The following is a 109,991-nucleotide window of genomic DNA, read 5'->3' on the forward strand; positions in this document are numbered from 1 at the left end:
TGACCGCCGACGCGGTCGCGGATTTCTTCGAAAACGCTGTTCAGCCGGGTACCTGACTCTGACTCTTACGGAGGCTGTGCGGGGCACCCCGCCCTGGCACGATCATGATCATGACCGCCGTCGAAGTGGTGCAGCGCAGGGTGCTCCGCGTGCTCGGGGCCACCCAGGTGCTGGGCGCGGCGGGCGTGACCATCGGCCTGGCGGTCTCCACCCTGATCGCGGCGGCGCTGTCCGACTCGGACGCCGTGGGCGGGCTCGCGCAGACCAGCGCGGTGCTCGGCGCGGCGGTGTTCGCCCTGCCCGCCGCACGGCTCGCCGCGCGGAAGGGACGCCGTCCGGCGCTCATCCTCGGGTACGGCGCGGGCACGGTCGGCGCACTGGCCGCGGCGTGCGCCGTGGTGCTCGGCTCGTGGCACGTGCTGCTGGTCGCACTGGTCCTGTTCGGGGCCGCGAGCAGCGCGAACCTCGCCGCGCGCTACGCCGGGACGGACCTGGCGCACCCGCAGCGGCGGGCACGTTCGCTGGCCATCGTGGTCTGGGCGGCGACGATCGGCGCGGTCGCCGGGCCGAACCTGGCCGACCCGGCCGGACAGGCCGCCGAGCGGCTCGGCCTGCCGGTGGGCGCGGGGCCGTACCTGCTGTCGGCGGTGCTGTTCGGGCTGGCCGCGCTGGTCGTGCTGCGGTACCTGCGGCCGGACCCGTTGACCGTCGCGCAGTCGGCCGCCCCCGTGGCGCCCGCGCACTGCGCCGGGGGAGTGGGCGACACACGCGGCTCCGGCGCGGTGTGGCGCGCGCTGCCGGGCACCGGGAAGCTCGCGCTGGGCGGCATCACGCTGTGCCACACGGCGATGGTGGGGCTCATGTCGATGACCCCGGTGCACATGGACCACGCAGGGGCGTCGCTGCGGGTCGTGGGTGTCGTGATCAGCCTGCACGTGGCCTCGATGTACGCGGCCAGCCCGCTGTTCGGGTGGATGGCCGACCGGCTGGGCCGGGTGCCCGTGCTGGCCATCGGCGCGGCGCTGGTGGTGGCCGCGTCCGGCGTCGCGGGCATGGCGACCTCGCACGACGCGCCGCAGCTCGCGGTCGGTCTGGCGCTCCTGGGTTTCGGCTGGTCGGCGGGTCTGGTGTCGGGGTCCGCGCTGCTCACCGAGTCGGTCGCGACGGCGGACCGGCCGGCCGCGCAGGGCCTGTCGGACCTGTGCATGAACATCGGCGGCGCGGTCGGCGGTGTCGCGGCGGGCGTCGTGGTGACGGCGTGGTCTTACGCCGTGCTGGGGCTGCTCGTGGGGTTCACGGCGTTGCCGCTGCTCGTGGTGTGCCTGTTCACGTCGTTGCAGCGGGTGCGCTGATCAGCGCTTGCGGTGGTACCACCAGGCGCGGATGCCGACCACGAGCGCGGCGACCAGCCCGGCGATGATCACGACCTGGCCGAGCGGCGACGACAGGCCTGTTGGGTCATCCATGGTCCGAGGTTAGCGCGCGGCGGCGGCGAACTCGCGGACACGACTGGTCTCGCCCGCCGTGCGCCACACCATGCCCCAGACGACCTCCGGCGCGTCGCGCAGCGGCAGGAACGCGATCCTGGGGCGGGCGAAGTAGCCGGCCGCGTGCGCGCCCAGCGGACACACGCCCTCGCCGTCCGCGATCGCCGTCATGAGTTCCTGGAACGTCGTAAGGGCACGTCCGCGCTCGACAGGGCGGCCCAGAGGTGTCGTGTCCCGCCAGTAGGCGGCGCGGAAGACCGTGTCGCGGGCCAGGTCCTCCATCGTCACGTGGTCCTGCCTGGTGAACGGGTGTGTGTCGGCCACGGCCAGCACCATCGGCTCGCAGAACACCGCCGGACCGGTCGTCAGGTCCGGCTCGTCCACCGGGAACAGCGTCACCAGCACGTCCACCTCGTCGTCCCGGAGCAGCGCGAACGGGTCCACGAAGCCGGCTTCCCGGACCCGCAGCTCGCTGCCCGGGTGACGGGTCCGGTAGCGGGCCAGGACGTCCGGGATGAGGTCCGCGACGGCCGGGGCTTCGAAGCCGACCCGGAGCAAGCCCATGCCCCGACCTGCGGCGATGGCTCGTTCCACGCCTTCCACGATGCGCTGGTAGGCCGGAGCGATGTCGTCCTTGAGCCGCCGCCCGATGGGCGTGAGGGCGACTCGGCGGCTGGTGCGCTCGAACAGGGGCGCGCCGATGCGGCGTTCCAGTTGCTTGACGGTCTGGCTGACGCGGGCCTGCGACACGTGGAGGCGTTCGGCGGTGCGGCTGAAGTGCAACTCCTCGGCCAAGGTCAGGAAAATCTCGATGTCCCGCCGTTCCATAACGCACAGGTTATCGTTCGATACGATCTCCGCCGTTGTTGGGCGTGTCGAATCCGGCGATCGTCTTACTCATGGAAAACACGCTGCTCGTGCGGGCCGAGAAGGCCGAGAAGCTCACCGCCGACCCCACCGCCGTCGTCACCCTGCTCGCCGACCTGGACGGGCTGACCAGCAACCGCTCCACGTTCCTGGACGGCGCGAACGGCGCTCCGCCGCACTTCCACACCCGTGCGTCGGAACTGTTCTTCGTGCTCGACGGGACCTTGCAGGTGCTGCTCGACCAGGACGTGATCACGCTGGAGCGCGGCGACTTCCTCGTGGTGCCGCCCCGCGTGCCGCACGCGTTCGGCGCGCTGAAGGGCGCGGACGCCGACGTCCTGTTCGTCTTCACGCCCGGCATGGGCCGGTTCGACTACTACCGCCTGCTGGACCGGGTGCAGCGCGGCCTCGCCGACCCGGCGGAGATCGGCGCGTCGCAGGACCTCTACGACAACCACTACGTCGACAGCCCGGCCTGGAAAGCGGCGCGCTAGCCTGGGCGCGATGCGCAATACGGTGTTCCGCAAGCTGATGGCGAACGAGTTCGGGCAGGTCAGGGCGGAGATGGTGGCCAGGGACCACGTGATGTCCGCCCTCGGCGGGCGCACCGCGGACCAGGCTCTGGAGGACGGCGTGCCGCCCAAGGAGGTGTGGCTCGCCGTGTGCGACGCGTTCGAAGTGCCGGAGCACCGGCGGTGACCCGGTGTGTCGACCCGGCGGTCGAACACCTGTTCGGCTATAGTCCCCGACACGACCGGGTGACCGAACCCCGCTGGTGACCCGGCCACCGCCGAGAAATGTCGTACCCCGCCCGTAACGTCGGCCCCGACATCGCTCAGCGACCCAAGACAAACCGAGGTGGACTCCAGATGGCACAGGCACCCGACCGGGACAAGGCCCTCGAACTGGCCCTGGCCCAGATCGACAAGCAGTTCGGCAAGGGCTCGGTCATGCGGCTCGGCGAGGAAGGCCGCGCCCCGATCGAGGTGATCCCCACCGGCGCGATCGCGCTCGACGTCGCGCTCGGCATCGGCGGCCTGCCGCGTGGCCGTGTGGTGGAGATCTACGGCCCGGAGTCGTCCGGTAAGACGACGGTGGCGCTGCACGCCGTGGCCAACGCCCAGCGCAACGGCGGCATCGCGGCGTTCATCGACGCCGAGCACGCGCTGGACCCGGATTACGCGAAGAAGCTCGGCGTCGACACCGACGCGCTGCTGGTGTCCCAGCCGGACACCGGCGAGCAGGCGCTGGAGATCGCGGACATGCTGGTCCGCTCCGGCGCGCTGGACATCCTGGTGATCGACTCGGTGGCCGCGCTGGTGCCCCGGGCCGAGATCGAGGGCGAGATGGGCGACAACCACGTCGGTCTCCAGGCGCGGCTGATGAGCCAGGCGCTGCGGAAGATCACGGGTGCGCTGAGCACGTCCAACACCACCGCGATCTTCATCAACCAGCTACGCGAGAAGATCGGCGTGATGTTCGGCTCGCCGGAGACCACGACCGGTGGCAAGGCGCTGAAGTTCTACGCGTCGGTGCGGCTGGACGTGCGGCGCATCGAGACGCTGAAGGACGGCGGCGAGCCGGTCGGCAACCGGACCCGCGTCAAGGTCGTGAAGAACAAGGTGGCCCCGCCGTTCAAGCAGGCCGAGTTCGACATCCTCTACGGCCACGGCATCAGCCGTGAGGGCTCGCTCATCGACATGGGCGTGGACCAGGCCATCCTGCGCAAGTCGGGCGCCTGGTACACCTACGAGGGCGACCAACTGGGCCAGGGCAAGGAGAACGCGCGCAAGTTCCTGCGCGAGAACCCGGACGTGGCCAACGAGATCGAGAAGCGGATCAAGGACAAGCTCGGCATCGGGGCGACCCTCGACGCCGACGACTCCGCACCCGCGCCGGTCGACTTCTAGCGGTGGCGGGGCAAGGCGGCCGTGGTCGCGGGACACCCCGCGACCCTTCGGCCGACCCGTTCGCGAGCCCTGCCGAGGGCCAGGGCGGGGCCGTCCAGGCAGAGCCGGGCCTGGGCGGGGCTGTCCAGGCAGAGCCGGGCGTGGCCGGGGCCGTTCCGACAGAGCCGGGCCGGGGTGGGCCTACTTCGGCGGAGACGGATCCGTTCGAGGCGTGGGGTGGGCGCAGGAGCGCTTCGGGCGAAGCTGTCCGGGTCGCGCCCGCCGGTGGCCGTGCCGAGGCTTCGGCGGACGACGACCCGTTCGAGACCCTTGGCCGCCGCCGGAGTGAGTCGGGCGAAGCGGTGCCGGTGGCGGATGCCCGTGGCGATGCCCCGGTGGCGGCGGATCCGTTCGAGGTTGCCGAGCGTCGGGGGCAGTCCGGTGCGGAAGGTGGTTCGCGTCGGGCCAAGGGCAGCGGTCGGCGTCGGGCTGGTTCGCGGAGCGCCGGACGTGCCGGGGACACCGACCCGCACACCGGTGCCAACCCGCACACCGGCACCGGCCCGCACACCGGCACCGGCCCGCACACCGACGTCGACGCGGAGGCCGCCAAGCCCGTCGACCCGATGCAGGAGCAGCGCAAGGCGACCGACATCTGCTACGCGCTGCTCACCGCTCGTGCCCGGACCCGCGTCGAACTCAAGAGCGCCCTGCTGCGCAAGGGCATCCGCGAGGAGACCGCCGAACTGGTCCTCGGCAAGTTCGACCGCGCGGGCCTGATCGACGATGCCGCGTTCGCCGAGGTCTGGGTCCGTTCCCGGCACACCTACCAGGGGCTGGGGCGGCGGGCGTTGGCGGTGGAGCTTCGGCGCAAGGGTGTCGCCGACGACGTCGCCGCCGAGGCCGTGGCCGCCGTGGACGACGAGGCGGAGCAGGAACGGGCGCGGGAGTTGGTGCGCAAGAAGCTCCGTGCGATGTCCGGGTTGGACGATCAGGCGAAGATCCGTCGGCTCGTCGGTGCTTTGGCGCGCAAGGGTTACGCCGAGGGCATGGCCTACCGGGTGGTGCGTGAGGAGTTGCGCAACGCGGAGATCGAGTCCCCGTTGGACGACTACCTGCCCGACTAGCGCCTGCCCGACTAGCGCCTGCCCGACTAGCGCCTGCCCGACTAGCGCCTGCCCGATTAGCGACTGCCCGACCGATGCCTGCCTGGCCAGGCAGTTCGACCGGTGCGGGGGCTACTCCTGCTTGCTGACCCGCCAGAACTGGCGTTTGCGGTCCTCTCGCACCACCACGCCCAGCCGCGCCAGTTCGACGCGGAGCTGCTTCACGTCCTCGGTGTCGTCCTTCTTCAACGCCTTGGCCCGCGCCCGCAGCAGCGCGTTCGCGCCGGGTGGCAGGCCGGGCATGTCCTCCACCCAACGCCGGTACTCGTCGCGGTACGGGTCGCCGGGCAGCCAGGGGTACCCGTGGCGTTGGAAGGCGTCGGCGAGGTCGGTGTCGTGCAGGTCCGAGTTCTCCCGCGCCAGCTCCTCGGTGTCCAAGCCGAGCACCACGAGCTTCTTGCCGTCCAGGAACACCCCGGAGACCTGCGTCCGGTCCAGCGCGTACTCGGCGCCGCCCCGGCTGAACACCAGCGCCTCGTCGGCCACCTCGACCGACAGGCGTTCCTGCTCCGCGATGAACGCGATCACCAGTCCCGCGAGCACGCCCAAGCCGAGTGCGCCGAGCGTCGCCTGCGGCTCCGGGATGGAGGCGATCAGCCGGAACGGGCCGCGCAGCGGCGCCCACGGCAGTGACACCACCCAGTCCGCGATGGCCTGCACACCCCACAGCAACGCCGCGCCCAGCACCGGGAAACCCGCCCACACCAAGCCGACCTGCCAGCCCGGCTCGGCCACCACCGTGGTTCGTCGCGCGTTCATCCCCAACACCCTCCCCAAGTGCGGCAGCCAACCTACCGCACCCGGGGAGCCGTCCCGCCGGCCCGGAACCGTCTGGAGGGGACCGCGTGCCGGACCGGAACGGGCTGCGCAGCGCCGAGATCGACTCCGACGCCCTGCGGCTTGACCGGTCCTACAGCGCCGCAGCGGCCTTGGCCAGGGCCTCGATCCGGTCGAAATCACCGGTCGCCAGCGCGTCCTTCGGCGTCAGCCACGACCCGCCCACGCAGCCCACGTTCGGCAGCGCGAGGTAGCGCGGCGCGGTCTCGACCGAGATGCCGCCGGTCGGGCAGAAGCGCAGGCCGGGCAGGGGCGCGCCGATCGACTTCAGGTAGTCGACGCCGCCCGCCGCCTCGGCCGGAAAGAACTTCAGCGCCGTCAGGCCGCGTTCGGCGAGCCGCATCGCCTCGGACACGGTCGCCGCGCCCGGCAGGAACGGCAGGCCGGTGTCCTCCACCGCGTCCAGCACCCGGTCCGTCGAACCGGGCGTGACCAGGAACGACGCCCCGGCCTTGGCGGCCTGCTCGGCGTGTTCGGGCGCGGTCACGGTGCCCGCGCCCAGCACGATGTCGGGGACCTCGGCGGCGATCCGCTCGATCGCGGGCAGCGCGGCGGGCGTGCGCAGGGTCAGCTCGATGACGCGGATGCCCCCGCGCAGCAGCGCCCGCGCCAGCGGCACGGCCCGGTCGGCGTCGTCCAGCACGACGACCGGGATGACGGGGGACAGCTCCAGCAGATCCGCGCTGGTGGTCACCGAGTTACCTCCTGGTTCGCGCGGCCCGCGAAGTGCGAGGCCGCGATGGGGCCGAACACGCTCGCGCCGCGGTCGGCGGGTCCGACCGACCGGCGCAGCGCGGCGAACAGCTCGCGTCCCGTGCCGGTCCACGCCTGCGCGTCCGGTGGGAAGTCCACCAGGTCGCGTCCGGAGAGTTCGGCCGGGTCCACGAGAGCCTCCAGCGTGCCGGTCTCGGCGTCGACGCGCAGCACGTCGCCGTCGCGCACGCGGGCCAGCGGACCGCCCACGGCGGCCTCCGGGGTGAGCTGGATGGCGGCCGGGATCTTGCCCGACGCGCCGGACATCCGGCCGTCGGTGACCAGCGCGACCTGGAAGCCCCGGTCCATCAGCACGCCCAGCGCGGGGATCAGCTTGTGCAGCTCGGGCATCCCGTTGGCCTGCGGCCCCTGCTGCCGCACCACGACCACGACGTCCCGCTCCAGCTCGCCCGCCTTGAACGCGGCGCTGAACGCCTCCTGCGAGGTGAACACCCGCGCGGGGGCCTCCACGACCCGGTGCTCGGGCTTGACCGCCGACACCTTGATCACCGCGCGGCCGAGGTTGCCGGCCAGCATGCGCAGCCCGCCGTCGGCGGCGAACGGCTCCGACGCGGGCCGCAGCACGTCCCGGTCCAGCGAACGGCCGGGGCCGTCGCGCCAGGTCAGCACGCCGTCGACGAGCGCGGGCTCCTGCCGGTAGCGGTCCAGCCCGGCACCCGCGACGGTGCGCACGTCGGCGTGCAGCAGCCCCGCGTCGAGCAGCGTCCCGACCAGGAACTGCACGCCGCCGGCGGCCTGGAAGTGGTTGATGTCCGCGCCGCCGTTGGGGTAGACGCGGGCCAGCAGCGGCACCACCGCCGACAGGTCGGCGAAGTCGTCCCAGCCCAGCTCGATGCCGGCGGCGGACGCGACGGCCACCAGGTGCATGGTGTGGTTGGTCGAGCCACCGGTCGCCAGCAGCGCGATCACGCCGTTGACCACGGACTTCTCGTCCACCACCTGCCCGATCGGGGTGTACTCGCCGCCTCGGCTGATCACCACGGCCCGCCGTGCGGCCTCCTCGGTCAGCGCGCGGCGCAGCGCGGTGCCCGGCGGGACGAAGCTCGCGCCCGGCAGGTGCAGGCCCATCACCTCCACGACGAGCTGGTTGGAGTTCGCCGTGCCGTAGAAAGTGCAGGTCCCAGGGCTGTGGTAGGAAGCGGCCTCGGCCTCCAGCAGGTTCTCCCGGGACGCCTTGCCCTCGGCGAACAACTGCCGCACGCGGGCCTTCTCCGAGTTCGGCAGGCCCGAGTGCATCGGGCCGGCGGGCACCAGGATCGCGGGCAGGTGTCCGAACGACAGCGCGCCGATCAGCAGGCCCGGCACGATCTTGTCGCACACGCCGAGCAGCAGCGCCGAGTCGAACATGTCGTGCGACAGCGCGATGCCGGTGGCCATCGCGATCACGTCCCGGCTGAACAGGGACAGCTCCATGCCGGCACGGCCCTGCGTGATGCCGTCGCACATCGCGGGCACGCCGCCGGCGAACTGGGCGACGCCACCTGCCGCGCGGGCCGCGTCCTTGATCCACGCCGGGTACTCGTCCATCGGCTGGTGGGCGGACAGCATGTCGTTGTAGGCGGACACGATCGCCACGTTCGGGCGGCGGAGCGCGCGCAGCGCCTCCTTGTCGCCGCCGGTGATGCCGGCGAACCCGTGGGCGAGGTTGCTGCACGCCAGGTCCCGGCGGACCGGGCCCTCGGCGTGCGCTTCGGCGAGTCGTTCGAGGTAGGCGGACCGGCCGGCGGCGCTGCGGGCGGCGATACGAGCCGTCACTCCGGCGACGACGGGATGCACGCTCATGGTTCGCTGTCTCCGGTGGTGATCACGGGCCGTGGTGGGCCCGGTGGGACGACAGCGCTGGCGTCGCACGTACGGACGTGACAGCACCCACACTATGTCACGACGCCTGATCGCCACAAAAACGATTCAGTGACTGAGACGCGACGCGGTGCCTTGTGGTGCTTGTCACAAGCGCGTCGACCAGGCAGAGTCGGCACACGGACCCCCAAGGGAGGTGCTGCCATGACGTCCTCGGAGATCGTGGAGCTGCGTCGAGCGCTGGGTCAGCTACGCCACTGCGTCGGCTCGCTGCGCTCGCGCTACGGCGATGTCGCCGCGGTGCAGCGGCTGGCCAACGACGTCGAGCGGATGGACATCGACGCGACCGAGCTGATCGATTTGGACAGCACACCCCGGCAGCGTGAGGCGCCCAGAGTGGAGCGCGAGGTCGTCGTCGTGCCGGACACGCCGTACGACCCCAAGCTCTGGCACGACGCCGACGACGAAGGTCTCGGCGGCTACCGCCACACCTGAACGACCGCAGGCCGGCCCCCGCGTCACCACGCGGGGGCCGGCTCGGTTTTTCCCGGTCAGTTTCCCCCGTCCGTCCCCACGACCGTCCCGAATCCCCACGACTGTCCTGTTCGTCCCTGCCACTGGCGCGAACTCCCGCCACAACGAAGTGGAACCGAGGTGAGGTATGAGGGCGCAGATCGCCCAGCGCACGTTGCGCACGGACCGGTGGTGGCTGCCGCCGCTGGTCACGTTCGCCGGCCTGTTGCTGATCTCGATCTACGCGGCGGTGCGCACCTTCATGGGTGATTACTACTGGGTGGACGAGTACCGCTACCTGACGCCCATGTACTCACCCTGCCTGAGCGAGGAATGCCTCCCGGCGGCGGCGCACTTCGGCCGCCCGCTGCCGGAGCTGCCGGGGTTCCTGACCCCGCCGGTGGTCATCATCCCGTTCCTGCTGGGCTTCCGGGTGACCTGCTACTACTACCGCAAGGCGTACTACCGGGCGGCGTGGATGTCCCCGCCCGCGTGCGCGGTCGCCGAGCCGCACGCCAAGTACACCGGCGAGACCCGCTTCCCGCTGATCGCGCAGAACCTGCACCGCTACTTCTTCTACGCGGCCTCGCTCCTGCTGCTGATCAACATCTACGACGCGGTCTACGCGTTCAGCACCGGTGTCGGGCTGGGCAACCTGGTGCTGCTGGTGAACGTGGGCCTGCTGGGCGCGTACACGCTGTCCTGCCACTCGTGCCGGCACATCGCGGGCGGGCGGCTGAAGCACTTCTCCAAGCATCCGGTGCGGTACTGGATGTGGACGCGGATCTCCAAGCTGAACGCCCGCCACATGCAGCTTGCCTGGGCGTCGCTGATTTTCGTCTGCGTCACCGACTTCTACGTCGCGCTGGTCGCCTCCGGGACGATCTCCGACCTTCGAATCATCAACTGAGGAGCTGGTTTTGCCCGAGGTGGAACGGCATTCGTTCGACGTGCTCGTGATCGGCGCGGGAGGCGCCGGGCTGCGCGCGGCGATCGAGGCCAGGGAGCACGGGATGCGCACGGCGGTGCTGTGCAAGTCGTTGTTCGGCAAGGCCCACACGGTGATGGCCGAAGGCGGCATCGCCGCGGCGATGGGGAACGCCAACGCGGGGGACAACTGGCAGGTGCACTTCCGCGACACGATGCGCGGCGGGAAGTTCCTGAACAACTGGCGGATGGCCGAGCTGCACGCCCGCGAGGCCCCGGACCGGGTGTGGGAGCTGGAGACCTACGGCGCGCTGTTCGACCGGACCAAGGACGGGCGGATCAGCCAGCGCAACTTCGGCGGCCACGAGTACCCGCGCCTGGCGCACGTCGGCGACCGCACCGGCCTGGAGCTGATCCGGACGTTGCAGCAGAAAGTCGTTTCGCTGCAACAGGAGGACTTCGCGGCGACCGGCGACTACGAGTCGCGGCTGAAGGTGTTCCAGGAGTTCACCGTCACGGACCTGGTGCAGGACTCGGCCGGGGACGGGGAGCACGGCAGGGTCGCCGGCGCGTTCGGCTACTGGCGCGAGTCCGGCCGCTTCGTGCTGTTCGAGGCCCCGGCGGTGGTGCTGGCGACCGGCGGCATCGGCAAGTCGTTCAAGGTGACGTCGAACTCCTGGGAGTACACCGGCGACGGGCACGCGCTCGCGCTGCGGGCCGGCGCGTCGCTGATCAACATGGAGTTCATCCAGTTCCACCCGACCGGCATGGTGTGGCCGCCGTCGGTGAAGGGGATCCTGGTCACCGAGTCGGTCCGCGGCGACGGCGGGGTGCTGCGCAACTCGGACGGCAAGCGGTTCATGTTCGACTACATCCCCGAGGTGTTCAAGGACAAGTACGCCGACAACGAGGCCGAAGCCGACCGCTGGTACGCGGACCCGGACAACAACCGCCGCCCGCCCGAACTGCTGCCGCGCGACGAGGTGGCGCGGGCGATCAACTCGGAGGTCAAGGCGGGGCGGGGTTCCGAGCACGGCGGCGTGTTCCTGGACGTGTCGACCCGTCTGCCGGCGGAGGAGATCAAGCGCCGGCTGCCGTCGATGCACCACCAGTTCAAGGAACTGGCGGACGTCGACATCACCGCGCAGCCCATGGAAGTCGGGCCGACGTGCCACTACGTGATGGGCGGCGTGCAGGTCGACCCGGACACCGGGGTGTCGTCGGTGCCGGGCCTGTTCGCGGCGGGCGAGGTGTCCGGCGGCATGCACGGCTCGAACCGCCTGGGCGGCAACTCGCTGTCCGACCTGCTGGTCTTCGGCCGGCGTGCGGGTGAGGGCGCGGCGACGTACGTGTCGGGGCTCTCGGACCGCCCGGTCTGCTCCGACGAGACGATCGCGGAGGCCGAACGTGTTGCCCTGGCGCCGTTCTCGACCGACGGCGGCGAGAACCCCTACACGCTGCACATGGAGTTGCAGCAGGCGATGAACGACCTGGTGGGCATCATCCGCCGGGCCGACGAGATGGACCAGGCGCTGAAGCGGCTGGACGACCTGAAGCGCCGTGCGCTGTCGTTGACCGTGGAAGGCCACCGCCAGTTCAACCCCGGCTGGCACCTGGCGCTGGACCTGCGGAACATGTTGCTGGTCAGCGAGTGCGTGGCACGGGCGGCGCTGCTGCGCACCGAGTCGCGCGGCGGCCACACCCGGGACGACTACCCGGGGATGGCAGCCGAGTGGCGCCGGAAGCTGTTGGTCTGCAAGGCGACTCCGGACGGCGTGACGGTCGCCGAGGAGCCGCAGATCCCGATCCGGGCGGACCTGCTGGAGCTGTTCGAGTTCACCGAACTCCAGAAGTACCTGACCGCCGACGAGCTGGAGGGCTGACATGGGGTACCAGGGGCACTTCAGGGTGTGGCGTGGTGATGCGGACGGAGGCGGTCTGGAGGACTTCACCGTAGAGGTCAACGAGGGCGAGGTGGTGCTCGACATCATCCACCGCCTCCAGGCGACCCAGGCGGCGGACCTGGCCGTGCGGTGGAACTGCAAGGCGGGCAAGTGCGGCTCGTGCTCGGCCGAGATCAACGGCAAGCCGAGGCTGCTGTGCATGACCCGGATGTCGGTGTTCGCCGAGGACGAGGTCGTGACCGTGACGCCGATGCGCACGTTCCCGGTGATCCGGGACTTGGTGACGGACGTGTCGTACAACTACGTGAAGGCACGGGAAGTCCCGGCGTTCAGCCCGCCGAAGGGCGTCGCGCCGGGCGACTACCGGATGTCCCAGGTGGACGTCGAGCGCTCGCAGGAATTCCGCAAGTGCATCGAGTGCTTCCTCTGCCAGAACACCTGCCACGTGATCCGCGACCACGAGGAGAACAAGGCGGCGTTCTCCGGTCCCCGGTTCCTGATGCGGGTGGCCGAGCTGGAGATGCACCCCCTGGACACGGCCGACCGGGTGGACGAAGCGCGGTCCGAGCACGGGCTCGGGCTGTGCAACATCACCAAGTGCTGCACGGACGTGTGCCCGGAGCACATCCAGATCACCGACAACGCCCTGATCCCGATGAAGGAACGGGTGGCCGACCGCCGCTACGACCCGATCGTCTGGCTGGGCAACAAGCTGTTCCGGCGGTCCTGAACCAAGAAGAATGGCCACGTCGAGCACGAACCCGCGTTGCGTCCCCCTGAGGTGGCGCAACGCGGGTCCGTGGTTCCAGGGACCGTGATCGTCGCGCCGACCGACAGCACCACCAGACCTCGCGGGCCGGCCGGCACACGACCGCAGGCGTCCGGACGAACCCCACCCGCACCGCGGCCCACCATTTTCGTATCGTGCGCTATCCCTGCGCGCCTCGGCATGAACCGGCAGCGCACCTCACACGTGGATCACGACAACTCGTTGGTCCTTGGGGCTATCAGGCTCCTCGACAAGCTGACTCAGGTCATCGGGATCGCTGGTGAGCAGCACGACCGGTCGAGCCATGATCAGCGCCGTAGCGGCTACCACGGAATCGATGGCGCATCGATGACCGGACAGCCCTGTTGCGCCAAGCAACTCGCCGGCGGCCCGCCCAAGCTCGGGAGAGACGGGCAGGGTCACGATCCGGGACAGCACGCGGTGCACGGATGCATCGCGAGACCCGCCCCGGAGAACCTCGGCCAATGTGATTGCACTGACAACAACTCGCGCCCCACGAACCCGTGCGGTTTCCAGGTGGGCGCGGACGCGCGCATCGCCCGCCGCCAGCTTGGACAGCCCCTCACTGTCCAAGACAAGAGTCCCACCCGCCGCTACTCGACGTCCGGCCATGCCGCCCTGGCCTCCGCCAAGTACTGCTCCGGAATCGGGCCGTGGTCGGCATCGAGCAGTTCGGACAGTTCAACCAGAAGGTCCAGTTCCAACTGCCGGGCAACGGCCTCGGTCACATAGTGGCTGAACTCGCCCTTCCCGACCCGTTGCTGGACGGCTGCCGTCAATCCTTCAGGCAGCGAGACGCTGACCTTCCGGGCTCGTCCCAGTGATCGGGGATTGCTCGCGGCTGCCGCAGCGGCAATCTTCGATTCCAGAAGCGCTTCCAGCCCAGATGTCACCTTGCCCACATCATGGTGTGAAATCAGCCGTCGCGCCAAGTCCAGCCCCGACGGCAGGTGCGACGGGAGCGGACCTGGCGCGTCGCTTGTCGGCTCGTGCGGAAGCGCGGTCATACGTTGATGCTACCAGCGGTAGCAACCTGGGGATGGTTGATCATCCGAGTCCGCATTCAAGGCAGCCTCGGAGTTGTGTCGTGATCGGACAGGGTGCCGGCCAGTCGCCGACACCCCGTCCGATCAGGCACTTCGTCCTGCAGTCGCGCTCGCGATCAGCTACAGCCCGACGTCGAGCCGCAGCCCTCGCACAGGTAGCAGGAGCCGGCGGGGCGCATCTTCGTGCCGCAGGTCATGCACAGCGGCGCGTCGGCGGTCGTGCCCAGGTGGAGTTCGAGCAGTTCCGTGGAGCTGCCGACCCGGACGTCCTGGGGCGCGGACTTCTTCTGCTCGACCTCCGGCGTGGCCTTGGTCGGCGTCGCGTCGACCGACGTGCGCAGGCCTTCGAGGTCCACGTCGCCGTTGCCGTAGTCCTGCGCGACCTGGGCCGTGCGCTCGTCGGCGGTGAAGATGCCGAGTTGCGCGCGCTTCTCGAACGGCAGGTAGTCCAGCGCCAGCCGGCGGAACAGGTAGTCCAGGACGCTGGTCGCGATGCGGACGTCCGGGTCGTCGGTCATGCCGGCCGGCTCGAAGCGGAGGTTCTGGAACTTCGAGACGTAGAACTCCAGCGGGATGCCGTACTGGAGGCCCACCGAGATCGACATGGAGAACGCGTCCATCACGCCCGCCAGGGTCGAGCCCTGCTTGCCCAGCTTGACGAAGATCTCGCCCAGGCCGTCGTCGGGGTACGAGCCGGCGTGCAGGTAGCCCTCCGCGCCGCCGACCGTGAAGGACACCGTCTGGGACGGGCGCTTCTTCGGCAGGCGCTTGCGCACCGGGCGGTACTCGACCACCGTCTCGGTCTTGGTCTCGCCCGACGGCTTCGCCGACTTGCCGGCGGACAGCGGCTGGCCGACCTTGCAGTTGTCGCGGTAGATCGCGAGCGCCTTCAGGCCCAGCTTCCAGCCCTGGTAGTAGATCCCCTCGACGTCCTCGACGGTCGCCGTCTCCGGCATGTTGACCGTCTTGGAGATCGCGCCCGAGATGAACGGCTGCACCGCCGCCATCATCCGGACGTGGCCCATCGGCGCGATGGAGCGGTCGCCCATGGCGCAGTCGAACACCTCGTAGTGCTCCTGGCGCAGGCCGGGGGCGTCGACCACGTGGCCGTGCTCGGAGATGTACTCGACGATGGCCTCGATCTGCTCGTCCTGGTAGCCGAGCACCTTGAGCGCGCGCGGGACCGTCTGGTTGACGATCTGCATCGAGCCGCCGCCGACCAGCTTCTTGAACTTCACCAGCGCCAGGTCCGGCTCGATGCCGGTGGTGTCGCAGTCCATCATCAGGCCGATGGTGCCGGTGGGCGCGAGCACGGACGCCTGCGCGTTGCGCCAGCCGTTGCGCGCGCCGACCTGCATGCCCTCCTGCCACGCGCGGGTCGCGACCTTCTGCACCGCCGCGTCGTTCGCGTGGTACGTGCGGATCAGGTCGTTCGCCGCCGCGTGCTTGCGGATGACGCGCTGGTGCGCCTCGGCGTTGCGGGCGTAGCCCTCGTACGGCCCGACGATGCCCGCCAGCTCGGCGGAACGCTTGTACGCCACCGCCTGCATCAGCGAGGTGATGGACGCGGCCAGCGCCCGGCCGCCCTCCGAGTCGTACGCGTGGCCGGTCGCCATCAGCAGCGCGCCGAGGTTGGCGTAGCCGATGCCGAGCTGCCGGAACTTGCGGGTGGTCTCCGCGATCGGCTCGGTCGGGAAGTCCGCGAAGCTGATCGAGATCTCCATCGCGGTGATGACCAGCTCGACCGACTTCGCGAACAGCTCGGCGTTGAACAGGCCGTCGTCCTGGAGGAACTTCATCAGGTTCAGCGACGCCAGGTTGCAGCTCGAGTTGTCCAGGTGCATGTACTCCGAGCACGGGTTCGAGGCGGTGATCCGGCCCGACTCCGGCGTGGTGTGCCAGTCGTTGATGGTGCCGTCGTACTGGATGCCGGGGTCGGCGCACTCCCACGCGGCCTGCGCGAGCTTGCGGAACAGGCTCTTCGCGTCGACGGTCTCGATGACCTCGCCGGTCTGGCGGGCGCGCAGGCCGAACTGGCCGCCGTTCTCGTAGGCGTGCATGAACTCGTCCGACACGCGGATCGAGTTGTTCGCGTTCTGGTACTGCACGGACACGATGTCCTTGCCGCCCAGGTCCATGTCGAACCCGGCGTCGCGCAGCGCGCGGACCTTGTCCTCCTCGCGCGCCTTGGTCTGGATGAACTCCTCGACGTCCGGGTGGTCCACGTCCAGCACGACCATCTTCGCCGCGCGGCGCGTCGCGCCACCGGACTTGATGGTGCCCGCCGACGCGTCCGCGCCGCGCATGAACGAGACCGGGCCGCTCGCGGTGCCGCCGGAGGAGAGCAGTTCCTTCGAGGACCGGATCCGGGACAGGTTCAGGCCCGCGCCCGAGCCGCCCTTGAAGATCAGGCCTTCCTCGCGGTACCAGTTGAGGATCGACTCCATGGTGTCGTCCACCGCGAGGATGAAGCAGGCGCTCACCTGCTGCGGGGAGCTGGTGCCGACGTTGAACCACACCGGGGAGTTGAAGCTGAACACCTGGTGCAGCAGCATCCAGGTCAGCTCGTGCTCGAAGACCTGCGCGTCCTGGTCGGTGGAGAAGTAGCCGTGCTTCACACCGGCCTCGGTGTAGGTCTTCACCACGCGGTCGATCAACTGGCGCAGGCTGTGCTCCCGCTGCGGGGTGCCGACCGCGCCGCGGAAGTACTTGCTGGTCACGATGTTCGTCGCGTTGACCGACCAGAAGTCGGGGAACTCGACGCCGCGCTGCTCGAAGTTGATCGAGCCGTCGCGCCAGTTCGTCATGACGACGTCGCGGCGCTCCCAGGTCACCTCGTCGTACGGGTGCACGCCCTCGGTGGTGTACACCCGGTTCACGGTGAGGCGCTTTTCCCCCGCACCGTTGCGGGTGGCCGTCTTCTTGCTGGAGCCACCAACGGTCTCCGTCATTCCCCGTTCCTCTTTCCGCGCGTTGTCGAAATTCCGGTGTGCGACCGACGTCCGGGCTCCCGTCCGAGGCGGTCGCGGCAAGTTCGTGTGCCGGGCGATTCGTGCCGCCGGCTGTGGTGTCGCGTCGGTGACGCTGTGCTGCCGCTCAGTCGCGTTGCGCGTTGCGCAGGTCCGCGATCTCCTTTTCGAAGTCCTCGACCGAGGAGAACGAGCGGTAGACGCTGGCGAAGCGCAGGTACGCGACCTCGTCCAGCTCTCTGAGCGGGCCGAGGATCGCCAGGCCCACCTCGTGGCTGGGTATCTCGGCGCACCCGGTGGAGCGGATCGACTCCTCCACGCGCTGGGCCAGCAGGTGGAACGCGTCCTCGTCGACCGGCCTGCCCTGGCAGGCCCGGCGGACGCCGTTGACCACCTTGTCGCGGCTGAAGGGCTCCGTCACCCCGGACCGCTTGACCACCGCCAGCACGGCTTCTTCCACGGTGGTGAAGCGGCGGCCACAGCTTGAGCAGGACCTCCGCCGGCGGATCACCTGGCCCTCGTCCACCTCGCGCGAGTCGACCACGCGGGAGTCCGAGTTGCGGCAGAACGGACAGCGCACGTCTGGTCACCCCTCCCCGGCGCAGCATCCACCGCAGCTAGCCACGTTGCCGGGAATAACCCAACCTGTGGACTAACTACGACGGTGTAACCACTAGATGTAGGGGTAAACCTATGCCTGCGGCCCACATGGTGCAAGTTGCGGGTCGGCGTGTCGCGGGCGTGTCGCAGGAACCCACGGATGGGTGGGACTCACTGCGATGGGGTGGTCGCGGTGGGTTCGCGGGGGCCTACTTCGGCGGGTCGGTGCGACCGTCCGGGACCACCAGCGGTTGACCCGGCTTGATGGACGGGCTGTCCAGGTTGTTCAGCTTCTTGATGCGGTCGACTACGGCTTCCGGGTTGCTGTCCGGAGCGTTGCGCTCTGCCACGTCCCACAGGGTCTCACCCACCTGGACGTGTATGACGCTGGTGCGTTCGGGGACTGTCGTCGCGCCGGAGCCGTACAGGTAGAGCAGGCTCAGGGTCACAGCCGCCGCCACGGCCATCGCCGCGTAGAGGGCGAACTGGACGACCGGGTGGCGGGTGTCCTCGCGCACCTGGCACGCCGCCGGGTCCGGGGTGGCGGGCACTGCCAGCGGACGGGGGCGGGGAGTGGTGGGGCGGCGGGTGTCCTCGAAGCTGCGCAGGACTCTGGGGCCGGGGCGTAGCGCCTCGCCCCGGCGCACGTCCTCCGCCGCCGCGCCGGCTACCAGTTCGAAGCCGGTGCGCGTGCCAATGACCACCGCCATGACGCCCTCCAACGCAGGTCATCCGATCATGATCGAACTTCTGTTCGATCGAACGTCCGTGCGAATGTCTACCACTTCAACCGGTGAAACCGGAAGGACACGCCGACACTTACTTCGAACAGGTGTTTGATCTGGACGTGGAGTGCGGCTACCTTCGACAACTGAAGATCGACGTACAGCCGGCCTGGGCAATCGGGACCGGTGAGGAGGGAAAGCACCGTGGCTCGCAAGACCAATGACGACCTGCGCATCGCCGCCGATGCGCCCTCCGTGCCCGAACCCGCGGACATCGCGGGGAACGCCGGGCTCACCTTGCGGCAGCGCAAGGTGCTCGACGTGATCCGGGACTGGCTGGACCGTTTCGGCTACCCGCCCAGCGTCCGGGAGATCGGGGAGGCGGTGGGGCTCACTTCCACGTCCTCCGTGGCGCACCAGTTGCGCGCGCTGGAGCGGAAGGGCTTCCTGCGGCGGGATCCCAACCGGCCTCGGGCCGTGGGGGTGTTGCCCACCGAGATCGTGACGGGGCTCGACCCCGCGTCCCGGCCCACGCCCGCCTACGTGCCGATGCTGGGGCGGATCGCCGCGGGTGGGCCGATTCTGGCCGAGGAGGCGATCGAGGACGTCTTCCCGCTGCCGCGCGAGATCGTCGGCGAGGGGGAGGTGTTCCTGTTGAAGGTCGTGGGTGACTCGATGGTGGATGCCGCCATCACCGACGGTGACTGGGTGGTGGTGCGGCAGCAGCCGACCGCCGACAACGGCGACGTGGTCGCGGCCATGATCGACGGGGAGGCGACCGTGAAGACGTTCAAGCGGCGGGACGGGCACGTGTGGCTCCTGCCGCACAACGCCGCCTACCAGCCGATCCTCGGTGACGAGGCGTCGATCCTGGGCAAGGTGGTGGCGGTGCTGAGGCGCCTCTGACCCTGGGTCAGGCTTTGCGTTTGCGGGTGCGGCGGACCACGAGGCCTACGAGGGCCAAGGCCGCCGCGCCGGCGCCAACCACCGGCCACAGTGGTCGGTCGTCGTCCGAAGGGGCGGGAGCTGCCGTCGTGTCGCCCTGGCCCTGGGGCGGCGGTGGTGTCGTGGTCGTCGGTGGTGGGGCGGCCAGGGACGTTGCGCCGGCTACCGCGCGGACCGTCGAGCTGGTGCCCTGGTCGCCGAACTCCGAGGCCGACAGCAGGGTGCCGTCCGGGTCGAAGGCGAGGGCTTCGCCTTGCCGCTCGTTCGGCAACGGGATGCGCACCGGGTCGGATTCCAGGGCCTTCGCCAGGTCGCCGTCGGGCACCCGGAACAGGTACGCGTCGGTGTAGGTGCGCAGGGCTGCCACCTTGCCGTCCCTCGACATCGCGCCGCCGGTGACCAGGCGGGTGACGACCGAGCTCTGGAGTGGGCCGCCGGGGGTGCTCGAACCGCTGATCGGGACTTTCGCCACCTGCTCCAGCGGCGTCGGGGCGCCCTCGTCCAACGCGCCCGTCGGGCGGTAGACGAGGGGTGAGCCGAGGGTTTCCTTGGTGACGATGTGCGGGACTCCGCTCGCGTCCAGGAGCAGCGCCTCGGCGTCGTGCTTCCCGTCCGGGTAGGTCAGCCGGTAGAGCCTCGCCGTCCCGTCCGGGGCGATCGCGTGCAGCGCGACGGTTTCCCGGGACTTGCCGTTGTCGCCGGTGTCCGCCAGCCACAGCGTGCCGTCGGGCGCCAGGGCCAGGTCTTCCACGTCGAACGGGTTGGTGCGGGCGGTGATCGTGCGGGCGATCTCGCAGGTCCGGTCCATCACCTGGATCTCGACGCGGCCCGGGTCGCTGTCGTTGACCGCGAACCACCGGTCGCCGTCGGAGGCCAGGCCCGAGAGCTCTTCAAGGCGTTGGTCGGTCACCTGGCACACGTCGGCGACGGCCGGCTCCGCCAGGGCGGAACCGGCCGTCAGGGCCAGGGTCAGCAGTACCGCGTGCAAGGTCTAGGCGCGGCTTCCGTTCACCGCGAACTGCTCCAGGACTCCGGCCAGGTCCGGGCGGACCCTGGCGCTGAGTTCGGTGCCTTCCTCGGTGTGCCGTTCCTTGATGATCTCGCCCTCGCGGTGGATGCGGGCCACGATCTCGCCCCGGGCGTAGGGCACCAGCGCGTCCACGACCACCTCGGGGCGCGGGATGAGGGTCGCGATGCGCTCCCTCAGCTCCGTGATGCCCTCGCCGGTGCGCGCGGACACGAAGACCGCCGTCGGGAACAGGTGGCGCAGCCGGGCCAGGCCGAGTTCGCCCACCGCGTCGACCTTGTTCACGACCAGCAGCTCGCGCGGCATCGGGTCGTCGCGGCGTTCGCTGATCTCCGAGATCACCTCGCGCACCGCCGTGACCTGCTTCTCCGGCATGCCGTCCGAGCCGTCGACCACGTGGATCAGCAGATCCGCGTCGGCGACCTCCTCCAGCGTCGACCGGAACGCCTCCACGAGCTGGTGGGGCAGGTGCCGGACGAAGCCGACCGTGTCGGTCAGCGTGTAGGGCAGGCCGTCCGGGGTCTGGCTGCGCCTGGTGGTCGGGTCCAGCGTGGCGAACAGCGCGTCCTCCACCAGCACACCCGCCCCGGTCAGGGCGTTGAGCAGGCTCGACTTGCCCGCGTTGGTGTAGCCGGCGATGGCCACGTTGGGCACCGCGTTGGCGACCCGCGCGCCGCGCTTGGTGTCCCGGATGACGCTCATCGCGGCGATCTGCCTGCGCAGCTTCGCGATCCGGGCGCGGATGCGCCGGCGGTCGGTTTCCAGCTTCGTCTCACCGGGGCCGCGCAGACCCACGCCGCCGTTGCCGCCGCCCGCCCGGCCACCGGCCTGCCGGGACAGCGACTCGCCCCAGCCGCGCAGGCGCGGCAGCAGGTACTGGAGCTGCGCCAGCTCGACCTGCGCCTTGCCCTCCTTGGAGGACGCGTGCTGGGCGAAGATGTCCAGGATCAGCGCGGTGCGGTCGACGACCTTGACCTTGAGCTTCTCCTCCAACTGCCGAAGCTGGCCGGGGGACAGCTCGCCGTCGCAGATCACCGTGTCCGCGCCGGTCGAGATCACGATGTCGCGCAGCTCGGTGACCTTGCCGGAGCCGACGTAGGTGGCCGGGTCGGGTCGGTCGCGCCGCTGCACGAGGCCTTCGAGCACCTCGGAGCCCGCCGTCTCGGCGAGCAGCGCGAGTTCCGCCAGGGACGCCTCGGAGTCGGCCGCCGTGCCTTCGGTCCACACGCCGACCAGCACGACGCGCTCCAGGCGGAGCTGCCGGTACTCGACCTCGGTGACGTCCTGGAGCTCGGTGGACAATCCGGCGACGCGGCGCAGCGCGGCGCGCTCGGCGAGGGCCAGCTCGCCGGTGGACAGCTCGTCGTCGTGGTCGAGCCAGTCGTTGCCGTTGTACGTGTTTTCCGTCATTTGCCCTTCATCGTCGCATGTCCGGCAGCCCGAGCCGAGTGGTTAATCGCCGGGGTACACCGCGAGGTAGATCGCCACACGCTCACCTTCCGGGTCGTCCGGCTCGGTTGCCAGCTCATCCAACAACGAACGGAGGCGCCGGTTTAGTTCCCCCGGGTTCACCCGGACGACGAGCCTGGTCTGGTCCAGGCGGCCCGGCTCCAGCTCGGCGACCTCCGCGAGGTACGCCTCGATCATCGCCTCGCCGGCCTCCCGGGCGTACGGGCTCTGGTCGCCGGCGAGCTTCCACGACAGGCCGGTGGACCGGTAGGGGATCTCCCGCGCGCCCCGGTTGCCGGTGCGCGCGGGCTGGGGCTCCAGGAAGCCCGTGGCGACGAGTTTGCGCACGTGGTGGAGGGTGGTGGCGGGGTCCTTGCCGAGCCGTTGCGCGAGTTCCTGGTTGGTCAGGGCGCGGTCGTAGGTGAGTCGGATGATGCGCAGCCGCACGGCGGAGGAGAGTGCGGCGGCTTCTGCCTCGGTGGCCGGCCGTCGGTGCATGTCCAGAGCATAAGTGATTGACACTTTCCAATCACTCGGGAGAGACTCCCCGATCGTGTCCCTTTGGTCTCACCGTGACTTCCGCCTGCTCTGGTTGGGCGACACCATCAGCCAGTTCGGCTCCACGATCGGCCGCACCGTGCTGCCCCTGCTCGCCGCCGGCACCTTGGCGGCCACCCCGTTCCAGATGGGGTTGCTGACCGCGGCGAACACGGCCGCGTTCCTGCTCATCGGGCTGCCCGCCGGGGTGTGGGTGGACCGGCTGAGACGCCGCCCGGTGATGCTCACCGCCGACTTCGTGCGCGCCGCCCTGATGCTGTCCATCCCGGTGGCGTGGTGGCTGGGCACGCTGACGTTCGCGCACCTCGTCGTGGTCGCGCTGCTGGTCGGCGCGGCGACCGTCATGTTCGACATCGCCTACCAGTCCTACCTGCCCGCGCTGGTCGGGCGGGACCAACTGGTGGAGGGCAACTCGAAGCTCACCGCGAGCCAGTCCGTGGCCGAGGTGTCCGGGCCCGCGGCGGCCGGCGGCATCGCGCAGACGCTGGGCGCGGCCAACGGCATCCTGGCCACCGGCGTCGGGTACCTGTGCTCGGCGCTGTTCCTGCTGCGCATCCGGACCGAGGAGCCCGCGCCGCGAGCCGCGGAGAAGCCGGGGCTGGTGTCCGAGATCGCCGAGGGCCTGCGGTTCGTGTTCGGGAACCGGTCGCTGCGGGCGATCATCGGGACCACCGGGACGTCGAACTTCTTCGACGGGATCGGGATGGCCGTGATGGTGCTGTTCCTGGCCCGCGGCCTGGGGCTGTCGGACGGTGTCATCGGTCTGCTGTTCAGCGCCGCGGGCGCGGGCGGGGTGCTGGGCGCACTGACCGCGAACCGGTGGAACAACCGGTTCGGCCAGAACCGGGTGATCTGGCTGTCCATGCTGGTCACCCAGCCGTTCGGACTGCTGCTGCCGCTGGCGGAGGCCGACTGGCGGCTCGCTTTCATCGTGGTCGCCGACCTCGTGCTGGCGTACGGGGCGATCGTCTACAACATCGCGCAGGTGAGCTACCGGCAGGCGATCTGCCCGGACCACCTGCTGGGGCGGATGAACGCGTCGATCCGGTTCGTGGTGTGGGGCGCGCTGCCGGTGGGTGGGCTGATCGGCGGGTTGCTGGGCTCCGGGATCGGCATCATGGCGACCTTGTGGGTGGCCGTGGTGGGACGCACGCTGTCCGTGCTGTGGGTGGTGTTCTCGCCGCTGCGGACCCGCGATCCCGTTCCCGCGTGACTTCCGGCTGTCGGTGTCACCACTGCGGGCGATGCGGGATGTTCCGGTGATCACTAGCGTCGACGACCATGGTTGACACCACCGTGCTGCGTGACGGTCTCCGGTTCGGCGAAGCGCCTCGGCACGGGCCCGACGGCAGGCTGTTCTACTCGGACTTCTACGCCCACGAGGTGCGGGCGCTCGACCTCGACACCGGGGCCGAGGAGATCGTGTGCACGGTGCCCGAGCAGCCGTCCGGGTCGGGGTGGCTGCCGGACGGGCGGCTGCTGGTCGTATCCATGAAGGACCGCACGGTGCGCCGGCTGGAAGGCGGCGCGCTCGTGCTCCACGCCGACCTGGGCGGCATCGCCACGTTCCACGCCAACGACATGCTGGTCGACGGCGCGGGCCGCGCGTACGTCGGCAACTTCGGGTTCGACCTGCACAGCGCCATCGCCGCCGGTGGCGAGGCGCCGATGCTGGAGCCGGGGTGGGTGGCTCCGGGCACGCCGCTGGCGCTCGTGCAGCCCGACGGGACGGTGTCGAAAGCCGCCGACGATCTCAAGTTCCCCAACGGCATGGGCTTCCTGCCGAGCCGGGAGGGCGAGCCCAGGACGCTCATCGTCGCCGAGACGCTCGCGTTCGGGCTCACCGCCTTCGACGTCGCGGCCGACGGCACGCTGTCCAACCGGCGCGTCTGGGCGTCGCTGCGGGAGCACTTCATCGCCCCGGACGGCATCGCGACCGACGACGAGGGCGGCGTGTGGGTCGCCCCCGCGCTCCAGCCATCCGTGTTCCGCGTGCGCGAAGGCGGTGAGATCACCCACAAGGTCGAGACCAGCCAGAACTGCTTCGCGGTGGCCCTGATCGGGCGGCGGCTCGTCTGCTGCACCGCGCCCAGCTCGCAGCCCGAGGTGGTCAGCGTGGACCGGCTGGGCAAGCTGGAGGTGTTCGACCTCTAGAGGGCGTCCCACCAGGCCTGGTCGAGCTCACCGCGGGCGAGCAGCACGGCCGGGCCGGTGAGGGTCGACGTGTCCTCCTCGACCACCACGGACACCTGTCCACCGGGGACGTCCACAGTGGCCTTCCCGGTGCGCTGACCGGTCCCGTGCAGCCACGACGCCACCGCCGCGACGATCCCGGTGCCGCACGACCTCGTCTCGCCCACGCCGCGCTCGTGGACCCGCATCCGCAGCGCTCCGTCGCCCACCACGTTGACGAACTCGATGTTCACGCCGTGCGGGAACACCTCGTGGTCGTAGCCGGGCTGGTCGCGCAGGTCCAGCGAGCCGACCGGCGTGGTCGTCACGCAGGCCAGGTGGGGGTTGCCGACGTTCACGGCGACCCCGTCGAACGACGCGGAGCCGACCACCGCCGTCGACGTGCCGGTGACCAGCGCACGGCCCATGTCCACGGTCACGGTCCCGTCCTCGTGCGCCACCACCTCCCGCCGACCGGCCCGCGTCCCGATCTCGAACGCGCCGAGCGGCGCCAGGTCGGACTCCACCAGGTAGCGGGCGAACACGCGCACGCCGTTGCCGCACATCTCGGCGATGGAGCCGTCCGCGTTGCGGTAGTCCATGAACCAGGGACCGATGTCCGGCCGCACGACCCGCAGCACGCCGTCCGCGCCCAGCCCGCGCTGCCGGTCGCACAGCGCCCGCACGCGCGACTCGGTCAGGTCCAGCAGGCCGTCCGGGTCGGGCAGCACCACGAAGTCGTTCTCGGTGCCGTGACCCTTGAGAAACTCGATTCCCACGGTCGCCAGGCTACTTCGCGACCAGCGTGAGCACGTCGTCGACCAGCCCGTCGGCGCCCGCGTCGAACCAGACGACCCTCCGGTCCCGCCGGAACCAGGACCGCTGCCGGCGCACGAACCGCCGGGTGGCCTGCGCGGTCTCCTGCGCGGCCGTCGCCAGGTCGTGCTCGCCGTCGAACGCCGCCAGCACCTGCTGGTACCCCAGCGCGCGCGACGCCGTGCGCCCCTCCCGCAGGCCGGCCGCCTCCAGCGCGCGCACCTCGTCCACCAGCCCCGCCTCGAACATCCGGTCCACCCGCAGGTCGACCCGCGCGTCCAGTTCGGACACCTCGCGGTCCAGCCCCACCAGCACCGTGCCGTAGCGGGCAGGCCCCGGCTTGGGCAGGGTCGCCGAGAACGGCTGCCCGGTCAGCTCGATGACCTCCAGCGCCCGCACCACCCGCCGCCCGTTGGACGGCAGGATCGCCAGCCCGGCGGCCGGGTCGAGCTGCGCCAGCCGCGCGTGCAGGACCTCCGCCCCGAACACCGCCAGCTCGTTCTCCAGTTGCGCCCGGATCCGGTCGTCGGAGGCCGGGAACACCAGGTCGTCCAGCACCGCCTGCACGTAGAGGCCGGACCCGCCGACCAGGATCGGCACCCGCCCGGTGGCCAGCACCGACTCCACCACCTCGCGGGCTTTGCGCTGGTAGACGGCCACCGAGGCGGTCTCGGCCACGTCCAGCACGTCCAGCAGGTGGTGCGGCACGCCCTGCCGCTCCTCCGGGGTGATCTTCGCGGTGCCGATGTCCATGCCCCGGTAGAGCTGCATCGAGTCGGCGTTGACGACCTCGCCGCCCAGCGCGAGGGCGAGTCGCACGGCGAGATCGGACTTGCCGGTGGCGGTGGGGCCGACGACGGCGATCGGGGCGGTCACGCGGTCAAGCCTCCCAGACGGCCACGTGGTAGCCGACGCCGAACGGCACGAGGAACTCCGACCTCGCGCACCGCCACGCGCCGGGCACGCCCGCCAGCACCTGCCAGGCCGCCCGCCCCCGGGCGCCCAGCTCGTCCGCCAGCGCCGGGTCGAGGTCCGCCAGGCCCTTGACGTCCGCCGCGGCCAGCGCCCTGCGCACGTCCTCGTCGAACGGCCCGGCGCGGTCGTCGGGCCGCCCCACGGCCAGCTCGCCGTGCCGATGAGACCCGTCGCCGAGCACCAGCAGCGCCCGTCCCGTCAATCGAGACCCGAATGAGACGCAGTCCGCCGTCGGCAGGTCCGGCGGCACGAGGTGCACCCGCACGCTGCGTGCCCCTGCGTGTTCGCGCAGCCATCCGGCGACCAGGGCGGGCAGGGGCAGGCCGGGCTCCACAGAGGACGGCCGTTCGGAGAGCGAGACGGGCACGTCCACGCCGAAGCCGCGGAAAGTCCCGGACACGTCCTCCAGGGTCCGCGGGCCGGTCGGGTCGACCGCCACGGCCGTCCAGTCGACGTCGTGCGCCGCCAGATCCCGTGCTGCGGCAAGGCACGCGGCCCGCACCGCGGCGGTCTCGGCGACCGCCCCGCCGACCAGTTCGGGCACCAGCAGCGGAGGGTGCGGCACCACGGCGACACGCGAGATCATGGCAACGCACGCTACTCATCGGCCACCACCAGTACCGATGCGAGCCCTGACCTGTTTGAATGCGCGCGGGGTACTGGGGACTATGGATGCGTCCGCGAGACCTGCTTGCAGGGTCGAGCCGACCACCCCAGGTACTCGGGTGCTGGGCCCCGCCATCGGCGGGGCGCCCGTGGTCGGCACGGGCACCACGAAGTGGGCAGGCGAGGAGGAAGCCGGCGATGACGGAGCACGAGACGACACCGGAAGCCACTGGTGACAGTGGCACAGGGGCGGTGGTCGAGGAGACGCGGACGGAAACCACGCCTCCGCCGGTCCCCGTGGCGTCGGACCACCCTGACCGCTGGGGGCGCGTGGACGCGGACGGCACCGTCTACGTCAAGACGGCCGACGGGGAGCGGGTCGTCGGTTCCTGGCAGGCGGGTGAACCGGCCGAGGGCCTGGCGCACTTCGCGCGCCGGTTCGACGACATCCGCACCGAGGTCGAGCTGCTGGTGACCCGGCTGTCGTCCGGCGCGGGCGACCCGAAGCACGCGCTGGCCAGCGCGAAGCACGTGCAGGAGAGCCTGGCGGACGCGGCCGTCGTGGGCGACCTGGCGGCCCTGGCCGCCCGGGTCGAGCACGTGCTGGCCAAGGCCGAGGAGGGCCTGGAGGCGGCGAAGGCGGCCAAGGACGAGGCGCGGGCCCAGGCAGGCGCGCGCAAGCTCCAGCTAGTGGAGGAGGCCGAGGTCCTGGCCAACGAGTCCACCCAGTGGAAGGCGGCGGGCGACCGGCTGCGGGCGATCCTGGACGAGTGGAAGACCATTCGCGGCGTCGACCGGAAAACCGACGAGCAGCTCTGGCGACGGTTCTCCAAGGCGAGGGACGCGTTCAACCGCAGGCGTGGCTCCCACTTCGCGGACCTGGACCGACAGCGCGGCGTGGCCAAGACGCGCAAGCAGGAGCTGGTGGAAGAGGCCGAGAAGCTCATCGAGTCCGACGACTGGGGCCCCACCGCCGGCCGCTACAAGGAGCTGATGGTCGAGTGGAAGGCCGCCGGCCGTGCGCCGAAGGAGGCCGACGACGCCCTGTGGCAGCGCTTCCGGGCCGCGCAGGACGCCTTCTTCGCCAAGCGCTCGGAGGCGTTCTCGGAACGCGACGCGGAGTTCTCGACCAACGCGAAGCTGAAGGAAGAACTGCTCGCCGAGGCCGAGCACATCGACCCGTCACACGACCTGGAAGCGGCGCGGCAGCAGCTCTACAAGATCCAGGAGCGGTGGGACGCGATCGGCAAGGTCCCCCGCGAGCGGGTCCGTGAGCTGGAAGGCAAGCTACGCACCATCGAGGAGCGCGTACGCGGCGCCGTGGACGCCCAATGGCGCCGCTCCGACCCGGAGGCGGAGGCCCGCGTGGCGCAGTTCCGGGAGCGGGTGGAACAGTTCGAGGCCCAGGCAGCCAAGGCCCGCTCGGCCGGCGACAAACGCCGAGCAGAACAGGCCGAGGCACAGGCCAAGCAATGGCGCGAATGGCTGGCCGCCGCCGAACAAGCGGTCGCCTCGCGGTAAGAAACAGCCGGACAACGGCCGGGCCCCTTCTCCACGAGAGGAAGGGGCCCGGCCTTTCGCTCAGCAGTCGCGCGCTCAGCACACTCACGCACCGAGCAACGGGCGCGCAGCGCCACACCTGTCGGTGGGCTGCGTGTCATCCCCGTATGGCCTGCCCGCAGGGAACCGCGCTTTTCCTGGGAATGCAAGCACGCCTTTCGCTTGCGTTCCCAGGAAAAGGGTGGTTGTCTTTGACCAGGTTATGCGGGGATGGCACGACGCCCGAGTCTTACTTTTGTGTACATCCTTGGCGGCCTGCCTGTCCGGCGAGGACGCTTGTAGCTTTTCGTCTAAAAGCGAAAAGCGACGCTCGCCGCTTGGCAGGCCTCCGGGGAGGGGAAGGGCAAGGCGTCGTGTTCTCCCCGTATGACCTGGTCAAAGACCACCACACTTGTCAAGGAGGCGCAAGCGAAAAGCGTGCTTGCACCTCCTTGACAAGCGCGGTTGCCCTGCGGGCAGGCCATACGGGGAGAACACGAGGCCCCTTCTTTGTGCTCGCGCAGGCTTCTGGTCGGTGTGCTCGCGCAGGCCTTAGGTCGTGGTGCTCGCGCAGGCTTTGGGGTTACTGCATTCCTGCTCGGGAAGCGGCGATGCGTAGCCACTTCACCAAGAGCACGACGATTGCCACGACGGCCAGGATGAGTCCCGCGCCCGGTCCTGGGCCTGGATGGTGGCCGGTTGTCGTTTGGGTCATCCAGATCGACAGCACGCCGCTCACCGATGCCGCGAATGACGCCAGTGCGCAAGTCCAAGCCAGGGCCCAGCGCCGTGTTGCCAGGGTGATCGCGGGCAGCAGCACGCCTGCCAAGAGTGAGGCGTAGGAGAAGAACTTCGGCATTGCGGAGGCTTCGCCGAGCAGTACGCGCAGGCCCGTGTCACCATCGACCCACGGCAAGACCATGGACACCAGGATCGCGAGCACGGCCACCGCGATGGTGAGCGCGCCGGTGCCGGGGTCGAAGCGTTTGGCTGCCGAGCGGCCCACACCGTCGATCTCGTCGCGGAGGCCGGCCAGGTCGTCGGGATCGGCGTTCATCCGGCCGTGCACCCGCCCACCGCAGCCGGTAGGGGGTCGGGTGCGCCGAACTTCGGCAGGCCCAGGGTGACGCCGGGGGTCTTCGGCCTGATGCCGGCTTCGGAGCGGTCGCCTGCCTTCGTGCGGCGGTGGCTGATCAGCGGGCTGTCGGCGATGAGGTTGTGGGGCGCGGCGTAGGTGATCACGGTTTCCACCACGTCACCGGGGCGGATGTTCGCCTCACCGGGGGCGAAGTGCACCAGGCGGCCGTCTCGGGCGCGTCCGGACAAGCGGTGGGTTTCGGCGTCCTTGCGGCCCTCGCCGTGTGCTACCAGGACCTCGACCGTGCGGCCGACCTGGAGCTTGTTCTGTTCCCAGGACATCTCGTTCTGCAGGGCCACCAGGCGGTCGTAGCGTTCCTGCACGACCTGCTTGGGCAGTTGGTCGGGCAGTTCGGCGGCGGGTGTGCCGGGGCGCTTGGAGTACTGGAATGTGAAGGCGCTGGAGAACTTCGCCGCGCGGACCACGTCCAGGGTGGCCTGGAAATCTTCCTCGGTCTCGCCGGGGAAGCCGACGATGATGTCCGTCGTGATCGCGGCGTCGGGCATGGCCTGCCGGACGTTGTCCAGGATGGACAGGTACTTCCCCGACCGGTAGGAGCGGCGCATCTCCTTCAGCACCCGGTCGGAGCCGGACTGGAGCGGCATGTGCAACTGGTGGCACACGTTCGGGGTCTCGGCCATGGCGGCGATGACGTCGTCGGTGAAGTCCTTCGGGTGCGGCGACGTGAACCGGACGCGTTCCAGGCCCTCGATGTCGCCGGCGGCGCGCAGCAGCTTGCCGAACGCGTACCGGTCGCCGAACTCCACGCCGTAGGAGTTGACGTTCTGCCCGAGCAGCGTCACCTCCAGCACGCCCTCGTCGACCAGCGCCTGCACCTCGGCCAGCACCTCGCCGGGGCGGCGGTCCTTCTCCTTGCCGCGCAGTGCCGGGACGATGCAGAACGTGCACGTGTTGTTGCACCCGACGGACACCGACACCCACCCGGAGTAGGCGGAGTCACGGCGCGCCGGCAGGGTCGACGGGAAGGTTTCCAGCGAGTCCAGGATCTCGACCTGGGCCTCGCGGTTGTGGCGGGCGCGTTCCAGCAGCACCGGCAGCGAGCCGATGTTGTGCGTGCCGAAGACCACGTCGACCCACGGGGCGCGCTTGACGATCTCGCCCTGGTCCTTCTGCGCCAGGCAGCCGCCGACGGCGATCTGCATGGCGGGGTTCGCGGTCTTGGCGGGCGCGAGGTGGCCGAGGGTGCCGTAGAGCTTGTTGTCCGCGTTCTCCCGGACCGCGCAGGTGTTGAACACCACCACGTCGGGTGGGGTGTCGCCCTCGGCGGGCGCGTAGCCCGCCTCTTCGAGCATGCCCGCGAGTCGCTCGGAGTCGTGCACGTTCATCTGACAGCCGAACGTGCGGATCTGGAAAGTCCTCGGAACCTGCAACGTGCTCACCTGGTTACCATATCCCCTGGTCAGTGGCCGGTCGGGAGCACGGTCGCCACGAGGCTCCCACCCCTGTCCACAGGTGCGCCCGCCGGCCGAACCCTGCGTGCGCCCCTGCCGCCGGCCCTCCGTCCATGTTAGGCACCATCCGAACGCACGGCGCGCGGCCCGTGGACCTCGGTCGATTCCGCACCGGCCGGCCACCGCGCCCCGATCCTTCCGCCGGGTCCGGCGCGGGGCGTGGACGTGGGACGATGCGCGAATGCCGGGAAAGCTGCTGCGAGTGCACGCGGCCGGGGCGGTGCTGGCCCTGGCCGCGCTGTCCGTGACGGCCTGCGGCGACGACTTCGACCACGTCAAGCTCACCATGGCGGCGGGCAGCGACACCGGCGTCTACCACAAGCTGAGCACCGCCCTGGCCGACGGCTGGACCCGTGAGCCGGGCATTCCCCGGCCCCAGGTCGTGGTGACGGCGGGTTCGGTGGACAACCTCGAACGGCTGCGGACCGGGCAGGCGCAGGTGGGGTTCTCGGCGGCCGACGCGGCCGAGGACGCGCAGGCCACCCCCGACGGCCACCGGCTCCTCGCGCTGGCGCGGATGCACGACGACTACCTCCAGGTGGCGGTGCGCGCCGACATCCCGGCCACCAGCCTCACCGACCTGAAGGGCCTGCGGGTGTCCCTCGGCGCGCCGGACTCCGGCGTGAGGCTGATCGCCGAACGGCTGCTGAGGTCGGCGAACATGTCACCCGACGACGACTTGAAGGTCCGGTACCTGGACCTGAACGCGACCACGGACGCGATGCGGGACAACGCGCTGGACGCGTTCTTCTGGTCCGGGGGCGTGCCGACGACCGGCGTGACGACGCTGGCCACGACCGTGAAGATCCGGATGCTGGACCTCACCGACGTGCTGCCCAACCTGCGCCGCCTCTACCCGGTGTACGGGTCGGCGACGCTGCCCGCCTCCGCCTACGAGCTGCCGGGCGGCCCGATCACCACCCCGATCACCACGCTGGTGGTGCGCAACTTCCTGCTGGTCACCGACGACATGCCGGACGACGTGGCGGAAGCCCTGCTCAGAGGCCTGTTCCGGGCGCAGCCGGACCTGGTGGCGGCCAGCCCGGTGGCCAGGTCGATAGAGGTCAGATCGGCGATCGAGACGACGCCGCTGCCGCTGCACCCCGGCGCGAAGAACTACTACCGGGACGTGAAGGTCTAGACGGCCGGGAACGTCACCGCCACGCACAGCCCGCCGCCCTCGGGAAGGCTCAGCCGCACGCTGCCGTCGACGCGCTCCACGATCTGCCGCACCAGCGCCAGGCCCAGGCCGGAGCCCTGGATGTTCTGGTGCGCGGGGGAGCGCCAGAACCGGTCCGTGGCCCGCTCCAACTCCTCCGGCGCGAGTCCGGGCCCCTCGTCCCGCACCGACAGGTGCACGAACGACGAGTGCCGCCGCACGTCCACGCGGACCAGCGTCTCGTCGGGCGCGAACTTGAGGGCGTTGTCCAGCAGCGCGTCCAGCACGGCCTCCACACCGCGCGGCGGGGCCAACGCCTGACCGCCCGGCTCGCCGTCCAGCACCAGCTGCACGGAGCGGGACGCGGCGGCGGGCTGCCACGCGGACAGCCGCCCGGCGACGGCGCGGTCCACGTCGACCGCCACCGGGTCGACCGACGGCGACCCGGCACGGGCCATCGACAGCAGCTCCTCCAGGATGCGGTTGAGCCGGTCCGCCTCGTCCAGCGCCGCGACCTGGTGCACCACCGCGTCCCCGGAGACGTGCCCCTCCAGGTTGGACAGCCGGAGCTTCAGCGCGGTCAGCGGGTTGCGAAGCTGGTGGGACGCGTCGGCGACGAACGCGCGCTGCGCGGCCAGCACGTCGCCGACGTTCGCGGCCATCTGGTCGAACGACCGGGAGAGCTGCCGCAGCTCGGGCGGCCCCGACGAAGACCCGACCGGCTGCACGGGCCGTCCGGACACCACCGCCGCCAGCAACGCGCCGGTCGCGTCGTCCAGCCGGCGCACCGGCCGCAGGGTCCACCGCACCAGCGGCAGCGCGGCCAGCACCGCGAGCGCCAGCACCAGCAGGCTCGCGGCGAGCAGCACGAGCCACCACACCAGCACCTCGAACCGGGTCTTCGTGGTGGGCGAGAACGTGACGACCGCGCCGCGCACCTCCCCGTCCACCAGCACCGGCTCGGCCAGCACCAGCTCCGTCGAGTCCCACGGCATGAGCAGCCCCGGAGCCGCCGGCTGCCGGCCCGCGAGCGCGCCCCGGACCAGGTCGGACACGGTCGCCGAGGTGACGTCCACGCCCGGCCCGGACGCGGCGACCACCAGCCCGGACCGGTCCAGCAGCGCCACCTTGATCCCGTACAGGTCCTGGTAGCGGGCCAGCTCGCGCTCCATCAGCACGGGCTGGTCGTCGGTCAGCGGGCGCTGCGCCACCGACGCGAACCGCGCGGTGTCGGTCAGCCGGTCCAGGAACATCTCCTGCTGCTCGGTGGCCGCGACCCCGCGCCCGAGCGGCACACCCATGCCGACCAGCACCAACACCACCAGGGTCAGGACGATGCCCAGCAGCCGTGAACGCACTCAGCCCCCGATCGAACTCAGCCGGTAACCGACGCCGCGCACGGTCTCCAGCAGCGCGGGCCGCCCCAGCTTGGTGCGCAGCGTCGCCACGTGGACGTCCAGGGTCCGGTTCGCGCCGGCCCACGTGCGGCCCCACACCTCGGCCAGGATGCGCTCCCGCGTGCACACCGCGCCGCCCGCCGCCATCACCAGCGCCAGCACCTGGAACTCCTTGCGGGACAACGAGACCGGCTCACCCGCCACGGTGACCTCGTGCCGCCCGAGGTCGACCCGCACGTCGGCCGCCTGGAACACCTCGGTGCCGGTGCCGCCGACGCCCACCGGGTCGCCGCGCCGCCGCCGCACGGCGTGCACCCGCGCCACCAGCTCGCCCACGTCGTACGGCTTGACCAGGTAGTCGTCCGCGCCCGCGTGCAGACCGAGGATCCGGTCGTCGATCTCCCCGCGCGCCGACACGACGATGATCGCCACGTCGCTCGCGGCCCGGATCTGCCGGCACAGGGTGACGCCGTCGATGTCGGGCAGGCCCAGGTCGAGCAGCACCACGTCGACCTCGGCCAGCCGATCGAGCGTCCCCCGACCAGTGGCTTGTCGGTCTACTGTGAAACCCCGTCGGGTCAGCGCCGGGACCAGCGCTTCCGCGACGCGGTCGTCGTCTTCGACCAACAGCACGCGCACCGGCGTCCTCCCGAGTTATTGTCGCCTGCCTGTGACAGCATTGAGACCCTAAGTCTTGCTCAACCGCCTGGACTGGTGTGGTGACGCGCACCTAGGTTTCCGCCATCGCTCGAAGGAACCCCCTGGAGGAACGGATGACCGCTTCCACACCTGCTCCGCCGATGATCCGGATGGTGGGCGTGGACAAGTTCTTCGGGCCTCTCCACGTCCTCAAGAAGGTGACGTTGGAGGTGCCGAAGGGCCAGGTCGTCGTCGTGCTGGGGCCGTCCGGCTCCGGCAAGTCCACCCTCTGCCGCACGATCAACCGCCTGGAGCCGGTCGACGACGGCGCCATCGAGGTGGACGGCCGGCCGCTGCCCGCCGAGGGCAGGGAGCTGGCGCGGCTGCGCGCCGACGTCGGCATGGTGTTCCAGTCCTTCAACCTGTTCGCCCACAAGAGCATCGTGGACAACGTGATGCTCGCGCCGGTGAAGGTCCGCAAGATGCCGGCGGCCCAGGCCCGCAAGACGGCCATGGAGCTGCTGGAGCGGGTCGGCATCGCTAACCAGGCGGAGAAGTTCCCCGCCCAGTTGTCGGGCGGGCAGCAGCAGCGGGCGGCGATCGCCCGCGCGCTGGCGATGCGCCCCAAGGTGATGCTGTTCGACGAGCCGACCTCCGCGCTGGACCCGGAGATGGTCCAGGAGGTCCTGGACGTGATGACCACGCTGGCGAAGGAGGGCATGACCATGCTCGTGGTGACCCACGAGATGGGCTTCGCCCGCAAGGCCGCCGACCGCGTGCTCTTCATGGCCGACGGCGAGATCGTCGAGGACTCGACGCCGGAGCAGTTCTTCTCCGCGCCGAAGTCCAACCGCGCGAAGGACTTCCTTGGCAAGATCCTGACCCACTGAAGTCCCGTGACCGCGGCGCTGAGCCTGGCGCCGCCAGACCCCCGAAGAAGAGCAGGAGAAGGACGATGAGGGTTCGCACCCTTGCGGTGGCGCTGCTGGCAGCAGGCCTCGCCCTGACCGCGTGCGGCAAGGAAGGGAGCCCCGGCGCGTCGAACCCGGCCCCCTCGCAGAAGGTCGCCGCCGACGTCAAGGTCGAGGGCTCCAAGACGTTCGACAGGATGAAGGAGCGGGGCAAGGTCGTCATCGGCGTCAAGGAGGACCAGCCCGGCCTCGGCCTGAAGGACGCGACGACCAACAAGTACAGCGGCTTCGACGTCGAGATCGCGAAGCTGGTCGCGGCGCAGCTCGGCTTCGGCGAGGACAAGATCGAGTACAAGGCGATCGCGTCCGCCGGCCGTGAGCAGGCGCTGATCAACGGCGACGTGGACTACTACGTCGGCACGTACACCATCAACGCCGGCCGCAAGGAGAAGGTCGGCTTCGCCGGCCCGTACTTCACCGCGGGCCAGGACCTGCTGGTGCGCAAGGACGACAACTCCATCACCGGCCCGGAGACCCTCAAGGGCAAGAAGGTCTGCTCGGTCACCGGCTCCACCCCGATCAAGAACGTCAAGGACAAGGGGTACACCGAGCCGGAGAACATCTCGGAGTACCAGAACTACTCGCAGTGCGTGGCGAAGCTCGCCGAGGGCGCGGTCGACGCGGTGACCACCGACGACGCGATCCTCAAGGGCTACGCGGCGGACGAGCCGGACAAGTTCAAGGTCGTCGGCAAGCCGTTCTCCGTCGAGCCGTACGGCATCGGCCTGCCCAAGGAGGACAAGCCGCTGCGGGACAAGGTGAACGACATCCTGGAGGCCGCGATCACCGGCGGTGACTGGCAGAAGCTCTACGACGCCACGCTGGGCAAGTCGGGCTCCCCGGCGACGAAGCCGGTGCTAGAGCGCTACTGATCCGCCTCCCGCGTCCCCGATCCACCTGGGCGCCACCGATCAGCACTGATGGTGGCCGGTGACCACGCCGTTCGCGGCGGGTCGCCGGCCACCGCCCTTGATGGCCCTCGGCGAGGAAGTCCCATGAGCGTCCTGACCACCTACTCCGACCTGTTCCTGAAGGCTTTCGGCACGACGATCCAGCTCTTCCTGTTCTCCGCGGTCGGGTCGCTGGTGCTGGGCACGCTCCTGGCGATGCTGCGGGTCAGCCCGGTGCCGGTGTTCCGCGCCGCCGGCGCGACCTACGTGACACTGGTCCGCAACACCCCGCTGACCCTGGTGTTCTTCTTCTTCGCGTTCGCCTACCCGCTGCTCAAGATCGTGCGGCTGGACCCGTTCCAGGGCGCGGTGGTGGCGCTGGCCCTCTACACCTCGGCGTTCATCTGCGAGGTGGTCCGCTCGGGCATCAACACGGTGCCGGTGGGCCAGGCGGAGGCGTCCCGCGCGCTGGGCCTGACGTTCGGCCAGATGCTGTTCAGCGTGGTGCTGCCGCAGGCCATGCGCTCGGTGGTGCCGCCGCTGGTGAGCACGCTGATCGCGTTGCTGAAGAACACCACCATCGCGGCCGGCTTCTCGGTGTCCGACGCCGGCTCGATCAGCTACGTGCTGGCCGACGAAGGCGCGAACATGCTGGTCGGCCTGTCCTGGGTGGCGTTCTTCTTCGTCGTCCTGGTGATCCCGTTGACCCTGGTGCAACGCGCCCTAGAGAAGCGCTGGAGCGTGGCCCGATGAGCTCCGTCCTGTTCGACGTCCCCGGCCCGAAGGCGCGGGTGCGGCACCGGCTGCTGGCCGTGGTGGGCCTGCTCGCGGTGCTGGGCGTGCTCGGCTTCATCGGCTACCGCTTCTACGACAGCGGCCAGTTCGAGCCACGCATGTGGGAGTGGCTCCAGTACGAGACGGTCCAGCTCGAACTGCTGACCCGGCTGGGCAACACGCTCAAGGCGTTCGCGGTCGCCGCCGTGCTGGCGGTGCTGTTCGGCGCGATCCTGGCGGCGGGCCGGCTGTCCGAGCACGCGGTCTGGCGGGCGCCCGCCACCGTGGTGGTCGAGATCTTCCGCGCCATCCCGCTGCTGATCATGATCTTCATCCTGTACAACGGCCTGCCGGCGGTGGACGTCAAGCTGTCCCCGTTCGTGGCCGTCGTGGTCGGTCTGACGCTGTACAACGGCTCCGTGCTGGCCGAGGTGTTCCGGGCCGGCGTGCTGTCCCTGCCGCGCGGCCAGGCCGAGGCCGCGTACGCGCTGGGCATGCGCAAGACGCAGGTCATGGTGCTGGTGCTGCTCCCGCAGGCGCTGCGGGCGATGCTGCCGACCATCATCAGCCAGCTCGTGGTGCTGCTCAAGGACACCGCGCTCGGCTTCATCATCGCCTACCCCGAGCTGCTGGACTACGCGAAGTACATCGGCAGCCAGGGCCAGTTCGGCCGGCCGCTGGTGCCGACGACGATCGTGGTCGCCGCGATGTACATCACGCTGTGCCTGCTGCTCACGCGGGTGGCGGTGTGGCTGGAGAAGCGCAACCGGCGCAGCAAGAAGGTCGTGGCGCCGGAGAACAAGGACGAGATCGAGAAGGTCGTCCTGACCAACGCGTCCGGCTTGTAGCGGCTGGTCCGTCGAAAGGGGGGAGCGCCGCGCTCCCCCCTTTTTCCCGTCCCGTAGGTCAGTGGCGCAGCAGCGCGCCGACGCCCTCCCACAGCTTGGTCTCGTCGGTGACCAGCACCTGCGCGCCGGTCGCCGTCGCCGCACCCGCCAAGGCCTCGTCGGCGGGCTGCTCGGCCACGTGGTCGACGCCGAGCGCCCGCAGGTCGGACTCCCTGATCGCCACCAGCGCCGGGTCGTCGCCCGCCCACACCGTGCGGTCGCCCAGCGCCTGGTCGGCGACCAGCAGCGTGGCGACGTTCGCCTCGCGCAGCGCCGCCACGACGCGTTCCATGCCCTGCACCGCCCGGCCCTGCTCCCGGCCGGACTCGGTGGCGAACTCCTCCACCACGTCGTTGTCCAGGTCGTACTGGTACTGCGTCACCAGCGCCCGCACCGACGCGTCGAACGACTCGTCGTCGGCGCCGTCGGCGAGGCTGCCGCCGTCGACCTCGATCAGCACGTCCCGGCAGCGCGTGCTCAGCTCCTCCCGCACCGCGGTGCGGGCCTGCACCTCGCCGCCGAGCACCAGCAGCCGGGCGTTGAGCGTGGTCACCAGCTTGTCGGCGGCCTCGGCGACCAGCGCCGCGTTGTGGTGGGCGGTCTCCTCGACCTTGTTCTGCATCCGCCGGTGCGACCAGCCGCCGCCGCGCACCTTGTGCAGCGGGTGCGAGTCGCCCTGCACCTCGGTGGCGAGTTCACCGCGCCCGTCGTAACCGTGCAGGTCCGCGCCCGCGCGGTCGACCACGACCACGACGTGCGGCAGCTCCGGCCCCAGCAGGCTGGCCAGCGGCAGCAGGTTCGGCAGCCGCGACCAGCGGGCCGAGTCGGCGGCGGGCGGCCGGGGCAGCACCCGGTTGAGCAGCAGCGTGCCGTGCGCGGCGATGAGCGCCCGGCCGGCCTTGCCCACGACCGGCTCCCGCGCCGCCGCGTCCATGGCGGCCAGCGTGTCGGGGTCCGCTCCCTGCCGCGCCAAGTCCTCGCGCAGCCCGCGCCAGCGCAGCTCCAGCGCTTTGGCCGCGTCCTCCGTGTCGTGTGAGGCGTCCAGGTAGACCGACGCGAACGGGCCGCGTTCCCGGACCAGCTCTCCCAAGGTGGACATGTCCATACTTCACGGCTACCCCCGACGGCACCGCGTAACCTCGGACGCATGGCCGAGGAACCCGGTGCCCTGGTGAAGGCGCAGCAAGGCGCGGTGGACCATCTCCTGCGGGTCGGCATCGAGGGCTTCGGGCCGTTCAAGAGCGCCCGCGAGATGGCCCGCGACCTGCTGGACGGCGGTCTGACCAGGGACGAGGCGATCCGCAGCCTCATCCGCACGCACGTCGCGGCGGCCGGCATCCAGGGCTTCGCGATGAACATCGGCGGCCTGATCACGCTGCCGGTGACGCTGCCCGCGAACGTCGCCGCTTCCTACCTGGTGCAGACGCACCTGATCGCGTCCATCGCCGCGGTGCAGGGGCACGACCTGGAGAGCGACGAGGTGCGCACGGCGATCCTGCTGTGCCTGCTGGGCAACGCGGGCACCGAGCTGCTGAAGAAGGCGGGCATCAGGGTGGGCTCGAAGCTCACCATGAACCTGATCGAGCGCATTCCGGCGCAGCTCATCCGCGAGGTGAACAAGCGGGTCGGGTTCACCCTGCTGGCCAAGTACGGCACGTCGAAGGCCGGCATCACGCTGGCCAAGGGCGTGCCGCTGGTCGGCGGCGTGATCGGCGGCGGCTTCGACGCGGTGACCACGCGGGCGGTGGGCGGCTTCGCCCGCCGCTTCTTCGCGACCCCGCCGGAGACGCCGCGGGTGGTCGACGGGCGGCTGGTGGAGCACGAGGTGCTGGAAGGCGAGATCGTCGGCGAGATCGAGCACGACTGATTGGCCCAACCAATCGGCTCGTCCTTGGCTCTTACCATGGGCCAATCCGGTTCCTAACGTCGTCTTCATGGGAACGACGAAGCGGCTCGCGGTCGCGCAGGTGGCCAACTCGGTCGGGGACGGCGCGTTCTACGTGTCCTCCGCCCTGTACTTCACGCGGGTCGTCGGGCTGTCGCCCACGCAGGTCGGGTTCGCCTTGACGCTGGCGTGGGCGGTCGGGGCGGTGGCCGGGGTGCCGCTGGGGCACCTCGCCGACCGGTTCGGCGCGAAGCGGCTCGCGGTCGTGCTGGCGGTGGTCACGGCGGGCGCGTTGGCGTCGTTCCTGGTGGTGCGGTCGTTGCCGGCGTTCCTGCTGATCGCGGCCGTCTACGCGTGCGGGCAGAGCGGGTTGCAGGCCGCGCGGCAGGCGTTGCTCGCCGGGCTGGTCGAGCCGGGGCGGCGGACCAGGGTGCGCGCGCTCCTCCAGTCCGTGCTGAACGCCGGGCTCGCGGTCGGAGCCGGCCTGGGCGGGGTGGCGCTGCACCTGGACGCCGCCGAGGCGTATCTGGTGGTGTTCGCGGTCGACGCGCTCGGGTTCCTCGTCGCGGCGGCCGTGCTGTGGGGGCTGCCCGAGGTGGTGGCGGCCGTGAGCGGGCCTCGTCGGCTGGGCGTGCTGCGGGACCGGCCCTATGCGCTGGTGGCGCTGCTGAACGCCGTTCTGCTGCTGTACATGCCGATGCTGAGCCTCGTCGTTCCACTGTGGATCGTCGAGCGCACCGATGCGCCAACCTGGATCGTGGGAGTGCTGTTCGTCGTGAACACCGGGGCCGTGGTGGTCGGCCAGGTCCGGATGGCGCGCGGCGTGACGGACCTGGACACGGCGGTCCGCTCGGTGCGGCGCGGCGGGGTGCTGCTGCTCGTCGGCTGCGGGGTGTTCGCGCTGTCGGCCGACACCGGGGCGTGGGTGGCCGTGGCGGTCCTCGTGGCGGCGGCGGCCGTGCAGGTGGTGGGCGAGATGGCGCACGGCGCGGGGTCGTGGGAGATCGGGTTCGGGCTCGCGCCGGCCGACCGGCAGGGCCAGTACCAGGGGTTCTACGGCACTGGCACGGCCGTGGCGCGAACCGTCGGGCCGTTGCTGCTGACCACCCTCGTGCTCGGCGGGGGAGTGGTGGGCTGGCTGGTGCTGGGCGCGTTGTTCCTGACCGCCGCACTGGCCATGGGCCCGGCCGTGCGCTGGTCCCGGCGCACGTCACGGGGTGCCACCGGAGTGTCCACTTCGGACACTCAGGTCCACTCGTCCGGTTATCACGGTGATCGCCCTGCGTGCCCGGCGACGCGTTGATGATCAGGTGTGGCGGTGATCGCTCGAAAAATCTCTTGGCAGCCCGGGGCGCGACGCGCTAACGTCAGTGCCATGTTCTTCCAGATCTACCTCTGAGGAATTCTTCCTCCTTCGCGCCGCACTCGGCCGGTGAGCCGGTGCCGAGCGCTCATCTCCTGGTGGCCCTAGCGGCTCTTTGCCGACCCTTTTCGCGCACGAGCTGGGTCGTAAGCCTTTGCACGCCTCGATTTCCGGTAGGAGGCGGTCGCATGCCCACCATGCGCACTGAACAACCCCACGACGGTCAGCCGAACAACCGGCGCGCCCGGCGTGCCAACGGCGCGTCCCAGCCGCGCTTCGGCGGTGGACGAGTCGTCGTCAACCCGCGCCAGTACGCCATGCGGCGTCGCTGACCAGCGACTTCGCCTCAACCCCAGGAGGGACCGATGACCGAGCAGCAGAACGTTCCGAGTGACGACGAGCAGCCTCAGCCCGAGGAGACCGTCGTCCCGAACCGCCGCGAACGCCGCGGCCACGCCCAGAAGAACGGGGGCGTGAACCTCAACCCCGGCCGGCCGCACCAGGCGAATTTCGTCGGGCGCCGGGTGTTCCGCCGCAACACCGGCGGCTGACCCCCCGCGATTCCGACGCCGTGACATCACACGGCGCGGAATTCGGCGGCCGACCTTGCCACACCGCCGGCGCCGCGAGTCGATTCGCGGCGCCGGCGGTGCGCGTTGTCGGGTCCGCTGGAGAACGTCGCGAAACAGCGGCTCGGTAAAGTCCATTGTGGACAGTAGGGTGCTCGTCCATGCGGACCTTCTCCCGGCGAACTCGCCCGCCATCGTCACGCCGCGGGTGACGGTGGTGGCTGGGCAAACGTTTGCTCCAGGAAACGGCCATCGTCGGCGTGGCGGACTCGGCCGCACAAATGTGGTCTCATCGGGCGCAGGGCCTGCCGCTGGGGGCGCGCGGGAACTAGCCTGAGGTGGGTAGCACCGGATCTGGCTGGGATCAGGGAGGCGCCACATGAGGATCGCTGACGTGTTGCGGAACAAGGGGTCGGCCGTGGCGACGGTCGACGCGAGAGCCTCGGTGGCGGAGCTGGTCGCCGCGCTGGCAGAGCACAACGTGGGCGCGATGGTCGTCGTCGGCCCGGACGGCATCGCCGGGATCGTGTCGGAACGAGACGTGGTCCGCCGCCTGCACGACCGGGGCGCGGGCCTGCTGGAAGCGGTCGTGTCGGACATCATGACCGCCGAGGTGTTCACCTGTTCGCCGAAGGACTCGGTGGACAGCCTGACGGTCCTGATGACCGAACGCCGAATTCGCCACGTGCCGGTGGTGTCGGATGGTCTGCTGGTGGGGATCGTCAGCATCGGGGACGTGGTCAAGAGTCGGATCAGTCAGCTCGAAGAGGATCAGGACCAGCTCACGGCGTACATCGTCCAGGGATAGCACTGACGCGGGCGCTTGGCGGACTCGGTCCGCCAAGCGCCCGCGCGGCTAGTCGACCGGCTTTTGCCTCGCCGCGGTACTGGAGAGGATCTAGCCTTTGCGTGACACCGGGTGGTTCAGGAGCAGCTACAGCGGAGCCGGCAATGACCAGTGTGTCGAGGTGCGCGTGATCGCCGGGCGGGGTGGCGGTATCCGTGATTCCAAGCAGTCGCAAGGGGATCAGGTCTGGGTGGGTCCTCGGGCGTGGGCGGCGTTCCTCGGGCAGGCGCGTCAACGGGTTTTGCGGTAGTGCCTGCTGACCCTCGCCCGGTTGCCGCACGAGGGTTTGCACCACTGTTGTTGCGGGTGTGCCTTGACGAAGTACCGGATGCACCGGGGAGCGGGGCAGGCGCGAGGTCCGTCAACAGCCGTTCACCCTCCGCGTACATCGTCCAGGGATAGCGGACCTGACGCGGGCGCTTGGCGGACTCGGTCCGCCAAGCGCCCGTGTGGCTAGTCGACCGGCTTTTGCCTCGCCATCTCCAGCTCGGCCAGGGCTTGTGGGAACAGCTCCAGGCATTGCCGCACGGATTCGCGGGACAGCACGAGTTCGAACGCCGGGTCTCCGGCGAACGTCAGCTCGATGGACTCTTCCAGCTCGTTCGCGACAAACTTGATGTCGGTCCCACTCTCGATGACCACCCACGCGCCTACCTGTGCGGACGGTGCTGTCAAGCTCATGACGCCTCCGATCTAGGTTCGCCTACGACGGCAGGTTAAGCGGTGCGTACCGCCAAAGTAGCTGCGACGTGCCGCCGATACGGACACCTGATCGGGTGAAAGCGAGGAGTGCGAGTTGGGTGAAGTAGTGCAGACCATGCCCAGGAGAGTCCTCGGCGGGGAGCTGAAGAGGCTCCGTCTGGCAGCCGGGAAATCACAGGAGGACATCGCCGAGGTCGTCGGGAAGGCCCGTACGCGGATCAACAACCTGGAGAACGGCCGCGCCAACCTCACCGCCGACGAGTTGAGGCGGGTGCTCGACTTCCTCGAAGTCTCTCCGGAAGATCGGGAGAAGGTGCTGGCGATGGGTGTCGAAGCCCGCAAACGCCACCCGAGGCGGGCCAAGGTCGATCTTCTGCCCAGCACCTACCACCGCAACGCCGACCTGGAGTCGCTCGCCGTTCGGATCTCCAGCTATGACCGTGGCGTGATCCCCGGCCTGCTCCAGATCCCGGAGTATGCCGAGGCGCTGATCGCGAACGGTGATGGTGTCTGGTGGGAGCAGTCCTATCAGGAGCGGGTCAACCGGGTGGCTTTCCGGTTGGAGCGGCAGAAGTTGCTCTCCGGCAAGGACCTGGTGTTCATCTTCACCGATGACGCGCTGGCCACCCTCGTCGGCGGCGCGCAGGTGATGAGACAGCAGGTCGAGCACCTGCTCGAAGCGTCCGAACGCCCGAACGTCTCGTTGCGGCTGCTCGACTCGACCGAGCCGAAGAACCCTTGCCTGTATGGGCCGATCGTGTTGCTCGACTTCGAAGAACCTGCGCCTCCGGTCGGTTTGCTGCCGGTCGCATACGGCCCATCGGTCTACCTGAGGGAGCCGGGCGACACGGCCGCCCTTGCGCGAGGCCTTGCGCGGCTTCAGGAACTCGCTTTCAGTCTGGAAGAATCGCGGGCGCGACTCCGAGCGGTCCTGGAGAGGATCTAGCCTTGCGTGACACCGGGTGGTTCAAGAGCAGTTACAGCGGGACGGCCAACGATCAGTGTGTCGAGGTGCGCGTGATCGCCGGGCGGGGTGCCGGTATCCGTGATTCCAAGCAGCGGCAAGGGGATCAGGTCTGGGTGGGTTCTCGGGCGTGGGCGGCGTTCCTCGGGCGGGTGCGTTAACGGGTTTTGCGGTAGTGCCTGCTGACCCTCGCCCGGTTGCCGCACGAGGGTTTGCACCACTGTTGTTGCGGGTGTGCCTTGACGAAGTACCGGATGCACCGGGGAGCGGGGCAGGCGCGTAGTTCGGCGCGTTCCCCGCTCACCAGGAACTCGATCGCGGACGTTGCCAGGTCCGCCAACAGCCGTTCACCCTCCGTCGCCGAATCGACGTAGCGCAGGCGCAACGGCTCCTCCCACTCCAACCGCGCGGCTCTGGGCACCTGTGCCGCCGCAGCGTTGACCACGCGCAACGCCTCATCGAGAGGCATCAGGTGTGGGGTGTCGATCCGTTCGCCCGCGTCCACGGCGTGTGCGAACAGTGACCGCACCGCCCACCGCAGCTCCACGACCCTGAGCCGCAACTCCTCATTCGCGTCGACGCGGGCCCACGCGGCCAGTCCGTCCACCGTGGCCAGGTCGTCGGCCAGTCCGCCGTGTCCGTCGTGACGGACCGTGCTCGCGAACTCCAGTGCCCGGCTCACTCCCACATCCTAATGGACTTCACGAGCCATCCCCGCTATGTTGCTAACGCATTTGACTGAACGGTCCATTAGGGGGAGTCGTGACGATCGAGAGCGCCGTGTTCGACGCGCACCGCAGGCTCGGCACGGTCATCGCGGGGTTGACCGACGCGCAGGTCGGCGAGCCGTCCGTGCTGCTCGGTTGGACGCGCGGACACGTGTTGGCGCATGTCGCGAACGTCACCGAGGCCATGGCGCGGCAGGCGGAGCACGAAGGCGTGAAGGTCGAGGTGTACCCCGGCGGACGTCCCGCGCGGGACGCCGACATCGAGGCGGGCGCGGGCCGGTCGGCCGACGAGCACCGTGCCGCGCTCGACGCCGCTGTCGCCCGGCTGGCCAAGGCGTGGGCGGGCGTGCGTGACTGGGACTCGCCGGTCACCTACCGCGACGGCACGCTGCGGGACACGGTGTACGGGGTCTGGCGTGAGGTGGAGATCCACACGTTCGACCTGGACCTGACGCCGGTCCGATGGTCGTCGGAATTCTGTGACCACGCCGTGGAATTCCTGGCGCAGCGCGTGCCGGATGGTGTCGAGTTGACTCTGGTCTCCGCTGATGACAGTCGCAAGTGGACATTTGGCTCCGGTGAAGCCGTTGAACTGCAAGGCGAAGTGCAAGACCTCGTCCTGTGGCTCGCCGGCCGGGAGCCGAAGGGGACGCTGACCGGCGAGCCGCCGGCGCTCAACCCGTGGCCGTAGGAAGCTCCAAGCCGAAGTCGTCGCGCAGCACGGTGGCCAGTTCGTCGGGGGTCAGGCTGCGCTTCCGCGTCTCGCCGTCCGGGGTGGCCACGGTCAGCTCGTGGTCGGCGATCGCGTAGCGGGCGCGTTCGTCGGTGCGCTGCACGAGCAGCCTGCCGACGAACGCACTCGCCGGGTTGGTCGACAGGTAGTAGTTGAGGATCGCGAAGTCGGCGGGCGTGCGCGGGTCCTCGGTGAAGTCGTACAACGACACCCATTCGCCGCCCTGGAACGATTTCAGCGTCCACACGTCGTCGTCCTGGTCGAGCCGGAACGTCCAGTCGCCTTGCTGCTCGAACGCCCCCTGCGCCAGTGGCAGGGGCGTCAGCAGCCCGCCGCCGCCGAAACCGACGTCCACCAACCACTTCCGGTCGACGCGCAGCAGCGCGTGGGTGCGCGGGAGGTCGCCGGTGCGGCCCAGCAGCACCCGCGCGGCCAGTCCTGTGACCTGGTGGCCCAACCGTTCCAGCACCGCCGCGAACAGCAGGTTCTGCTCGTAGCAGTAGCCGCCGCGCCGGCGCCGCACCATCTTTTCTTGCAGCGACGGCACGTCCAGCGCGATCGGCACGCCCGCGCCGATGTCGGCGTTCTCGAACGAGATCGCCCTGAGGTGCGCGCGGTGCAGCCCGCGCAGGGTGGCGGCCGGGTCGGCGTCCGGGTCCGGCCGGAAGCCGACGCGGCTCAGGTACGCGTCGAGGTCGAGGAGTTCTCCGTTCCACACCGGCCCAGCATGTCAGCTCCCGGTCTGGATGGCGGGCGGCTCGGGGACGTTCTCCGTCTTGGTGCCGGATGGCATTGCCCACATGAACGCGCGCATCATCGCGTACTGGAGCTTCAGCCCCGCGCCGATGTCACCGGTCTCCACGACCTGCTTGAGGGCGGCCAGGACCGACTTCCAGGTGCTGTCGACCTTGTGCAGCTTGTCGACCGACTCCGGCCAGCCGGAATTGCGCATCGTCACGCGGGTGCCGCCGTCGACTTCGGCGAGCTGCCACGTCACCAGCGTCCACGGGTCGTCACGCATGGTCAGCTTCTGCGTGTGCGACAAGAGCTTCGGCGGGTCGACCTCGACCACGCGCCCGACGACGAACACCCGCTTGCCGTCCGGAGACCGGTAGTGCAGCGGCGCCCCGGCTTTCAGCTCGGAGTCGAGGATCGCGTCCATCATGGCCCGCTGCCTGCCGTCCAGCTTGGTGATCTCGGCCCAGACGGCGTCGATCGGCGCGGCGATCACGATGCTGTGCACGAGTTCCTTGTCAGCCAACGTCTTGCTCCTTCTCGCGAGCGCGTTCGACGGTGTCTTTGAGGCCCACGAGCGCGGCTGCCCAGGGTTGTTCGAACTCCGCGACCCACCGCCGGTGGATCTGCTGGATCGGCACGGGGTTCAGGTGGTTGACCCGCCGCCTGCCGTGCGGCTCCACCAGCACCAGGTCGGCCTCACGCAGCACGCCGAGGTGCTGCATGACCACGTGCCGGCTCATCTCCAACGCCTCGACCAGCTCGCCCGTGGTCCGCGGCCCGGCGCGCAGCACGTCGAGGATCGCCCGGCGGAGCGGGTGGGCGAGCGCACGCCAGACGGGGTCGTCGTCAGTGTCGTGTGGGGTTTTCATTACGTAAGGTTTCTATCACATATCGCGCGACGGGTCACCGGGTCTCACGGACGCGGCGCACGGGGGAGCGCGTGATGGCCACCGCCTGCCCGGCCAGCCCCGCGATCCCGGCCCAGATCGCGGTCCGGCTGCCCGCCGCGTCGGCCAGCACACCGCCCAGCGGCGCCCCGAGCACGATCATCCCCCGGTTGAGCGAGCGGATCGTGGCGTTCATGCGGCCCTGGAGGTGGTCCGGCGTGATCGCCTGGCGGTAGCCCATCTCGGGCGGGCTGTCCACGCCCACGCCGAAGCCCCAGCCGAACTGCGCGGCGCACAGCAGCACCAGGCCGGTGGTGGACGAGTCCGCGAACGGCACCGGCAGGTACGCCAGCGGGGTCAGCCAGCGGCCGAGGACGATCACCGGGCCGAAGCCCAGCCGGGTCGTGACGCGGCCGGACAGGGAGGCGCCGAGCACCGAGCCCACGCCGCCCAAGGCCAAGGTGAGGCCCAACTGGAACGCGTCGAAGCCCAGGTCGTCGAACACGAACTTCAGGTACACGGTGGTGACGATGCTGTTGAACAGGAACCACGCGTGCGACGTGACCGCGAGCGGCGCGAGGACGGGGTGGCGGTAGACCCAGGTCAGGCCCTCGCGCAGCTCGCGCTTGAGGTCGCGGGATGCGGGCGGGTTCACCTTCTCCGGCACGCGGAGGGTGGCCAGCACGAGGCCGGAGACGACGTACGACACCGCGTCGACCAGGATCGCGAAGGGTGCGCCGACGGCCTTGACCAGCCAGCCGGCGACCATCGGGCCGACCGTCTGGGCCGTGGCGCGGGTCTGCTCCATGCGGGCGTTCGCGGTGGTGAGCTGCTCGGCGGGGACGAGTTTCGGCAGGAACGACTGGTGTGCCGCGTCGTACACCAGCGACAGCGCGCCGAACACGGTCACCAGGGCGACGAGGCTCGGCATGGTGAGCGCGTCGACCGCGTGCAGCGTCGGGATCAGCCCCAGCACGGCCGCTCGGGCCAGGTCCGCGCCGACCAGGATCGGTCGGCGGCGGTAGCGGTCGACCAGGACGCCCGCCAACAGGCCGAACAGCAGGTACGGCACGAACGGCGCGGCACGCAGGACACCCAGCTCGGTGGTGGAGGCCTGGAGGACGTCCATGGCGAGGACCGCGAGCGCGATGGTGGTCACGTGGGTGCCGACGAGGGACACCGTGTCGGCGGCCCAGAAGCGGGCGAACGCTCGGGTCATGGCCCCATCGTCGCCGGTCGTCCGGACCACTCCGGAATCGCCACCTGCTGCTGCGCGATCCGAAGGCGGATAAGTTCGAGTGATGCTGCACGAGATCACCGAGGCCACGCGCGGCCTGCTCGGCCTGCTCGACGAAGGGCAGCGCGCGGTCGCGGTGCGTGCCGTCTCCGACGACGACCTGCGCAAACGGTGGGCCTACACACCCGGTCCACGGCCGGGCGTGGTGCTCGGCGAACTGGACCGCGAACAGCGCAAAGCCGTTCACCGCCTGCTGTCCTGCGTGCTCAGCCCGCACACGTACGCGCAGGTCACGACCGTGATGGCGCTGGAGGACGTGCTGGACGACCGCGAAGGCGGTCGCCGCGACCGGCACCAGGGCGACTACGCGACGGTCCTGTTCGGGGTGCCCGGCGCGGACGAGCCGTGGGGCTGGCGGTTCGAGGGGCACCACCTGTCGGTCAGCGTGCTGGTGGCCGACGGCCGCGTCTCGGCGACCCCCTTCTTCCTGGGCGCGAACCCGGCCCGGGTCACCTACCGGGGCCGCACGGTGGCGCAGCCGCTGCGGCTGGAGGAGGAGCTGGCCCGCGAGCTGCTGGACCGCATGGGCCGCACCGCGCGCGGTCTCGCCGTGGTGGCCGACCGGCCGCCGCCCGACCTGCGCACCGGCAACGCGCGGCACGTCGGCGACCTCGAACCGCTGGGCGTGACGCCTGCCCAGCTAGACCGCTCCTCCCGTGAGCTGCTGGTCGGGCTCGTGCGCTACTACCTCGACCGCCTGCACAGCGACCTCGCCGACGAGGAGTTCGACCAGCTCGACCCGGACCGCCTGCACTTCGCTTGGGAGGGTTCGGCGATGCGCGGTGCGGGCCACTACTACCGAATCCAGGGGCCGGAGTTGCTGATCGAGTACGACAACACCGCGAACGAGGCCAACCACGCGCATTCCGTGTGGCGCAGGAGGTCGGGCGACTTCGGCGACGACCTGCTCGCCGCGCACCGGGCGGCGGTGAGACACGAGTGAACCCCGAGGAAGCGGTCGCCGAGCAGGAACGGCTGCGTCCCCTGGTGCGGACGTCGGCCGATCCGGGGCTGGCCGTGCGGCTCGTGGCCGGGCTGGACGTCTCCTACGCCGACGACGACCGGCTGGCCGGTGCCGTCGTGGTGCTGGACGCGTCGACCCTGGAGACCGTCGACTCGGTGGTGGTGCGCGGGACGGCCGAATTCCCCTATCTGCCGGGCCTGTTCGCGTTCCGCGAGCTGCCGCCGCTGCTGCGGGCCCTGGCGAAGCTGACCGTCACCCCCGACCTGCTGGTGTGCGACGGGCAGGGGTTGGCGCACCCCAGGCGGTTCGGGCTGGCGTGCCACATCGGGGTGATGACCGACCTGCCGAGCGTCGGGGTGGCGAAGACGCCGATGGGGCGGTTCGACCAGCCCTCCGACGAACGGGGCGCGACCACGGATTTGGTGGAGGACGGCGAAGTCGTCGGGCGTGCGCTGCGGACCCGGGCCGGGGTCAAGCCGGTGTTCGTGTCCGTCGGGCACCGGATCGACCTGGACCGGGCGTGCGCCGAAGTACTGCGGCTGTGCGTCACCCGCCTGCCGGAGACGACCCGCCGCGCGGACGCGCTGGGCCGTGCTCAGCTCAGGTAGGCCAGCTCCGGGTGACGCCGGGCGTACGTGTCCAGCAGGTTTTTCGCGGTCGGCACCGAGTCGATCAGGGGGTGCAGTCCGAATGCCTTCAGGGCCGCTTGCCGCGTGCCCTCCATGACCAGCCGGTCCACGGCCTTCACCGACATGACCAGCCCGGCGGCGTGATCGGGCAGCGGGCTCACCGGCAACGGCGTCGCACCGGTCGCGTCGACCGTGCACGGCACCTCCACGATCGCGCTGTCATCCAAAATGGACAGAGTGGAGCCGTTGCGAACGTTGAGGATCAGCGTGGCGCGCTCGTCGTCGGCGATCGCGCGCATGAGCTTGAGCGCGACGTGCTCGTACCCGCCGCCCTCCAGCGAGTCGCGTTCCTGCTTCATGTAGGTGGCTTCACGCTCCAGCCTGGTCGTCTCCCAGTCCACCTCGCCGGCGTAGAAGCGCTTCTGTTGACGTAGCAGGAAAGCACCCCGGTCGTCGCCCAACGCGTCACGGGTGTCGTAGTAGTAGTGCAGGTACTCGTTCGGGATGACGCCCAGAGCCTGCAACCACTCCACGCCGAACAGCCGGCCCTCCTCGAAGGAACGCAACGCGTCCGCGTCGGCCAGCAGCCGGGGCAGCAGATTCTCCCCGCCGACCTGGACCCCTTGCAGCCAGCCGAGGTGGTTGAGCCCGGCGTAGTCGAAGGTCGCCTCGGTGACGTCGAGCGCGTGGGCCACCCGGCGGCACAGCCCGACCGGTGTATCGCAGATCCCGATCACCCGGGAGCCGAGGTGCTCCGCCATGACCTCGGTGATCAGCCCGGCGGGGTTGGTGAAGTTGATGACCCAGGCCTGCGGGGCGAGCCGGGCGACCCTCCGGGCGATGTCCCGCGCCACGGGGGCGGTGCGCAGTCCGTACGCGATGCCGCCCGCCCCGACGGTCTCCTGACCCAGCACGCCGTGCGCGTGCGCCACTTCCTCGTCGATCGCCCGCCCGGCGAGCCCGCCGACCCGGATCGCCGAGAACACGAAGTCCGCGCCGCGCAGCGCCTCGTCCAGGTCCGTGGTGACGCTGACCCGCGGCCCGCCGTGGAGCACCGCCCGGATGCTCGCGAGTCGCGTCGGGTCGACGTCGTGCAGCACGAGGTCGTCCACCCGCCCGTCCGCCGCCAACGCCTTGTGCACGAGCGGCACGCGGAACCCTCCGCCGCCCAGGATGACCAGCCTCATGCGTCCCATCCTGCCTGGGTGAGCAACCCGATGAACGCCGAGGTGAGCGGATCGGGGTCCTTGTGGCAGTACGCGACCAACCCGCGTCGCACCGGCGGGTCCGGCCGGAGCACCACCCCGTCGAACGTCTCCGGCAGCACGTTGCGCGGCACCAGCGCGGGCCCCAGCCCGGCGGCGGCCAGCACCGGCACGGTCGCGGTCTGCTCGGTCCGCACCGCCGCCCACGGCTGGAACCCGCGCTCCTGGCACGCCGCGTCGACCACGTCCGCCAGCCCGTTGCCGGGCGCGTAGTGCACCCAACCGTGGTCGGCGAACACCCGGAGGTCGACCGATCCCTCGTGCGGCGAGTCGGGCGGCACGACGACCACGAACTCCTCCACGCCCAGGCTCCGCGTGAAACCGGCCCACCCCGCCGGGTCCGGACCGATCGCCACATCCGCCTGCCCCTCGGCCATCGCCTCGCGCAGTTCGTCGGCGTGCCGGTGCTCGAACAGCCTGATCCGCACGTCCGGGTGCAGCGTGCGCCACTTCCGCAGCACGGGCGGCAGCGCGCCGAGCGTGAGCGAGTACACCGTGGCCACGTGCAGTTCGCCGCACTCCAGGCCGCCTGCGCGTCGGGCCGCCGTCAGGGCGCGCTCGGCGTCGGCCAGGGCCGCGCGCGCGAACGGCAACCACGCGCGGCCTGCCGGGGTGAGGCGGACGGCGCGCGGGAGCCGGTCCAGCAGGGGCGTGCCGACGGTGCGTTCCAATGCCCTGACCTGGTGGGACAGTGCCGGTTGCGTGACGTGCAGCAGTTCGGCGGCGCGCGTGAAGGAGCCTTCGTCCACGACGGTGACCAGGTACTCGAACTGCCGGAGCGTCATGAAGACAGTTTATGCTTTCGACAAAGAACATGCCTTGGACTTATGGCTGTGTCGATTCGATGATCGATCCATGGCACTGAACGAACAAGCCCGCGCCGCGCTGGAGAAGATGGCGGGCGCGGCCCTCGGCCGGCCTTCCAATCCTGGTCTACCCGCCGTTGGACATCGACTTCTCCACACCATCCTATGTGGACAACGCCGTCGGCTACGGCTTGCAGCGCGGGGGGATGCGCTGGTTCTGGTCGCACTACCTGAACGGGCAGGAGCCGACCGGGCTCGCGGCCCCGCTGCGCGCGTCGTTGGAGGGCCTGCCGCCCGCGTTCGTGGGGCTCGCCGAGCACGACCCGGTGCGTTCCGACGGCGAGCGTTACGCCGAAAAGCTCGCCGCGGCAGGTGTTCCGGTGCACGTGCGGCGTTTCGACGGCGCCATCCACGGGTTCGTCCTGATGGACGGCGAGTTGGACGAGCTGGGTGTGCTGCTCGGCGAAGTCGCGTCCTGGCTGGGCGAACTCTGATGCCGCTCGCACTGGTCGCGCTGGCCATCGGCGCGTTCGGCATCGGCACCACGGAGTTCGTGATCGTCGGCCTGCTGCCGCAGGTCGCGGCCGACCTCGACGTGTCGATCCCGGCCGCCGGGCTGCTGGTGTCGGGTTACGCGCTGAGCGTCGTGGTCGGCGCTCCGCTGATCACCGCCGGCGGCTCCCGCCTGCCGCGCAAGCGGATGCTGGTCGGGCTGATGGTGTTGTTCATCCTGGGCAACGTGTTGTCCGCGGTGGCGGACAGCTACTTCCTGCTGATGGTCGGCCGCGTGGTCGCGGCGTTGTGCCACGGGGCGTTCTTCGGCGTCGGCGCGGTGGTGGCGTCCGGTCTGGTCGCCCCGGAACGGCGGGCGCGGGCGATCGCGCTGATGTTCACCGGGCTGACCGTGGCGAACGTCCTGGGCGTGCCGATGGGCACGGCGCTGGGGCAGGAGTCCGGCTGGCGCTCGACGTTCTGGGCAGTGACCGCGCTCGGGATCGTCGGGCTGGTCGGGATCGTCGCGCTGGTGCCGCCGCAGCCCGCGTCCGAGGGACTGCGCGGCGAGCTGGAGGTGTTCCGGCGGCCCGGCGTGTGGCTGGCGTTGGGCACCACGGCATTGGGGTTCGGCGCGGTGTTCGCGTCGTTCACCTACATCGCGCCGATGATGACCGAGGTGGCCGGGTTCCCGCCGGGCGCGGTGACGTGGCTGCTGGTGCTGTTCGGGGCGGGGCTGTGCGTCGGGAACGTGCTGGGCGGGCGTGCGGCGGACCGGAGCCTGATGCCGAGCCTGTACGTGATCCTGGCCGCCTTGGTGGTCGTGCTGGTGGCCTTCGTGTTCACCGCGCAGTCCCAACTCCTCGGTGCGGTGACGATCGCGTTGCTGGGGGTGGCGGGGTTCGCGACCGTCGCGCCGTTGCAGAGCCGCGTGCTGCAACAGGCCGAGGGCGCGCCCGCGCTCGCGTCGGCGGCGAACATCGCCGCGTTCAACCTGGGCAACGCGGCGGGCGCGTGGTTCGGCGGCGTCGCCATCGACGCCGGGTTCGGCTACACCGCGCCGAACTGGGTGGCCGCGCTGATGGCGTCGGCGGCGCTCGCGGTGGCGGTGGCGAGCGGACGGGTCAGGACGCCTGTTCGGTCGCGGTGATCCCGGCGAGGAGTTCGGCCTTGCGCCGGTCGGAGGCGAAACTGGCGTGCACGCCGGCTCGGGCGAGGTCCGCCAGCTCGGGCGAGGTCCGCCAGCTCGCTCCGGCCCAGGCCGAACTCCTCGTGGCACAACAGGTATTCGCGGTTCAGGTCGGTGTGGAACATGCCGGGGTCGTCGGTGGCCAGCGTGACCGGGACGCCCGCCTCCAGCAGGCGGGGGAGCGGGTGGTCCTCGATCCTTTCGACGGCGGCCGTGCGGAGGTTCGACGTCGGGCACACCTCCAGGGTGATGCGGTGGTCCCTCAGGTGCGCCAGGAGTTCCGGGTCGCGCACGGCGCTGGTCCCGTGGCCCACCCGCACCGCCTTCAGGTCGGTCACGGCCTCCCAGATCTGGTCCGGCCCGGTGGTCTCGCCCGCGTGCGGGACGCAGTGCAGCCCGGCGTCGTGGGCCTGGGCGAACGCCTCGCGGAACGCCCGGCGCGGCGCGTCGGCCTCGAAACCGCCCACCCCGAAGCCCACCGTGCCGTCCGGGCGGTGGTCGATCGCGTACCGGGCGCTGGTGAGGCCGAAATCGCGATCCCACAAGCCGGGAATGTCGAACACCCACGCCAGTTCGACGTCGTGCTTCGCCAGGGCCTCGGCGCGGCTCTCGGCCAGCGCCTCGTCCAGCTCGTCCGGCGCGATGCCCGCCCGCAGGTGGCTGGTCGCGCTCACGGTGACCTCGGCGTAGCGGACGTTGCGCCGCGCCTGCTCCTCCGCCAGCCCCAGGACCAGCGCCGCGACGTCGTCTCCCGTCGTCACCAGGGCGTTCACCTTGGCGTACACGTCGATGAAGTGGCCGAAGCCGGTGAACTCGTAGAACCTCCGGAGTGCGGCCTCGTCGACGGGCACTCCCCGGTCGGGGTGCCGGCGGGCGAGGGTCAGGACGGTGTCGGGGGACGCTGAGCCGACGAGGTGGACGTGCAGCTCCACCTTGGGCAGCGCGGCGATGAATTCACGCATGGCGCGGGGGAGTCTGCACGTCCGGTCCGCGCTGGTCAAGACGCCGATAGTCGGGTCTTCACGTAGTGTCCACAGTGGACCCGGGTGGCCCTTGACACGTCTTGCGGGAGCGGGGGAGGGTCTGCACCGACCTGTCCTGGACATGATGGGGGAACAGCCGTGAAGGGTGTTCGGAGAGCCGCGGTGCTGGCGGCTCTGGCAACGCTGCCGCTGGGCCTGCTGCCCGCGGTGGCCTCGGCGGCCCCGGAGGGCCCGGTGTTCAAGGACGGCGAGGCGCAAGCCGTCTTCGACCCGAAGGACGTGGTGAAGGAGAGCGTCTGGGTCCGTGCGCCGGTCGACAGCGACCGCGACGGGCGGGACGACGAGGTCTACGCCGAAGTGGTGCGGCAGGCCGCCACCACCCGGGGTCTCAAGGTGCCGGTGGTGTTCTTCAACAGCCCGTACTTCTCCGGCGGCAACAACGTGCCGAACCACAACGTCGACGTCGAGCTGTACGTGCCCGACCGGCGCGGCGGCTACGACAAGCGCGACGGGTCGCTGCTGAAGGCCGAGGCGGACGAGCGGATCGCGGCGGCCGTCGGGCCCAACGCCGGCCCCATCACGTCGACGCGGTACGAGGCGTACTTCATCTCGCGCGGGTTCGCCATGGTGTACGCGGAATCGCTGGGCACCGGCAAGTCGAGCGGCTGCCCCACCTCCGGTGGCCGCAACGAGACCATCGGGTCCAAGTCGGTCATCGACTGGCTCAACGGGCGCACCACGGCGCGTGACGCGTCCGGCGCGTCGGTGAAGGCCTCCTGGTCCACCGGCAAGGTGGGCATGATGGGCGTGTCCTACAACGGCACCCTGCCCAACGCCGTGGCGTCGACCGGGGTCGAGGGGCTGGAGGCCATCGTGCCGATCGCGGCCATCTCGAGCTGGTACGACTACTACCGCGCCGATGGCGCCGTCGTCGCGCCCGGCACGTACCAGGGCGAGGACCTGGATGTGCTCGCGAAGTACGTGTACTCGCGTGACGACAAGGAGATCTGCAAGCCGGTGATCGCCGAGATCGAGGCCCGGCAGGACCGGGTGACCGGCGACTACAGCCCGTTCTGGGACGAGCGGAACTACGTGAAGGACGCGCACCGCGTGAAGGCCGCAGTGCTGGCCGTGCACGGGCTGGGCGACTGGAACGTCAAGGTGAAGCACGTCGCGCAGTGGTACGAGGCGTTGCGGCGCAACGGGGTCGAGCACAAGATCTGGCTGCACCAGTCCGGTCACACCGACCCGGACACGCTGCGGTCCGCGGAGTGGCGACGCACCATCAACCGGTGGTTCAGCCACTACCTGTACGGGATCGACAACGGCATCGAGAAGGAGCCGAAGTCGACCATCCAGCGCGAGGACCGGACGACGTGGGTGGACGAGGCGGACTGGCCCGCTCCGGGCACGTCGACGGCCCGGCTGTTCCCGTGGGCCGGCGGTTCGGCTAAGGGCGCGCTGCGGTCGTCCGCCGTGCCCGGTCGGCCTGTGGTGGAGTCGTTGCGGGATGACTCGTCCAAGCTCTCCGAGGACCTGATCGACCTGCCCAGCTCGGGCAACCGGTTGTCGTACGCGACCCGTGCGTCGTCCTCGCCGTTGCGGTTGTCGGGTACGGCCCGGGTGAACCTGGCGGTGTCGTTCGACCGGCCGGCGGCGAACGTGACGGCGCTGCTGGTGGACCGTGCGCCGGACGGGACCAGCCACGTGATCACGCGCGGGTGGACCGATCCGCAGAACCGGCTCAGCCCGTCGAAGACGAAGCCGGTCAAGCCCGGTCACCGGTACCGGATCGAGGTCGACCTGGAGCCGCAGGACTACATCGTGCCCGCCGGGCACTCCGTGGAGTTCGTGCTGATCTCCAGCGACTACGACTACACGCTGCGGCCGAAGCCGGGCGCGGGGCTGTCGATCGACCTGACGTCCACGGTGGTGGAGCTCCCGGTGGTCGGCGGTTCACCGGCGTTGCGTCGTTCGGTTGGTTAGGAGCCATTCATGCCCCGGTAAGCCTCCACCTTGACGGCTGAGCGCGGTCCGATCGCCGCACCTGACGAGTAGGGCGTCCTCGGGCGTGTGGTGGCTGCCACTGCTGATTGTTCTGCCTCTACCGCTCCCCCCTGATCCACCTCAGGGGGGAGCGGTTCTCTTTATCCAGGGTTCCTTTCGCCACGCACGAATGGGTGACGCCGCCAAGTTGTCCACAATCGGGCAATCAGCAGTGGCACCCCTCCCACCAACCACCCAAGATCGAACCCATGACATCCCCCACCAAACCCGCCGGCCACCTCCGCACCCCGGGCGACCTGATCGCCGCACTGCCGTACCTGCTCGGATTCCACCCCACCGAGTCCCTGGTCCTGATCCTGTCGCAGGAAGGCCTGATAGCGCAGACCCTCCGCATAGACCTGCCACCGACGAGGAACGACCGCAGAGTCGCCGACGAGTTGGCGGCGCCCCTGCACGGCCAACCCGACCTGCGGGTGGTCGTGCTGGTGATCGGCGGCGGGCGCGGCGACCCACCCGAAGACCTGCCACGGGAGCACCTGGTCGCACACCTGGAGGCGGCCTTGGCGTACGCCGGCGTCCCCGTGACCTGCGCGGCTTGGTCACCCGCCACGGCGAAGGGCTCCCCGTGGCTCAGCTACCACGACCTGGGCGACACGGGAACCGTGCCGGACCCGACGACCACCACCGTGGCGGCGAAGACGGTAGCCCAAGGCCTGGTAACCCACCGCGACCGAGAGGCCTTGGCCGCGACGCTGGCCCCGGACCCGGAAGAGGCGCTGTCCCGGAGGTCGGCGCTGCTGGACCAACTGGCGGCCGACGCGGAGATCCACGACTACGACGACCCCAAAACCATGATCCGCCACCGAGACCTGGTCCGAGCCGAGGTGATAAGGGCAAAAGACCGAAACCGTCCGTTGACCGACCTGGAGATCGCACACCTGGCATACGCCCTGTCCGACCTGTGGGTGCGCGACGCGAGCCTGGCCGATGCGATCGGCGAACACGCCCTGGACGCCGAACGCCTGTGGACAGAACTGACCCGATCAACCCCACACCCGGAAATGGCGGAACCAGCGGCCCTGCTGGCATTCTCGGCCTACATCCGAGGAGACGGCGCCCTGACCCAATTGGCACTGGACCGAGCCCAAGAAGCCATGCCAGGCCACCGCCTATCGGTGCTACTACGCACCGCGCTGGAAAACGGAATGCCCCCAACCACCGTCAGGGACTTGGCTGAACGAGCCGCCAACGCCCCTTGGTTCCCCACCGCCGCCGACCTGGAAGACAACGCTCACGTCGAGACTGAAGCCGACAACACCGACGCACAACCGACCGCACCAACGAGAAGGGCAAACCCACCGAAGCTCCCGGACTCCCCGAAGCTCCCGGACTCCCCGAAGCTCCCGGCCCCACCGAAGCCCCCAAACCCGCCAAAGCCACCCGACCCACCCGACCCGCGCCCAACACCGGCCTAGCGGCCACCCATCCAAGAGGCCAGTCGACCACCGCAGCCCGCGCATCCGCCCCAGCCCAGCCCACCGGCCCCCAGCTCACCGGCCCCAGCCCGCTGGCCCCCGCCCACCCGTAACCCCGCCTACCCGCCACTCCAGCCCATCCACCGTCCCTGCCCACCCACCCACCCACCAAGCCGTGCGCCAGCACACAAGCCGGGCCTCGTGTTCTCCCCGTATGGCCTGCCCGCAGGGAACCGCGCTTGTCCAGGGAGCGCAAGCACGCTTTTCGCTTGCGCTCCCTGGACAAGGGTGGTGGTCTTTGACCAGGCCATACGGGGAGAACACGACGCCCTACCCACTCCTTGGCGGCCTGCCCAGCGGCGAGCGACGCTTGAAAGCTCCAGACGAAAGACCACCCGCTCCACAAACACCAAGCCCCCACAGTTCCGGTGGTGTGCCACCCCGGCATACGTTCCCGGCCGGGCGGACCCAGGGTTCCAGTCGCGGCGGTTCCCAGCGACGCCTGGCAGAGCTGGAAAGGACATTGGCTCTAGGTCATAGACGAGCCTGCACGTGCGACGGGTCGGCACCCCGGGCGAGCAGGTGCCGCACACTGGCCATGCGGCCGTTCGTCGTAGCCAAGCGCAAAGCCTGACGCCCCCACAGCGCGTCCGCAGCGTCGATAGGCGTGCCGGCCAGTAGGAGCTGGTCGATCACGTCGAGACGTTCATGATCGGCGGCCATCACCAACGCACGAACCTTCTCCTGCACCGACACATCGTGCATCGACACATCCTGTACCGACACATCCTGCACAGACACACCCTGCACCGAAACCTGGAGCCACCCGGTGATATCGCCGACCGCAGCAGCCTCGGCGAGCCCGTCAACCCGGGCACCGGCCCTGGCGAGCACGTCAACCACGCCGGTCATGCCGAACACCGCCGCATGCCGCAACGCCGTGCCGCCAGGCACGCCACCGGAGTCGGCCGCAGCGGTCGCGTCGAGGTTCGCGCCCGCCGCGATCAGGACCTCGGCGACCTCGACGTCGCCGTAACTGGCCGCCGTGATCAACGGGGTTTCCCGATCCCCGGGTCGCCCGTCGACCGGCGCGCCGGCGTCGATCAACGTCCGGGCCAACGCGCCGGTGCCGGGCACGTCACGCCACACCTTGCCGACCGTGTCGTAGCGGAGCATGGCCACGTACGCGAGCGGAGTCGTGTCGGCGGGGTGGTCCTGCCAGTCGCCCAACGGCTCAGTCGCCGCCGCTGGGTGGCGGGCGAGGATGGCGGTCAACCGATCGACGTCACAGTCACGGACCGCCTGGACCAGTTCCTCGGTTCGACGCCGCACCTTTTTGAGGTCGACCTCCGCCGGACGATCGGTCACGACGCCTCCTTCGGCCACCCGCGTTCGATCCGGAACGCGGTTCGTCCGGCCCCGTCGAAGGGACCGACCTCGGCCATGATGGTGGTCGGGATCGACCCTCACAAGCGTTCGAAGCGACGAGCCCACGGGATCGGCGACGCGTCCGGCCGTGACGCTAGCGTGCGAGTGTGGGAGAGCGGAAGATCGTTATCGACGGCGGGCGGGTGTCACGACCTGCCGGGTGGTGGAGCCCGACCGTCCACGCGTTGTTGGAGCACCTGCACGGCGTGGGCTTCGACCGGGTGCCCAAGCCGCTCGGGCTGAGCGGCGGCCGGGAGGTGTTGACGCACATTCCCGGCGACTCCGGACCTGCCGGCTGGGCACGGGTAGCGGAGCCGCAAGGGCTGCGGGCGTTTGCCCGGTTGCTCAGGGACTTTCACGAGGCGTCACGGGGTTTCGTCGTGGACGACGCTGTTTGGGCCCTGCCGAGCAACGGGATATCCGGCGTGACATCCGAGGTCGCGTCCGGCGTGATATCCGAGGTCGCGTCCGGCGTGATCTGTCACGGGGATTTCGGGCCCTGGAACGTGGTCTGGGACGGGCTGGTGCCGGTCGGCTTGCTGGACTTCGACTTCGCCCGCCCCGGCGACCCGTTGGACGACGTCGCCTACGCGCTGGAGTACGTCGCACCCTTCCGGGACGATGGCGAAGCCGTGCGCTGGCACGGCTTCGCCACCCCGCCTGACCGGCGGGCCCGGATCGAGGTCTTCGCCCGGGCGTACGGGCTTCCCGACACCACCGGTCTGGTCGACGCCGTCATCCGACGGCAGGAACAGACCATCAGGGACGTCGAACTGCTGGCCCGACGGGGAGTCGAGCCTCAGCGGACCTGGGTTCGGGACGGTGTGGTGGACGTCCTCGGAGGACGGGTCGAGTGGAGTCGGCGGAATCGCGGGCTGGTGGGCTAGAGGAGGTCCGGGCGGCGCCAGGGCTCGTCCAGGACGTGTTCCGCCAGGAAGGCGAAGATCGTCTCGTACCAGACCTTGGCGTTGCCGGGGGTCAGTATCCAGTGGTTCTCGGTCGGGAAGTACAGGAACTTCGCGGGCACGCCGTGCCGCACCAGGTCGAAGTACAGGCGTTGGCCTTCGCCGATCGGGACGCGGTAGTCCTTGTCGCCGTGGATGACGAGCATGGGCGTCTTGATGTCCGCCGCCCGCAGGTGCGGGGAGTTCGCGTGCACCTGTTCCCGCTGGCGCAGCGGATCGCCCATCTCCCTGATCCAGTAGTACGAGTCGTCCGTCGTCCCCGTGAACGCGTCGAGGTGCCACAACGACGCATGGGTCACGATGGCCTTGAAGCGGTCGGTCCGGGTGGCGATCCAGTTCGCCATGTACCCGCCGAACGAGCCGCCCATCGCCGCTGTCCGGCTGTCGTCGATGTCGTCGCGCCGCACGGCCACGTCGGTGATCGCCATCAGATCCGTGTACGGCTTCGCGCCCCAGCTTCCCCAGCCCGCCTGGATGAACTCCGGGCCGTAGCCGGTCGACAGGGCCGGGTCCGGGAGCAGGACGGCGTAACCCTTGGCCGCCATCAGCCACGGGTTCCAGCGCCAGCTCCAGCCGCTCCAGCTCATCACCGGGCCGCCGTGCACCCACAGCAGCAGCGGCGCGGGCTGGTCCGGGGTGCAGCCGGTCGGCAGCACCAGCCACGCCCGGACAGTGCGGCCGTCCTCGGCCACCGTCTCGATCTCGGTCACGGTGCCCGGCAGGGACTCGACCGTGCCGGGGGCGGGCAGCGGCGCGGCCTCCTGGTCGGGCAGCGCCAACGCCAGCCGCACCGGTTGCGGGGCCTGGTCGAGCGCGTTGCGCAGCGCGTAGACGTGGTCCGTCCCGACCTGCACGTCGGTGTACGCGCCGGACGCGGTCAGCTTGATCAGCTCGCCCGACGCCAGGTCCACCCGCCAGATCGGCTGGTGGCCCCGGTGCGAGCTGGTGAAGTACACCGCCGCGCCGTCCGGGCTGACCACCGGGTGCTCGGGCTCCTCGGCGAAGTCCGGCGCCAGTTCGGTGATCGTGCCGTCCAGGGAGATGGCGACCAGCGCGTTGCGCCACGCCCGGTCCGGGGTCGAGTCGAACGTCCGGATCGCGATCACGCCCGACGAGTCCGCCCGGAACGTGGCGTGCCCGAACGAGTGCCCCTCCACGTCCGCCAGCACGCGGCTGGAGGTGCCGTCCGCCGACGTCAGCCGCAGGCGCACCCGCCCGCCGTAGGCCGCGCTCACGCCCACCTGCTCGGTGTGCACGACCCACCGGCCGTCCGGGCTGATCGCGGCCGAGTCGTCCAGCCTCGCCGCCGCCTCCGGGGTCAGGTCCACCAGGCTCGCCGCGTCCAGCCGCTCCCGCGCCGGGTCGCACGACCCGGTGAGCAGCCTCGGGTAGGTCGGGCCGAGGTCGGCGTCCCAGTACCTGACCGGGTAGGACTCGTGCAGGATGGCGGTGACGCCGGCGTCCTCGCGGGACTTGCGCAGGGCTTCGTCGGCCTCGCCGAACTCGGCCGTCGGGTGCGCTCCGGCGGTCAGCAGCAGCGTCCCCGAGTCACGGGCCACCGCCACGCGCTCCACGCCGCCGGTCGGCCGGTACAGCTCGCGGGCCTCGCCGACCGGGGGCAGCAGCCACAGCGCGGTCTTGTCCTTCGGCTTGCCGGCGGCGGGCTTCGCCTCCTGGTCGGGGCGGGCGGACAGGAACAGCAGCGAGCCGTCCGGCGTGAACACCGGGCTCGACTCGCCCTTCGCCGCACGGGTCAGGCGGCGCGCGGGGCGGTTCCCCGTCGGGTCGACCTCCCACAGCGCGCCCTGCCACGTCTTGCCGTCCGGCGACAGTTCCGACACCACCGTCACCAGCCGCGTGCCGTCCGGGGACAGCGCGAGCGACGCCAGCCGGGGCATCGCGGTGAACGAGGACAGGTCGGCGAAGTCCTCCGCCCGGATCGCGTCGCTTGTCGCGCCTCCCGACTGGCTCGCGCCGGTCATCACGCCTCCTGCCGGGACCGGGTGAACTCCCACGCGTCGCGCACGATGCCGGCCAGGTCCACCCGCTCGGCCTTCCAGCCGAGTTCGGTCCGCGCGCGTTCGGCCGACGCCACCAGCACCGCCGGGTCGCCCGAGCGGCGCGGCGCCACGTCCGCCGGGATCGGGTGGCCGGTGACCTCGCGGCACGCGTCGATGACCTGCTTCACCGAGAAGCCGACGCCGATGCCCAGGTTGTAGATGCGGTGCTCGCCGCCGGTCGCGTGGGCGAGGGCCTTCAGGTGCGCGTCGGCCAGGTCGACCACGTGGATGTAGTCCCGCACGCAGGTGCCGTCCTCGGTCGGGTAGTCGTCGCCGTACATCGCGACCTTCTCCCGCTTGCCCGAGGCCACCTGCAACACGATCGGGATCAGGTGGGTCTCCGTCGCGTGCCGCTCGCCGAACCGCCCGTACGCGCCCGCCACGTTGAAGTACCGCAGGCTCACCGCCGCCAGGCCGTGCGCGGTCGCGTAGCCGGTGATGGCGTGGTCGATCGCGAGCTTCGTCGCGCCGTACGTGTTCGTCGGCCGGGTCGGCGCGGTCTCCACGATCGGCACCTCGTCCGGCTCGCCGTAGGTCGCGGCGGTGGAGGAGAACACCAGGCGCGGCGTGCCGTGCTCGCGCATCGCGTCCAGCAGCCGCAGCGACGTCACGACGTTGCCCTGCCAGTACTTCGCCGGGTTCTCCTGCGACTCGCCGACCAGCGACTTCGCCGCGAAGTGCAGCACGCCGTCGAAGCCCTCGGCGAGCACCGAGCCGATCACGTCGTCGATGTCCTCGGCGATCAGCCGGACGCCGTCGGGGACCGCGTCGGCGTGCCCGGTGGACAGGTCGTCGAGCACGACCACCTCGTGGCCGGACTCGACCAGCCGAGCCGCGCACACGCTGCCGACGTACCCCGCTCCGCCCGTGACGAGCAGCTTCACCGTGATCCCCGCTTTCGTCGTGCCTGCTTGTCAGTCGTCCCGCTCAGTCGTCCCGCGCGGCGCCCGCGGAGGGCACGGCCGGGAAAGTCCGGGGCGTGGCCCAGCCACGCTCCGCGTAGGCGGCGAGCACCCGCCGCACGACCGCGTCGTGCCGTTCGACCGGCACCAGCGCGATGGCCGAGCCGCCGAACCCGCCGCCGGTCATCCGTGCGCCCAGCGCGCCCTCGGCCAGCGCCGAGCCCACCGCGACGTCCAGCTCCGGGCACGACACCCGGTAGTCGTCGCGCAGGCTCTCGTGCGACGCCACGAGCAGCGGGCCCAGGTCGGCCACCCTGCCGGCGCGCAGCGCGTCGACCGCGCGCAGCACCCGCTCGTTCTCCGTCACCACGTGCCTGACCAGCGGCTGGAGTTCGGCGGGCAGCCGGGGCAGGGCCTCGTCCAGTTCCGCGGTGTCCACGTCGCGCAACGCCGGCCCGCCCAGCAGCGCGGCGGCCCGCTCGCAGCCCGCCCGCCGCGCGCCGTAGCCACCGTCGGTGTGCGAGTGGCTCGCCCGCGTGTCGATCACCAGCACTTCGAGGCCCTGCACGGCCGCGTCGAACGGCACCTGCTCGGCCTTGCCCGACCGCACGTCCAGGAACAGCACGTTCGCCTCGGTGCACAGCAGCGACGCGGTCTGGTCGAGCAGCCCGGTCGGCGCGCCCACGAAGTCGTTCTCCGCCCGCTGCACCCAGCGCGCGATCTCCGGCCGGTCCTCGGGCACACCCGCCAGACCGAGCAGCGCCAACGCCACCGCGCACTCCAGCGCGTGCGACGACGACAGGCCCGCGCCCGCCGGCACGTCACCCGCGATGACCAGATCCGCCCCCGCCGTGACGCCCTGCGAGCGCAGCACCCACGCCACACCGGACGGGTAGGCGGCCCAGCCGGACACACGGCCCGGTTCGAGGTCGGCCACCGCGATCGGCTCGGCGTGCCGGGCAGCACCGTCGTCGCCCAGCGTCGACACCGTCAGCACGCCGTCGGCGCGCGGCGACGCGGCCACCGCCGTGCGGTGGGGCAGCGCGAAGGGCAGCACGAAACCGTCGTTGTAGTCGGTGTGCTCACCGATCAGGTTCACCCGGCCGGGCGCGGACCACACACCGCGCGGCGCGACGCCGCGCAGCTCCTCGAACGCGGCGGCGGCCCGCCGCGCCTGGTCCCCGCCGGCCGGACTCACCTCGCCTGCACCAGCACGGCGTGCGCCACCGACGGCAGCAACGCGGCCGTCGTGCCGTTGCCGCGCACCTGGACCACCTTCGCCCCACCCATCGAGTCGACGTCCACCGTGCCGCCGGGCACCACACCGGCCGCTTTGAGTTCCGCCATCAGGTCCGGGTCGAGCTGCACGTGCTCGGCGATCCGCCGAACCTCCACCCGACCGCCGCCGCGCCGCGCGACCTCGTCCACGCGGACCAGGCCCGCCTCGGCGGGCGGCGCGGGCTCGCCGTCGCCCAACTTGTCCAGACCGGGGATGGGGTTGCCGTAGGGGGAGGTGGTGGGGTTGCCCAGCAGCTTGACCAGCTTGCGCTCGACGGCCTCGCTCATCACGTGCTCCCAGCGGCACGCCTCGCTGTGCACGTGCTCCCACTCCAAGCCGATGATGTCGACGAGCAGCCGCTCGGCGAGCCGGTGCTTGCGCATCACGGCGATGGCCAGCCCGCGCCCCTGCTCGGTGAGCTCCAGGTGGCGGTCGTCGGCGACGATGACGAGCCCGTCGCGCTCCATCCGCCCCACGGTCTGGCTCACCGTGGGTCCACTCTGACCAAGCCGCTCGGCGATGCGCGCGCGCAGCGGCACAACGCCCTCTTCTTCGAGCTCGTAGATCGTGCGGAGGTACATCTCGGTGGTGTCGATGAGGTCGTTCACACCCGCTCCCCTTCGTATGCTGCCATGCTAGTCGCCCGGTAACGGGTGCAGGATGGTGCCGTGCATCCATTGATCAGCACCGAAGCCCTGGCCACCGCACTGGCCGGCGCCACTCCCCCGGTCGTGGTGGACGTCCGCTGGCGCTTGGGCGGACCTCCAGGACGTCAAGACTACGAGGTCGGACACATCCCCAGCGCGCACTACCTCGACCTGGACACCGACCTGTCATCAGCACCAGGAGCCGGCGGCCGTCATCCACTGCCGTCCACGGAGGACTTGCAACGCGTCCTGCGCTCCGCCGGCGTAGCCGAAGGTCACCCGGTCGTGGCCTACGACGGAGGCGACGGATCGGTCGCGGCACGGCTGTGGTGGCTGCTGAGGTGGGCCGGCCACCGCGAGGTCGCAGTGCTGGACGGCGGATTCGCGGCATGGTCCGCCGAGGGCCGTCCGGTCACAACCGAGGTCACACGACCACAACCGGGGAACATCGTCGTCACCCCGGGCACGATGCCCGTCGTGGACGCGGAGGAAGCCGCGACACTCGCCCAGGACGGAGTGCTGCTCGACGCACGGGCAGCCCAACGCTACCGAGGCGAAACCGAACCCATCGACCCACGCGCGGGCCACATCCCAGGCGCCCTCAACGCACCGTCCACCGAACACGTGGACGACAAGGGCCGCTGGCTCGACCCGGCCGCGCTCGGCGAACGGTTCAAGGGACTCGGTGTGCAACAGGACACCCGGGTAGGCGCTTACTGCGGCTCGGGCGTCACGGCATCGTCAGTCGTACTTGCACTGGAAGTGGCCGGCATCACCACCGCAGATAAACCGGCCGAACTCTACGCGGGCTCGTGGTCACACTGGTGCACCGACCCGACCCGAGACATCGCGACCGGCCCAACCCCATAACCCCATAACCCCGAAAGCCACCAGCCGCTTGAGCCGTGGCGCGCTCCGCGCTCTTGCCCTTGGCGCGCGCAGCGCGCACACCGGTCGGTGGGCTGCGTGTCATCCCCGTATGGCCTGCCCGCAGGGAACCGCGCTTTTCCTGGGAATGCAAGCACGCTTTTCGCTTGCATTCCCAGGAAAAGGGTGGTTGTCTTTGACCAGGTTATGCGGGGATGGCGCGACGCCCGAGTCCTGCTTTTGTGTACATCCTTGGCGGCCTGCCTGTCCGGCGAGGACTCTTTTAGCTTTTCGTCTAAAGATCAAAAGCGACGCTCGCCGCTTGGCAGGCCTCCGGGGAGGAAGGGCAAGGCGTCGTGTTCTCCCCGTATGGCCTGGTCAAAAGACAACCACCCTTGTCCAGGGAGCGCAAGCGAAAAGCGTGCTTGCGCTCCCTGGACAAGCGCGGTTCCCTGCGGGCAGGCCATACGGGGAGAACACGAGGCCCCTTTGTGTGCTCGCGCAGGCTTCAAGTCGGTGTGCTTGCGCGCAGGCCTCGGCTGGTCAGGCGTTGGGGATCTTTTCGAAGCCCTTCGTGGCGAGCTTCAAGGCCACCTCGCAAGGGTCGAAGGTATCGATCGGGGTCACGCTGGCCAGGAATGCCGGGGTGATTTCCTCCGGGTCGTCGGTCAGCATGACCAGGACGGAACAGTCCCCGCCGTTCTCCTTGACCTCGTAAGCGGTGTTGCCGCCGACGGTGATTTCGCGGGCTTGGCCCTCGTATTCGGCGAAGGTGACCATGAACAGGACTACCGCGAGGGGTTCCTCGGTGCTCTGCACGCAGCCCTTTTCGCCGGCCTTCTTCGCGCCGATGGCGGCGGCCACCTCGTCCGGGGTGAGGATGTCGCAGTCCTCGTAGCCGGAGGTCTTCTTCTTCGTGCCGATTTTCACCGTGCCGGCGGGCTTGGTGCCGGAGGTCGGTGTGCCGGCGGACGAGCTTTCCTTCTTGCCGCTGGTCGACGACCTGGTCGACGAGGGCTTGCCGGAGGTGGTTTTGCCGCTGCTCGCGCCGCCCGCTGCCGGCACTGCCGAGCCGGCTACCGTCGTCGCGCACGCGGAGAGAGCGAGCGTGGCGGCCAACGCCAGCGTGGCCGTCAGGGTGGAGGCTCGTCGCAGGTGCATGTGTGTCAGACCCCGTTCCGACGCGCGGGGTTCCATCCTCGATGGCCGCAATCCTGGCCCGCCTCGTCCCGGCAGACTCTAAGACCTGCCGTGGCGGCGTCATGCGCGCATCCACCAACCTGTGATCACACCGCCCGGTGTGAGGTGGGTTAGGTTGCCGGGCATGGGCGTCGAAACCGGCAGGACGGCCGCGGTTGTCTGGGATGAGTCCTTCCTCGGGTACGACCTGGGTGGGGACCACCCGCTCAACCCCGTCCGGCTGGACCTCACGATCCGGTTGGCGAGCGCGTTGGGTGTGCTGGACGGCGTGGAGCTGGTCGTGCCGGAACCCGCGTCGGACGCCGAGATCGAACGGGTCCACGAGCCGTCCTACCTGTCCGCCGTGCAGGCCGCGCCGATGGCCGGCTGGGACGTCGGGCACGGGCTGGGCACCGCCGACAACCCGGTGTTCGAGCGGATGCACGAGGCGTCCGCGCTGGTCGTGGGCGGTTCGCTGGCCGCCGCCAGGCAGATCGCGTCCGGTGCGGCGCGGCGGGCGGTGAGCATCGCGGGTGGTCTGCACCACGCCATGCGGGACCACGCGGCCGGGTTCTGCGTCTACAACGACTGCTCGGTGGCGATCTCGTGGCTGTTGGACAACGGGTTCGACCGGATCGCCTACATCGACTCCGACGTGCACCACGGCGACGGCGTGCAGGACGCGTTCTACGACGACCCCCGCGTGCTCACCGTGTCGCTGCACCAGAGTCCGCTGAGCCTGTGGCCGGGCACCGGGCGTCCGTCCGAACTGGGCGGTCGGGGCGCGGAGGGCACGGCGGTGAACGTCGCCCTGCCGCCGGGCACGCGCGACCCCGAGTGGCTGCGGGCGTTCCACGCCGTGGTGCCGTCGCTGCTGCGGGCGTTCCGGCCGCAGATCCTGGTCACCCAGTGCGGTGTGGACACCCACCGCGAGGACCCGCTGGCCGATCTGGCGCTGACCGTGGACGGGCACCGCGAGATCTACCGGACGCTGCGGTCGCTGGCCGAGGAGATCACCGACGGCCGGTGGCTCGCGCTGGGCGGCGGCGGGTACGAGCTGCTGCGCGTGGTGCCCCGGTCCTGGACGCACCTGCTGGCGACCGTGCTGGACCGGGACGTCGATCCCGCCACCCGGCTGCCCGCCGACTGGGTGGCGCACGCGTCCGGCCGCGCGCCGGACTGGCCGCTGCCGTCGACCATGTCCGACGACGCCGACGTGGCGTTCGAGCCGTGGGGCGGTGACGCGCGGACGCCGCTGGACGTGGCCGTGCGGGACACGCGGCGCGCGGTGTTCCCCCTGCACGGTCTGGACCCCGACGACCCGAGGGACTAGCGGTGGACCCCTACGACTACCCCCGGCACTGGGAGGCCGACGTCGTGCTCAGCGACGGCGGCACCGTCCACTTGCGCCCGATCACCCCGGACGACGCGGAGAAGCTGCTCGCGTTCCACGGACGGCTGTCCGAGCGCACCCGGTACTTCCGCTACTTCGGGCCGTACCCCCGGATGCCCCGGCGGGACGTCGAACGCTTCACCACCGTCGACCACGCCGACCGGGTGGCGTTCACCGCGCTGCTCGGCGACGACATCGTGGCGGTCGGCCGCTACGACCGGCTGGCCGGCGGCGGGTCGGCCGAGGTGGCGTTCGTCGTGGAGGACGCGCACCAGGGGCGCGGCCTGGGCTCGATCCTGCTGGAGCACCTGGCGGCGGCGGCCCGCGAGCGCGGGCTGAGCCGGTTCACCGCCGAGGTGCTCGCGGAGAACGGCAAGATGGTGCGGGTCTTCCGGGACGCGGGCTACTCGGTGAGCCGGGCGTTCGAGGAAGGCGTGCTGCACCTGGAGTTCGACATCGACCCGACCGAGGAGTCGGTGGCGGTGGCCCGCGCCCGCGAGCAGGCGGCCGAGGCGCGCAGCGTGCACAACCTGCTGCACCCCAAGTCGATCGCGGTGATCGGCGCGTCGACCGACCACACCAAGATCGGCCACGCGGTGCTGGCGAACCTGCTGGCGGGCGACTTCCACGGGCCGGTGTACCCGGTGAACGCCGAGCACCGGTCGGTGCGCGGGGTGCGGGCCTACCCGTCGGTGCTGGAGATCCCGGACGACGTGGACCTCGCCGTGGTCGCGGTGCCCGCGGCGAGCGTGGACGAGGTGATGGACGCCTGCCTGGCCAAGGGCGTGAAGGCGCTGGTGGTGGTGACGTCCGGGTTCGGCGAGACCGGGCCGGGCGGGCTGAGCGCGGAACGCCGGCTGGCCGCCGAAGCACGGGCGCACGGCATGCGGGTGGTCGGCCCGAACGCGCTGGGCGTGCTGAACACCGACTCCTCCGTCCGCCTCAACGCGACCCTCGCGCCGAAGCTCCCGGCCCGTGGCCGCACCGGCTTCTTCTGCCAGTCCGGCGCGCTGGGCACCGCGATCCTGGCCGCCGCGGCGTCCCGCGGCCTGGGGCTGTCGACGTTCGTCTCGGCGGGCAACCGGGCGGACGTGTCCGGCAACGACCTGTTGCAGTACTGGGAGACCGATCCGGCGACGGACGTCGTCCTGCTGTACCTGGAGTCCTTCGGCAACCCGCGCAAGTTCGCCCGCCTCGCCCGGAGACTGGGCCGCACCAAGCCGATCGTCGCGGTGAAGTCCGGGCGGCACGCGGTCACGCCGGCGCTCGCGGCCACCTCGGTGCCGGTGGACGAGTCGAGCGTGCAGGCGTTGTTCGAGCAGGCGGGCGTGATCCGGGTGGAGTCGCTGGCGCAGCTATTCGACACGGCGCTGCTCCTCGCGCACCAACCGCTGCCGGCCGGGCCGCGGGTCGCGGTGGTGGGCAACTCGACCGCGATCGGCCTGCTGGCCGCCGACACGGCCTTGGCGCAGGGCCTGGAACTCGCGGGCGATCCGGTGGACGTGGGCGCGCAGGCCGGGCCGGAGGCGTTCGCCAAGGCGGTGCAGGACGCATTGCGCAACCCCGACACCGACGCGCTCGTGGTGGTGTTCGTGCCGCCGCTGGCCGTGCCGGGTGCGGCGTTCGCGCGGGCGTTGCGGGACGTGGCCGGGACGAAGCCGATCGTGTCCACGTTCCTGGCGGTGGAAGGCGTGCCGGACGAACTCGCCGTGCCGGGGCCGGGTGGCGCGCCGGGACGTGGCTCCGTGCCGTCGTATCCGAGTCCGGAACGGGCGGTGCTCGCGTTGGCGCGAGCGACCCGTTACGCACGGTGGCGGTCCGCGCCGCAGGGGCGTTTCGTGCGGCCGGAAGGGATCGACGCGCCCGCCGCGCAGGAGCTGGTCGAGTCGCTGCGGCTGGACGAGACCGGCGAGCAGCACGTGGACGACGACACCGCGGTGCGCCTGTTGGCGTGCTACGGCGTGGAACTCGTGCCGTTCCGCGTGGTCTCGTCGGCGGACGAGGCCGTGGCCGCCGCGTCGGAGTTGGGCTACCCGGTGGCGATGAAGGCCACCGATGAACGGCTGCGCCACCGCACCGATCTGGTAGGGGTGCGGTTGGACCTCACGGGCGACGACGCCGTCCGAACGGCCTACGGGATGTTGGCCGGAATGTCCGAACGGGCCGATGTGTACGTGCAGCGCATGGCGCCCAAGGGAATCTCGTGCGTGGTAGGACTTCAGGACGATCCGTCGTTCGGCACGCTGGTCTCGTTCGGTCTGTCCGGAGTGGTCAGTGACCTGCTCGGCGACCGGGCGTACCGCGCCGTCCCGCTCACCGAGACGGACGCGAAGGCGTTGGTGCGCGCGCCGAAGGCCGCTCCGCTGCTGGCCGGCTACCGCGGCGGGGAGTCCGCCGACCTGCAGGCGCTGGAAGACCTGGTGCTGCGGCTGGCCGCGCTCGCCGAGGACCTGCCCGAAGTCCGGGAACTGGCGCTGGAACCGGTGCTCGCCAGCGCGGCGGGCGCGTACGTCAGCAGCGCCAGGGTCACCCTCGGGCCGCCACCGTCCAGACACGACACCGGGCCGCGCCGGCTACGCTCACCCGGCGCACCCCGCTGAGCGCACTGCGTTAGCCGTGTGCCCGCGTCGATGCGAAACCGTCATTCTTAATCGATTCCGGTTGCCCTATCTTCCCCTTGGCTATGGACGGAAACACTGTTGCCGCTTAGGTTCCCGACATCTACGAGGACCCGAAAAGGGGAAGAATGGCACTGGCATCGCTGCGCGCCCTCGTTGCGGCGTGCTCCGCCGCGCTGGTCCTTGCCTCGTGCTCCTCGGGTGACGACACGACCGTCCTCGGGAAGGCGAGCGCCAACAAGCTGGTCATCGCCGTGGGCTACGACCAGCCCGGCCTGGGCGTGCGGCGGCTGGACGGCGTGTTCAAGGGCTTCGACGTCGACGTGGCGCGGTACGTGGCCAAGGAGCTGGGCGCGGACGACGTCTCGTTCGTGGAGGCCACGCCGTCCCAGCGGGAGAAGCTGCTCACCGAGGGCAAGGCGGACCTGGTCGTCTCCACGTACTCGATCACCGACAAGCGCAAGGAGGTGATCGACTTCGTCGGGCCGTACTTCGTGGCGGGCCAGGACCTGCTGGTCAGGCTCACCGACACGGAGATCACCGGCCCGGAGTCGCTGACCGCCGGCGTCAAGCTGTGCTCGGTGGAGAACACGACCTCGGCGCAGTACGTCAAGGACCAGTTCGCCCAAGCCGTGCAACTGGTGAATTACCCGAACTTCAGCGACTGCGTCACCGCCCTGCTTGCCGAGCAAGTGGACGCGATGACGACCGACGACGTGATCCTCGCGGGCTACGCGGCGCAGAACCCGGAGCTGCTGAAGGTGGTCGGGAAGCCGTTCAGCAAGGAGGAGTACGGCATCGGGATGCGGCGCGGCGACGCGGCCGGCAAGGCGAAGGTGACCGCCGCCGTTCAGAAGATGATCGACTCCGGCGAGTGGCGCAAGTCGCTGGAGTCGAACGTCGGCCAGTCGGGCTACGTGATCCCCGAACCGCCCAAGATCGTCCCGTGAGGCGCGACCCACCCCGATAGCGGTCTGACCGGCGCGTTCGAGGTCGTAGGCTCGTCGGGTGCCAGCTTCGCATTTCGTCCCCCAGTACCGCGCGGACGGACCGGTCCGCGCCGGTATCCCCGAGCACGGCCGGATACCGCGCTACTACGCGGTGAAGACCGAGCTGCTGTGGCTCGTCGAGGCGCTGGGGGAGGGCGCGGCGCTGCCGTCCGAGCGGGAACTCGCCGAGCGGTACTCGGTGTCCCGCGTGACCCTGCGGCAGGCGGTGGGTGAGCTGGTGCTGGAGGGCAAGCTCCAGCGCCGGCAGGGCAGCGGCACCTACGTCGCGCCGCCGAAGCTGGTGCAGCCGCTGTCGCTGGTGAGCTACACGGAGGGCATGCGGCGGCAGGGCGTCGACCCGGCGCGCAGCGTGATCACCGTCGAGCACCTGCCGGCCGACGAGGTGCTGGCGCGCGACCTGCGGGTGACGCGCGGGGACCGGATGATCCACCTGGAGCGCGTGCTGCTGGCGGACGACGAGCGGGTGGGGCTGGAGTCGACCTACCTCGCCGAGGCGCGCTTCCCGACGTTGCTGGACGTGTTCGACCCGACCACCTCGCTCTACGGGTGCCTGACCGACCAACTGGGCGTGGAGTTCCACGAGGCCGAGGAGCGGGTGGAGACGGTGCTGGCGACGCCGCGCGAGGCGTTGCTGATCGGCACGAACCCCGCGCTGCCGATGCTGCTGCTGCACCGGGTGTCGTTCGACAACGACGGCACGCCCATCGAGCGGGTGCGGTCGCTGTTCCGGGGCGACCGGTTCAGCTTCGTCGCACGCCTCCGTGCGGACGTCTAGCTTCCGCCCTCCGGCCTAACACCGTGTCGCTCCAGGTGACACTTCATAACGGTACGGTAACCCATCTAGTCCACATCTCAAGTTCACCTTCGTGTCGCTGAGGGGACATGGCCGGTTCGTCCCGGCCACGCACCGTTCGCGGCGTGCGAGTGCTCATAGTCGGTGGTGGCGTGCTCGGGACCATGCACGCCTGGCAGGCCGTGGAACGCGGCCACGAAGTGGTCCAGTTGGAACGGGAACCCGAGGCCCGAGGAGCCTCGGTGCGCAACTTCGGCCTGGTCTGGGTCGGCGGGCGCGCGGCGGGCGCGGAACTGGACGCCGCCCTGCGCGCCCGCGAGCTGTGGGAGCGGATCGGGGAGCGGGCGCCGTCGCTCGGGTTCCGGGCCAACGGCTCGCTGACCGTGCTGTGGACGCCGCTGGAGCTGGCGGTAGCCGAGGAGGCGGTGGCCCGCGCGGACGCCGCCGGGCGTGGCCTGAAGCTGCTCGACGCGGCCGAGGCGCGCGCGGTGAACCCGGCGGTGCGTGGCGACCTGCTGGGTGCGCTGTGGTGCACGCTGGACGCGGCCGTCGAGCCTCGGACGGCTCAGCCGGCGCTGCGGGCCTTCCTGGAGGCGACCGGTCGGTACACGTGGCTGCCCGGACGCGAGGCGCGTTCGGCGGGCTCCGGGCGGGTGGTGGACGACCAGGGCGTCGAGCACCGGGGCGACGTGGTGGTCCTGTGCACCGGCGCGTCGCTCGGCGGGCTGGTCCGCGAGCTGACCGGCGACGTGCCGGTGCGCCGGGTGCGGCTGCAGATGATGCAGACCGAGCCGTTGGACGAGCCGCTGACCACGTCCGTCGCGGACGGCGACAGCCTGCGCTACTACCCGGCGTACCGGGGCGCGGCGCTGGACGCGTTGAACCGCGAGCAGCCGCAGCTTGCGGTGGCCCGTGAACACGCCATGCAGCTACTGGTGGTCCAGCGGCTCGACGGCGGGCTGACCATCGGCGACACGCACGGCTACGACGAGCCGTTCCCGTTCGACACCGCGGACGCGCCGTACGAGCACCTGGCGCGGGTCGCCGAGCGGATTCTCGGCCGGCCGCTGCCGCGGGTCGCCCGCCGCTGGGCCGGTGTCTACGCGCAGTGCCGGGACACCACGCGGGTCGTGCACCGCTCGCAGGTCGAGCCGGGGGTGTGGCTGGTGACCGGGCCCGGCGGGCGCGGCATGACGTGCTCGCCCGCCATCGCGTCCGACACGGCCGACGAGGTGGGCCTGTGATCTCCCTGGCGGTGCTCGACATGGCCGGCACGACCGTGCTGGACGACGGGCTGGTGGAACGGGCGTTCCGGCAGGCGCTGCCGGGCGCGACGCCCGCGATGGTGGACCACGTCCGCGCCACCATGGGGCAGTCCAAGATCGTGGTGTTCCGGGAGCTGCTGCACGACGAGACGGCGGCGCAGCGGGCCAACACGGCGTTCGAAGAGGCCTACGCCGCGCTGGTCGCCGAGGGTCACTGCACGCCCGTGCCCGGCGCGGCCGACGTGATCGCGGACCTTCGCACGAGGGGCGTGAAGGTCGCCTTCAGCACCGGGTTCTCCCGCACCACCCAGCACGTCATCCTGTCCGCCCTCGGCTGGACCGACCTGGCGGACTTCACGACCACCCCGGCCGAAGCCGGACGGGGCAGGCCGTACCCGGACATGGTGCTCGCCGCCGTGCTCGGGCTCGGCCTGGCCGACGTCCGCGAGGTCGCGGTCGTCGGCGACACACCTTCCGACGTCCTGTCCGGCCTGCGCTCGGGCGCCCGCGTCGTCGCGGGCGTGCTGACCGGCGCGGGCTCGCGCGCCGAGCTGGCCGCGGCGGGTGCGACGCACGTCCTCGACTCGGTCCTCGACCTCCCCGCCGTCCTCGAAGGGTTCTGACGACATGCTGCGCAAGGTTCTCGCTGTCGGGTTGCTGCTGCTCACCGCCGCGTGCGGCGGGACGGCGGGCGGCAGCGCCGACGGCGACCAGACCGTCACCGTCTACACCGTCGACGGCCTCGCGAACTGGTACGGCAAGCGCGCCGAGGAGTTCCGGGCCAGGACCGGCATCACCGTGCGGCTGGTGGAGAGCGGCTCCGGCGAGGTGGTCACCCGTGCCGAGCGGGAGAAGGCCAACCCGCAGGCCGACGTGCTGGTGACGCTGCCGCCGTTCATCCAGCGCGCCGCCAACGCCGGGCTGCTGGCCGACTACACGCCCGCCGACGCGGACAAGGTCGCCGACCGCACCGGCCAGTACACCCCGATCGTCAACAACTACCTGAACTTCATCTACAACCCCGAGCTCACGACGCCCGCGCCCACGTCGTGGCAGGACCTGCTCGACCCGCGCTTCAAGGGCAAGCTCCAGTACTCCACGCCCGGCCAGGCCGGGGACGGCACGGCGGTCCTGTTGCAGCTCAAGCACGTCTACGGCGACCAGGGCGCGCTGGACTACCTGGCCAAGCTGGAGGCCAACAACGTCGGCCCGTCCTCGTCCACCGGCAAGCTCCAGCCGAAGGTGTCCAAGGGCGAGATCCTGGTGGCCAACGGCGACCTCCAGATGAACCTCGCCTCGATCCGGGACGACAAGTCCGAGTTCGAGGTGTTCTTCCCCGCCGACGACGAGGGCGTGCGCTCGACGTTCGCCATCCCGTACTTCGCCGGGCTGGCCGCCGGCGCGCCGCACTCGGAGAACGGCCGGAAGTTCCTGGACTTCCTGCTGTCCTCCGACGTGCAGAAGACGATCGCCGCGGACGCGTCGGGGCAGGCCACCCGGTCGGACGTGCCCGCGGAGGGGCGGATCTCCGAGCTGCTGCGCGGTGTCGAGGTGTGGCAGCCGGACTGGTCGGCCGTGGTCGCGACGCTGGACGCCGACATCGCCGCGTACACCAAGGCGGTCGGGCGATGACGTCGGCCGTCGAGCTGCGTGCCGTGACCGTCCACTTCGGACGGACCGTCGCGCTGCACGGGCTGGACCTGGCGGTGGCGCCGGGGGAGACCCTGGCGCTGCTCGGCCCGTCCGGCTCGGGCAAGTCGACCGCGCTGAAGGCCGTGGCCGGGTTCCTCCGGCCCACGGCCGGCCGGGTGCTGCTGGGCGGGCGGGACGTGACGGACCTGCCGCCGAACCGGCGCGGCCTCGGGGTGGTGGTGCAGAGCTACGCGTTGTTCCCGCACATGAAGGTGTCCGACAACGTGGCGTTCGGGCTGCGCGCCCGGCGGATGCCGCGCCGGCTCGCCGCCGAACGGGTGGACGAGGTGCTGTCGCTGGTCGGGATGGCCGGGTTCCGCGACCGGTACCCGCGCCAGCTTTCCGGCGGCCAGCAGCAGCGGGTGGCGATCGCGCGGGCGCTGGCGATCCGGCCGCCCGTGCTGCTGCTGGACGAGCCGCTGTCGGCGCTGGACGCGGCGCTGCGCGAGGAGATGGTGGCGGAACTGCTCCGGCTGCGGTCGGAGCTGCCCGACACCGCGATCGTCTACGTGACGCACGACCAGGGCGAGGCGTTGGCACTGGCGGACCGGATCGCCGTGCTGCGGGACGCCCGGCTGGTGGAGGTGGGGCCCACCCCGTCGCTCTACCACCGGCCGGCGGAGTCGTTCACCGCGTCGTTCCTGGGCGCGTCGAACCTGCTGCCGGTGGAGGTGGTGGACGCGGAGACGGTGCTGCTGGGCGGGTTGCGGCTGGCCGCGTCGTCCACCGGGCTGCCGCCGGGTGAGGCCCTGGCGCTCGGCGTCCGGCCGCACCGGGTGGGGGTGCGGGAGTACTCCGGGACCGGGCTGGCGGCGCGGCTGGTGGCCGTGCAGTGGCGGGGCACCGGGTACCGGCTCGACCTGGAATTGGAGCTGGGGCACCGGCTGCGGGCGGAGGTGCCCGCGGTGGACGGGCTGTCCGTCGGCTCGCGGGTCGAGGTGTCCATCCCGGACGGTTGTCCGCTGGTCCGGGTGGCGTGATGCGGCGGTTGGCCTGGCTGTTGCCGCCGGTCGCGGTGCTCGTGGTGTTCTTCGGTTATCCGCTCGCCCTGGTGCTGCACCAGTCGTTCGTCACCGACGACGGTGTGGTCGGGCCGGCGAACTGGCAGGCGGTGCTGGCGTCCGCGGAGTTCCAGCGGGCGTTGGGGCGGACGGCGCTGCTGGCGGTCGCGGCGACCGCGGGGTGCCTGGTGCTGGGCGTCTTCCTGGCCCTGGTGATCGCGTTCGCGCCGTTTCCGGGGGTGCGGGCCATCTCGCGGCTGGTGGACGTGGTGCTGGCGTTCCCGTCGTTCCTGATCGCCCTGGCGTTCACGTTCCTGTACGGCAGTGCCGGGGTGTTGAACGCCGCTCTCGGCAACGGGTCGGTGGACTTCCTCTATTCGCCGTGGGGCGTGCTGCTCGCGGAGATCACCTTCTACACGCCGTTCGTGATGCGGCCCGCGTTGGCGGCGTTCAGCCAGATCCCGGGGGCGCAGTTGGACGTGGCGGCGAGCCTGGGCGCGTCGCCGTGGCGGGTGCTGCGACAGGTCGTGCTGCCGGACGCCTTGCCCGCCTTGGCGTCCGGGGCCTGCCTGACTCTGCTGCTGTGCATGAACGAGTTCGGCATCGTGCTGTTCGTCGGGGCGAAGGACGTCATCACGTTGCCGATGCTGGTCTACACCAAGGCGATCGTGACGTTCGACTACCCCGCGGCCTGCGTGGTGGCCGTGGTGAACGTGGTGTTCTCCGGTGTGCTGTACGCAATGCACCGGTGGGTGTTCGCGAAGGGAGCGGGCCGTGCTGCTGTGGACGCGGCGTAGTCGCGCGGTCGTCATCGCGTTGTTCGCGGTGCTGTTCACGGTCGTGGTCGTCGCGCCGTTGGCGATGATCGTGCTGGCTTCGGTGGCCGGGTCGTGGAACGGGGTGCTGCCGTCGGAGCTGACCGGGACGCACCTGGCCTCGGCGGTGCGCGGGGACGCGGTCGCCAGTGCCGTGGTGAGCGCTCAGACGGCGGTGATCGCGGCGTTGGCGGCGGTGGTGCTGGGGACGTGGCTGGCGTTGGGCTCGGAGCGCGCTCCCGGTCCGGTGCGGCGAATCCTGGACGCCGCGGCGCACCTGCCGTTGGCCGTGCCGTCCGTGGTGGTGGGGCTGGGGCTGCTGGTGGCGTTCAGCCGACCCCCGTTGCTGCTCAACGGGACGCGGTGGATCGTGCTGGTGGCGCACCTGGTGATCCTGCTGCCGTTCACGTTCAGCGTGGTGTCGGCGGCCCAGCGCCGGGTCGACCCGCTGTTGGCGGCGGTCGCGGAGAGCCTGGGCGCGTCGGCCCTGCACGTGCTGTGGCGCGTGCGGGTGCCCGTGCTGCTGCCCGCGATGTCCGCGTCCGCGTCACTGGGACTGGCGCTGTCCATGGGCGAAGTCGGCGCGACGATCATGCTGTACCCGCCGGACTGGCGGACGTTGCCGGTGAGCGTGTTCGCGCTGACCGACCGGGGCCAGGTGTTCGCCGCGTCCGCGTCCACCGTGCTGCTGCTGGGGATCACCCTGGCGGGTCTGGTGGCGCTGGGGTCGGTTCGGCTGAAGGCTGCCGAACGTTAGCGAAGCGTTGCGGTGATCCGCCCATTGGCAGGCGTTCCTGCCTGCCCTGGCGGTAGTACCGTTGGTGCTTGGGAAGTGAGTCCTCCTCACCCGCAACGGCGCGGGGGAAGCGGGGGGTGTGCCGTGACGTTCAAAGAGGAGTTCCTGGCGGAACTCGAGGACTGTCTGCGCGGCTACGGCGCCGTGCCGGTCTGCAATCCCGTCGCGCTCGCGGAGTTCATCGACTACGTGCGGCAGTTGCCGGAGGACGACCTCCGGCTGCGCTGCCTGGCGGGGGTGGACCAGGGGTCGGGATCGTTCTGGAACAACCCCGCCGTGTGGTGGGAGCAGGTGCCCCGGTTCGGGGTCGGCGCGCAGGACTGCTCCGGGCTGCTGGACCGGATGCTGGACGAGGCGATCAGCGACGAGATCGACGTCCTGGAGATGGAGATCCGGGAACTTCCCGGCTGAGCGCGGAAATCACCCGTGGTGCACCCGGGTCGCCGGACGCACCACGGGGTGCTCTCCCGTGTTTCCCTGTCTCCTACACCGACAGCAGCCGGTCGAAGAACGAGCGGTAGCGCCGCAGCGCCAGCCTCAGCTCCTCGGTGTCGGCCTGCCCGCCCTGCTGCCACTGCCCCTCCAGCGAACGCTTGTGCTCGGCGAACGTGGTCGCCAGACTCTGGATCACCTGGGCGACCAACTCGTCCGCGCGCTGCACCGCGTCCCGCGGGTCGTCGACGAAGTCGGCTTGGAGGGCCCGCCACTCGCCCTGGTAGCCGTCGGCTTCGTCGGCGGTGAACAAGGGCTCGTCCGCGGACCGCGGCTGTTCGGCCGCGGGCTGTTCGGCCGGAACGTCGCCGGTTTCCGGTTCGTGCACGCCGAGTTCGTCGACGGTCTGCTGGTGCGCGGTCGGTTCCTCGGCGAACGGTTCGTTGTCCCGCGGCTCTCGGTCGTAAGGCTGTTCGTCGTAGCCGGACTGGTCGGTCTGCCGCTTCTCCGGTGGCACGAAGTCCTCCGTGGTGAGCCGTTCGGTCATCACCGCGCTCCTTCCGTGCGGTCCCGGCGGCCGTCGGCGCCGTGGTCCGCGGCGCTGTTGTCCAGCAGGTCCTCGAACAGCGTCCGGTAGTGGACCATCGCGGTGCGCAGGTCCTCGGTGGACGCCTCGCCGCGCTCCTGGCGCTCGGAGATGGTGTGCGCCTCGCGGTAGTGGTCGAGCGTGTTCGCGTGCTCCACGGAGAGCAGCGAAGCCTGCCGCTCGTACCCCTCGGTGGGGTAACCGCGTTCCGCCATCAGGTCGGTGACCAGGCGGTCCGCCTGGGTGACGGCGGTGGTCGGCGCGTCGACGAACTGCTCCTGGATACGCGTCCAGTTCCGCGCGTAGCTCTCGCGCGTCACCGGGGTCAGCGGGCGCAGTTCGAGCTTGGCGTGCTGACGCTCGCGATCGACCAGCTCACGCTCCGCCGCCATCCGATTGTCGTTGCGCTCCAGCGCCCGCTCGTACTCCGGGCCGAACTTCGATTGCAACCTCTTGCGCTGCAACATGAATCGCGACAGCACGGCGATCGCCGCCACGACGACCAGCACGACGACGATGACGCCGATGATGGTGCCGGTGGACATCTTGCCTCCTAGGCTCGGATGTCCACCGGGTTTCCGTTGTCAGGCAGGGACAAACCTCCCCTAGCCCTTGACGCACACCACCTGCTTGAGCCGCGTCACGACCTCCACGAGGTCGCTCTGCCGCGCGATGACCGTGTCGAGATCCTTGTAGGCGCCCGGAATCTCGTCCACCACCCCGACGTCCTTGCGGCACTCGACGCCCGCCGTCTGCGCCGCGAGGTCGTCCGCCGTGAACGTCTTGCGGGCCTTCGTCCGCGACATCCGCCGTCCCGCGCCGTGCGACGCGGACTCGAACGAGTCCGGATTCCCCAAGCCCCGCACGATGTACGAGCCGGTGCCCATCGAACCTGGGATGATCCCCAGCTCACCCCTCCGCGCCCGAATCGCGCCCTTGCGCGTCACCAGGACGTCCTCGCCGAAGTGGTGCTCCTCCGACACGTAGTTGTGGTGGGCGCTGATCGGCTCGTCGAACGTGACGTGCGGGAAGTGCCGCTTCAGCACGCCGGCGACCAGCTCGGTCATGGCCGCCCGGTTCCGCCGGGCGTACTCCTGCGCCCAGTAGAGGTCGTGCCGGTAGGCGGCCATCTCCGGCGTGCCGGCGAGGAACACCGCGAGGTCCGGGTCGGGCAGCTCGGCGTTGTGCGCCAACGTCCGCGCGATCGAGATGTGGTGCTGCGCGAGCTGGTTGCCGATGCCCCGCGAGCCCGAGTGCAGCATCACCCAAACCCGGTCGTCGGTGTCCAGGCAGATCTCCAGGAAGTGGTTGCCACCGCCCAGGGTGCCGACCTGCCGCAGCGCCTTGTCCCGTTGCACGGTCGGCTTGAGGCGGTCGAAGTCGTCCCAGAACGCGTCGGGCGCGACGACCGGCTCCTTGTGCATCGCGAAACCGACCGGGACGGCCGCCTCCAGCGCGGTGCGCAGCGGGTGCAGGCTCGCCGGCAGGTCGTCCGCCGTCAGCGAGGTCTTCACGGCGGTCATGCCGCAGCCGATGTCCACGCCCACCGCCGCCGGAGAGACCGCGTCCTTGAGCGCGATGACCGAGCCGACGGTCGCGCCCAGGCCGTAGTGCACGTCCGGCATCACGGCCACGTGCTTGACGGCCCACGGGAGGGAGGCGATGTTGCGCAACTGCCGCAGGGCCTGCTCCTCGACCTCGGCCGGATCGGCCCACAGGCGGATGTCGACGCGTGCGCCGGAGATCGTGGTAGCGGTCATGGTCCGAAGGCTAAGCCTGCGGTGTTCGGCGCGCGATCCGGGTTTCAGGCCTTGGCGCGGGCCGGTTTCGGAGTTCGGCGCCGGGCCGGTTTCGGGTCTTGGCGCGGGGCCGGTTTCGGGACTCGGCGCGGGGCCGGGCAGGGGTGTGCTGCCCGGCCCCGCGCGGTGCTAGCGGCTGACCGCCTTGCGGTACTGCCGGGTCGCCAGCGGCACGAAGACCGCCAGGAAGATGGCGACCCAGATGAGGGTCATCAGCACCGGGTGCTGGAGGGACCAGACGTCCGGCGGCGGGGAGAGCGGGTTCGTGTTCCCGAACAGTTCCCGCGCCGCCTGGGTGACCGCCGAGACGGGGTTCCACTCGGCGAACGTCTTCAGCACGCCGGGCAGCCTGCTCTCCTGCACGAAGGTGTTCGCGATGAACGTCAGCGGGAAGATCACGATGAAGCTGGCGTTGTTGAACACCTCCGGGCTGCGCACCATGAGGCCCACGATCGCCATGCCCCACGACAGCGCGTAGGCGAACAGCAGCAGCAGCGCGAAGCCCGCCAGCGCCTCGAAGAACGACGAGTGGATGCGCCAGCCGACGAGCAGGCCGGTCAGCGACATCACGATGATGACGATGACGTTGTTCGCCAGGTCGGACGTCGTCCGACCGATCAGCACGGCCGACCGCGCCATCGGCAGCGACCGGAAGCGGTCGATGACGCCCTTCTGGATGTCCTCCGCCAGCCCGCTGCCGGTGATGGTCGCGCCGAACACCACGGTCTGCGCGAAGATGCCCGCCATCAGGAACTCGCGGTAGTCCATGCCGGGGATCGCGATCGACCCGCCGAACACGTACGCGAACAGCAGCACGAACATGATCGGCGACAGCGTCGAGAAGACCAACAGGTCCGGCACGCGCTTGATCTTGATCAGGTTGCGCTTGGCGACGACCGCGCCGTCACCCAGAGCCTGCACGATGGTGCTCATTCCCCCTGCTCCTCCTGCTTCTCCTCGGCCGCGTGTCCGGTCAGCGTGAGGAACACGTCGTCCAGCGTCGGCCTGCGCAGGCCGACGTCGAGCACCTTGATCGCTTCCGCGTCCAGTCGGCGGATGCCGTCGACCAGCACCGCGGAGCCACCGGACACCGGCACGGTCAGCCGGTGGCCGCGCTCGTCCACCACGATCTCGCCGATCGCCAGCGAGCCGAGCACCTCGCGCGCCTTCGCCACGTCCTGCGCCGAGGACACGGACAGCTCCAGCCGCTCGCCGCCGACCTGCGCCTTCAGCTCGTCCGCCGTGCCGAGCGCGATGACGCGGCCGTGGTCGATGACCGCGACCTTGTCCGCCAGGCGGTCGGCCTCCTCCAGGTACTGCGTGGTGAGCAGCAGCGTGGTGCCGCCGGCCACGAGTTCCTCGATCACGTCCCACATGCCCAGCCGGCTGCGCGGGTCCAGGCCCGTGGTCGGCTCGTCCAGGAACAGCACCTTCGGCTTGGCCACCAGCGCGCCCGCCAGGTCGAGCCGCCGCCGCATGCCGCCGGAGTAGCCCTTCACCGGCCGGTCGGCCGCGTCGACCAGGTCGAACCGCTCCAGCAGCTCGCGCGCGCGTTCCCGGCTGCGCTGCTTCCCCAGGTGGTAGAGCCGGCCGACCATGTCCAGGTTCTCGAACCCGGTCAGGTTCTCGTCGACCGCCGCGTACTGGCCGGACAGCCCGATCCGGCGGCGCAGCTCCTTGGCGTCGGCCACGACGTCCAGCCCGGTGACGGTCGCCTTGCCCTCGTCGTGCTCCAACAGGGTGGTGAGCACGCGGACCGTCGTCGTCTTGCCCGCGCCGTTGGGACCGAGCAAGCCCATGATGGTGCCCTCCGGCACCACGAGGTCGAGGCCGTCGAGGGCGACGACCGACCCATAGCGTTTGACCAGTCCCTCGGCCACGATTGCGTCTGCCATGGGGGTCATGATGGACCCGAGGTACGACATTTTCGCCTCAAATATCACCCTGTTAGCCCAGAGCTGACCTCTACCAGCGCGTTTCGTGACCTTTTCGGTGATCGGGCATCCCTCAAGCGGACCACTGTGGACGTCACAAGTTGCGTCGTGAAACAAATCGGTGTGCGCTGCGTGCGTGACGATCCGCCGGGCCTCCACATCGGACCTTCCGACGATCCTGCCTTTGGTGCGGGAGTTCTACGCGGTCGACGGGCACGACTACGACGAGGCACGGGTGACCGCCGCGCTCGGCCCGCTGCTCGCCGACGACCGGCACGGGCAGGTGTGGCTGTTCGACACCGGCTACGCCGTGGTGACCTGGGGCTACTCGCTGGAGTCCGGCGGGCGGGACGCGTTGCTGGACGAGTTCTTCGTGCGCAACCGGGGCGGCGGCGTGGGCGGCAGGGTCCTCGATGCGCTCGTCACGGCCTGCCGGGAGGCCGGGGCGATGAAGATGTTCCTGGAGACCGAGGCCCCGAACGACGCCGCCCGCCGCTTCTACCGGCGGCACGGGTTCGAGGAGGAGGCGTCGACCTGGATGAGCCGGCCGCTGTCAGGCCAGCAACTGGGCCCGTAACTCCCCGTCCCGCAGCACGGCGAGCACCGGTTCGTCCAGCACGCGTGCCGCGCCCGGCGACAGCGCCAGCCGCAGCATCGACTGGCACACGTCCGCGAACGGCTGGCCTTGAACGGTCAGGACGGCGTCGCGCATCTCGTCCGCCGCGCCCCGCGCCCGCCCCGCCGTCCACTTGAGCAGGCTCATCACCACCACGCGGCGCGCCTGCTCGCGGCCCTGCGTCAGCACCGGCCGGTTGAGCCCGCACACGTCGATGGTCGCCTGGCCCTTGGGCGTCAGCGCCACGTACGTGCCCAGCGCCAGGGTGAGCAGCAGGTGCGCGAACGGGTCCTCGGTGGTCGGGTCGACCAGCAGTGGCGTGCCGTCCTCCGCCAGCGGGAACCGGTCCCGCTTCAGGTTGCTGTTGCAGGTCGAGCACGCCAGCAGGTGGTTGAGCCAGTCGAACGTGCGCAACGGGTTGCGGGACAGCGGCTCGTAGTGGTCGATGTCGGTGCCCTGGCTGTCACCGCAGTACATGCACCGCTGGTAGCCGGGGGCCATCTCCTCCAGCAGCCGCCGCAGCGGGGCGTGCACGGACCGCCGCACCGCCGCCCGCTTCCACGCCGCCCGCGCGGCCTTCACGCGGTCCGGCGCGGCGGCGATCTCGTCGGTCAGCGGGGGCAGCCGGGCCGCGACCTCGGCGGGCAGCGGGGTCCGGGCGATCCGGATCATGCGCCGTCCCGCTCGCGCTCCATCCGGGCCAGCACTTCCCGTGCCCGCGCCACGGGTGAGCTGGTCAGCATCCGCTTCAACTGCTCGTACCGGCGCACGGCCCGGTCGCCGGCCGTCCCGCCGATCACCGCGACCTCCAGCGCCACCAGTTCCGCGCGCAGCTTCTCCGCCCGCTCCGAGTAGGGCGTGTCCAGCCCGAACAACTCGGACAGCACGGCGTCGTCGCCGCTGCCGTACACGATCCGCTCGTACAGCCCCTGGTCCACGACCCTCGGCGGCTCGAACTGGTCCGGACCCGGCAGCCGGATCAGCCCGCCCGGGTCGGCCGCCTGGCACAGGTACGGGCTGTGCGTCGTGACGATGAACTGGACGTTCGGGAAGTGCTCCTTGAGCCACCCGCCGATCCGCTTCTGCCACGACACGTGCAGGTGCGCGTCCACCTCGTCGATGATCACCACGCCGGGTGCGGTGAGCGCGAGGCCGCTGGGCGTCGGCTCGGTCCGCAGCACCCCGTACGACTCGTAGATCTGCTTGATCAGGTCGACCACCAGGGCCGCGACGGTCCGGTAGCCGTCGCTCATCTCCCGCAGCGGGAACCGGTGGCCGCCGCTGTCCACCCACAGGCCGTCGGAGTCCACGCCCTCGATGCGGTAGTCGTCCGGCAGCAGGCCGTCGGACAGGATGGCCAGCGCGACCGCCTTCAGCTCCTCCGCGCCGTGCCTGCGCTCCAGCGACCGCAGGTGCTGCTCGATCAGCCAGCCGACGCCCTCCGCCAGCGAGGCGTCCTCGTGGAACAGGGTCGCGAGCCGGGACACCGGCCCGGAGTTCGACATCAGCCGCTGGGCGTCCGGCGTGCCGCCGACCATCCGCCGGAACGGCCCGTAGGCGGCGCAGAACCAGCCGGCGGGGTTGTCCTGCCACGGCCCGCGGGTGGCGGCGGTCTTGCTGCCCTCCAGCTTCTCCTTCAGCGACGGCTGGAGGCCGCGCAGCCCGCGGTAGCCGGGCCGGTCCTCCTCGGGCATCGTCCAGACCAGGCCCGCCCACAGCTCGCCGGACGGCCGCCGGCCCTTGCCCGACCACCGCTCGGCGTGCTCGTCCTGGGTGAACCGGACCTGGGCCACGGCCTCGCGCTGGCCGGCGGTCACCCAGTTCTCGAAGTCCGGCACAAGGTTGCGGGCCACCGCCGGGCCGCCGAGCGCCAGCGCGATCGCGTGCAGCAGGGACGTCTTGCCGGAGCCGTTGCGCCCCGCGATCACCGTCCAGCCCGGCGCGGTGAGCTTCAGGTCCACTTCCCGGGCGCCGTGGAAACCCTTGATGTTCCGCAGCCGGACCTGCGAGATGTACATGCGGCCGACTGTAGCCGGGGCGCAGGTGGTAAGCGTGTGTGTCGGGCCGGTGGGGCTGTGCTGCGTGGCGTGTGTCGCGAGTGCCCGGCCCGCGACCGCGCAGCCCCACCGACAGGGCTCATGTTAATGGGGTGCGTATGCACCTTATAAGCGCTCGAACGAGTGAACTGAAATCGGCGTGCGCGCCGACTAGGGTGTTCGCAGTTCTTTTCAGCGAGGAGCGATCCGAATGGCAGCCGTCCAAACCCGACGCAAGCGCAAGCTCGGGCAGTTCCTCAACGCGCTGCGCAAGCGCGCGGGCAAGACCGAGATCGACTACCACGCGCTCACCCGCAAGACCCAGTCGACGCTGTCCCGGATGGAGAACGGCTACATCAGTCCCAGTTGGACCGAGTTGGGCGCGTTGCTCGGGCTCTACGGCGCGACGGACGCCGAGCGGCGCGAGGCGGAAGCCCTGTGGGAGGACGCGAAACAGGACAGCACCAGGTTGGCCAACGCCGCCGCGTACACGCCCGAGGCGCGCACCTACGCGCGCCAGGAGGCGGACGCGACGGAAGTGCGCACCATCGAGATGATCGTGATCCCCGGTCTGCTCCAGACCGCCGCGTACGCCTCCGCCGTGCGCTTGGCGGGCCAGCGTTTCCTGGACCCGTCAGTGCCGGTGGACCAGGCGGTCGCGGCGCTGGCGAGCAGGCAGCGCCGGCTGCCCGGTCTGCGGCTGCACGCGGTGATCGACGAAGCCGCGCTGCACCGGGTCGTGGGTGGACCGGAGGTGATGCTCGCCCAGTTGTCGCACCTGCTGGAGATGGCCAGGCAGACCAACATCACCATCCAGGTGATCCCGTTCGGCGCGGGCGCCTACGGAACCATGTCCGGCGGCGGCGCCACCGCCCTCCGGTTCGACGCCGGCGATCCCTCCTCCGTGTACCTGGAGTACGCCGGTGGAGGCAAGTGGGTGGACAATCCCGCCGATGTGGAGAAGTACCTGCTTCACTTCGAGGACATGGCAGGCGGAGTCGCTCTGTCGCCCAAGGAGTCGGCTTCGCTGATCAGAAAACTGGCAACCGCACTGAAGGAAACATGAACACGACGAAGACGTGGCGTAGAAGCTCGTATTCAGGCGCGGGCAACAACTGCGTGGAGCTGGCAGTCGGCCGCGCGGCCACCGTTGTGCGTGACAGCAAGCGTCCCGGCCCCCGACTCACGTTCGCAGACCGTCCATTCCGCGCCTTCCTCACGGCACTCCGCCAAACCTGACCACCACCTCCAACCCGCCGCCCGCCCGCGGAGACGCGGTCACCGTGCCCCCGTGGGCGGCGGTTATGGCGCGCACAATGGACAGTCCGAGCCCGAGTCCGCGCTCACCGGTGGTGGTCCGCGTCCGGTCGAGCCTGCGGAACGGGCGGAACAGCCCTTCCACCTCGTAGGGCTGGATCTCCGGACCGGTGTTGGCCACCACCAGCACGCCGTCCCGCGACGCCACCTTCAGCCAGCCGCCCGCGTGGTTGTGCCTGACGGCGTTGTCGACGAGGTTGCGCACCAGCCGTTCCAGCAGCACCGGGTCGCCGGCGACCGTGGCCGGTTCGAGGTCCCGCAGGACCTCGACGTCCACGGCGCCGGCGCCGGACTGCCGGAGCACGTGCCGGGCGATCTCCGCGAGGTCGGCCGGGCTGCGCTCGACCACCTCGGTCTCCGCGTCGGCGAGGGCGAGCAGCCCCTCGATGAGCCGTTCGTGCCGGGCGTTGACCTCCAGCAGCTCCGCGCCCAGCCGCCGCGCGTCGGCGGATGCACCCGGTCGGGTGATCGATACCTCGATCAGGGCGCGTTTGACCGCCAGCGGTGTGCGCATCTCGTGCGAGGCGTCCGCGACGAACCGGCGCTGACCGTCGAACGACCTGTCCAGCCGGTCCAGCATGGCGTTGAAGGTGGCTGCCAGTTCCGCCACCTCGTCCCGGGCCGCCTCGTCGCGTGGAATCCGCTCGTGCAGCCCCTGCCCGGCGGCGATGCGGCGGGCCGTCTCGGTGATCCGGTGCACCGGGTCCAGCGCGCGGCGGGCCACCAGCCAGCCCACCGCCACCGCGATCAGGCCGACGCACACCAGCGCCAGCGCGCCCCTCGTCAGCAGCGAGTCCAGCACCTCGTCCCGGTAGCGCGCCTTGGCCTGGCGGAACGCTTCGAGCAGCTCTTCGGCCGACTGCGTGCCGAGCTTGCGCAGCGCGGCCAGGTCGGGCACGAACTGGGTGCCGCCGCCCTCCAGGCTCTGCCGCACCAGCACGTAGGTGAGGCCGAGCAGCACGGCGCCCGCGAGCGCGAACATGCCCCCGTACCACGCCGTCAGCCGGCCGCGGACGCTCCACCGGCCGATCACGGGATCCGGTATCCCACACCGGGCACGGTCTCGATCACCGGCGGCTCGCCGAGCTTGCGGCGCAGCTTCATCACGGTCACCCGGAGCACGTTGGTGAACGGGTCGATGTGCTCGTCCCACACCTTCTCCAGCAGCGCCTCGGCGGACACCACCGCGCCGTCCGCCCGGACCAGCTCGGCCAGCACCCCGAACTCCTTGTTGGCCAGCGGGACCGGCGTGCCGTCGCGGGCCGCCGCACGCCGGGCCGGGTCGACGTCGATGCCCGCCCGGCGCAGCACCGGCGGCGCGGCCGGCCGCGACCGGCGCAGCAGCGCGTGCACCCGCGCGGACAGCTCCACGAACGCGAACGGCTTGGGCAGGTAGTCGTCCGCGCCCAGGGCCAGCCCCTCCACCCGGTCGCGCACGGCAGCGGCGGCGGTGAGCATCAGCACCCGCGTGTCGCCCCGCTCCACCACCGTGCGGCACACCTCGTCCCCGTGCACGTAAGGGATGTCCCGGTCGAGCACCAGCACGTCGTAGTCGTTGGCCGCCAAGCGTTCCAGCGCGCCCTCGCCGTCGTGCGCGACGTCGACGGCGAACGCCTCGCGGCGCAGCCACTCCACGATCGCGCCCGCCAGCACCTCCTCGTCCTCCACCACCAGGATCCGCATGCCGCCATACTCCGCCACCGGTGCATAACGTCCGCATAAGCAACCTGCTGGTTACGCGCGGGTTATCCCGACCCTGCTCGACTGTCCTCCGTTGTCGATCGGCGAGGAGGGGACATGGAACGAGGAGTCCTGGCGGTGGCGCTGGCGCTGCTGCTCGGTGCGTGCGGGTCCGGCGGGGCGACATCCGCGCCGCCCACGAGCACTGCGGAGAGTCCGGGGGTGGAGTTCGCCCGGTGCATGCGTGACAACGGTGTCGACATGCCCGACCCCGGCCCGGACGACGGCAAGCTGGGCGCGCTGGCCGGCGCCGACCGCGGCAGCCCCGCGTTCAAGGGCGCGATGGACGCGTGCAAGCAGTTCCTGCCCGGCGGCGGTGATCTGTCCAATTTGGACCCACAGGAGATGGACCGCCTGCGGGAGTTCGCGAAGTGCATGCGGGAGAACGGCGTCGACCTGCCCGACCCCGACCCGAGCGGCGGGAAGCTCGGCGGGATGGGGCAGGTCGACCGGTCGAGCCCGGCGTTCCAGGCCGCGGTGGAGGCGTGCGAGGACAAGCTCCCGGAGCTGGTCAGGTGAACCGGCGCGGACGGGTCCTGTGGAGCGCGGGCGCGCTGGTCGCGCTCGGGGCGGGCGGCGTGGCGGCGGTCGGCTTCGGCGGCGGCACGCCGGCGCCGGCCACGGCGGCGAACCTGCCCCCGGCCACGGCGAAGGTGACGTCGACGACCCTGACCAGCACGGAACGCGTCACCGGCACGTTGGATCACGGCCCGGCGACGCCGACGCCGCCCGGCGCGGCCGGCACCGTGACGTGGCTGCCCGCGCGGGGTGCGGTCGTCGGCCGCGGGCAGCCGGTCTACCGGGTGGACGACCGGCCCGTGCCGCTGCTGCTCGGCGCGATCCCGGCGTACCGGACCCTGTCGTCGGGGGTGAGCGGCGCGGATGTCCGACAACTGGAGGAAAACCTGGGAGCGTTGGGCTACACCGGTTTCACCGTCGACACGTCGTTCACCGCCGGCACGGCGACCGCTGTCCGCGCGTGGCAGGAGGCGCTGGGCGTGCCGGCGACGGGCGCCGTGCAGGCGGCCGACGTGGTCGTCGCGCCGGGCGACATCCGGGTGGCCGAGCTGGCGGCGCGGCCGGGTGGCAAGGCGGGCGGCCCCGTGCTCACGTACACCGGGACGACCAAGGTGGTCACGGTCCCGCTGGACGTGGGCAAGCAGCACCTGGTCGCTCCGGGCGTGCCGGCGACGGTGGCGCTCCCGGACGGGAAACCCGTGCCGGGCAAGGTCGAATCGGTGGGCGCCGTGGCGACCGCCGAACCGGCCCAGCCGGGCGCCACCCCGAAGACCACGGTCGACGTCGTCATCTCGGTCGGCGACCAGGCGGCCTTGGGCAACCTGGACTCCGCACCGGTCGACGTGGTGCTGGTGGCCGGCCGCAAGGACGACGTGCTGGCCGTGCCGGTGGGCGCGCTGGTGTCGTTGGGGGAGGGCAGGTACGGCGTGCAGGTGGTGGAGTCCGGCGCCATCCGGCAGGTGCCGGTGGAGACGGGCCTGTTCGCCGACGGCAAGATCGAGGTCGGCGGCGAGGGCATCGCCGAGGGCGTCGAGGTCGGGGTGCCCCGGTGAGCGTGGTGGAGTTGCGTGCGGTGTCCCGCGAGTACCAGGGCGTGCCGGCGCTGCGGGACGTGTCGCTGACCATCGGGCCCGGCGAGCTGGTCGGCATCGTGGGGCCGTCCGGCTCGGGCAAGTCGACCATGCTCAACCTCATCGGCACGCTGGACCGGCCCACCACCGGCTCGGTCCACGTGGCCGGCCACGACGTGGGGTCGCTGTCCGACCGGCGGCTGTCCGCGCTGCGCGCCGGCGTGGTCGGGTTCGTGTTCCAGCAGTTCCACCTCGCCGCCGGTGTGTCCACTGTGGACAATGTGGCGGACGGCCTGCTCTACCGCGGCGTGCCGCTCGCCGAGCGCCGTCGCCGGGCGGCCGGGACGCTGGAGCTGGTCGGCCTCGGCCACCGGCTCGCCCACCGGCCGCACGAGCTGTCCGGCGGCGAGCGGCAGCGGGTGGCCGTCGCGCGGGCCGTCGTGGGCCGTCCCGCGCTGCTGCTGGCGGACGAGCCGACCGGGAACCTGGACTCGCTGTCCGGCGGCGAGGTGCTGGCGTTGTTGCGCTCCCTCAACGAGGACGGGACGACGGTCGTGATCATCACGCACGACCGGGAAGTCGCGGCCGGCCTGCCGCGCCGGGTCGACGTGCGGGACGGGCGGGTGGTCGGCGATGGGTGAGTCGCGCCCCGCCCGGCTGCGGGCGGTCGACGTCTGCGGGTCGGCGATGGGTGAGCTGCGCCCCGCCCGGCTGCGGGCGGTCGACGTGCTGCGGGTCGGCGGAGCCGGGCTGCGGGCCAGGCCGACGCGGGTGGTCCTGTCCGCGCTGGGGATCGCCATCGGGATCGCGGCGATGGTGTCCGTGGTCGGCATCTCCACCTCCAGCCGGGAGGACCTGGACCGGCAGCTCTCCGCGCTGGGCACGAACCTGCTCGCGGTCGGCCCCGGCCAGACCCTGTTCGGCGAGCAGACCCACCTGCCCGCCGAGTCGGTCGGCATGATCGGCCGGATGGAGCCGGTCACCGCCACCACCGCCACCGGCGCGGTGGTCGGCGCGAAGGTGTACCGGAACGACCGCGTCCCGGCGAGCCAGTCCGGCGGCATCGGCGTGCTGGCCGCCCGCACCGACCTGCCCGCGACGGTGGGCGTGACGATGGCGCGCGGCGAGTTCCTCAACGACGCCACGGCGCGCTACCCGGCGGTGGTGCTGGGCGCGAAGGCGGCCGAGCGGCTGGGCGTGGCCGCGCCGGGTGAGCCGGTCCACCTCGGCGGCGGCTGGTTCACCGTGGTGGGCGTGCTGGGACCGGCGCCGCTCGCGCCCGAGCTGGACACCGCCGCGCTGGTCGGGTGGCCGGTGGCGGAACGGGAACTGGGCTTCGACGGCTACCCGACGACGGTGTACGCACGGGCGCGGGAGGACGCGGTGCACGCCGTGCAGGCCCGGCTCGCGGCCACCGCCAACCCCGAACACCCGGACGAGGTCGAGGTGTCGCGGCCGTCGGACGTGCTGGCGGCCAAGCAGGCCACCGACGCGACGCTCAACGCCCTGCTGCTCGGCCTGGGCGCGGTGGCGCTGCTGGTCGGGGGTGTGGGCGTGGCCAACACCATGGTGATCTCCGTGCTGGAACGGCGCGCAGAGATCGGCCTGCGCCGGTCGCTCGGCGCGACCAGGGGCCACGTGCGGGCGCAGTTCCTCGCGGAATCCCTGCTGCTGTCCGGTCTCGGCGGGGTGGGCGGCGCGGTGCTGGGCGTCCTGGTGACCGGCGGCTACGCCCTCTACCAGGGCTGGCCGTCCGTGGTGCCGGCGTGGGCGACCGCGGGCGGGGTGGTGGCGACCGTGGTGATCGGCGTGGTGGCCGGGCTCTACCCGGCGGTGCGCGCGAGTCGGCTGTCGCCCACGGAGGCGCTGGCGACGCCGTAGGCCGCGGGCTCGCGGTCGCCGAAGCCTCGTGCCCCGGCCGACACGAATTCGGTTGGGCGACCGGGATCGTGTGGTTGCATGGGTTGATCGCGCCGTACCGGCCGGACCGGGTGCGGGAGCGCGCTCCGTTGGCGCGGCGGTGGGTCGGGGCGGCAGGTCGAACACCTCCGGCGCGAGCGGTGACCCGGTTCTCGTGAAAGGGCATTGATGCAGCTACCCACGTGGGTGTGGATCGCCACGCTAGGCGGGATCGCGCTGGTGATCGCGCTCGACTTCTACCTGGTGGCCCGGAATCCACGCGACCCGTCGTTCCGCGAGTCGCTGGTGTCGGTGGTGTTCTACGTCGGCCTCGCCGTGCTGTTCGGGCTGGGCGTGTGGGTGTTCGCGGGACCGGCCTTCGGCGGCGAGTTCTTCGCCGGGTGGATCACCGAGTACTCGCTCAGCGTGGACAACCTGTTCGTGTTCGTGCTGATCATGGGCAGGTTCGGGGTGCCGCGCGAGTACCGGCAGAAGGTGCTGATCGTCGGCGTGGTGCTGGCCCTGGTGCTGCGCGCGGTGTTCATCGCGCTCGGCGCCCAGGCGATCGCGCGGTTCGACTGGATGTTCTACCTGTTCGGGGCGTTCCTGATCTTCACGGCGTGGAAGATGTTGCGGCAGCAGGCGTCCGACGGGCCCGAGGTCCCCGAGAACGCGGTGCTCCGCGGGGTCAAGCGCGTGCTGCCCACCAGTTCGTCCTACGAGGGCGCGCGGTTGACGACGGTGGTGCACGGGCGGCGGGTGGTGACGCCGATGCTCATGGTGATGGTCGCGGTCGGCACGACGGACCTGCTGTTCGCGGTCGACTCGATCCCGGCGATCTTCGGCCTGACCCAGGAGGCGTACCTGGTGCTGACGGCCAACGCGTTCGCGCTGATGGGGCTGCGCCAGTTGTTCTTCCTCATCGGCGGGCTGCTGGACCGGCTCGTGCACCTGGCCAAGGGCCTCGCGGTGATCCTGGCGTTCATCGGCGTCAAGCTCATCCTGGAGGCGTTGCACCACCACGGGGTCGGGTGGGCGCCGGAGATCCCGATCCTGCTGTCGCTGGGGGTGATCCTGGTGGTGCTCGTGATCACGACCATCGCGAGTTTGATGGCGTCGCGGTCCGGCACGGCACTCGCCGAGCCGTCGGAGGGCGCCGACTCGTGAGCCGGGGCCACGATGGCGTGGCGTCGGCGGTCGGCGGCCTCGGTCGGCGGTCACCGGCCCGCTTCGCGCACCGCCGTGTCGAGGTTCGGCCCGCACCAGGCGCCGCCCAGGTACTCCTCCGCCAACGGGTTCGGCTCCCCGGCGGCGGCGATCACCTCCGCCGCGTGCACCTCGGCGTCGTCCTTCGGCTCGTAGCCGAGCGCCCGCGCCTCGTCCAGCGAGAACCAGCGCCGGGTGTTGTCCGAAACGCCCCACACCACCCGGAAACCGGGCGACGGCGCGGACAGGCACACCTCGAACAGCCGGGCCGCGTCGTCGGGGGAGAGCCACGTGGACAGCATCCGGACGTCCTTCGGCTTCTCGAAGCACGACCCGATGCGCACCGTGAGGACGTCCATGCCGTAACGGCTCGCGTAGAGGCTGCCCAACGCCTCCATCGCTGCTTTGCTCACGCCGTAATAGGTGTCGGGCTGAGGGAACAGGTAGTCGCCCGCCTCGCCGGACGACTTCTCGTAGAAGCCGACGGCGTGGTTGGAACCGGCCAGCACGACCCGTCGCACGCCTTGTCGGCGCGCGGCTTCCAGGACGGTGTGCGTGCCGTCGATGTTGACCTCCAGGATCTGCGCCCAGGGCCGCTCCCCGCTGTGGCCGCCCAGGTGGATCACGGCGTCGACGCCCGCGCAGGCCTCCTCCATCGCGGCCGGGTCGGTGACCGAGGCGCGCACGAGTTCGACGCGCTCGCCGTCGGCGGCCGGCGGCTGTTCGGCGATGTCCAGCAGCCGCAGGACGCGGTCGGGGGAGGCGAGGCGGGCACGCAGGAACGTGCCCACCCGGCCGGCGGCTCCGGTGATCAGGATGCGTGCGGTCACGGGTCGGCCTTTCGGTTGGTGTGCGGGGGCCGGCGGTCGGTGTGCGGTGGTGCGGGTTCAGCGGCGGTGCGGGTTCGCGGTGGTGCGGGTTCGCGGTGGTGCGGGTTCGTGGTGGTGCTCGGTTCGCGGTGGTGCGGTTCAGCGGCCGGACTGGCGGAGCAGCTCGGTGATGGTGCGGGCGCCGCGCAGCAGGGCTTCGACGACCTGCCGCTCGTGCTCGGCGTCGAGTCGCCCCAGCGGGACCGAACAGCTCAGCGCGTCCAGCACGGGGTCGCGGTACGGCAGCGCGACCGCGAAGCACGCCAGGCCCGGGGTGTTCTCCTCGCGCTCACGGGCGTACCCGGCGCTGCGGAAGCGCGCCAGTTGGGCGTGCAGCGCGGGCCGCTCGACCACCGTGTGGGCGGTCAGCCGCTCCAGCCGGGCGGGCAGGAGCGCGTCCACCTCCCGCGGGCCGCGCGCGGCGAGCAGCGCCTTGCCCAGGGACGTCGAGTGCGCGGGCAGCCGCCGGCCGACCCGGGAGACCACCCGCAGGTGGTGCTCGGACTCCCGGCTCGCCAGGTAGACCACGTCGGAGCCGTCGAGGCGGGCGAGGTGGACCGTCTCGTCGACCTCCCGGCGGACCTGCTCCATGACCCGGATGGCGACCTTCACCACCGGGTCGTGGTCCAGGTACGACGTGCCGACCAGCAGGGCGCGCACGCCGATGCCGTAGGTCCCGCGCGTGGCGTCGAGTTCGACCCAGCCGCGGGCGACGAGCGTCCGCAACAGCATGTAGAGGCTCGACTTGGGATAGCTCAGCTCGCGGTGCAGCTCGGTCAGCGTCAGCGGGCGGTCCGACGCGGACAGCGCTTCGAGCAGTTCCACGGTCCGGTCGGCCGATTTGACCGCGTTCGGTCGACCGGGTGACGCGGGACCAGTCACCTGTCCTCCCCGGAAACGTCCGGCAACACGCTTGTGACACGTCGCCACGGCAATTCTGGCAGTCTTGGCGTCGGGTTCGCATACACGACCCGGTCTCACATATGTGAACAAGTACGCCTGATCGGGTAACTGTCAAAAGGGCGGCGCAACCCGGGCCGCGGGTGGCTCCGTCCTTGACACATGAGAAGCCTAGGAACCGCGATCGGTGCCGGTGCGCTGCTGTTCGTCGTGCTGACCGGCTGCGCGTCGCCCCAGCCCTCGCTCGACGCGGGCAGCAGCGGCGGTCCGACGCTGACCACCGCGCCTTCGTCACCGTCATCCTCGGAGGACCCGGAGTTCGAGAGCCCGGTGCCCCCGAACGGCAAGGAAGTGCCCAAGGACAAGCTCGACGTCTCCACCCTGCCCGAAGGGACACCGCGCACGGTGTGGACCGAGGGCGACGGCAGCACGTTGGGCCTGATCGGCCAGGAAGGCGGCTGCGGCAAGGCGAGCGTCGAGATCGCCGAACAGAGCCCGCAGACCGTGAAGGTCGTCCTGGTCGAGACCACGCCGAAGGACGCGCAGGTCTGCACCATGGACATCCGCTACCCGCCGCTGACGGCCAAGCTCGACGCGCCGCTGGGCGAGCGGACCGTGGAACTCTCCATGCGGCAGGACCAGAAGTAGACGTTCCTCCCTCCCCTCAGGTGCCCGGCCGACCTGCCCCGTCGGCCGGGCACCGCCCTATGCGTTCGGCGCTGCGCTATGCGTTCGGCCCAATGCGTTCGGCGGGGCACTGCCCTATGCAACCCGTCGGCGCGGAAGTACCGTCCTACCGCTATGAGGAACGTCAAGGTCGCTGTGGTCCTCGCGGCGTTCGCCCTGGCCGGGTGCAGCGGCGACGGACCGTCCACGTCCCCGCCCTTCTCGTCGACGCCGACCACGCCTTCGCCCAGCACGTCCGCCACGGCCCCGACATCGCCGACGACAACGTTGTCACCCACCGGACGCCCCACCGAACCCCCACCGCAGTCGAGCGCGCCGCCGCTGCCCGGCCCGACGGCGGTCCCGTCGGCGCAGATCGACGGCAGCACGCTGTCGGACATCTACAAGCGCGAGGCGTGGCTGGCGTCCGACGGCCGCACGGTGCAGGTATTCAGCCTCGCCGGCGGGTGCAAGCGGGCGTCCGCCGAGATCACGGCACAGTCCGCCGACCAGGTGCAGATCGCACTGGTGACCACGTACTACCCGCCCACCGGCGGGGCGTGCACGGAGGAGCTGTACCTGGTGCCGGTCAACGTGGTGCTGGACGCGCCCCTGGGCCAACGCCGGATCGTCCTGGAAGCCCGCGAGCAGACCGCCTGACCGCACCGGCTGAACGCCCTGACCTGCGACGCAGCCGAAATCGTCGGTGCCGCGTGGGACAATCGATACCGGGGCCGGCGGCCGGCCCCCGAACCGCACTGCCTACTTGCGGAACGTGATCTGCAAGGTCGGCGCGGAGGTCTCGGCGAAGAAGTCGTTGCCCTTGTCGTCCACCACGACGAACGCCGGGAAGTCCTCCACCTCGATCTTCCAGACCGCTTCCATCCCCAGCTCCGGGTACTCCAGCACCTCGACCTTCCGGATGCAGTCCTGCGCCAGCCGCGCCGCCGGCCCGCCGATCGAGCCGAGGTAGAACCCGCCGTGCGCCCGGCACGCGTCGGTCACCTGCTGCGACCGGTTGCCCTTGGCCAGCATCACCATCGAGCCGCCGGCCGCCTGGAACTGCTCTACGTACGAGTCCATCCGCCCGGCCGTCGTCGGTCCGAACGAGCCCGACGCATAACCCTCCGGGGTCTTCGCCGGACCTGCGTAGTACACCGGGTGGTCCTTCAGGTACTGCGGCATCGGCTCGCCGGCGTCCAGCCGTTCCTTGATCTTCGCGTGGGCGATGTCGCGGGCCACCACCAGCGGGCCGGTGAGCGACACGCGGGTCTTCACCGGCAGCTTCGACAGCGTCTCGCGGATCTCGGACATCGGCCTGGTCAGGTCGATCCGGACGACCTCGTCGGACAGGTCCTCGCCGTGCACGTCGGGCAGGAAGTGCGCCGGGTCGCGTTCCAGTTGCTCCAGGAACACGCCGTCGGGCGTGATCTTCGCCTTGGCCTGGCGGTCGGCCGAGCACGAGACCGCGATGCCCACCGGGCAGGACGCGCCGTGCCGGGGCAGCCGGATCACCCGCACGTCGTGGCAGAAGTACTTGCCGCCGAACTGCGCGCCGATGCCGAAGTTCCGGGTCAGCTCCAGGACCTGCTGCTCCAGGTCGACGTCGCGGAACGCGTGGCCCAGCGCCGAGCCCTCGGTCGGCAGGCCGTCCAGGTACCGGGCGGACGCCAGCTTCGCGACCTTCAGGTTCTGCTCGGCCGACAGCCCGCCCACCACGACCGCCAGGTGGTACGGCGGGCAGGCGGCGGTGCCGAGCGAGCGGAGCTTCTCGTCCAGGAACTTCGCCAGCCGCGACGGGTTCAGCACCGCCTTGGTCTCCTGGTACAGGAACGTCTTGTTGGCCGAGCCGCCGCCCTTGGCCATGAACAGGAACTCGTACTTCGGCTCGGTGCCGGGCGCGGTGAACAGGTCGATCTGCGCGGGCAGGTTGGTGCCGGTGTTCTTCTCGTCCCAGAACGTGACCGGTGCCATCTGCGAGTAGCGCAGGTTCAGCTCCTGGTAGGCCTCGAAGATGCCGCGGGACAGGGCTTCCTCGTCGGTGCCGCCGGTCAGCACGGACTCGGTGCGCTTGCCCATCACGATCGCCGTGCCGGTGTCCTGGCACATCGGCAGCACGCCGCCGGCCGAGATGCACGCGTTGCGCAGCAGGTCCATGGCGACGAACCGGTCGTTGCCGCTGGCCTCGGGGTCGTCGACGATCGCGCGAAGCTGCGCCAGGTGCGAGGGTCGCAGCAGGTGCTGGATGTCCCTGATCGCCTCCTTGGCCAGCAGGGTCAGCGTGGCCGGCTCGACCTGGAGGAACGTCCGGCCGGCGGCCTCGACCACCGTCACGCCGTCCGGCGTCACCAGCCGGTACTCGGTGTGGTTGTCCTTGGCCAGGGGCAGGACGTCGGTGTGCTGGAAAGCGGTGGCCGAAGAAACAGACGCAGGCACGTCGCGGGCTCCCTTGCGCGCGTTCGGATTCCGAAGAACCTATACCGCGCGTTGCGCCGCGGTGTGCCCGCTGCGGTGTGATTCACGTCGTGCTCGGTCGAACGGCCCGGAGAACGCGGCCGGAAAACGCGGAAGGCCGGGCCGGCCCCCGACCGCCCCGACCTTCCTCGGCGTGCGACATCTCCACGAAATGGGGTGGGGGGTGCCGCAAAGCGCGTGTCTCACGCGACCGTGCCGTGACCACGTTCACAAGTCAACCCGGCCGAACGGGTGATGCGCGCCCGGCCGTGCCCCAGAGGCGTGCCGGCCGCGCCTCTGCCCGCAAGAACCTCCAGAGCGCTGGACGCCACCATGACGCCGCGGCCCGGGCCGGCCGCCCCCGTGCCGGCCGCGGTCGATCAGCTCGCGTAAGCCCGCAGCTTGGCGGCCCGCTCACCCTGCCGCAGCTTGGACATCACCTCGCGCTCGATCTGCCGGACCCGCTCGCGGGACAGGCCGAACTGCTTGCCGATCTGGTCCAGCGTGCGCGGCTGGCCGTCCTCCAGGCCGTACCGCAGCCTGATCACGGCCTGCTCGCGGGCCTCCAGCGTCGCCAGCACCCGGCGCAGGTCGTCCTGCAGCAGACCGGAGATGACGGCGCTCTCGGCGTCGGTGGCGTCCGAGTCCTCGATGAAGTCGCCCAGCGGGGCGTCCTCCTCGGTGCCGACCGGCATGTCCAGGCTCACCGGGTCACGCGCGTGGTCGAGCAGGTCGCCCACCTTGTCCGGCGACAGGCCGGCCTCGCGGGCCAGCTCCTCGTGCGTCGCCTCGCGGCCGAGCTGCTGGTGCAGGTCGCGCTTGATCCGCGCCAGCTTGTTCACCTGCTCCACCAGGTGGACGGGCAGTCGGATGGTGCGACCTTGATCCGCCATTCCGCGGGTGATCGCCTGCCGGATCCACCACGTCGCGTAGGTGGAGAACTTGAAGCCCTTGGTGTAGTCGAACTTCTCGACCGCGCGGATCAAGCCCAGGTTGCCTTCCTGGATGAGATCCAACAGCGGCATTCCACGGCCGGTGTATCGCTTCGCCAGGGAAACGACCAACCGCAGATTCGCTTCGAGAAGGTGGTTCTTTGCCACGTGGCCGTCGCGCACCAGCGCGCGCAGTTCCTCACGGCGCGTCGGGGACAGTCCGGAACCCGTCTCCAGCATGTGCTGAGCGAAGACCCCCGCCTCGATCCGCTTCGCGAGTTCCACCTCCTCGGCCGCGGTGAGCAGCGCTGTCTTGCCGATGCCGTTCAGGTAGACCCGAACCAGGTCGGCGGCCGGTCCCTGGGCGTCGAGGTCCAACTCGGCGCTCGTGGTGGTCGTCTCGTTCCCGACCTCGCGGTCGAGGACCTTCGGGACGGTCATGGAGCTCCCTCCCCCTTGTCGCGGGCTGGCAGTGCGGTCACGCATCCCGCGCTGCGCTGCGCGGCGTCGCCTTTCGGCTTCCGTCACTGGGGGAAACGTCGACCGGAGCGAAATGGTTCCCGTCTCCCCGATCTGGAGACGTCACTGCCGTCACAGCGGTTGCGCCGCGAATCCTGAGGATTGCCTGAGAAGGATCTAGAGTTCCACCAACACGGTGAACGGACCGTCGTTCGCACTGCGTACCGACATCATCGCGCCGAACCGCCCGGTTTCCACTCGCGCGCCCTTCTGGCGCAGTTCCCGCACCACCGCGTCGACCAACGGCTCGGCCACCTCCGGCCGGGCGGCGGCCGTCCACGACGGCCGCCTGCCCTTCCGCGTCTCCCCGTAAAGCGTGAACTGGCTCACCACCAGGAGCGGCGCGCCGGTCGTGGCGCACGACTCCTCGTCCCGCAGGATGCGCAGCTCATGCAGCTTGCGGGCCATCAGCGGGGCCTTCGTCGCCGTGTCGTCGACGTGGATGCCAAGCAGCACAAGGAGTCCCGGCTCCCCGATGGCCCCGACCCGCGCGCCGTCCACAGTCACCTCGGCCTCGGTGACGCGCGTCACGACCGCCCTCACGCCGGCGTCACCATGCCGTGCCTCACCAGTTCCCGCACCACCGGCAGCGCCGCGTCGGCGAGGTCGTCGGCGTCCAGGTCCTGGGCGTACGCCAGCAGCGTGACCAGGTCCTCCAGCGGCAACGCGCCCCGGAAGCCCGCGAGCAGCCGCGCGGCGGTCTCGTCCAGCTCGTGCTGCCAGCCGGGGCCGTCGGTGCGGTGCAGGCGGCGCACGACCGATTCCCAGCCCTCCTCCGTCGGCGCGGAGACCTCTTCCAGCACAACGGTCTCCGGCACGGTGAAACGGGTCCGCAGGAGCTGGTCGTCGTCGTGCTCGCGCAGCCACGTCACGCGGTCCAGCCACGCCGCCGACTCCGGGCCCAGCGGGTCGTCGTAGGCGTGGCGCAGGTCTTCGCACACCACCTCCGGGTGCGCGACGTCGGTGCGGCGCAGGGTGACGAACCCGAAGCCGATGCCCTCGACGTCGTTCTCGGCGAACCAGTCCAGCCACGCGTCGGCCTTCGCCCGACCCTCGTCCGACCGGGGGTCCACGCCCGCGTCCCGCAGCCACGTGCCGACGTACAGGGTCGGATCGGCCACGTCCCGCTGCACGAACCAGGCGTCCACGTGCTTCGGCAGCCAGCCCGAGACCCGGTCCGCCCAGTCCTCGCCCTTGCGGTGCAGCCAGGACGCCAGTAGCTGGCCGACCCCGCCCTCGTTCAGGAACGCGGGCAACTGCCGCACGACCAGGGCGCTGGCGTCGTCACCGCCCAGACCGGAGTCGCGGTAGACGTAGTCGACGCGCGGCGGCCCCACCACGAACGGGGGATTGCACACCACCTGGTCGAACTTCCGGTTGCGCAGCGGCGCGAACCACTCGCCCTGCCGCAGCTCGACGTCGATCTCGTTGAGCCGGAACGTCCCCTGGGCCAGCCGCAGCGCCCGCTCGGACAGGTCGGTGGCGGTGATCCGCCGGGCGTGCCGACTGGCGTGCAGGGCCTGCACGCCGCACCCGGTGCCCAGGTCCAGCAGCGTGTCCACCGGACGGCGGGAGGTGGCCCTGGCCAGGCTGATCGACGCGTGGCCGACCCCCAGCACGTGGTCGGCGGGCACCGGCCCGCCCCGCTGGTCGGAGTCCAGGTCCGCGATCACCCACCACGAGCCGTCGTCGTCGCCGTACGGACGGATGTCCAGACCGGCCCGGAGCCGGTCCCCGGACCGCACCAGCACCTGCGCCCCGAGCGCCTGCTCGACGTCCAGGCCGGCCAGCGCCTTGGTCACGTCAGCGGGGTCCTCGGCGTCACCGAGCAGGAACAGCCGGATCAGCGTGCCCAGCTCACCCGCGTCCCTCGTGACCCGCCGGGCGGCCTGCGGTTCACCCCGCCCCAGCGCCGCGTGCGCCTGCGGGCCCAGCAGGTCCACCACCCCGTCGGCGTCGTACCCGGCGTTCAGAAATGCCCCGCGCAGCCGCGCGGTCAGCTCAGTGGAGAGATCAGGAAGCACAGCCAATCCTTGCGCGTCGACCCGACCGCCGCCGGCGCGGGTGTCGGTCGTGGGGCGAAGCCGGTCGCCTGTCAGCGCGGGTGGTCAGTCGTGGCGCACGCCGACGGCCAGCGCGATCGCCATCGCCAGCCGCTGGTCCGGGTCGTCCAACGGAAGCGTGGTGACCTCGGCCATCTTCTGCATCCGGTACCGGAGCGTGTTGGGGTGCACGGACAGCGCCTTGGCGGCCTCCCGCGCGTCGCCCTGCGCCGCGAGCCACGCCTGGAGCGTCAACGCGTACTGGGTGCCGTAGTCCTGGTCGTGCCGCACCAGGTCGGCCACCGGCCCCCGCGCCGGCAGCCGCCCCGTCTCGGCCACCGTCGCCAGCCGGCGCAGCAGCACCTTCGCCCACGCCTGGTCGTAGACGACGGGCTCGCCGATCGACAGGGCCAGGCACTCGTCGGCCTCGTTCCGGGACGCGGGAAGCTGCGCCGCGTCCGCCCGCCCGCCGATGCCCGCGTCCACCACGGCCTCCGCGGGCAGTTCGCGGACCAGCGCCCTCACCCAGTCGCAAGCGATCGAGGGGTCCTCGCCGCACGGCAGCACGGTGTACAGCACATTGCCGAACAACGCGCTGCGCCCCGGCCGTGACCAGCCGAAACCCGCCGTGGCCCGTTCGAACGCCAGCAGCGCGGCCCCGTGCTCGCCCTCGCCCGCGTGCGCCCGCACGGCGATCACCCGCAGATTCGTCAGGGGCAGCCCCAGCCGGGTGAGGTTCGCCGGCACGCCCTCGTCCAGCAGGCTGATCACCAGGTCCGCCTCGGCCTGCCGCTCCAGGTCCGCGCTGGCCCGTGCGCGCAGCAGGTGCAGGGCGGCGGTGCGCGCGCCGTCCTGGAGCGCCGCGTGGAGCTGGGCGCCGACATCGGCCTCGACCTCGACCCACACCGAGCCGAGCAGCTCGCGCCCCGCCCGGACCGGCGCGACCAGCCGCCCGCCGAGCTGTTCGGTGAGCTTCGGCACGAACATCGGCTCGTCGGACCGCGCGAGGTGGGTGAACACGCCGTACTCGTCCAACGCCTGCCGTGCGCCCTCGGGCACCCGACGCCCGAGGATGGTCTGCACCCGCACCGGGTCGACGCCCTGCTGCCGGTAGGAGTAGGCCAACACCCGCGACTGCTGGTCCTCGATGGTCACCGGCCCGCCGACCACCGCCGCGATGGCGTCGGCCACGGCGAACAGGTCGCCCGACCCCTCCCGCTGCCCGCTCAGCACCAACGTCTGGGCGACGTTCGCGAGCTGTCCCCACGGCACCGACGGGTCGACCAGGAGCACTGCCGCGCCCGACCGCTTCGCCGCCGCGACCACCCGTTCGTCCAACGGCGGCGTCCCGTGCAGCACCACCGCCGCCGCACTCGTCGACCCGACCAGTCGGGCCGCCGCGGCGGGGGAGGGGACACCGAGCGCGAGCAGCACGTCGTCCGGCGCGACGGTGGTGTGCTCGGTCGGGTCGTGCAGGGCGACGCCGCGCAGCTCGACGTCCCGGCCCCGTGGGGCGCAGCTCAGGTGGGTGCCCAGACTGCCGAGCACGTCCACGAGGCGATCAAGGGCCACCACGGTCGGGATCGTACGGTCAGTTCGGGTCCGACGCGGTCAGGTAGCGGCTGATCGTGGGCCCGAGCCAGGCCGCCAGCTCGTCGCGCGACATGGCCACGACCGGCGGCAGGGCCAACACGTACCGGCACATGGCCACCCCCATCAACTGCGTGGCGACCAGCCCCGCCCTGGTCGCGGCGGTCGCGCCGGCCGGCGCGAGTTCGGCCGCCACCGGCCCGAGCTGCTCGGCGAACAGCGCCCGCATCCGCTCGGCCGCGGCCTCGTGGCTGACGGCGGCGCGGAGGAGTGCCCTCAGCGTGTCGTCCTCCTCCCACCGTTCGACGAAATGCCGCGCCAACGTCGGGCCGGGATCGGATTTATCCGGGATTTCCGGTATGCGGAGATCGAATGCCGCGGCGGCGGCGAACAGCTTCTCCTTGCTCCCGAAGTACCGCATCACCATGGCCGGGTCGATGGCCGCCTCGGTGGCGACCGCCCGGATGGTGGCGCGCTCGTACCCGTCCGCCGCGAACCGCTCCCGAGCGGCGAGCAGGATCGCGGCCTTCGTCTCCTCGGCAGAACGTCTGACCATGCCGGCGACTGTAGGCCAACAGCCGTTGACCACCGGTGTCGGCGGTCACTTTCACCGCAAATAGGTCGCCCGGCAGGTGTCGCCGGATACCGGGGAGTGGGACGATGGAACACATGGTCGACCACGAGCGCGACGGCACACCGGTGCTCATCACCGAAGCGGCACCTTCCTACGAGGAGCAGCACGCCGCGCGCAAGCGCAAGTACGCGATCATGATGGGCGCCCGCATCCCGTGCCTGGCCCTGGCGATGGTCTTCTACCAGACCTGGTGGCTGGCCCTGGCGTTCCTGGTGCTGTCGGTGCCCTTGCCGTGGATGGCGGTGCTCATCGCGAACGACCGCCCACCCCGCAAGGTGGAGAAGGCGAACCGCTTCGCCAAGGAGCACCGCGCCCTCGAAGCCCGCGACCATCAGGTCATCGAAGGCTGAGCCCCCACACCCGACACGGCCCGAGCCGCCGCCGCCACACCGGCCGACAGGGCGTCTTCACGTGACGCCCCGTCGAGCCACGCGGCCAACAGCCCGGCGTCGAACGCGTCCCCCGCACCCGTCGAGTCGACGCAGTCGACCGGCACCGCCGGGACCGAGACGACACCGTCGGCGTCCACCCAACCGGCCCCGTCCGCACCGGACGTCAACGCCACCGCGCCGACGACGTCCAGCAACGCGGACGCCGACGCCGGCGCGGCCGACCCGGTGAGCGCGACCAGCTCCTCGGTGTTCGGCAGCAACAGGTCGACACCACGGACGTCGTCCAGGAACCCGTCGTAGATCAACGCCGCCGACTGCGGGTCGACCGAGGTGGTCAACCCGGCCGCACGCGCCGCCGCCAACACCGCCAACCCGGCCGGCCGGGATGTGGCGTCCAACAACACGTACCCCGACAGGTGAAGATGCCCGGCTCCGTCGAGGAGCAGGGGATCGAGATCCTCGGGCGAGAACCGGGCGTTGGCCCCGCGGTCCGGCAACATGCTCCGCTGCCCGGTCTCGTCGACCAACACCACGACACAACAGGTGGATCTCTCCGGATCCACCGCGAACGCACACCGCACACCCACCGAACTCAGCTCGGCGTGCACCTGCCGCCCGGCCGAATCCGCCCCGACCCGTGCGACCAGCGTGGGCGACGCACCGCACGCGGCCAGCCACACAGCGGTGTTGGCCCCGGCCCCACCAGGCGCGATGGTCACCGACGCCCGGGAGTCCCCACCATGGACGATCGGCCCGGAATGCCGTGCGACGACGTCAAGCCCGGCATCCCCGACCACGATGATCCCGGTCATCCCGCCAGCTCCACGGCCACCTGCGAGGCGAGCGCGGCGTTGGACACCACCAGAGCCTCGTTGGCATCCAGGCTGACCCCGCCGCTGGCGCTGTGGAAGTGCTCCAACAACGCGGGCGTGACGTCCTTGCCGTGCACGTCCCGAGTCAGTTCGAGCCCTTCGGCCAGCAGCCGGTCGTGCAACTCGACGTCCATCTCGAACTCAGGCGGAATCGGATTCGCCAACAGCACGCCGGCCGTGCCGGGCACCGACCCCCGATGCGCGGCCACGACCGCCGCCGCCTGCGCGGGCCCGTCCACCCGCCACGGCACGCCGAACGCCGACTCGCGCCGGTAGAACGCCGGGAACACGTCGGTCCGATACCCCAGGACGGGGACGGAGCGGGTCTCCAGCAACTCCAACGTGGCCCCGATGTCGAGAATCGACTTCACCCCGGAACACACGACGAGGACGGGCGTGGTGGCCAGCACGTCGAGGTCGGCGGACACGTCCCACGTCTCCCGAGCCCCCCGGTGCACCCCACCCAACCCGCCGGTGGCGAACACCCCGATCCCGGCGGCATGGGCCAGCGCGGCAGTGGAGGCGACCGTCGTGGCACCGTCCCGCCCGAGCGCGAACGCCGCCCCGAGATCCCGCCGCGACAGCTTCACCAGGTCATTCGCCGGGTCGCACACGAAGTCCAGTTCGGCGGCGGACAACCCGACCTTGGCCACTCCACCGAGCACGGCAACGGTAGCCGGCACCGCCCCCGCTGCACGGACGACGTCCTCCAGTTTCGCGGCGACCTCGCGGTTCCGCCCGGGCGGCAGCCCGTGGGACAGGATGGTGGACTCCAGCGCGACGACAGGCCGGTCCTCGGCCAGGGCGGTGCGGACCTCTTCGGTGATGCTCGGCGTACTCACGAGGGGCCATCATCCCAGGTAAGCTGAGGCCGTGAGCACGCAGACTCTCCCCGACGTCGAGACCCGGCCGGAAGGCACGGACCACACCGGGGACGACACCCCGAAGATGTTCCACTACGTGCGCAAGGCCAAGATCGCGGAAAGCGCGGTCATGGGCACGCATGTGGTGGCACTCTGCGGCGAGGTCTTCCCGGTGACCAAGTCGCCGAAGCCCGGTTCCCCCGTCTGCCCGGAATGCAAGAACATCTACGACGGCCTGCCCAAGGGCGGCGGCGGCGAGTGACCTGACCCCACCGCCACACCCGTGCCCCGGCCCCACCACCAGGTGCCGGGGCACAGCGCTGTCCAGCCACCGCCCGCGCCGCGTGCCGGCCGAGACTTCAAGCCGACCGATCCAGCCGTGCGCCGGCCGAGGCCTCAAGACGGCCGATCAACCCGGAACGGCGTGGTAGGCGAGGTGTCAGCCGGGGACGGGGCGGTGCCCACGTCGCCGTCGGGACGCGCAGCACCAGCGCCGCCGGCGTTCCCGCCCACCTCCCAGACCTCCCGCCCTTCATCGGACCGGATCCGCTCAGCCGCCCGCTCCATCTCCAACCGCCGCCACCGCCGCCGCTGCCGCCGGGTCATCTTGGCCGGCCACATGTCCTGCACAGCGCTGTTGAAGTAGGCCCCGATAATGATGGCCAACCCAATGAAAAACGCGAACAACAAGAACGCGATAGGCGTGGCCAACGCCCCATAGGTATACCCGGTGGTGGTGATCCACTGGATGTACAGCCGCAACCCGATGGAAGACAACACGAACACGGCCATGGCCAGCACGGCACCGGGCACCACCCGATGCCAAGGCAACTTGTTGGGCAAAGACACCTTGTACAGCGTGGCCAACGCCAGCACCAGCAAAACCGCGATCCCCGGGTAGTAGAACGCGTTCAACCAGAACTCGATCGTAGGCCGCCACCCGGAAGGAAAGAGCAGCAACAACAAATCGGGCCCCAACGCCAGCACCGGCAACCCGACGATCAGCAACACCAGGCTGGCCATGTACAGCAGCAGGGAGAAGATCCGCTGCCACACCTCGTTGCGCACCCCGTACTGGTCATGCGCGGCAGTGATGGCGTCCACGAAGGACGACATAGCGGAAGACCCGGCCCACAAAGAGATCAAAAAGCCGACGGAAACGATCTCACCCTTCCCCGTGGTGAGAATCTGGTCGACGGTGGGCGCAATCACGCCACCGACCACGTCCCCGCTGAAGATGGTGCGGCAGAACGAGATGATCCGGTCCTTGACCGCGCTCACGACCTCCGGCCCCAGCCAGTCCCCGAGGTACCCCATCGAGCCGAGCAGCCCCAGCAGCAGGGGCGGGAACGACAGGGTCTGCCAGAACGCCGCCTCCGCCGCCTCGGAGAAGATGCTGCCGTGCCATGCTTTGGACAGCGTGCGCGCCAACAGGCGCAGGGGCCCCGGGGTGGGCGTGCTGCGCGCTGTCTCGTCGGTCGGCGAAGCCATCGCAGCGTCAAGCATGGTGCATCGAGGTGGATTTCGCGGCATCGCCACCCGGGCGGCGCGGCGGCAGCGGGTAGGCTGTCGGTGCCCTCGACGGTCACCACCACGAGGGCATTCGCATGTCCTAACGCCGCTGAGCTGGAGAGAAGGGGTTCGAGGTTGTCGCAACCGCAAGGCGCCACGACCCGCCCCCTGCGCGCCTGGCAGCGCCGCGCGCTCACCAAGTACCTGGCGGCGAAGCCCAAGGACTTCCTGGCGGTCGCCACGCCGGGCGCGGGCAAGACCACGTTCGGCCTCCGCGTCGCCGCCGAGCTGCTCGCCGACCGCACCGTCGAAGCCGTCACGGTCGTCACGCCGACCGAGCACCTCAAGCACCAGTGGGCGGAAGCGGCTGCCCAGGTCGGCATCGCGATCGACTCGAACTTCCGCAACACCAACGCGGTCACGTCCCGCGACTACCACGGCGTCGCGCTGACCTACGCCCAGGTGGCGGCCCACCCGACGCTGCACCGGGTGCGCACCGAGCAGCGCAAGACCCTCGTGCTGCTCGACGAGATCCACCACGGCGGCGACGCGAAGTCGTGGGGCGACGCGATCCGCGAGGCCTTCACGCCCGCCGTGCGGCGGCTGAGCCTCACCGGCACGCCGTTCCGCAGCGACGACTCGCCGATCCCGTTCATCAGCTACGAGCCCGGCCCGGACGGCACCCAGCGCAGCAAGGCCGACCACGCCTACGGCTACTCCGACGCGCTCAAGGACGGCGTCGTCCGCCCGGTGATCTTCCTCGCCTACTCCGGCGAGGCGAGCTGGCGGACCAGCGCGGGCGAGGAGTTCTCCGCCCGGCTCGGCGAGCCGCTGACCCAGGAGCAGACGGCCCGCGCGTGGCGGGTGGCGCTGGACCCGACCGGCGAGTGGATGCCGTCGGTCCTCAAAGCGGCCGACCTCCGGCTGACCCAGTTGCGCAACGGCGGCATGCCGGACGCCGGCGGCCTGGTGATCGCGACCGACCAGACCGTCGCCAAGGCCTACGCCGAGATCCTGCACCGGGTCACCGGCCACACGGCCACGCTCGTGCTGTCCGACGACCCGAAGGCGTCGGGCCGCATCGCGGAGTTCTCCCGGGGCTCGGACCGCTGGATGATCGCGGTCCGCATGGTGTCCGAGGGCGTGGACGTCCCGAGGCTCGCGGTCGGCGTCTACGCGACCAGTTCGTCCACCCCGCTGTTCTTCGCGCAGGCCATCGGCCGGTTCGTGCGCCAGCGCGCCAAGGGCGAGACGGCGAGCGTGTTCGTGCCCAGCGTGCCCGTGCTGCTCGGGCTGGCCAGCGAGCTGGAGCAGCAGCGCGACCACGTGCTCGGCAAGCCGCACCGGGAGAAGGACGGCTGGGACGACGAGCTGCTGGCCCAGGCGAACCAGGTCCAGGACGAGCCGGGCGAGGAGGAGCGGGCGTTCACCGCGCTGGGCGCGTCCGCCGAGCTGGACCAGGTGATCTACGACGGCTCCTCGTTCGGCACGGCCGCGTTCGCGGGCAGCGAGGAGGAGCAGGAGTACCTCGGCCTGCCCGGTCTGCTGGAGCCCGACCAGGTGCGCGCCCTGCTGCGGCAGCGCCAGGAGAAGCAGCTAGTCGAAGCGGGCAAGAAGACGCCGCCGATTACGCCCGCGCCGCAACAAACCC

General features: G+C 70.9%; 114 protein-coding genes and 2 pseudogenes (2 of these 116 only partly in view). 60 read left to right on the forward strand and 56 right to left on the reverse strand.

Annotation, left to right across the window (positions count from 1 at the left end):
* On the forward strand, positions 1–56 hold the 3' end of the coding sequence (locus ACQPZF_RS08955) for an Hsp70 family protein (RefSeq protein WP_433274488.1). It extends 1,849 nt beyond the left edge of the window; only the last 56 of its 1,905 coding nucleotides appear in the window; the start codon falls outside the window, past its left edge; its stop codon occupies positions 54–56.
* 54 nt (positions 57–110) lie between these two features.
* Positions 111–1,352: an MFS transporter gene (locus ACQPZF_RS08960; protein WP_433270153.1), complete on the forward strand. Its 1,242-nt coding sequence runs from the start codon at positions 111–113 to the stop codon at positions 1,350–1,352.
* A gap of 123 nt (positions 1,353–1,475) precedes the next feature.
* On the opposite strand, the gene ACQPZF_RS08965 is transcribed toward ACQPZF_RS08960, so the two are convergent.
* Positions 1,476–2,315: a LysR family transcriptional regulator gene (locus ACQPZF_RS08965; protein WP_433270155.1), complete on the reverse strand. Its 840-nt coding sequence runs from the start codon at positions 2,313–2,315 to the stop codon at positions 1,476–1,478.
* 71 nt (positions 2,316–2,386) lie between these two features.
* Between ACQPZF_RS08965 and ACQPZF_RS08970 the strand changes: the two genes are divergently transcribed.
* The 4 genes from ACQPZF_RS08970 to ACQPZF_RS08985 all read left to right on the forward strand — a co-directional run bounded on the left by ACQPZF_RS08970 (position 2,387) and on the right by ACQPZF_RS08985 (position 5,370).
* Positions 2,387–2,848 carry a cupin domain-containing protein gene (locus ACQPZF_RS08970; protein ID WP_433270157.1) on the forward strand — a complete coding sequence of 154 codons (462 nt, stop codon included), beginning with the start codon at positions 2,387–2,389 and terminating at the stop codon, positions 2,846–2,848.
* A gap of 10 nt (positions 2,849–2,858) precedes the next feature.
* Positions 2,859–3,053: a DUF3046 domain-containing protein gene (locus ACQPZF_RS08975; protein WP_433270159.1), complete on the forward strand. Its 195-nt coding sequence runs from the start codon at positions 2,859–2,861 to the stop codon at positions 3,051–3,053.
* Positions 3,054–3,223: 170 nt separating this feature from the next.
* Positions 3,224–4,264, forward strand: coding sequence for a recombinase RecA (gene recA, locus ACQPZF_RS08980; protein ID WP_433270161.1), 1,041 nt, complete (start codon positions 3,224–3,226; stop codon positions 4,262–4,264).
* Between the two features lie 605 nt (positions 4,265–4,869).
* Positions 4,870–5,370: a regulatory protein RecX gene (locus tag ACQPZF_RS08985; protein ID WP_433274490.1), complete on the forward strand. Its 501-nt coding sequence runs from the start codon at positions 4,870–4,872 to the stop codon at positions 5,368–5,370.
* Positions 5,371–5,481: 111 nt separating this feature from the next.
* Here the strand turns inward: ACQPZF_RS08985 and ACQPZF_RS08990 are convergent, their stop codons facing one another.
* The 3 genes from ACQPZF_RS08990 to edd all read right to left on the reverse strand — a co-directional run bounded on the left by ACQPZF_RS08990 (position 5,482) and on the right by edd (position 8,802).
* On the reverse strand, positions 5,482–6,168 hold the full coding sequence (locus tag ACQPZF_RS08990) for a YqeB family protein (protein WP_433270163.1): 687 nt from the start codon (positions 6,166–6,168) through the stop codon (positions 5,482–5,484).
* A gap of 151 nt (positions 6,169–6,319) precedes the next feature.
* Complete coding sequence (gene eda / locus ACQPZF_RS08995) at positions 6,320–6,940, reverse strand: bifunctional 4-hydroxy-2-oxoglutarate aldolase/2-dehydro-3-deoxy-phosphogluconate aldolase (RefSeq protein ID WP_433270165.1); 621 nt, start codon at positions 6,938–6,940, stop codon at positions 6,320–6,322.
* Complete coding sequence (edd, locus tag ACQPZF_RS09000; RefSeq protein ID WP_433270167.1) at positions 6,937–8,802, reverse strand: phosphogluconate dehydratase; 1,866 nt, start codon at positions 8,800–8,802, stop codon at positions 6,937–6,939. The genes eda and edd overlap by 4 nt, the downstream gene beginning before the upstream one ends.
* 222 nt (positions 8,803–9,024) lie before the next feature.
* Between edd and ACQPZF_RS09005 the strand changes: the two genes are divergently transcribed.
* From ACQPZF_RS09005 to ACQPZF_RS09020, 4 genes are all read left to right on the forward strand, one after another.
* Positions 9,025–9,315, forward strand: coding sequence for a hypothetical protein (locus ACQPZF_RS09005; protein ID WP_433270169.1), 291 nt, complete (start codon positions 9,025–9,027; stop codon positions 9,313–9,315).
* 166 nt (positions 9,316–9,481) lie between these two features.
* Positions 9,482–10,243, forward strand: coding sequence for a hypothetical protein (locus tag ACQPZF_RS09010; RefSeq protein WP_433270171.1), 762 nt, complete (start codon positions 9,482–9,484; stop codon positions 10,241–10,243).
* Between the two features lie 10 nt (positions 10,244–10,253).
* Positions 10,254–12,143 carry a fumarate reductase/succinate dehydrogenase flavoprotein subunit gene (locus ACQPZF_RS09015; protein WP_433270173.1) on the forward strand — a complete coding sequence of 630 codons (1,890 nt, stop codon included), beginning with the start codon at positions 10,254–10,256 and terminating at the stop codon, positions 12,141–12,143.
* Between the two features lies 1 nt (position 12,144).
* Entirely contained in the window at positions 12,145–12,894 is a 750-nt protein-coding gene (locus ACQPZF_RS09020) for a succinate dehydrogenase/fumarate reductase iron-sulfur subunit (RefSeq protein WP_433270175.1), read from the forward strand.
* A 237-nt stretch (positions 12,895–13,131) separates the two neighbouring features.
* Here ACQPZF_RS09020 and ACQPZF_RS09025 read toward each other — a convergent pair whose 3' ends face one another.
* The 5 genes from ACQPZF_RS09025 to ACQPZF_RS09045 form a co-directional block, all read right to left on the reverse strand.
* A complete protein-coding gene (locus ACQPZF_RS09025) occupies positions 13,132–13,566 on the reverse strand; it encodes a type II toxin-antitoxin system VapC family toxin (RefSeq protein WP_433270177.1) in 435 nt (144 codons plus the stop codon).
* Complete coding sequence (locus tag ACQPZF_RS09030) at positions 13,548–13,961, reverse strand: hypothetical protein (protein ID WP_433270179.1); 414 nt, start codon at positions 13,959–13,961, stop codon at positions 13,548–13,550. Before ACQPZF_RS09030 ends, ACQPZF_RS09025 begins: the two co-directional genes overlap by 19 nt.
* A gap of 155 nt (positions 13,962–14,116) precedes the next feature.
* Positions 14,117–16,951 (reverse strand): vitamin B12-dependent ribonucleotide reductase, encoded by a 2,835-nt coding sequence (locus tag ACQPZF_RS09035; protein WP_433270181.1) that lies wholly within the window; start codon positions 16,949–16,951, stop codon positions 14,117–14,119.
* A 145-nt stretch (positions 16,952–17,096) separates the two neighbouring features.
* Positions 17,097–17,549: a transcriptional regulator NrdR gene (gene nrdR / locus ACQPZF_RS09040; RefSeq protein ID WP_433270183.1), complete on the reverse strand. Its 453-nt coding sequence runs from the start codon at positions 17,547–17,549 to the stop codon at positions 17,097–17,099.
* Positions 17,550–17,778: 229 nt separating this feature from the next.
* A complete protein-coding gene (locus tag ACQPZF_RS09045; protein ID WP_433270185.1) occupies positions 17,779–18,279 on the reverse strand; it encodes a LysM peptidoglycan-binding domain-containing protein in 501 nt (166 codons plus the stop codon).
* A gap of 219 nt (positions 18,280–18,498) precedes the next feature.
* Between ACQPZF_RS09045 and lexA the strand changes: the two genes are divergently transcribed.
* Positions 18,499–19,200, forward strand: coding sequence for a transcriptional repressor LexA (gene lexA, locus ACQPZF_RS09050; protein WP_433270187.1), 702 nt, complete (start codon positions 18,499–18,501; stop codon positions 19,198–19,200).
* A 7-nt stretch (positions 19,201–19,207) separates the two neighbouring features.
* On the opposite strand, the gene ACQPZF_RS09055 is transcribed toward lexA, so the two are convergent.
* Genes ACQPZF_RS09055 through ACQPZF_RS09065 form a run of 3 tightly spaced genes read right to left on the reverse strand, consistent with a single transcriptional unit; the run spans position 19,208 to position 22,213 of the window.
* Positions 19,208–20,227 (reverse strand): hypothetical protein, encoded by a 1,020-nt coding sequence (locus ACQPZF_RS09055; RefSeq protein ID WP_433270189.1) that lies wholly within the window; start codon positions 20,225–20,227, stop codon positions 19,208–19,210.
* A 3-nt stretch (positions 20,228–20,230) separates the two neighbouring features.
* The gene (gene hflX / locus ACQPZF_RS09060; RefSeq protein WP_433270191.1) at positions 20,231–21,676 is read right to left on the reverse strand and encodes a GTPase HflX; all 1,446 of its coding nucleotides are present in this window, start codon (positions 21,674–21,676) and stop codon (positions 20,231–20,233) included.
* Positions 21,677–21,718: 42 nt separating this feature from the next.
* On the reverse strand, positions 21,719–22,213 hold the full coding sequence (locus ACQPZF_RS09065; RefSeq protein ID WP_433270193.1) for an ArsR/SmtB family transcription factor: 495 nt from the start codon (positions 22,211–22,213) through the stop codon (positions 21,719–21,721).
* 55 nt (positions 22,214–22,268) lie between these two features.
* Between ACQPZF_RS09065 and ACQPZF_RS09070 the strand changes: the two genes are divergently transcribed.
* Entirely contained in the window at positions 22,269–23,486 is a 1,218-nt protein-coding gene (locus ACQPZF_RS09070) for an MFS transporter (RefSeq protein ID WP_433270195.1), read from the forward strand.
* Positions 23,487–23,554: 68 nt separating this feature from the next.
* On the forward strand, positions 23,555–24,427 hold the full coding sequence (locus ACQPZF_RS09075) for an SMP-30/gluconolactonase/LRE family protein (protein WP_433270197.1): 873 nt from the start codon (positions 23,555–23,557) through the stop codon (positions 24,425–24,427).
* On the opposite strand, the gene dapF is transcribed toward ACQPZF_RS09075, so the two are convergent.
* From dapF to ACQPZF_RS09090, 3 genes are read right to left on the reverse strand one after another with little or no spacing between them, the layout of a single operon-like run.
* Complete coding sequence (gene dapF / locus ACQPZF_RS09080; protein ID WP_433270199.1) at positions 24,424–25,224, reverse strand: diaminopimelate epimerase; 801 nt, start codon at positions 25,222–25,224, stop codon at positions 24,424–24,426. The genes ACQPZF_RS09075 and dapF overlap by 4 nt on opposite strands.
* Before the next feature lie 10 nt (positions 25,225–25,234).
* A complete protein-coding gene (gene miaA, locus ACQPZF_RS09085) occupies positions 25,235–26,137 on the reverse strand; it encodes a tRNA (adenosine(37)-N6)-dimethylallyltransferase MiaA (protein ID WP_433270201.1) in 903 nt (300 codons plus the stop codon).
* 4 nt (positions 26,138–26,141) lie between these two features.
* Positions 26,142–26,822, reverse strand: coding sequence for a hypothetical protein (locus tag ACQPZF_RS09090; RefSeq protein ID WP_433270203.1), 681 nt, complete (start codon positions 26,820–26,822; stop codon positions 26,142–26,144).
* Positions 26,823–27,040: 218 nt separating this feature from the next.
* Between ACQPZF_RS09090 and ACQPZF_RS09095 the strand changes: the two genes are divergently transcribed.
* Complete coding sequence (locus ACQPZF_RS09095) at positions 27,041–28,363, forward strand: DUF349 domain-containing protein (RefSeq protein WP_433270205.1); 1,323 nt, start codon at positions 27,041–27,043, stop codon at positions 28,361–28,363.
* Positions 28,364–28,964: 601 nt separating this feature from the next.
* On the opposite strand, the gene ACQPZF_RS09100 is transcribed toward ACQPZF_RS09095, so the two are convergent.
* Both ACQPZF_RS09100 and miaB read right to left on the reverse strand, forming a co-directional pair.
* Positions 28,965–29,438: an Rv2732c family membrane protein gene (locus ACQPZF_RS09100; RefSeq protein ID WP_433270207.1), complete on the reverse strand. Its 474-nt coding sequence runs from the start codon at positions 29,436–29,438 to the stop codon at positions 28,965–28,967.
* Positions 29,435–30,910, reverse strand: coding sequence for a tRNA (N6-isopentenyl adenosine(37)-C2)-methylthiotransferase MiaB (gene miaB, locus ACQPZF_RS09105; protein WP_433274492.1), 1,476 nt, complete (start codon positions 30,908–30,910; stop codon positions 29,435–29,437). The genes ACQPZF_RS09100 and miaB overlap by 4 nt, the downstream gene beginning before the upstream one ends.
* A 262-nt stretch (positions 30,911–31,172) precedes the next feature.
* Here miaB and ACQPZF_RS09110 point away from each other — a divergent pair, with 262 nt between their 5' ends.
* Positions 31,173–32,132: a TAXI family TRAP transporter solute-binding subunit gene (locus tag ACQPZF_RS09110; protein ID WP_433270208.1), complete on the forward strand. Its 960-nt coding sequence runs from the start codon at positions 31,173–31,175 to the stop codon at positions 32,130–32,132.
* On the opposite strand, the gene ACQPZF_RS09115 is transcribed toward ACQPZF_RS09110, so the two are convergent.
* Both ACQPZF_RS09115 and ACQPZF_RS09120 read right to left on the reverse strand, forming a co-directional pair.
* Positions 32,129–33,508, reverse strand: coding sequence for a HAMP domain-containing sensor histidine kinase (locus ACQPZF_RS09115; protein WP_433270210.1), 1,380 nt, complete (start codon positions 33,506–33,508; stop codon positions 32,129–32,131). The genes ACQPZF_RS09110 and ACQPZF_RS09115 overlap by 4 nt on opposite strands.
* Entirely contained in the window at positions 33,509–34,186 is a 678-nt protein-coding gene (locus ACQPZF_RS09120; RefSeq protein WP_433270212.1) for a response regulator transcription factor, read from the reverse strand.
* Positions 34,187–34,347: 161 nt separating this feature from the next.
* Between ACQPZF_RS09120 and ACQPZF_RS09125 the strand changes: the two genes are divergently transcribed.
* From ACQPZF_RS09125 to ACQPZF_RS09140, 4 genes are all read left to right on the forward strand, one after another.
* Complete coding sequence (locus tag ACQPZF_RS09125) at positions 34,348–35,076, forward strand: amino acid ABC transporter ATP-binding protein (protein WP_433274494.1); 729 nt, start codon at positions 34,348–34,350, stop codon at positions 35,074–35,076.
* Positions 35,077–35,141: 65 nt separating this feature from the next.
* Complete coding sequence (locus ACQPZF_RS09130) at positions 35,142–36,029, forward strand: glutamate ABC transporter substrate-binding protein (RefSeq protein WP_433270214.1); 888 nt, start codon at positions 35,142–35,144, stop codon at positions 36,027–36,029.
* Positions 36,030–36,152: 123 nt separating this feature from the next.
* Positions 36,153–36,800, forward strand: a complete 648-nt coding sequence (locus tag ACQPZF_RS09135) for an amino acid ABC transporter permease (protein WP_433270216.1) — start codon at positions 36,153–36,155, stop codon at positions 36,798–36,800.
* Positions 36,797–37,669, forward strand: a complete 873-nt coding sequence (locus ACQPZF_RS09140) for an amino acid ABC transporter permease (RefSeq protein ID WP_433270218.1) — start codon at positions 36,797–36,799, stop codon at positions 37,667–37,669. The genes ACQPZF_RS09135 and ACQPZF_RS09140 overlap by 4 nt, the downstream gene beginning before the upstream one ends.
* A 58-nt stretch (positions 37,670–37,727) precedes the next feature.
* Here the strand turns inward: ACQPZF_RS09140 and ACQPZF_RS09145 are convergent, their stop codons facing one another.
* A complete protein-coding gene (locus tag ACQPZF_RS09145; RefSeq protein ID WP_433270220.1) occupies positions 37,728–38,807 on the reverse strand; it encodes a Vms1/Ankzf1 family peptidyl-tRNA hydrolase in 1,080 nt (359 codons plus the stop codon).
* Between the two features lie 48 nt (positions 38,808–38,855).
* Between ACQPZF_RS09145 and ACQPZF_RS09150 the strand changes: the two genes are divergently transcribed.
* From ACQPZF_RS09150 to ACQPZF_RS09175, 6 genes are all read left to right on the forward strand, one after another.
* Positions 38,856–39,575: an EcsC family protein gene (locus ACQPZF_RS09150; RefSeq protein ID WP_433270222.1), complete on the forward strand. Its 720-nt coding sequence runs from the start codon at positions 38,856–38,858 to the stop codon at positions 39,573–39,575.
* Between the two features lie 67 nt (positions 39,576–39,642).
* A complete protein-coding gene (locus tag ACQPZF_RS09155; RefSeq protein WP_433270224.1) occupies positions 39,643–40,896 on the forward strand; it encodes an MFS transporter in 1,254 nt (417 codons plus the stop codon).
* A 257-nt stretch (positions 40,897–41,153) separates the two neighbouring features.
* Positions 41,154–41,288, forward strand: coding sequence for a hypothetical protein (locus ACQPZF_RS09160; protein WP_433270226.1), 135 nt, complete (start codon positions 41,154–41,156; stop codon positions 41,286–41,288).
* 33 nt (positions 41,289–41,321) lie between these two features.
* Entirely contained in the window at positions 41,322–41,507 is a 186-nt protein-coding gene (locus tag ACQPZF_RS09165; protein WP_433270228.1) for a hypothetical protein, read from the forward strand.
* Positions 41,508–41,904: 397 nt separating this feature from the next.
* The gene (locus tag ACQPZF_RS09170; RefSeq protein ID WP_433270230.1) at positions 41,905–42,333 is read left to right on the forward strand and encodes a CBS domain-containing protein; all 429 of its coding nucleotides are present in this window, start codon (positions 41,905–41,907) and stop codon (positions 42,331–42,333) included.
* Positions 42,334–42,430: 97 nt separating this feature from the next.
* The gene (locus tag ACQPZF_RS09175; protein ID WP_433270232.1) at positions 42,431–42,622 is read left to right on the forward strand and encodes a DUF397 domain-containing protein; all 192 of its coding nucleotides are present in this window, start codon (positions 42,431–42,433) and stop codon (positions 42,620–42,622) included.
* Here ACQPZF_RS09175 and ACQPZF_RS09180 read toward each other — a convergent pair.
* A pseudogene (locus tag ACQPZF_RS09180) lies at positions 42,604–42,714 on the reverse strand (CGNR zinc finger domain-containing protein); the annotation flags it as partial. The gene ACQPZF_RS09175 and the pseudogene ACQPZF_RS09180 overlap by 19 nt on opposite strands.
* Before the next feature lie 111 nt (positions 42,715–42,825).
* Positions 42,826–43,053: a hypothetical protein gene (locus tag ACQPZF_RS09185; RefSeq protein ID WP_433270234.1), complete on the reverse strand. Its 228-nt coding sequence runs from the start codon at positions 43,051–43,053 to the stop codon at positions 42,826–42,828.
* Positions 43,054–43,168: 115 nt separating this feature from the next.
* Between ACQPZF_RS09185 and ACQPZF_RS09190 the strand changes: the two genes are divergently transcribed.
* Both ACQPZF_RS09190 and ACQPZF_RS09195 read left to right on the forward strand, forming a co-directional pair.
* A complete protein-coding gene (locus ACQPZF_RS09190) occupies positions 43,169–44,020 on the forward strand; it encodes a helix-turn-helix domain-containing protein (protein ID WP_433270236.1) in 852 nt (283 codons plus the stop codon).
* A gap of 2 nt (positions 44,021–44,022) precedes the next feature.
* Entirely contained in the window at positions 44,023–44,199 is a 177-nt protein-coding gene (locus ACQPZF_RS09195) for a DUF397 domain-containing protein (protein ID WP_433270238.1), read from the forward strand.
* On the opposite strand, the gene ACQPZF_RS09200 is transcribed toward ACQPZF_RS09195, so the two are convergent.
* A complete protein-coding gene (locus ACQPZF_RS09200) occupies positions 44,196–44,720 on the reverse strand; it encodes a CGNR zinc finger domain-containing protein (RefSeq protein WP_433270240.1) in 525 nt (174 codons plus the stop codon). The genes ACQPZF_RS09195 and ACQPZF_RS09200 overlap by 4 nt on opposite strands.
* Positions 44,721–44,800: 80 nt before the next feature.
* Here ACQPZF_RS09200 and ACQPZF_RS09205 point away from each other — a divergent pair, with 80 nt between their 5' ends.
* The gene (locus tag ACQPZF_RS09205) at positions 44,801–45,457 is read left to right on the forward strand and encodes a maleylpyruvate isomerase family mycothiol-dependent enzyme (protein ID WP_433270242.1); all 657 of its coding nucleotides are present in this window, start codon (positions 44,801–44,803) and stop codon (positions 45,455–45,457) included.
* Here ACQPZF_RS09205 and ACQPZF_RS09210 read toward each other — a convergent pair.
* From ACQPZF_RS09210 to ACQPZF_RS09225, 4 genes are read right to left on the reverse strand one after another with little or no spacing between them, the layout of a single operon-like run.
* Positions 45,441–46,217: an arylamine N-acetyltransferase family protein gene (locus ACQPZF_RS09210; RefSeq protein ID WP_433270244.1), complete on the reverse strand. Its 777-nt coding sequence runs from the start codon at positions 46,215–46,217 to the stop codon at positions 45,441–45,443. The genes ACQPZF_RS09205 and ACQPZF_RS09210 overlap by 17 nt on opposite strands.
* 12 nt (positions 46,218–46,229) lie before the next feature.
* A complete protein-coding gene (locus ACQPZF_RS09215; RefSeq protein WP_433270246.1) occupies positions 46,230–46,760 on the reverse strand; it encodes an SRPBCC domain-containing protein in 531 nt (176 codons plus the stop codon).
* On the reverse strand, positions 46,753–47,106 hold the full coding sequence (locus tag ACQPZF_RS09220) for an ArsR/SmtB family transcription factor (RefSeq protein ID WP_433270248.1): 354 nt from the start codon (positions 47,104–47,106) through the stop codon (positions 46,753–46,755). The genes ACQPZF_RS09215 and ACQPZF_RS09220 overlap by 8 nt, the downstream gene beginning before the upstream one ends.
* 34 nt (positions 47,107–47,140) lie before the next feature.
* On the reverse strand, positions 47,141–48,343 hold the full coding sequence (locus ACQPZF_RS09225) for an MFS transporter (protein WP_433270249.1): 1,203 nt from the start codon (positions 48,341–48,343) through the stop codon (positions 47,141–47,143).
* 82 nt (positions 48,344–48,425) lie between these two features.
* Between ACQPZF_RS09225 and ACQPZF_RS09230 the strand changes: the two genes are divergently transcribed.
* Complete coding sequence (locus ACQPZF_RS09230; protein WP_433270251.1) at positions 48,426–49,364, forward strand: DUF3500 domain-containing protein; 939 nt, start codon at positions 48,426–48,428, stop codon at positions 49,362–49,364.
* Entirely contained in the window at positions 49,361–49,993 is a 633-nt protein-coding gene (locus tag ACQPZF_RS09235; protein ID WP_433270253.1) for an endonuclease V, read from the forward strand. The genes ACQPZF_RS09230 and ACQPZF_RS09235 overlap by 4 nt, the downstream gene beginning before the upstream one ends.
* On the opposite strand, the gene ACQPZF_RS09240 is transcribed toward ACQPZF_RS09235, so the two are convergent.
* Both ACQPZF_RS09240 and ACQPZF_RS09245 read right to left on the reverse strand, forming a co-directional pair.
* On the reverse strand, positions 49,981–51,201 hold the full coding sequence (locus ACQPZF_RS09240) for a 6-phospho-beta-glucosidase (RefSeq protein ID WP_433270255.1): 1,221 nt from the start codon (positions 51,199–51,201) through the stop codon (positions 49,981–49,983). The genes ACQPZF_RS09235 and ACQPZF_RS09240 overlap by 13 nt on opposite strands.
* Positions 51,198–52,064, reverse strand: coding sequence for a LysR family transcriptional regulator (locus ACQPZF_RS09245; RefSeq protein WP_433270257.1), 867 nt, complete (start codon positions 52,062–52,064; stop codon positions 51,198–51,200). The genes ACQPZF_RS09240 and ACQPZF_RS09245 overlap by 4 nt, the downstream gene beginning before the upstream one ends.
* 134 nt (positions 52,065–52,198) lie before the next feature.
* Between ACQPZF_RS09245 and ACQPZF_RS09250 the strand changes: the two are divergent.
* Together ACQPZF_RS09250 and ACQPZF_RS09255 are read left to right on the forward strand one after the other, a co-directional pair.
* Positions 52,199–52,579, forward strand: a pseudogene (locus ACQPZF_RS09250) (alpha/beta hydrolase fold domain-containing protein); the annotation flags it as partial.
* The gene (locus ACQPZF_RS09255; RefSeq protein ID WP_433270259.1) at positions 52,579–53,727 is read left to right on the forward strand and encodes an MFS transporter; all 1,149 of its coding nucleotides are present in this window, start codon (positions 52,579–52,581) and stop codon (positions 53,725–53,727) included. The pseudogene ACQPZF_RS09250 and the gene ACQPZF_RS09255, both read left to right, overlap by 1 nt.
* On the opposite strand, the gene add is transcribed toward ACQPZF_RS09255, so the two are convergent.
* Entirely contained in the window at positions 53,628–54,728 is a 1,101-nt protein-coding gene (add, locus tag ACQPZF_RS09260) for an adenosine deaminase (RefSeq protein WP_433270261.1), read from the reverse strand. The two genes, ACQPZF_RS09255 and add, sit on opposite strands and share 100 nt — an antisense overlap.
* A gap of 159 nt (positions 54,729–54,887) precedes the next feature.
* Here add and ACQPZF_RS09265 point away from each other — a divergent pair, with 159 nt between their 5' ends.
* Both ACQPZF_RS09265 and ACQPZF_RS09270 read left to right on the forward strand, forming a co-directional pair.
* A complete protein-coding gene (locus ACQPZF_RS09265; protein ID WP_433270262.1) occupies positions 54,888–56,735 on the forward strand; it encodes a Xaa-Pro dipeptidyl-peptidase in 1,848 nt (615 codons plus the stop codon).
* A gap of 269 nt (positions 56,736–57,004) precedes the next feature.
* Entirely contained in the window at positions 57,005–58,231 is a 1,227-nt protein-coding gene (locus ACQPZF_RS09270; RefSeq protein ID WP_433270264.1) for a DUF4192 domain-containing protein, read from the forward strand.
* Positions 58,232–58,765: 534 nt separating this feature from the next.
* On the opposite strand, the gene ACQPZF_RS09275 is transcribed toward ACQPZF_RS09270, so the two are convergent.
* Positions 58,766–59,407, reverse strand: coding sequence for an ankyrin repeat domain-containing protein (locus tag ACQPZF_RS09275; RefSeq protein WP_433274496.1), 642 nt, complete (start codon positions 59,405–59,407; stop codon positions 58,766–58,768).
* Between the two features lie 359 nt (positions 59,408–59,766).
* Between ACQPZF_RS09275 and ACQPZF_RS09280 the strand changes: the two genes are divergently transcribed.
* Entirely contained in the window at positions 59,767–60,546 is a 780-nt protein-coding gene (locus ACQPZF_RS09280) for an aminoglycoside phosphotransferase family protein (protein WP_433270266.1), read from the forward strand.
* On the opposite strand, the gene ACQPZF_RS09285 is transcribed toward ACQPZF_RS09280, so the two are convergent.
* Genes ACQPZF_RS09285 through ACQPZF_RS09300 form a run of 4 tightly spaced genes read right to left on the reverse strand, consistent with a single transcriptional unit; the run spans position 60,543 to position 65,473 of the window.
* Positions 60,543–62,606: a prolyl oligopeptidase family serine peptidase gene (locus ACQPZF_RS09285; RefSeq protein ID WP_433270267.1), complete on the reverse strand. Its 2,064-nt coding sequence runs from the start codon at positions 62,604–62,606 to the stop codon at positions 60,543–60,545. The genes ACQPZF_RS09280 and ACQPZF_RS09285 overlap by 4 nt on opposite strands.
* Complete coding sequence (gene galE, locus ACQPZF_RS09290) at positions 62,606–63,568, reverse strand: UDP-glucose 4-epimerase GalE (RefSeq protein WP_433270269.1); 963 nt, start codon at positions 63,566–63,568, stop codon at positions 62,606–62,608. Before galE ends, ACQPZF_RS09285 begins: the two co-directional genes overlap by 1 nt.
* Before the next feature lie 43 nt (positions 63,569–63,611).
* Complete coding sequence (gene galK, locus ACQPZF_RS09295; RefSeq protein ID WP_433270271.1) at positions 63,612–64,784, reverse strand: galactokinase; 1,173 nt, start codon at positions 64,782–64,784, stop codon at positions 63,612–63,614.
* A complete protein-coding gene (locus tag ACQPZF_RS09300) occupies positions 64,781–65,473 on the reverse strand; it encodes an iron dependent repressor, metal binding and dimerization domain protein (protein ID WP_433270272.1) in 693 nt (230 codons plus the stop codon). Before ACQPZF_RS09300 ends, galK begins: the two co-directional genes overlap by 4 nt.
* A gap of 60 nt (positions 65,474–65,533) precedes the next feature.
* Here ACQPZF_RS09300 and ACQPZF_RS09305 point away from each other — a divergent pair, with 60 nt between their 5' ends.
* On the forward strand, positions 65,534–66,382 hold the full coding sequence (locus tag ACQPZF_RS09305) for a sulfurtransferase (RefSeq protein ID WP_433270274.1): 849 nt from the start codon (positions 65,534–65,536) through the stop codon (positions 66,380–66,382).
* Between the two features lie 540 nt (positions 66,383–66,922).
* On the opposite strand, the gene ACQPZF_RS09310 is transcribed toward ACQPZF_RS09305, so the two are convergent.
* The gene (locus tag ACQPZF_RS09310; protein WP_433270276.1) at positions 66,923–67,498 is read right to left on the reverse strand and encodes a hypothetical protein; all 576 of its coding nucleotides are present in this window, start codon (positions 67,496–67,498) and stop codon (positions 66,923–66,925) included.
* Between the two features lie 205 nt (positions 67,499–67,703).
* Here ACQPZF_RS09310 and ACQPZF_RS09315 point away from each other — a divergent pair, with 205 nt between their 5' ends.
* The 11 genes from ACQPZF_RS09315 (at position 67,704) to ACQPZF_RS09365 (ending at position 79,352) form a co-directional block, all read left to right on the forward strand.
* On the forward strand, positions 67,704–68,891 hold the full coding sequence (locus ACQPZF_RS09315; RefSeq protein WP_433270278.1) for an acetoin utilization protein AcuC: 1,188 nt from the start codon (positions 67,704–67,706) through the stop codon (positions 68,889–68,891).
* Between the two features lie 2 nt (positions 68,892–68,893).
* Complete coding sequence (locus tag ACQPZF_RS09320; RefSeq protein ID WP_433270280.1) at positions 68,894–71,551, forward strand: GNAT family N-acetyltransferase; 2,658 nt, start codon at positions 68,894–68,896, stop codon at positions 71,549–71,551.
* Between the two features lie 146 nt (positions 71,552–71,697).
* Positions 71,698–72,519, forward strand: coding sequence for a glutamate ABC transporter substrate-binding protein (locus tag ACQPZF_RS09325; RefSeq protein WP_433270282.1), 822 nt, complete (start codon positions 71,698–71,700; stop codon positions 72,517–72,519).
* A 58-nt stretch (positions 72,520–72,577) separates the two neighbouring features.
* Positions 72,578–73,354, forward strand: a complete 777-nt coding sequence (locus ACQPZF_RS09330; protein WP_433270283.1) for a GntR family transcriptional regulator — start codon at positions 72,578–72,580, stop codon at positions 73,352–73,354.
* Positions 73,355–73,497: 143 nt separating this feature from the next.
* Complete coding sequence (locus tag ACQPZF_RS09335; RefSeq protein ID WP_433270285.1) at positions 73,498–74,616, forward strand: TIGR03364 family FAD-dependent oxidoreductase; 1,119 nt, start codon at positions 73,498–73,500, stop codon at positions 74,614–74,616.
* Positions 74,613–75,260 (forward strand): phosphonatase-like hydrolase, encoded by a 648-nt coding sequence (locus ACQPZF_RS09340; protein ID WP_433270287.1) that lies wholly within the window; start codon positions 74,613–74,615, stop codon positions 75,258–75,260. The genes ACQPZF_RS09335 and ACQPZF_RS09340 overlap by 4 nt, the downstream gene beginning before the upstream one ends.
* A 4-nt stretch (positions 75,261–75,264) precedes the next feature.
* The gene (locus ACQPZF_RS09345; protein ID WP_433270289.1) at positions 75,265–76,269 is read left to right on the forward strand and encodes a 2-aminoethylphosphonate ABC transporter substrate-binding protein; all 1,005 of its coding nucleotides are present in this window, start codon (positions 75,265–75,267) and stop codon (positions 76,267–76,269) included.
* A complete protein-coding gene (locus tag ACQPZF_RS09350; protein ID WP_433270291.1) occupies positions 76,266–77,309 on the forward strand; it encodes an ABC transporter ATP-binding protein in 1,044 nt (347 codons plus the stop codon). Before ACQPZF_RS09345 ends, ACQPZF_RS09350 begins: the two co-directional genes overlap by 4 nt.
* Positions 77,309–78,127: a 2-aminoethylphosphonate ABC transporter permease subunit gene (locus tag ACQPZF_RS09355; RefSeq protein WP_433270293.1), complete on the forward strand. Its 819-nt coding sequence runs from the start codon at positions 77,309–77,311 to the stop codon at positions 78,125–78,127. Before ACQPZF_RS09350 ends, ACQPZF_RS09355 begins: the two co-directional genes overlap by 1 nt.
* Entirely contained in the window at positions 78,105–78,902 is a 798-nt protein-coding gene (locus tag ACQPZF_RS09360; RefSeq protein ID WP_433270294.1) for an ABC transporter permease, read from the forward strand. The genes ACQPZF_RS09355 and ACQPZF_RS09360 overlap by 23 nt, the downstream gene beginning before the upstream one ends.
* A 123-nt stretch (positions 78,903–79,025) precedes the next feature.
* Entirely contained in the window at positions 79,026–79,352 is a 327-nt protein-coding gene (locus ACQPZF_RS09365) for a hypothetical protein (RefSeq protein ID WP_433270296.1), read from the forward strand.
* Positions 79,353–79,425: 73 nt separating this feature from the next.
* Here ACQPZF_RS09365 and ACQPZF_RS09370 read toward each other — a convergent pair whose 3' ends face one another.
* The 5 genes from ACQPZF_RS09370 to ACQPZF_RS09390 form a co-directional block, all read right to left on the reverse strand.
* Positions 79,426–79,920, reverse strand: a complete 495-nt coding sequence (locus ACQPZF_RS09370; protein WP_433270298.1) for a hypothetical protein — start codon at positions 79,918–79,920, stop codon at positions 79,426–79,428.
* Positions 79,920–80,504 carry a hypothetical protein gene (locus ACQPZF_RS09375; protein WP_433270300.1) on the reverse strand — a complete coding sequence of 195 codons (585 nt, stop codon included), beginning with the start codon at positions 80,502–80,504 and terminating at the stop codon, positions 79,920–79,922. The genes ACQPZF_RS09370 and ACQPZF_RS09375 overlap by 1 nt, the downstream gene beginning before the upstream one ends.
* Before the next feature lie 60 nt (positions 80,505–80,564).
* Positions 80,565–81,719: an RtcB family protein gene (locus tag ACQPZF_RS09380; RefSeq protein ID WP_433270302.1), complete on the reverse strand. Its 1,155-nt coding sequence runs from the start codon at positions 81,717–81,719 to the stop codon at positions 80,565–80,567.
* Between the two features lie 168 nt (positions 81,720–81,887).
* Complete coding sequence (locus tag ACQPZF_RS09385) at positions 81,888–82,691, reverse strand: ABC transporter permease (RefSeq protein WP_433270304.1); 804 nt, start codon at positions 82,689–82,691, stop codon at positions 81,888–81,890.
* A complete protein-coding gene (locus ACQPZF_RS09390) occupies positions 82,688–83,653 on the reverse strand; it encodes an ATP-binding cassette domain-containing protein (protein ID WP_433270306.1) in 966 nt (321 codons plus the stop codon). The genes ACQPZF_RS09385 and ACQPZF_RS09390 overlap by 4 nt, the downstream gene beginning before the upstream one ends.
* A 226-nt stretch (positions 83,654–83,879) precedes the next feature.
* On the opposite strand from ACQPZF_RS09390, the gene ACQPZF_RS09395 reads away from it, so the two are divergent.
* Entirely contained in the window at positions 83,880–84,269 is a 390-nt protein-coding gene (locus tag ACQPZF_RS09395) for a GNAT family N-acetyltransferase (RefSeq protein ID WP_433270308.1), read from the forward strand.
* On the opposite strand, the gene ACQPZF_RS09400 is transcribed toward ACQPZF_RS09395, so the two are convergent.
* Both ACQPZF_RS09400 and ACQPZF_RS09405 read right to left on the reverse strand, forming a co-directional pair.
* On the reverse strand, positions 84,246–84,980 hold the full coding sequence (locus ACQPZF_RS09400; protein WP_433270310.1) for an HNH endonuclease: 735 nt from the start codon (positions 84,978–84,980) through the stop codon (positions 84,246–84,248). The two genes, ACQPZF_RS09395 and ACQPZF_RS09400, sit on opposite strands and share 24 nt — an antisense overlap.
* Positions 84,977–86,326: an AAA family ATPase gene (locus tag ACQPZF_RS09405; RefSeq protein WP_433270312.1), complete on the reverse strand. Its 1,350-nt coding sequence runs from the start codon at positions 86,324–86,326 to the stop codon at positions 84,977–84,979. Before ACQPZF_RS09405 ends, ACQPZF_RS09400 begins: the two co-directional genes overlap by 4 nt.
* 229 nt (positions 86,327–86,555) lie before the next feature.
* On the opposite strand from ACQPZF_RS09405, the gene ACQPZF_RS09410 reads away from it, so the two are divergent.
* A complete protein-coding gene (locus ACQPZF_RS09410; protein WP_433270314.1) occupies positions 86,556–87,410 on the forward strand; it encodes a helix-turn-helix domain-containing protein in 855 nt (284 codons plus the stop codon).
* Positions 87,407–87,583: a DUF397 domain-containing protein gene (locus tag ACQPZF_RS09415; RefSeq protein WP_433270316.1), complete on the forward strand. Its 177-nt coding sequence runs from the start codon at positions 87,407–87,409 to the stop codon at positions 87,581–87,583. The genes ACQPZF_RS09410 and ACQPZF_RS09415 overlap by 4 nt, the downstream gene beginning before the upstream one ends.
* Here ACQPZF_RS09415 and ACQPZF_RS09420 read toward each other — a convergent pair.
* The gene (locus ACQPZF_RS09420) at positions 87,561–88,694 is read right to left on the reverse strand and encodes a sensor histidine kinase (RefSeq protein WP_433270318.1); all 1,134 of its coding nucleotides are present in this window, start codon (positions 88,692–88,694) and stop codon (positions 87,561–87,563) included. The two genes, ACQPZF_RS09415 and ACQPZF_RS09420, sit on opposite strands and share 23 nt — an antisense overlap.
* Complete coding sequence (locus ACQPZF_RS09425) at positions 88,691–89,344, reverse strand: response regulator transcription factor (RefSeq protein WP_433270320.1); 654 nt, start codon at positions 89,342–89,344, stop codon at positions 88,691–88,693. The genes ACQPZF_RS09420 and ACQPZF_RS09425 overlap by 4 nt, the downstream gene beginning before the upstream one ends.
* A gap of 114 nt (positions 89,345–89,458) precedes the next feature.
* Here ACQPZF_RS09425 and ACQPZF_RS09430 point away from each other — a divergent pair, with 114 nt between their 5' ends.
* The 5 genes from ACQPZF_RS09430 to ACQPZF_RS09450 all read left to right on the forward strand — a co-directional run bounded on the left by ACQPZF_RS09430 (position 89,459) and on the right by ACQPZF_RS09450 (position 94,056).
* Positions 89,459–89,920, forward strand: coding sequence for a hypothetical protein (locus tag ACQPZF_RS09430; protein WP_433270322.1), 462 nt, complete (start codon positions 89,459–89,461; stop codon positions 89,918–89,920).
* On the forward strand, positions 89,917–90,972 hold the full coding sequence (locus ACQPZF_RS09435) for a peptidoglycan-binding protein (protein ID WP_433270324.1): 1,056 nt from the start codon (positions 89,917–89,919) through the stop codon (positions 90,970–90,972). The genes ACQPZF_RS09430 and ACQPZF_RS09435 overlap by 4 nt, the downstream gene beginning before the upstream one ends.
* Positions 90,969–91,631, forward strand: coding sequence for an ABC transporter ATP-binding protein (locus ACQPZF_RS09440; RefSeq protein WP_433270326.1), 663 nt, complete (start codon positions 90,969–90,971; stop codon positions 91,629–91,631). The genes ACQPZF_RS09435 and ACQPZF_RS09440 overlap by 4 nt, the downstream gene beginning before the upstream one ends.
* Before the next feature lie 46 nt (positions 91,632–91,677).
* The gene (locus tag ACQPZF_RS09445) at positions 91,678–92,871 is read left to right on the forward strand and encodes an ABC transporter permease (protein WP_433274498.1); all 1,194 of its coding nucleotides are present in this window, start codon (positions 91,678–91,680) and stop codon (positions 92,869–92,871) included.
* A gap of 207 nt (positions 92,872–93,078) precedes the next feature.
* Positions 93,079–94,056 carry a TerC family protein gene (locus tag ACQPZF_RS09450; RefSeq protein WP_433270328.1) on the forward strand — a complete coding sequence of 326 codons (978 nt, stop codon included), beginning with the start codon at positions 93,079–93,081 and terminating at the stop codon, positions 94,054–94,056.
* A gap of 50 nt (positions 94,057–94,106) precedes the next feature.
* Here the strand turns inward: ACQPZF_RS09450 and ACQPZF_RS09455 are convergent, their stop codons facing one another.
* The gene (locus tag ACQPZF_RS09455) at positions 94,107–94,925 is read right to left on the reverse strand and encodes an NAD-dependent epimerase/dehydratase family protein (RefSeq protein WP_433270330.1); all 819 of its coding nucleotides are present in this window, start codon (positions 94,923–94,925) and stop codon (positions 94,107–94,109) included.
* Positions 94,926–95,063: 138 nt separating this feature from the next.
* Complete coding sequence (locus ACQPZF_RS09460; RefSeq protein ID WP_433270332.1) at positions 95,064–95,846, reverse strand: IclR family transcriptional regulator; 783 nt, start codon at positions 95,844–95,846, stop codon at positions 95,064–95,066.
* 180 nt (positions 95,847–96,026) lie between these two features.
* On the opposite strand from ACQPZF_RS09460, the gene ACQPZF_RS09465 reads away from it, so the two are divergent.
* On the forward strand, positions 96,027–96,512 hold the full coding sequence (locus ACQPZF_RS09465; RefSeq protein ID WP_433270334.1) for a hypothetical protein: 486 nt from the start codon (positions 96,027–96,029) through the stop codon (positions 96,510–96,512).
* Positions 96,513–96,665: 153 nt separating this feature from the next.
* Positions 96,666–97,190: a hypothetical protein gene (locus ACQPZF_RS09470; protein ID WP_433270336.1), complete on the forward strand. Its 525-nt coding sequence runs from the start codon at positions 96,666–96,668 to the stop codon at positions 97,188–97,190.
* A 102-nt stretch (positions 97,191–97,292) separates the two neighbouring features.
* Here ACQPZF_RS09470 and ACQPZF_RS09475 read toward each other — a convergent pair whose 3' ends face one another.
* The 6 genes from ACQPZF_RS09475 to ACQPZF_RS09500 form a co-directional block, all read right to left on the reverse strand.
* Positions 97,293–98,966, reverse strand: coding sequence for a fumarate hydratase (locus tag ACQPZF_RS09475; protein ID WP_433270338.1), 1,674 nt, complete (start codon positions 98,964–98,966; stop codon positions 97,293–97,295).
* A 398-nt stretch (positions 98,967–99,364) separates the two neighbouring features.
* Positions 99,365–100,357, reverse strand: a complete 993-nt coding sequence (locus ACQPZF_RS09480) for a sigma-70 family RNA polymerase sigma factor (protein ID WP_433270340.1) — start codon at positions 100,355–100,357, stop codon at positions 99,365–99,367.
* Between the two features lie 195 nt (positions 100,358–100,552).
* Positions 100,553–100,978: a D-aminoacyl-tRNA deacylase gene (dtd, locus tag ACQPZF_RS09485; RefSeq protein ID WP_433270342.1), complete on the reverse strand. Its 426-nt coding sequence runs from the start codon at positions 100,976–100,978 to the stop codon at positions 100,553–100,555.
* Positions 100,975–102,459 (reverse strand): DUF7059 domain-containing protein, encoded by a 1,485-nt coding sequence (locus ACQPZF_RS09490; RefSeq protein ID WP_433270344.1) that lies wholly within the window; start codon positions 102,457–102,459, stop codon positions 100,975–100,977. The genes dtd and ACQPZF_RS09490 overlap by 4 nt, the downstream gene beginning before the upstream one ends.
* Before the next feature lie 84 nt (positions 102,460–102,543).
* Positions 102,544–104,052: a PucR family transcriptional regulator gene (locus ACQPZF_RS09495; RefSeq protein ID WP_433270346.1), complete on the reverse strand. Its 1,509-nt coding sequence runs from the start codon at positions 104,050–104,052 to the stop codon at positions 102,544–102,546.
* A gap of 16 nt (positions 104,053–104,068) precedes the next feature.
* On the reverse strand, positions 104,069–104,623 hold the full coding sequence (locus tag ACQPZF_RS09500; RefSeq protein ID WP_433270348.1) for a TetR family transcriptional regulator: 555 nt from the start codon (positions 104,621–104,623) through the stop codon (positions 104,069–104,071).
* Positions 104,624–104,736: 113 nt separating this feature from the next.
* Here ACQPZF_RS09500 and ACQPZF_RS09505 point away from each other — a divergent pair, with 113 nt between their 5' ends.
* Positions 104,737–105,051 carry a DUF3099 domain-containing protein gene (locus tag ACQPZF_RS09505; protein WP_433274500.1) on the forward strand — a complete coding sequence of 105 codons (315 nt, stop codon included), beginning with the start codon at positions 104,737–104,739 and terminating at the stop codon, positions 105,049–105,051.
* Here the strand turns inward: ACQPZF_RS09505 and ACQPZF_RS09510 are convergent.
* Together ACQPZF_RS09510 and ACQPZF_RS09515 are read right to left on the reverse strand one after the other, a co-directional pair.
* Positions 105,033–105,905, reverse strand: a complete 873-nt coding sequence (locus tag ACQPZF_RS09510; RefSeq protein WP_433270350.1) for a carbohydrate kinase family protein — start codon at positions 105,903–105,905, stop codon at positions 105,033–105,035. The two genes, ACQPZF_RS09505 and ACQPZF_RS09510, sit on opposite strands and share 19 nt — an antisense overlap.
* Positions 105,902–106,807, reverse strand: coding sequence for a pseudouridine-5'-phosphate glycosidase (locus tag ACQPZF_RS09515; protein ID WP_433270351.1), 906 nt, complete (start codon positions 106,805–106,807; stop codon positions 105,902–105,904). The genes ACQPZF_RS09510 and ACQPZF_RS09515 overlap by 4 nt, the downstream gene beginning before the upstream one ends.
* A 31-nt stretch (positions 106,808–106,838) precedes the next feature.
* Between ACQPZF_RS09515 and ACQPZF_RS09520 the strand changes: the two genes are divergently transcribed.
* Positions 106,839–107,090, forward strand: a complete 252-nt coding sequence (locus ACQPZF_RS09520; RefSeq protein WP_433270353.1) for a DUF3039 domain-containing protein — start codon at positions 106,839–106,841, stop codon at positions 107,088–107,090.
* A gap of 134 nt (positions 107,091–107,224) precedes the next feature.
* Here ACQPZF_RS09520 and ACQPZF_RS09525 read toward each other — a convergent pair whose 3' ends face one another.
* A complete protein-coding gene (locus ACQPZF_RS09525) occupies positions 107,225–108,334 on the reverse strand; it encodes a YihY/virulence factor BrkB family protein (RefSeq protein ID WP_433270355.1) in 1,110 nt (369 codons plus the stop codon).
* 141 nt (positions 108,335–108,475) lie between these two features.
* Here ACQPZF_RS09525 and ACQPZF_RS09530 point away from each other — a divergent pair, with 141 nt between their 5' ends.
* On the forward strand, positions 108,476–109,991 hold the 5' portion of the coding sequence (locus ACQPZF_RS09530; RefSeq protein ID WP_433270357.1) for a DEAD/DEAH box helicase. 197 nt of this gene lie beyond the right edge of the window; only the first 1,516 of its 1,713 coding nucleotides appear in the window; its start codon is at positions 108,476–108,478; the stop codon falls past the right edge of the window.

It is taken from the genome of Actinosynnema sp. CS-041913, from assembly GCF_050942485.1.
In the GTDB taxonomy this organism is placed as follows: domain Bacteria; phylum Actinomycetota; class Actinomycetes; order Mycobacteriales; family Pseudonocardiaceae; genus Actinosynnema.

Bases quoted from the DNA above. Each gene is read 5' to 3' on its own strand.
- ACQPZF_RS08960 (WP_433270153.1), top strand. From the start codon at position 111: ATGACCGCCGTCGAAGTGGTGCAGCGCAGGGTGCTCCGCGTGCTCGGG.
- ACQPZF_RS08965 (WP_433270155.1), bottom strand. From the start codon at position 2,315: ATGGAACGGCGGGACATCGAGATTTTCCTGACCTTGGCCGAGGAGTTG.
- ACQPZF_RS08970 (WP_433270157.1), top strand. From the start codon at position 2,387: ATGGAAAACACGCTGCTCGTGCGGGCCGAGAAGGCCGAGAAGCTCACC.
- ACQPZF_RS08975 (WP_433270159.1), top strand. From the start codon at position 2,859: ATGCGCAATACGGTGTTCCGCAAGCTGATGGCGAACGAGTTCGGGCAG.
- recA (WP_433270161.1), top strand. From the start codon at position 3,224: ATGGCACAGGCACCCGACCGGGACAAGGCCCTCGAACTGGCCCTGGCC.
- ACQPZF_RS08985 (WP_433274490.1), top strand. From the start codon at position 4,870: ATGCAGGAGCAGCGCAAGGCGACCGACATCTGCTACGCGCTGCTCACC.
- ACQPZF_RS08990 (WP_433270163.1), bottom strand. From the start codon at position 6,168: ATGAACGCGCGACGAACCACGGTGGTGGCCGAGCCGGGCTGGCAGGTC.
- edd (WP_433270167.1), bottom strand. From the start codon at position 8,802: ATGAGCGTGCATCCCGTCGTCGCCGGAGTGACGGCTCGTATCGCCGCC.
- ACQPZF_RS09005 (WP_433270169.1), top strand. From the start codon at position 9,025: ATGACGTCCTCGGAGATCGTGGAGCTGCGTCGAGCGCTGGGTCAGCTA.
- ACQPZF_RS09010 (WP_433270171.1), top strand. From the start codon at position 9,482: ATGAGGGCGCAGATCGCCCAGCGCACGTTGCGCACGGACCGGTGGTGG.
- ACQPZF_RS09020 (WP_433270175.1), top strand. From the start codon at position 12,145: ATGGGGTACCAGGGGCACTTCAGGGTGTGGCGTGGTGATGCGGACGGA.
- ACQPZF_RS09025 (WP_433270177.1), bottom strand. From the start codon at position 13,566: ATGGCCGGACGTCGAGTAGCGGCGGGTGGGACTCTTGTCTTGGACAGT.
- ACQPZF_RS09030 (WP_433270179.1), bottom strand. From the start codon at position 13,961: ATGACCGCGCTTCCGCACGAGCCGACAAGCGACGCGCCAGGTCCGCTC.
- ACQPZF_RS09035 (WP_433270181.1), bottom strand. From the start codon at position 16,951: ATGACGGAGACCGTTGGTGGCTCCAGCAAGAAGACGGCCACCCGCAAC.
- ACQPZF_RS09045 (WP_433270185.1), bottom strand. From the start codon at position 18,279: ATGGCGGTGGTCATTGGCACGCGCACCGGCTTCGAACTGGTAGCCGGC.
- hflX (WP_433270191.1), bottom strand. From the start codon at position 21,676: ATGACGGAAAACACGTACAACGGCAACGACTGGCTCGACCACGACGAC.
- ACQPZF_RS09065 (WP_433270193.1), bottom strand. From the start codon at position 22,213: ATGCACCGACGGCCGGCCACCGAGGCAGAAGCCGCCGCACTCTCCTCC.
- ACQPZF_RS09075 (WP_433270197.1), top strand. From the start codon at position 23,555: ATGGTTGACACCACCGTGCTGCGTGACGGTCTCCGGTTCGGCGAAGCG.
- ACQPZF_RS09090 (WP_433270203.1), bottom strand. From the start codon at position 26,822: ATGATCTCGCGTGTCGCCGTGGTGCCGCACCCTCCGCTGCTGGTGCCC.
- ACQPZF_RS09095 (WP_433270205.1), top strand. From the start codon at position 27,041: ATGACGGAGCACGAGACGACACCGGAAGCCACTGGTGACAGTGGCACA.
- ACQPZF_RS09100 (WP_433270207.1), bottom strand. From the start codon at position 29,438: ATGAACGCCGATCCCGACGACCTGGCCGGCCTCCGCGACGAGATCGAC.
- ACQPZF_RS09110 (WP_433270208.1), top strand. From the start codon at position 31,173: ATGCCGGGAAAGCTGCTGCGAGTGCACGCGGCCGGGGCGGTGCTGGCC.
- ACQPZF_RS09125 (WP_433274494.1), top strand. From the start codon at position 34,348: ATGATCCGGATGGTGGGCGTGGACAAGTTCTTCGGGCCTCTCCACGTC.
- ACQPZF_RS09130 (WP_433270214.1), top strand. From the start codon at position 35,142: ATGAGGGTTCGCACCCTTGCGGTGGCGCTGCTGGCAGCAGGCCTCGCC.
- ACQPZF_RS09135 (WP_433270216.1), top strand. From the start codon at position 36,153: ATGAGCGTCCTGACCACCTACTCCGACCTGTTCCTGAAGGCTTTCGGC.
- ACQPZF_RS09140 (WP_433270218.1), top strand. From the start codon at position 36,797: ATGAGCTCCGTCCTGTTCGACGTCCCCGGCCCGAAGGCGCGGGTGCGG.
- ACQPZF_RS09145 (WP_433270220.1), bottom strand. From the start codon at position 38,807: ATGTCCACCTTGGGAGAGCTGGTCCGGGAACGCGGCCCGTTCGCGTCG.
- ACQPZF_RS09150 (WP_433270222.1), top strand. From the start codon at position 38,856: ATGGCCGAGGAACCCGGTGCCCTGGTGAAGGCGCAGCAAGGCGCGGTG.
- ACQPZF_RS09155 (WP_433270224.1), top strand. From the start codon at position 39,643: ATGGGAACGACGAAGCGGCTCGCGGTCGCGCAGGTGGCCAACTCGGTC.
- ACQPZF_RS09160 (WP_433270226.1), top strand. From the start codon at position 41,154: ATGCGCACTGAACAACCCCACGACGGTCAGCCGAACAACCGGCGCGCC.
- ACQPZF_RS09165 (WP_433270228.1), top strand. From the start codon at position 41,322: ATGACCGAGCAGCAGAACGTTCCGAGTGACGACGAGCAGCCTCAGCCC.
- ACQPZF_RS09170 (WP_433270230.1), top strand. From the start codon at position 41,905: ATGAGGATCGCTGACGTGTTGCGGAACAAGGGGTCGGCCGTGGCGACG.
- ACQPZF_RS09185 (WP_433270234.1), bottom strand. From the start codon at position 43,053: ATGAGCTTGACAGCACCGTCCGCACAGGTAGGCGCGTGGGTGGTCATC.
- ACQPZF_RS09220 (WP_433270248.1), bottom strand. From the start codon at position 47,106: ATGAAAACCCCACACGACACTGACGACGACCCCGTCTGGCGTGCGCTC.
- ACQPZF_RS09225 (WP_433270249.1), bottom strand. From the start codon at position 48,343: ATGACCCGAGCGTTCGCCCGCTTCTGGGCCGCCGACACGGTGTCCCTC.
- ACQPZF_RS09230 (WP_433270251.1), top strand. From the start codon at position 48,426: ATGCTGCACGAGATCACCGAGGCCACGCGCGGCCTGCTCGGCCTGCTC.
- ACQPZF_RS09240 (WP_433270255.1), bottom strand. From the start codon at position 51,201: ATGAGGCTGGTCATCCTGGGCGGCGGAGGGTTCCGCGTGCCGCTCGTG.
- ACQPZF_RS09245 (WP_433270257.1), bottom strand. From the start codon at position 52,064: ATGACGCTCCGGCAGTTCGAGTACCTGGTCACCGTCGTGGACGAAGGC.
- ACQPZF_RS09255 (WP_433270259.1), top strand. From the start codon at position 52,579: ATGCCGCTCGCACTGGTCGCGCTGGCCATCGGCGCGTTCGGCATCGGC.
- add (WP_433270261.1), bottom strand. From the start codon at position 54,728: ATGCGTGAATTCATCGCCGCGCTGCCCAAGGTGGAGCTGCACGTCCAC.
- ACQPZF_RS09270 (WP_433270264.1), top strand. From the start codon at position 57,005: ATGACATCCCCCACCAAACCCGCCGGCCACCTCCGCACCCCGGGCGAC.
- ACQPZF_RS09275 (WP_433274496.1), bottom strand. From the start codon at position 59,407: ATGCTCCGCTACGACACGGTCGGCAAGGTGTGGCGTGACGTGCCCGGC.
- ACQPZF_RS09285 (WP_433270267.1), bottom strand. From the start codon at position 62,606: ATGACCGGCGCGAGCCAGTCGGGAGGCGCGACAAGCGACGCGATCCGG.
- ACQPZF_RS09315 (WP_433270278.1), top strand. From the start codon at position 67,704: ATGGGCGTCGAAACCGGCAGGACGGCCGCGGTTGTCTGGGATGAGTCC.
- ACQPZF_RS09325 (WP_433270282.1), top strand. From the start codon at position 71,698: ATGGCACTGGCATCGCTGCGCGCCCTCGTTGCGGCGTGCTCCGCCGCG.
- ACQPZF_RS09345 (WP_433270289.1), top strand. From the start codon at position 75,265: ATGCTGCGCAAGGTTCTCGCTGTCGGGTTGCTGCTGCTCACCGCCGCG.
- ACQPZF_RS09350 (WP_433270291.1), top strand. From the start codon at position 76,266: ATGACGTCGGCCGTCGAGCTGCGTGCCGTGACCGTCCACTTCGGACGG.
- ACQPZF_RS09355 (WP_433270293.1), top strand. From the start codon at position 77,309: ATGCGGCGGTTGGCCTGGCTGTTGCCGCCGGTCGCGGTGCTCGTGGTG.
- ACQPZF_RS09370 (WP_433270298.1), bottom strand. From the start codon at position 79,920: ATGACCGAACGGCTCACCACGGAGGACTTCGTGCCACCGGAGAAGCGG.
- ACQPZF_RS09375 (WP_433270300.1), bottom strand. From the start codon at position 80,504: ATGTCCACCGGCACCATCATCGGCGTCATCGTCGTCGTGCTGGTCGTC.
- ACQPZF_RS09380 (WP_433270302.1), bottom strand. From the start codon at position 81,719: ATGACCGCTACCACGATCTCCGGCGCACGCGTCGACATCCGCCTGTGG.
- ACQPZF_RS09385 (WP_433270304.1), bottom strand. From the start codon at position 82,691: ATGAGCACCATCGTGCAGGCTCTGGGTGACGGCGCGGTCGTCGCCAAG.
- ACQPZF_RS09390 (WP_433270306.1), bottom strand. From the start codon at position 83,653: ATGGCAGACGCAATCGTGGCCGAGGGACTGGTCAAACGCTATGGGTCG.
- ACQPZF_RS09400 (WP_433270310.1), bottom strand. From the start codon at position 84,980: ATGATCCGGATCGCCCGGACCCCGCTGCCCGCCGAGGTCGCGGCCCGG.
- ACQPZF_RS09405 (WP_433270312.1), bottom strand. From the start codon at position 86,326: ATGTACATCTCGCAGGTCCGGCTGCGGAACATCAAGGGTTTCCACGGC.
- ACQPZF_RS09410 (WP_433270314.1), top strand. From the start codon at position 86,556: ATGGCAGCCGTCCAAACCCGACGCAAGCGCAAGCTCGGGCAGTTCCTC.
- ACQPZF_RS09415 (WP_433270316.1), top strand. From the start codon at position 87,407: ATGAACACGACGAAGACGTGGCGTAGAAGCTCGTATTCAGGCGCGGGC.
- ACQPZF_RS09425 (WP_433270320.1), bottom strand. From the start codon at position 89,344: ATGCGGATCCTGGTGGTGGAGGACGAGGAGGTGCTGGCGGGCGCGATC.
- ACQPZF_RS09430 (WP_433270322.1), top strand. From the start codon at position 89,459: ATGGAACGAGGAGTCCTGGCGGTGGCGCTGGCGCTGCTGCTCGGTGCG.
- ACQPZF_RS09445 (WP_433274498.1), top strand. From the start codon at position 91,678: ATGGGTGAGCTGCGCCCCGCCCGGCTGCGGGCGGTCGACGTGCTGCGG.
- ACQPZF_RS09450 (WP_433270328.1), top strand. From the start codon at position 93,079: ATGCAGCTACCCACGTGGGTGTGGATCGCCACGCTAGGCGGGATCGCG.
- ACQPZF_RS09465 (WP_433270334.1), top strand. From the start codon at position 96,027: ATGAGAAGCCTAGGAACCGCGATCGGTGCCGGTGCGCTGCTGTTCGTC.
- ACQPZF_RS09470 (WP_433270336.1), top strand. From the start codon at position 96,666: ATGAGGAACGTCAAGGTCGCTGTGGTCCTCGCGGCGTTCGCCCTGGCC.
- ACQPZF_RS09480 (WP_433270340.1), bottom strand. From the start codon at position 100,357: ATGACCGTCCCGAAGGTCCTCGACCGCGAGGTCGGGAACGAGACGACC.
- ACQPZF_RS09500 (WP_433270348.1), bottom strand. From the start codon at position 104,623: ATGGTCAGACGTTCTGCCGAGGAGACGAAGGCCGCGATCCTGCTCGCC.
- ACQPZF_RS09505 (WP_433274500.1), top strand. From the start codon at position 104,737: ATGGTCGACCACGAGCGCGACGGCACACCGGTGCTCATCACCGAAGCG.
- ACQPZF_RS09510 (WP_433270350.1), bottom strand. From the start codon at position 105,905: ATGACCGGGATCATCGTGGTCGGGGATGCCGGGCTTGACGTCGTCGCA.
- ACQPZF_RS09525 (WP_433270355.1), bottom strand. From the start codon at position 108,334: ATGCTTGACGCTGCGATGGCTTCGCCGACCGACGAGACAGCGCGCAGC.